General features: G+C 68.4%; 115 protein-coding genes (1 of these 115 running past the window's edge). 45 read left to right on the forward strand and 70 right to left on the reverse strand.

Going from position 1 to position 115,343, the window contains the following annotated elements; genetic code table 11:
* From NA3_RS03070 to NA3_RS03085, 4 genes are all read right to left on the reverse strand, one after another.
* Entirely contained in the window at positions 1-513 is a 513-nt protein-coding gene (locus NA3_RS03070) for an ImmA/IrrE family metallo-endopeptidase (protein WP_062962061.1), read from the reverse strand.
* A gap of 11 nt (positions 514-524) precedes the next feature.
* Positions 525-1,745: a hypothetical protein gene (locus NA3_RS03075; RefSeq protein ID WP_157126522.1), complete on the reverse strand. Its 1,221-nt coding sequence runs from the start codon at positions 1,743-1,745 to the stop codon at positions 525-527.
* A 325-nt stretch (positions 1,746-2,070) separates the two neighbouring features.
* Complete coding sequence (locus NA3_RS03080; protein WP_062962063.1) at positions 2,071-2,988, reverse strand: SDR family oxidoreductase; 918 nt, start codon at positions 2,986-2,988, stop codon at positions 2,071-2,073.
* 69 nt (positions 2,989-3,057) lie between these two features.
* A complete protein-coding gene (locus NA3_RS03085) occupies positions 3,058-3,852 on the reverse strand; it encodes an SDR family oxidoreductase (protein ID WP_372464255.1) in 795 nt (264 codons plus the stop codon).
* Positions 3,853-3,902: 50 nt separating this feature from the next.
* On the opposite strand from NA3_RS03085, the gene NA3_RS03090 reads away from it, so the two are divergent.
* From NA3_RS03090 to NA3_RS03105, 4 genes are read left to right on the forward strand one after another with little or no spacing between them, the layout of a single operon-like run.
* Positions 3,903-4,667 carry an enoyl-CoA hydratase family protein gene (locus NA3_RS03090; RefSeq protein WP_062962064.1) on the forward strand — a complete coding sequence of 255 codons (765 nt, stop codon included), beginning with the start codon at positions 3,903-3,905 and terminating at the stop codon, positions 4,665-4,667.
* Position 4,668: 1 nt separating this feature from the next.
* Positions 4,669-5,553 (forward strand): CoA transferase subunit A, encoded by an 885-nt coding sequence (locus NA3_RS03095; protein WP_062962065.1) that lies wholly within the window; start codon positions 4,669-4,671, stop codon positions 5,551-5,553.
* Complete coding sequence (locus tag NA3_RS03100) at positions 5,550-6,308, forward strand: CoA-transferase subunit beta (protein WP_062962066.1); 759 nt, start codon at positions 5,550-5,552, stop codon at positions 6,306-6,308. Before NA3_RS03095 ends, NA3_RS03100 begins: the two co-directional genes overlap by 4 nt.
* Positions 6,305-7,396 carry an NAD(P)H-dependent flavin oxidoreductase gene (locus tag NA3_RS03105; protein ID WP_062962067.1) on the forward strand — a complete coding sequence of 364 codons (1,092 nt, stop codon included), beginning with the start codon at positions 6,305-6,307 and terminating at the stop codon, positions 7,394-7,396. Before NA3_RS03100 ends, NA3_RS03105 begins: the two co-directional genes overlap by 4 nt.
* 71 nt (positions 7,397-7,467) lie before the next feature.
* On the opposite strand, the gene NA3_RS03110 is transcribed toward NA3_RS03105, so the two are convergent.
* Positions 7,468-8,106 carry a carboxymuconolactone decarboxylase family protein gene (locus tag NA3_RS03110; RefSeq protein WP_062962068.1) on the reverse strand — a complete coding sequence of 213 codons (639 nt, stop codon included), beginning with the start codon at positions 8,104-8,106 and terminating at the stop codon, positions 7,468-7,470.
* 44 nt (positions 8,107-8,150) lie between these two features.
* Positions 8,151-8,717, reverse strand: coding sequence for a VOC family protein (locus tag NA3_RS03115; protein WP_062962069.1), 567 nt, complete (start codon positions 8,715-8,717; stop codon positions 8,151-8,153).
* A gap of 123 nt (positions 8,718-8,840) precedes the next feature.
* On the opposite strand from NA3_RS03115, the gene NA3_RS03120 reads away from it, so the two are divergent.
* Genes NA3_RS03120 through NA3_RS03145 form a run of 6 tightly spaced genes read left to right on the forward strand, consistent with a single transcriptional unit; the run spans position 8,841 to position 14,682 of the window.
* Positions 8,841-9,476, forward strand: coding sequence for a TetR/AcrR family transcriptional regulator (locus tag NA3_RS03120; RefSeq protein WP_062962070.1), 636 nt, complete (start codon positions 8,841-8,843; stop codon positions 9,474-9,476).
* Positions 9,477-9,506: 30 nt separating this feature from the next.
* Positions 9,507-10,793 (forward strand): CaiB/BaiF CoA transferase family protein, encoded by a 1,287-nt coding sequence (locus NA3_RS03125; RefSeq protein ID WP_084490984.1) that lies wholly within the window; start codon positions 9,507-9,509, stop codon positions 10,791-10,793.
* Positions 10,790-11,716, forward strand: coding sequence for a hydroxymethylglutaryl-CoA lyase (locus NA3_RS03130; RefSeq protein WP_062962071.1), 927 nt, complete (start codon positions 10,790-10,792; stop codon positions 11,714-11,716). Before NA3_RS03125 ends, NA3_RS03130 begins: the two co-directional genes overlap by 4 nt.
* 16 nt (positions 11,717-11,732) lie before the next feature.
* Entirely contained in the window at positions 11,733-12,122 is a 390-nt protein-coding gene (locus NA3_RS03135) for a nuclear transport factor 2 family protein (RefSeq protein ID WP_062962072.1), read from the forward strand.
* Positions 12,122-13,306 (forward strand): acyl-CoA dehydrogenase family protein, encoded by a 1,185-nt coding sequence (locus tag NA3_RS03140; protein WP_174561045.1) that lies wholly within the window; start codon positions 12,122-12,124, stop codon positions 13,304-13,306. Before NA3_RS03135 ends, NA3_RS03140 begins: the two co-directional genes overlap by 1 nt.
* On the forward strand, positions 13,297-14,682 hold the full coding sequence (locus NA3_RS03145; protein WP_227995395.1) for a phosphotransferase family protein: 1,386 nt from the start codon (positions 13,297-13,299) through the stop codon (positions 14,680-14,682). The genes NA3_RS03140 and NA3_RS03145 overlap by 10 nt, the downstream gene beginning before the upstream one ends.
* Before the next feature lie 144 nt (positions 14,683-14,826).
* Here the strand turns inward: NA3_RS03145 and NA3_RS03150 are convergent, their stop codons facing one another.
* The 7 genes from NA3_RS03150 to NA3_RS03180 form a co-directional block, all read right to left on the reverse strand.
* Positions 14,827-16,347, reverse strand: a complete 1,521-nt coding sequence (locus NA3_RS03150; protein WP_062962073.1) for a long-chain-fatty-acid--CoA ligase — start codon at positions 16,345-16,347, stop codon at positions 14,827-14,829.
* Between the two features lie 48 nt (positions 16,348-16,395).
* Entirely contained in the window at positions 16,396-17,301 is a 906-nt protein-coding gene (locus tag NA3_RS03155) for a cyclase family protein (RefSeq protein WP_062962074.1), read from the reverse strand.
* Between the two features lie 234 nt (positions 17,302-17,535).
* Complete coding sequence (locus NA3_RS03160) at positions 17,536-18,687, reverse strand: acetyl-CoA C-acetyltransferase (protein ID WP_039775916.1); 1,152 nt, start codon at positions 18,685-18,687, stop codon at positions 17,536-17,538.
* A 45-nt stretch (positions 18,688-18,732) separates the two neighbouring features.
* Complete coding sequence (locus NA3_RS03165) at positions 18,733-19,395, reverse strand: TetR/AcrR family transcriptional regulator (protein ID WP_227995396.1); 663 nt, start codon at positions 19,393-19,395, stop codon at positions 18,733-18,735.
* 45 nt (positions 19,396-19,440) lie between these two features.
* Complete coding sequence (locus tag NA3_RS03170) at positions 19,441-20,175, reverse strand: hypothetical protein (protein ID WP_062962076.1); 735 nt, start codon at positions 20,173-20,175, stop codon at positions 19,441-19,443.
* A gap of 135 nt (positions 20,176-20,310) precedes the next feature.
* Positions 20,311-21,105 (reverse strand): SDR family oxidoreductase, encoded by a 795-nt coding sequence (locus NA3_RS03175; RefSeq protein ID WP_062962077.1) that lies wholly within the window; start codon positions 21,103-21,105, stop codon positions 20,311-20,313.
* A 75-nt stretch (positions 21,106-21,180) separates the two neighbouring features.
* On the reverse strand, positions 21,181-22,362 hold the full coding sequence (locus NA3_RS03180; protein WP_233427269.1) for an acyl-CoA dehydrogenase family protein: 1,182 nt from the start codon (positions 22,360-22,362) through the stop codon (positions 21,181-21,183).
* A 243-nt stretch (positions 22,363-22,605) separates the two neighbouring features.
* On the opposite strand from NA3_RS03180, the gene NA3_RS03185 reads away from it, so the two are divergent.
* From NA3_RS03185 to NA3_RS03225, 9 genes are all read left to right on the forward strand, one after another.
* Positions 22,606-24,153: a FadD3 family acyl-CoA ligase gene (locus NA3_RS03185; protein WP_062962078.1), complete on the forward strand. Its 1,548-nt coding sequence runs from the start codon at positions 22,606-22,608 to the stop codon at positions 24,151-24,153.
* Entirely contained in the window at positions 24,150-25,043 is an 894-nt protein-coding gene (locus tag NA3_RS03190; RefSeq protein WP_258562111.1) for an enoyl-CoA hydratase, read from the forward strand. The genes NA3_RS03185 and NA3_RS03190 overlap by 4 nt, the downstream gene beginning before the upstream one ends.
* Positions 25,044-26,174 carry an acyl-CoA dehydrogenase family protein gene (locus NA3_RS03195; protein ID WP_062962079.1) on the forward strand — a complete coding sequence of 377 codons (1,131 nt, stop codon included), beginning with the start codon at positions 25,044-25,046 and terminating at the stop codon, positions 26,172-26,174. It begins immediately after the preceding gene.
* Between the two features lie 55 nt (positions 26,175-26,229).
* Positions 26,230-27,234, forward strand: a complete 1,005-nt coding sequence (locus NA3_RS03200; protein ID WP_062962080.1) for an acyl-CoA dehydrogenase family protein — start codon at positions 26,230-26,232, stop codon at positions 27,232-27,234.
* Between the two features lie 31 nt (positions 27,235-27,265).
* Complete coding sequence (locus tag NA3_RS03205) at positions 27,266-28,366, forward strand: acyl-CoA dehydrogenase family protein (protein ID WP_062962081.1); 1,101 nt, start codon at positions 27,266-27,268, stop codon at positions 28,364-28,366.
* Between the two features lie 173 nt (positions 28,367-28,539).
* A complete protein-coding gene (locus tag NA3_RS03210; protein ID WP_227995397.1) occupies positions 28,540-29,040 on the forward strand; it encodes a MarR family winged helix-turn-helix transcriptional regulator in 501 nt (166 codons plus the stop codon).
* An 8-nt stretch (positions 29,041-29,048) separates the two neighbouring features.
* Positions 29,049-30,302 (forward strand): MFS transporter, encoded by a 1,254-nt coding sequence (locus tag NA3_RS03215; RefSeq protein ID WP_062962082.1) that lies wholly within the window; start codon positions 29,049-29,051, stop codon positions 30,300-30,302.
* A gap of 390 nt (positions 30,303-30,692) precedes the next feature.
* Complete coding sequence (locus NA3_RS39190; RefSeq protein WP_062962083.1) at positions 30,693-31,208, forward strand: DUF5753 domain-containing protein; 516 nt, start codon at positions 30,693-30,695, stop codon at positions 31,206-31,208.
* A 47-nt stretch (positions 31,209-31,255) separates the two neighbouring features.
* Entirely contained in the window at positions 31,256-32,005 is a 750-nt protein-coding gene (locus tag NA3_RS03225) for a DUF427 domain-containing protein (protein WP_062962183.1), read from the forward strand.
* Between the two features lie 12 nt (positions 32,006-32,017).
* Here NA3_RS03225 and NA3_RS03230 read toward each other — a convergent pair whose 3' ends face one another.
* The 5 genes from NA3_RS03230 to hsaA all read right to left on the reverse strand — a co-directional run bounded on the left by NA3_RS03230 (position 32,018) and on the right by hsaA (position 36,654).
* Complete coding sequence (locus NA3_RS03230; RefSeq protein WP_062962084.1) at positions 32,018-32,926, reverse strand: AraC family transcriptional regulator; 909 nt, start codon at positions 32,924-32,926, stop codon at positions 32,018-32,020.
* Between the two features lie 167 nt (positions 32,927-33,093).
* A complete protein-coding gene (hsaB, locus tag NA3_RS03235) occupies positions 33,094-33,684 on the reverse strand; it encodes a 3-hydroxy-9,10-secoandrosta-1,3,5(10)-triene-9,17-dione monooxygenase reductase subunit (protein WP_062962085.1) in 591 nt (196 codons plus the stop codon).
* A 23-nt stretch (positions 33,685-33,707) separates the two neighbouring features.
* Positions 33,708-34,607, reverse strand: a complete 900-nt coding sequence (gene hsaC, locus NA3_RS03240; RefSeq protein ID WP_030517282.1) for an iron-dependent extradiol dioxygenase HsaC — start codon at positions 34,605-34,607, stop codon at positions 33,708-33,710.
* On the reverse strand, positions 34,604-35,485 hold the full coding sequence (hsaD, locus tag NA3_RS03245; RefSeq protein WP_062962086.1) for a 4,5:9,10-diseco-3-hydroxy-5,9,17-trioxoandrosta-1(10),2-diene-4-oate hydrolase: 882 nt from the start codon (positions 35,483-35,485) through the stop codon (positions 34,604-34,606). Before hsaD ends, hsaC begins: the two co-directional genes overlap by 4 nt.
* Positions 35,485-36,654 carry a 3-hydroxy-9,10-secoandrosta-1,3,5(10)-triene-9,17-dione monooxygenase oxygenase subunit gene (gene hsaA / locus NA3_RS03250; RefSeq protein ID WP_062962087.1) on the reverse strand — a complete coding sequence of 390 codons (1,170 nt, stop codon included), beginning with the start codon at positions 36,652-36,654 and terminating at the stop codon, positions 35,485-35,487. Before hsaA ends, hsaD begins: the two co-directional genes overlap by 1 nt.
* 225 nt (positions 36,655-36,879) lie before the next feature.
* Between hsaA and NA3_RS03255 the strand changes: the two genes are divergently transcribed.
* Together NA3_RS03255 and NA3_RS03260 are read left to right on the forward strand one after the other, a co-directional pair.
* Positions 36,880-38,103, forward strand: coding sequence for a 3-ketosteroid-9-alpha-monooxygenase, oxygenase component (locus NA3_RS03255; protein WP_062962184.1), 1,224 nt, complete (start codon positions 36,880-36,882; stop codon positions 38,101-38,103).
* Entirely contained in the window at positions 38,103-38,420 is a 318-nt protein-coding gene (locus tag NA3_RS03260) for a hypothetical protein (RefSeq protein WP_030517286.1), read from the forward strand. The genes NA3_RS03255 and NA3_RS03260 overlap by 1 nt, the downstream gene beginning before the upstream one ends.
* A 138-nt stretch (positions 38,421-38,558) precedes the next feature.
* Here NA3_RS03260 and NA3_RS03265 read toward each other — a convergent pair whose 3' ends face one another.
* From NA3_RS03265 to NA3_RS03290, 6 genes are all read right to left on the reverse strand, one after another.
* On the reverse strand, positions 38,559-38,966 hold the full coding sequence (locus NA3_RS03265; RefSeq protein ID WP_062962088.1) for a cupin domain-containing protein: 408 nt from the start codon (positions 38,964-38,966) through the stop codon (positions 38,559-38,561).
* A 178-nt stretch (positions 38,967-39,144) separates the two neighbouring features.
* Positions 39,145-39,747, reverse strand: coding sequence for a TetR/AcrR family transcriptional regulator (locus NA3_RS03270; RefSeq protein ID WP_062962185.1), 603 nt, complete (start codon positions 39,745-39,747; stop codon positions 39,145-39,147).
* Positions 39,748-40,060: 313 nt separating this feature from the next.
* The gene (locus NA3_RS03275) at positions 40,061-40,546 is read right to left on the reverse strand and encodes a hypothetical protein (RefSeq protein WP_128145055.1); all 486 of its coding nucleotides are present in this window, start codon (positions 40,544-40,546) and stop codon (positions 40,061-40,063) included.
* A 248-nt stretch (positions 40,547-40,794) separates the two neighbouring features.
* On the reverse strand, positions 40,795-41,847 hold the full coding sequence (gene dmpG, locus NA3_RS03280) for a 4-hydroxy-2-oxovalerate aldolase (protein WP_062962090.1): 1,053 nt from the start codon (positions 41,845-41,847) through the stop codon (positions 40,795-40,797).
* 13 nt (positions 41,848-41,860) lie between these two features.
* Positions 41,861-42,772: an acetaldehyde dehydrogenase (acetylating) gene (locus tag NA3_RS03285; RefSeq protein ID WP_062962091.1), complete on the reverse strand. Its 912-nt coding sequence runs from the start codon at positions 42,770-42,772 to the stop codon at positions 41,861-41,863.
* 10 nt (positions 42,773-42,782) lie between these two features.
* Complete coding sequence (locus tag NA3_RS03290; RefSeq protein WP_030517292.1) at positions 42,783-43,568, reverse strand: 2-keto-4-pentenoate hydratase; 786 nt, start codon at positions 43,566-43,568, stop codon at positions 42,783-42,785.
* Between the two features lie 152 nt (positions 43,569-43,720).
* On the opposite strand from NA3_RS03290, the gene kstD reads away from it, so the two are divergent.
* Both kstD and chsH3 read left to right on the forward strand, forming a co-directional pair.
* Positions 43,721-45,424 (forward strand): 3-oxosteroid 1-dehydrogenase, encoded by a 1,704-nt coding sequence (gene kstD / locus NA3_RS03295; RefSeq protein WP_084491054.1) that lies wholly within the window; start codon positions 43,721-43,723, stop codon positions 45,422-45,424.
* A gap of 125 nt (positions 45,425-45,549) precedes the next feature.
* Positions 45,550-46,413, forward strand: coding sequence for an enoyl-CoA hydratase ChsH3 (gene chsH3, locus NA3_RS03300; protein ID WP_062962093.1), 864 nt, complete (start codon positions 45,550-45,552; stop codon positions 46,411-46,413).
* Between the two features lie 263 nt (positions 46,414-46,676).
* On the opposite strand, the gene NA3_RS03305 is transcribed toward chsH3, so the two are convergent.
* From NA3_RS03305 to zapE, 6 genes are all read right to left on the reverse strand, one after another.
* Complete coding sequence (locus tag NA3_RS03305; protein ID WP_062962094.1) at positions 46,677-47,126, reverse strand: hypothetical protein; 450 nt, start codon at positions 47,124-47,126, stop codon at positions 46,677-46,679.
* Positions 47,123-48,397, reverse strand: coding sequence for a DUF58 domain-containing protein (locus NA3_RS03310; protein WP_062962095.1), 1,275 nt, complete (start codon positions 48,395-48,397; stop codon positions 47,123-47,125). Before NA3_RS03310 ends, NA3_RS03305 begins: the two co-directional genes overlap by 4 nt.
* Positions 48,394-49,356 (reverse strand): AAA family ATPase, encoded by a 963-nt coding sequence (locus NA3_RS03315; protein WP_062962096.1) that lies wholly within the window; start codon positions 49,354-49,356, stop codon positions 48,394-48,396. Before NA3_RS03315 ends, NA3_RS03310 begins: the two co-directional genes overlap by 4 nt.
* Before the next feature lie 49 nt (positions 49,357-49,405).
* On the reverse strand, positions 49,406-49,900 hold the full coding sequence (locus NA3_RS03320; protein ID WP_062962186.1) for a hypothetical protein: 495 nt from the start codon (positions 49,898-49,900) through the stop codon (positions 49,406-49,408).
* Positions 49,901-49,905: 5 nt separating this feature from the next.
* Complete coding sequence (locus tag NA3_RS03325) at positions 49,906-50,844, reverse strand: DUF4129 domain-containing protein (protein WP_227995398.1); 939 nt, start codon at positions 50,842-50,844, stop codon at positions 49,906-49,908.
* Between the two features lie 215 nt (positions 50,845-51,059).
* Entirely contained in the window at positions 51,060-52,109 is a 1,050-nt protein-coding gene (gene zapE / locus NA3_RS03330; protein WP_167354949.1) for a cell division protein ZapE, read from the reverse strand.
* Between the two features lie 87 nt (positions 52,110-52,196).
* On the opposite strand from zapE, the gene NA3_RS03335 reads away from it, so the two are divergent.
* Positions 52,197-52,850, forward strand: coding sequence for a TetR/AcrR family transcriptional regulator (locus tag NA3_RS03335; RefSeq protein ID WP_084491057.1), 654 nt, complete (start codon positions 52,197-52,199; stop codon positions 52,848-52,850).
* 21 nt (positions 52,851-52,871) lie between these two features.
* Here NA3_RS03335 and NA3_RS03340 read toward each other — a convergent pair whose 3' ends face one another.
* From NA3_RS03340 to NA3_RS03365, 6 genes are read right to left on the reverse strand one after another with little or no spacing between them, the layout of a single operon-like run.
* Positions 52,872-54,047, reverse strand: coding sequence for a lipid-transfer protein (locus NA3_RS03340; protein ID WP_062962098.1), 1,176 nt, complete (start codon positions 54,045-54,047; stop codon positions 52,872-52,874).
* Positions 54,044-54,463 (reverse strand): MaoC family dehydratase, encoded by a 420-nt coding sequence (locus NA3_RS03345; protein ID WP_062962099.1) that lies wholly within the window; start codon positions 54,461-54,463, stop codon positions 54,044-54,046. Before NA3_RS03345 ends, NA3_RS03340 begins: the two co-directional genes overlap by 4 nt.
* On the reverse strand, positions 54,460-55,407 hold the full coding sequence (locus tag NA3_RS03350) for a bifunctional MaoC family dehydratase N-terminal/OB-fold nucleic acid binding domain-containing protein (RefSeq protein WP_084491060.1): 948 nt from the start codon (positions 55,405-55,407) through the stop codon (positions 54,460-54,462). The genes NA3_RS03345 and NA3_RS03350 overlap by 4 nt, the downstream gene beginning before the upstream one ends.
* A 22-nt stretch (positions 55,408-55,429) precedes the next feature.
* Positions 55,430-56,599, reverse strand: coding sequence for an acyl-CoA dehydrogenase family protein (locus NA3_RS03355; protein WP_062962101.1), 1,170 nt, complete (start codon positions 56,597-56,599; stop codon positions 55,430-55,432).
* The gene (locus tag NA3_RS03360) at positions 56,584-57,663 is read right to left on the reverse strand and encodes an acyl-CoA dehydrogenase family protein (RefSeq protein WP_062962102.1); all 1,080 of its coding nucleotides are present in this window, start codon (positions 57,661-57,663) and stop codon (positions 56,584-56,586) included. Before NA3_RS03360 ends, NA3_RS03355 begins: the two co-directional genes overlap by 16 nt.
* Positions 57,664-57,714: 51 nt before the next feature.
* Positions 57,715-59,931: an acyl-CoA dehydrogenase family protein gene (locus NA3_RS03365; protein WP_062962103.1), complete on the reverse strand. Its 2,217-nt coding sequence runs from the start codon at positions 59,929-59,931 to the stop codon at positions 57,715-57,717.
* Positions 59,932-60,081: 150 nt separating this feature from the next.
* Between NA3_RS03365 and kstR the strand changes: the two genes are divergently transcribed.
* The 5 genes from kstR (at position 60,082) to NA3_RS03390 (ending at position 66,674) form a co-directional block, all read left to right on the forward strand.
* Positions 60,082-60,738: a cholesterol catabolism transcriptional regulator KstR gene (gene kstR / locus NA3_RS03370; protein ID WP_030517308.1), complete on the forward strand. Its 657-nt coding sequence runs from the start codon at positions 60,082-60,084 to the stop codon at positions 60,736-60,738.
* 166 nt (positions 60,739-60,904) lie between these two features.
* Entirely contained in the window at positions 60,905-63,481 is a 2,577-nt protein-coding gene (otsB, locus tag NA3_RS03375) for a trehalose-phosphatase (protein WP_062962104.1), read from the forward strand.
* A gap of 180 nt (positions 63,482-63,661) precedes the next feature.
* Entirely contained in the window at positions 63,662-64,546 is an 885-nt protein-coding gene (locus NA3_RS03380) for a metal ABC transporter solute-binding protein, Zn/Mn family (protein WP_062962105.1), read from the forward strand.
* 281 nt (positions 64,547-64,827) lie between these two features.
* Positions 64,828-65,676 (forward strand): metal ABC transporter ATP-binding protein, encoded by an 849-nt coding sequence (locus NA3_RS03385; RefSeq protein WP_062962188.1) that lies wholly within the window; start codon positions 64,828-64,830, stop codon positions 65,674-65,676.
* The gene (locus tag NA3_RS03390; protein ID WP_084490999.1) at positions 65,673-66,674 is read left to right on the forward strand and encodes a metal ABC transporter permease; all 1,002 of its coding nucleotides are present in this window, start codon (positions 65,673-65,675) and stop codon (positions 66,672-66,674) included. The genes NA3_RS03385 and NA3_RS03390 overlap by 4 nt, the downstream gene beginning before the upstream one ends.
* 33 nt (positions 66,675-66,707) lie before the next feature.
* Here NA3_RS03390 and NA3_RS03395 read toward each other — a convergent pair whose 3' ends face one another.
* On the reverse strand, positions 66,708-67,580 hold the full coding sequence (locus NA3_RS03395) for an iron-sulfur binding domain-containing protein (protein WP_128145684.1): 873 nt from the start codon (positions 67,578-67,580) through the stop codon (positions 66,708-66,710).
* Between the two features lie 170 nt (positions 67,581-67,750).
* Here NA3_RS03395 and NA3_RS03400 point away from each other — a divergent pair, with 170 nt between their 5' ends.
* Positions 67,751-68,374 (forward strand): carbonic anhydrase, encoded by a 624-nt coding sequence (locus NA3_RS03400; protein ID WP_039775799.1) that lies wholly within the window; start codon positions 67,751-67,753, stop codon positions 68,372-68,374.
* Positions 68,375-68,522: 148 nt separating this feature from the next.
* On the forward strand, positions 68,523-69,176 hold the full coding sequence (locus tag NA3_RS03405) for a DUF4232 domain-containing protein (RefSeq protein WP_062962107.1): 654 nt from the start codon (positions 68,523-68,525) through the stop codon (positions 69,174-69,176).
* 36 nt (positions 69,177-69,212) lie between these two features.
* Here the strand turns inward: NA3_RS03405 and disA are convergent, their stop codons facing one another.
* From disA to NA3_RS36630, 4 genes are all read right to left on the reverse strand, one after another.
* On the reverse strand, positions 69,213-70,466 hold the full coding sequence (disA, locus tag NA3_RS03410; RefSeq protein WP_084491002.1) for a DNA integrity scanning diadenylate cyclase DisA: 1,254 nt from the start codon (positions 70,464-70,466) through the stop codon (positions 69,213-69,215).
* Positions 70,463-71,866: a DNA repair protein RadA gene (radA, locus tag NA3_RS03415; protein WP_062962108.1), complete on the reverse strand. Its 1,404-nt coding sequence runs from the start codon at positions 71,864-71,866 to the stop codon at positions 70,463-70,465. The genes disA and radA overlap by 4 nt, the downstream gene beginning before the upstream one ends.
* 66 nt (positions 71,867-71,932) lie before the next feature.
* Positions 71,933-72,658, reverse strand: coding sequence for a copper chaperone PCu(A)C domain-containing protein (locus NA3_RS03420; protein WP_062962109.1), 726 nt, complete (start codon positions 72,656-72,658; stop codon positions 71,933-71,935).
* Positions 72,655-72,804, reverse strand: coding sequence for a hypothetical protein (locus NA3_RS36630; RefSeq protein ID WP_157126523.1), 150 nt, complete (start codon positions 72,802-72,804; stop codon positions 72,655-72,657). The genes NA3_RS03420 and NA3_RS36630 overlap by 4 nt, the downstream gene beginning before the upstream one ends.
* Before the next feature lie 126 nt (positions 72,805-72,930).
* Here NA3_RS36630 and carD point away from each other — a divergent pair, with 126 nt between their 5' ends.
* From carD to NA3_RS03450, 6 genes are all read left to right on the forward strand, one after another.
* Positions 72,931-73,419 carry an RNA polymerase-binding transcription factor CarD gene (gene carD / locus NA3_RS03425; protein ID WP_019931623.1) on the forward strand — a complete coding sequence of 163 codons (489 nt, stop codon included), beginning with the start codon at positions 72,931-72,933 and terminating at the stop codon, positions 73,417-73,419.
* Positions 73,420-73,429: 10 nt separating this feature from the next.
* The gene (gene ispD, locus NA3_RS03430; RefSeq protein WP_084491006.1) at positions 73,430-74,161 is read left to right on the forward strand and encodes a 2-C-methyl-D-erythritol 4-phosphate cytidylyltransferase; all 732 of its coding nucleotides are present in this window, start codon (positions 73,430-73,432) and stop codon (positions 74,159-74,161) included.
* Positions 74,162-74,175: 14 nt separating this feature from the next.
* Positions 74,176-74,658, forward strand: coding sequence for a 2-C-methyl-D-erythritol 2,4-cyclodiphosphate synthase (gene ispF / locus NA3_RS03435; RefSeq protein WP_030517320.1), 483 nt, complete (start codon positions 74,176-74,178; stop codon positions 74,656-74,658).
* A 179-nt stretch (positions 74,659-74,837) separates the two neighbouring features.
* Positions 74,838-76,223: a cysteine--tRNA ligase gene (gene cysS / locus NA3_RS03440; RefSeq protein WP_062962110.1), complete on the forward strand. Its 1,386-nt coding sequence runs from the start codon at positions 74,838-74,840 to the stop codon at positions 76,221-76,223.
* 61 nt (positions 76,224-76,284) lie between these two features.
* Positions 76,285-77,253, forward strand: a complete 969-nt coding sequence (rlmB, locus tag NA3_RS03445; RefSeq protein ID WP_062962111.1) for a 23S rRNA (guanosine(2251)-2'-O)-methyltransferase RlmB — start codon at positions 76,285-76,287, stop codon at positions 77,251-77,253.
* 74 nt (positions 77,254-77,327) lie between these two features.
* Positions 77,328-77,624 (forward strand): hypothetical protein, encoded by a 297-nt coding sequence (locus NA3_RS03450; protein ID WP_062962112.1) that lies wholly within the window; start codon positions 77,328-77,330, stop codon positions 77,622-77,624.
* A gap of 8 nt (positions 77,625-77,632) precedes the next feature.
* Here the strand turns inward: NA3_RS03450 and NA3_RS03455 are convergent, their stop codons facing one another.
* From NA3_RS03455 to NA3_RS03465, 3 genes are all read right to left on the reverse strand, one after another.
* A complete protein-coding gene (locus tag NA3_RS03455) occupies positions 77,633-78,463 on the reverse strand; it encodes an enoyl-CoA hydratase/isomerase family protein (RefSeq protein WP_062962113.1) in 831 nt (276 codons plus the stop codon).
* A gap of 167 nt (positions 78,464-78,630) precedes the next feature.
* Positions 78,631-79,800 carry an acyl-CoA dehydrogenase family protein gene (locus NA3_RS03460; RefSeq protein ID WP_062962114.1) on the reverse strand — a complete coding sequence of 390 codons (1,170 nt, stop codon included), beginning with the start codon at positions 79,798-79,800 and terminating at the stop codon, positions 78,631-78,633.
* 125 nt (positions 79,801-79,925) lie between these two features.
* Positions 79,926-80,669: an alpha/beta fold hydrolase gene (locus tag NA3_RS03465; RefSeq protein WP_062962191.1), complete on the reverse strand. Its 744-nt coding sequence runs from the start codon at positions 80,667-80,669 to the stop codon at positions 79,926-79,928.
* 57 nt (positions 80,670-80,726) lie between these two features.
* Here NA3_RS03465 and mhuD point away from each other — a divergent pair, with 57 nt between their 5' ends.
* Positions 80,727-81,041, forward strand: coding sequence for a mycobilin-forming heme oxygenase MhuD (mhuD, locus tag NA3_RS03470; RefSeq protein ID WP_062962115.1), 315 nt, complete (start codon positions 80,727-80,729; stop codon positions 81,039-81,041).
* A 64-nt stretch (positions 81,042-81,105) separates the two neighbouring features.
* On the opposite strand, the gene NA3_RS03475 is transcribed toward mhuD, so the two are convergent.
* From NA3_RS03475 to NA3_RS03485, 3 genes are all read right to left on the reverse strand, one after another.
* A complete protein-coding gene (locus tag NA3_RS03475; RefSeq protein WP_062962116.1) occupies positions 81,106-81,549 on the reverse strand; it encodes an OsmC family peroxiredoxin in 444 nt (147 codons plus the stop codon).
* 119 nt (positions 81,550-81,668) lie between these two features.
* Complete coding sequence (locus NA3_RS03480; protein WP_062962117.1) at positions 81,669-82,517, reverse strand: ABC transporter permease subunit; 849 nt, start codon at positions 82,515-82,517, stop codon at positions 81,669-81,671.
* Complete coding sequence (locus NA3_RS03485) at positions 82,514-83,500, reverse strand: ABC transporter ATP-binding protein (protein WP_084491067.1); 987 nt, start codon at positions 83,498-83,500, stop codon at positions 82,514-82,516. The genes NA3_RS03480 and NA3_RS03485 overlap by 4 nt, the downstream gene beginning before the upstream one ends.
* Before the next feature lie 126 nt (positions 83,501-83,626).
* Between NA3_RS03485 and NA3_RS03490 the strand changes: the two genes are divergently transcribed.
* Both NA3_RS03490 and NA3_RS03495 read left to right on the forward strand, forming a co-directional pair.
* Entirely contained in the window at positions 83,627-84,862 is a 1,236-nt protein-coding gene (locus tag NA3_RS03490) for a sensor histidine kinase (protein ID WP_227995399.1), read from the forward strand.
* Between the two features lie 34 nt (positions 84,863-84,896).
* Positions 84,897-85,562, forward strand: a complete 666-nt coding sequence (locus NA3_RS03495; protein WP_062962119.1) for a response regulator — start codon at positions 84,897-84,899, stop codon at positions 85,560-85,562.
* Positions 85,563-85,583: 21 nt separating this feature from the next.
* On the opposite strand, the gene NA3_RS03500 is transcribed toward NA3_RS03495, so the two are convergent.
* From NA3_RS03500 to ftsH, 21 genes are all read right to left on the reverse strand, one after another.
* Positions 85,584-86,492, reverse strand: a complete 909-nt coding sequence (locus tag NA3_RS03500; RefSeq protein WP_062962120.1) for an LLM class flavin-dependent oxidoreductase — start codon at positions 86,490-86,492, stop codon at positions 85,584-85,586.
* Between the two features lie 76 nt (positions 86,493-86,568).
* The gene (locus NA3_RS03505; RefSeq protein WP_227995400.1) at positions 86,569-87,354 is read right to left on the reverse strand and encodes a phytanoyl-CoA dioxygenase family protein; all 786 of its coding nucleotides are present in this window, start codon (positions 87,352-87,354) and stop codon (positions 86,569-86,571) included.
* A 138-nt stretch (positions 87,355-87,492) separates the two neighbouring features.
* Complete coding sequence (locus tag NA3_RS03510; protein WP_062962121.1) at positions 87,493-90,042, reverse strand: ATP-dependent Clp protease ATP-binding subunit; 2,550 nt, start codon at positions 90,040-90,042, stop codon at positions 87,493-87,495.
* Positions 90,043-90,314: 272 nt separating this feature from the next.
* Positions 90,315-91,280, reverse strand: a complete 966-nt coding sequence (locus NA3_RS03515; RefSeq protein ID WP_174561042.1) for an esterase/lipase family protein — start codon at positions 91,278-91,280, stop codon at positions 90,315-90,317.
* 113 nt (positions 91,281-91,393) lie between these two features.
* On the reverse strand, positions 91,394-92,017 hold the full coding sequence (locus tag NA3_RS03520) for an FHA domain-containing protein (RefSeq protein WP_062962122.1): 624 nt from the start codon (positions 92,015-92,017) through the stop codon (positions 91,394-91,396).
* A 235-nt stretch (positions 92,018-92,252) separates the two neighbouring features.
* On the reverse strand, positions 92,253-92,618 hold the full coding sequence (locus NA3_RS03525; protein WP_030517338.1) for a histone-like nucleoid-structuring protein Lsr2: 366 nt from the start codon (positions 92,616-92,618) through the stop codon (positions 92,253-92,255).
* Between the two features lie 114 nt (positions 92,619-92,732).
* Positions 92,733-94,199, reverse strand: a complete 1,467-nt coding sequence (gene lysS, locus NA3_RS03530; protein WP_062962123.1) for a lysine--tRNA ligase — start codon at positions 94,197-94,199, stop codon at positions 92,733-92,735.
* Positions 94,200-94,364: 165 nt separating this feature from the next.
* A complete protein-coding gene (locus NA3_RS03535; RefSeq protein WP_062962124.1) occupies positions 94,365-94,802 on the reverse strand; it encodes a rhodanese-like domain-containing protein in 438 nt (145 codons plus the stop codon).
* Positions 94,799-95,458, reverse strand: coding sequence for a cysteine dioxygenase (locus NA3_RS03540; RefSeq protein ID WP_084491009.1), 660 nt, complete (start codon positions 95,456-95,458; stop codon positions 94,799-94,801). The genes NA3_RS03535 and NA3_RS03540 overlap by 4 nt, the downstream gene beginning before the upstream one ends.
* A 176-nt stretch (positions 95,459-95,634) precedes the next feature.
* On the reverse strand, positions 95,635-96,429 hold the full coding sequence (locus tag NA3_RS03545) for a type III pantothenate kinase (protein WP_036497452.1): 795 nt from the start codon (positions 96,427-96,429) through the stop codon (positions 95,635-95,637).
* A 21-nt stretch (positions 96,430-96,450) separates the two neighbouring features.
* Positions 96,451-96,870, reverse strand: coding sequence for an aspartate 1-decarboxylase (gene panD, locus NA3_RS03550; protein WP_030517343.1), 420 nt, complete (start codon positions 96,868-96,870; stop codon positions 96,451-96,453).
* Positions 96,871-96,884: 14 nt separating this feature from the next.
* Entirely contained in the window at positions 96,885-97,871 is a 987-nt protein-coding gene (gene panC, locus NA3_RS03555) for a pantoate--beta-alanine ligase (RefSeq protein WP_372464273.1), read from the reverse strand.
* A 38-nt stretch (positions 97,872-97,909) separates the two neighbouring features.
* Complete coding sequence (locus tag NA3_RS03560; RefSeq protein ID WP_084491015.1) at positions 97,910-98,893, reverse strand: Rossmann-like and DUF2520 domain-containing protein; 984 nt, start codon at positions 98,891-98,893, stop codon at positions 97,910-97,912.
* Between the two features lie 401 nt (positions 98,894-99,294).
* Complete coding sequence (locus NA3_RS03565) at positions 99,295-100,278, reverse strand: AurF N-oxygenase family protein (protein ID WP_062962125.1); 984 nt, start codon at positions 100,276-100,278, stop codon at positions 99,295-99,297.
* Positions 100,279-100,368: 90 nt separating this feature from the next.
* Positions 100,369-101,376 (reverse strand): DUF6779 domain-containing protein, encoded by a 1,008-nt coding sequence (locus tag NA3_RS03570; protein WP_062962126.1) that lies wholly within the window; start codon positions 101,374-101,376, stop codon positions 100,369-100,371.
* Positions 101,377-101,446: 70 nt separating this feature from the next.
* Entirely contained in the window at positions 101,447-101,917 is a 471-nt protein-coding gene (locus NA3_RS03575) for a DUF3180 domain-containing protein (protein ID WP_062962197.1), read from the reverse strand.
* 37 nt (positions 101,918-101,954) lie between these two features.
* The gene (gene folK, locus NA3_RS03580) at positions 101,955-102,491 is read right to left on the reverse strand and encodes a 2-amino-4-hydroxy-6-hydroxymethyldihydropteridine diphosphokinase (RefSeq protein ID WP_062962127.1); all 537 of its coding nucleotides are present in this window, start codon (positions 102,489-102,491) and stop codon (positions 101,955-101,957) included.
* A complete protein-coding gene (gene folB, locus NA3_RS03585) occupies positions 102,488-102,880 on the reverse strand; it encodes a dihydroneopterin aldolase (protein ID WP_062962128.1) in 393 nt (130 codons plus the stop codon). Before folB ends, folK begins: the two co-directional genes overlap by 4 nt.
* Complete coding sequence (gene folP / locus NA3_RS03590) at positions 102,877-103,800, reverse strand: dihydropteroate synthase (protein WP_084491018.1); 924 nt, start codon at positions 103,798-103,800, stop codon at positions 102,877-102,879. Before folP ends, folB begins: the two co-directional genes overlap by 4 nt.
* 10 nt (positions 103,801-103,810) lie before the next feature.
* On the reverse strand, positions 103,811-104,482 hold the full coding sequence (gene folE, locus NA3_RS03595; protein WP_062962129.1) for a GTP cyclohydrolase I FolE: 672 nt from the start codon (positions 104,480-104,482) through the stop codon (positions 103,811-103,813).
* 75 nt (positions 104,483-104,557) lie between these two features.
* The gene (gene ftsH, locus NA3_RS03600) at positions 104,558-106,951 is read right to left on the reverse strand and encodes an ATP-dependent zinc metalloprotease FtsH (RefSeq protein ID WP_062962130.1); all 2,394 of its coding nucleotides are present in this window, start codon (positions 106,949-106,951) and stop codon (positions 104,558-104,560) included.
* A 311-nt stretch (positions 106,952-107,262) separates the two neighbouring features.
* Between ftsH and NA3_RS03605 the strand changes: the two genes are divergently transcribed.
* Entirely contained in the window at positions 107,263-108,186 is a 924-nt protein-coding gene (locus NA3_RS03605; RefSeq protein ID WP_062962131.1) for a hypothetical protein, read from the forward strand.
* 6 nt (positions 108,187-108,192) lie between these two features.
* On the opposite strand, the gene NA3_RS03610 is transcribed toward NA3_RS03605, so the two are convergent.
* A complete protein-coding gene (locus NA3_RS03610; protein ID WP_227995401.1) occupies positions 108,193-109,014 on the reverse strand; it encodes a DUF1266 domain-containing protein in 822 nt (273 codons plus the stop codon).
* 173 nt (positions 109,015-109,187) lie between these two features.
* Between NA3_RS03610 and NA3_RS03615 the strand changes: the two genes are divergently transcribed.
* On the forward strand, positions 109,188-109,439 hold the full coding sequence (locus tag NA3_RS03615) for a DUF2277 domain-containing protein (RefSeq protein WP_062962132.1): 252 nt from the start codon (positions 109,188-109,190) through the stop codon (positions 109,437-109,439).
* Positions 109,440-109,443: 4 nt separating this feature from the next.
* Here NA3_RS03615 and NA3_RS03620 read toward each other — a convergent pair whose 3' ends face one another.
* Positions 109,444-110,850 carry a PucR family transcriptional regulator gene (locus tag NA3_RS03620; RefSeq protein WP_062962133.1) on the reverse strand — a complete coding sequence of 469 codons (1,407 nt, stop codon included), beginning with the start codon at positions 110,848-110,850 and terminating at the stop codon, positions 109,444-109,446.
* 484 nt (positions 110,851-111,334) lie between these two features.
* On the opposite strand from NA3_RS03620, the gene NA3_RS03630 reads away from it, so the two are divergent.
* From NA3_RS03630 to NA3_RS03640, 3 genes are all read left to right on the forward strand, one after another.
* On the forward strand, positions 111,335-112,858 hold the full coding sequence (locus NA3_RS03630; RefSeq protein WP_372464274.1) for an aldehyde dehydrogenase family protein: 1,524 nt from the start codon (positions 111,335-111,337) through the stop codon (positions 112,856-112,858).
* Entirely contained in the window at positions 112,855-113,694 is an 840-nt protein-coding gene (locus NA3_RS03635) for an SDR family oxidoreductase (protein WP_062962136.1), read from the forward strand. Before NA3_RS03630 ends, NA3_RS03635 begins: the two co-directional genes overlap by 4 nt.
* Before the next feature lie 542 nt (positions 113,695-114,236).
* Positions 114,237-115,343, forward strand: partial view of an amidase gene (locus NA3_RS03640; RefSeq protein WP_062962199.1) — the 5' portion only. It continues 222 nt past the right edge of the window; the window shows 1,107 of its 1,329 coding nt (coding positions 1-1,107); the start codon lies at positions 114,237-114,239; its stop codon lies beyond the right edge, outside the window.

Genomic DNA, 115,343 nt, shown 5'->3' on the forward strand with positions numbered 1-115,343 from the left:
TCATCCGAGGGCCTCGTCGAATCGGAGCACCGAGACACCGGCGCCGCGGTTGTTGAAGACGCGCAGGCGGGTCATCAGCATGCCGGCGAAGGTCTCGGCCTCCCACTCGTACTGTTCGTCCTGCCCGTCGTCGACGATCTGCTGATGCGCGCGCTGGGACAGCATGTAGGCGATCAGGTCGTCGCTGGCCTCGAGCGTCACCTCGGCGGCCGGTTCGCCCGGGTGGTCGAACACCACATGGCCCAGTTCGTGCGCGAGGGTGTGGTCGCGGCTGGGCAGGGCTGCGGCCAGCACGATCACGTCCTTGTCGGGATAGCTGCGGCGCTGACCGCAGACACCCGGGCCGAGGTGGGCGTCGGCGATTTCGATCACGCGGCCGCGTTCGGCGGCGATCGCGTGCACCACCTCCTCCAGGGTGGTGGCGTCGAAATCGGCGGCGACCGCGCACACCGCGTCGACGGCGGCGGCGACGCGGCGGTAGGAGCGGCCCGTCTGAATCCGGCTCTCGGTCATCTCGCGCCCCCTCAGGCCCTCGGTCCGAAGAATTCCGCGCGTGCGGCGTCGACGCGCGCCTGCGCGGCGGAGGCGCTTTGAAAACTCACCGCGCCGGAGCCGGCCGCGGCCAGCGCCATGGCGATCACACCGCCGAGCACGGCCAGCGTCTTCACCTCGGGCAGGCCGCTACTGGCCGCGGTGGGCCGCACAGCCGGATTCGGTTGAGCCAGTGTGGGCGCCGACGCCGCGGGAGCGGGCGCCGGCGCGGGGGGCGCGGCCGGTGGTGCCGGTGGTACCGCGGCGGGCGCGGCGGCGACGATCGGAGCACCCGGAACGGCGGGGACCGGAGGAACCGGCGGAATGGCCAACGGCGGTGCGGCCGGGGCCGCGGGCGGCGGAACCGGTTGCAGCAGAAGCAGAAGCAGCAGGGGCGACATCGCGGCCGCGGACCCGACGGCGGCAGATCCGGTGATCGCGGAACCGGTGCCGAGCAGAGTGGCCAAAGCCGAACCCGTCGCGACCGAACCGGTACCGGCCAGTCCGGCCAGCGCGGAACCCGTTGCCGCCGAACCTGTTCCGAGTATTGCCGCCAGCAGCGAACCGACCCCCGCCGCAGCCGAACCGGTGGCGGCAAGCGCCGATCCGGTGGCCGCGGAACCGGTCGCGGCGGCGGCGGATCCGGTGCCCGCGGCTGCGGAACCGGTCCCGGCCAACGCCGAACCCGTCGCGGCCCCGACCGAACCCGTTGCGGCAGAGCCGGTTCCGCCGAGCGCGGAGCCGGTCAGCGCGGAGCCGGACGCCGCCGAACCGGCGGCAGCCGATCCCACCGCCGCCGAACCGGTCCCGAGAATGCTCGCCAACCCGGCGAATCCCTCGCCGACGACCGGCGTGGGCGTGACGGGCAGCGCGGGCCCGGACACCTGCGCGGGCGCCGGTGCCGAAGAGGCCGGGGCGGAGGTTGCCGAAGAGCTCGTGGACCGTCCGGGAATCGCAAGGTTGCCCTCGTACCGGTCGTCGTCCGCAGAGCCCGGAGCCCCCGGCGTGCCCGGCGTGGGCGCGGTCGGTCCCTGTTGCGCCGCGATACCCGGGCCGGTCGGCTTCGAAACCCCGGTGGCCTGCTGTGATGCGTCGACAGGTCTCGCCGGTGTGGGGTTGGCTGGTTGTGCGTTGGCCACCAGGGGGCCGAGGACCCCGCAACTGCCGATCAATCCGGCTACCGCGACAACGCGCGCGATGCGACCCATGGTCATGCGCTTGCCTTCCCTCAACTTCTCAGCGCAGATTTCTCCCCGGTCGCTACAACCTCCGGGACCGAACGAATGCGGCCATCTTAACTGCCGACAGTTTGCTCGCGCAGCGAGATCATGTGAGCCCGATCACTCCTGGGACCGCGACGCCCGCAACCCATGGTCGTGTCGACCGCGCCCACTCGCTGTCGGCGAGTACGAAATCCGATGTCATCCCCACTGACACAAGGGTATTGGACGCAGCAACGCCGGCGGATCGCGGCCGCCGGAAAGGGGCGGCGGGACGCGATCTCGCCGGCGCGGATCGTTGCTGTGCGGGTTGCGGCGCTCAGGCTCCGTAGACCGGCTCGGGATCGGTTGCCTTGGCAATCAACTCACGTACCACCGGCCCCAATTCGGACGGCTGCCAGCGCGCACCGCGGTCCTCGGCGACACCGTGGCGCCAGCCGTCGGCCAATGCCACCTTTCCGCCCTCGACCTCGAACATGCGCCCGGTGACCCCGGCCGAATCGGGGCTGCCCAGCCAAACCACCAGGGGCGAGACGTTTTCCGGCGCCATCGCGTCGAAGCCGTCCTCGGGGCGGGCCATCATATCGGCGAAGACGGTTTCGGTCATGCGGGTGCGCGCGGACGGAGCGATGGCGTTGACGGTGACCCCGTAGCGGCCGAATTCCGCTGCGGCAGTGATGGTCAGGGCGGCGATACCGGCCTTCGCCGCCGCGTAGTTGCCCTGTCCGACGCTGCCCTGCAGACCGGCGCCCGAGCTCGTATTGATGATCCGGGCGTCGCGGGCACGACCGGCCTTGGATTCCGCGCGCCAGTACTCGATGGCATGGCGCATGGTCGCGAAGTGGCCCTTGAGGTGAACGCGGATCACAGCGTCCCACTCCTCTTCCGCCAGGTTGACCAGCATCCGGTCGCGCACGATGCCGGCGTTGTTCACCACCACGTCGAGTCCGCCGAAGGTCTCCACGGCCTGGCTGATCAGACGCTTCGCGCCGGCCCAGTCCGCCACGTCGTCACCGTTGACGACGGCCCGGCCACCGGCCTGCACGATCTCCTCGACCACCTGGGCGGCGGGCGAATCGGCGCTGGGGGCGCCGTCCAGTTCCGCGCCCAGATCGTTGACCACCACATTGGCGCCCGCCGCGGCGAAGGCCAGAGCGTGCGCCCGGCCGATACCGCGGCCGGCGCCGGTGACGATCACGGTGCGTCCTGCACAGATCCGCTCGGAGTTGTCGGTCATATCTGCTGCTCTCATTTCCTCGGTGCGGTAAGGGTTTTCGCTGCTGGTGGTGATCGCGCGGGACGAGGGCTATCGGGCGGCCGGGTGCGCGTCGTTGACGGTCGCCGCCTCCAGGAAGGCGGGGCGTTCCCCGCCCCCGTGCACGACGAGTGATCCGCCGTTGACGTAGCCGGCCAGCGGGGAGGACAGGAAGACCGCGACCCGGCCGATGTCCTCGGGCGTCGCCAGCCGCCCCAGCGGCACGGTCGCCTCCACGGCGGCGATCCCGGCATCGTCGCCGTAGTGCAGATGACTGGATTCGGTGCCGACCAGCCCGACGACGACCGAATTGACCCGGACCTTCGGCGCCCACTCGACCGCCAGCGAGGACACCAGACTGTCCAGACCTGCCTTGGCCGCGCCGTAGGCGGCGGTGCCGGGTGAGGGACGATGGCCACTGACGCTCGAGATCATCACGATCGAACCGCCCTCGGGCTGCCGCTGCATCACGGCGTTGGCGGCCTGCGAAACCAGCAGCGGGGCAAGCAGGTTGAGCTCCACGATCTTGGCGTGGAAATTACGGGAGGCGGTGGCGGCGGGGGCGAACGGCGCCCCACCGGCATTGTTCACCACATGGTCGATCCGGCCGTGCCGCTGCACGATGGTCTCGATCAGCCCGTTCACCGCCTCACCGTCGCGCACATCGCACGACAGGAATTCGGCGGTACGACCGGAGCTCTCGATCGCCGCCTCACCGGGGCGGCGAGCACACACCACGACCGTCGCGCCCGCGTCCAGGTACACCCGGCTGATGCCGGCGCCGACGCCCCTGACCCCGCCCGTCACGAGAACTACCGATCCGGACAGGTCTACTTCGATTGCCACCGTGCTAACCTACCAAGCACTTGCTTGTTTTGCCAACGAATGGACATGCGATGGGGATCAACCGTCACACCGAGACCTCGGGCATCGAGGTCGTCACGATCGACTATCCGCCGGTCAACGCGCTGCCCACCGCGGGCTGGTTCGGCGTGGCCGATGCGATTCGCGAGGCCGGGCGCGACCCGGAGACCAAGGTCGTCGTGCTCCGCGCCGAGGGCCGCGGCTTCAACGCCGGGGTCGACATCAAGGAGATCCAGCGCAACCCGGGCCATCAGACGCTCATCGACGCCAATCACGGCTGCTACGACGCCTTCGGCGCGGTCTACGACTGCCCGGTGCCGGTGATCGCGGCGGTGAACGGCTTCTGCCTCGGCGGCGGCATCGGCCTGGTCGGCAATGCCGATGTCATCGTCGCCTCCGACGACGCCACCTTCGGCCTGCCCGAGGTCGAGCGCGGCGCCCTGGGTGCGGCCACCCACCTGGCCCGGCTGGTCCCCCAGCACATGATGCGCACGCTGTTCTACACCGCCTCCACCGTGACCGCGCAGCAGCTGCACCACTTCGGTTCGGTGCACAAGGTGGTCCCGCGGGCCGAACTCGATTCCGCCGCACTGGAAGTCGCGAAGAACATCGCCGCCAAGGACGGGCGGGTCATCCGGGCCGCGAAGCGCGCGCTCAACGGTATCGACCTGCAGGATGTGCACCGCAGCTACCGCTTCGAACAGGGCTTCACCTTCGAGCTGAATCTCGCCGGTGTGGCCGATGAGATCCGGGCGCGGTTCGACGAGGATCTGGCTGCCAAGAAGGGAGCGAAATAGCATGCGCGACAAGCGGATGTCGTTGGAGGAGGCCGTCTCCCAGCTGCGCAGCGGGATGACCATCGGCCTCGGCGGCTGGGGTTCGCGGCGTAAGCCGATGGCGTTCGTGCGCGCGCTGCTGCGCTCGGACGTCACCGACCTGACCGTGGTGACCTACGGCGGGCCGGATCTCGGTCTGCTGTGTTCGGCGGGCAAGGTGCGCAAGGCATACTACGGATTCGTCTCTCTCGATTCGGCCCCGTTCTACGATCCCTGGTTCGCCAAGGCCCGCACCGGCGGTGAGCTGATCTCCCGCGAAATGGACGAGGGCATGGTCAAATCCGGCCTGCAGGCGGCCGCGGCCCGGCTGCCGTTCCTGCCCACCCGCGCCGGGCTGGGCTCGGACGTGCTGAATTTCTGGGACGGTGAACTGCGCACGGTGCAGTCCCCGTATCCCGATGCCGACGGCCGCGTCGAGACCCTGGTCGCGATGCCTGCGCTCACCCTGGACGCCGCGTTCGTCCACCTCGATATCGGCGACAAGCACGGCAACGCCGCCTACACCGGCGTCGACCCGTACATGGACGATCTGTACTGCCTCGCCGCCGAGCGGCGGTTCCTGTCGGTGGATCGGCTGGTCGAGACCGAGGAGCTGATGAAAGCCGTTCCGAACCAGGCGATCATCCTCAACCGCATGATGGTCGACGGCGTCGTGGAGGCGCCGGACGGCGCGCACTTCACCTTCTCCGGCAGCTACGGCCGCGACGAGAAGTTCCAGCGCCATTACGTCGAGGCGGCCAAGGACCCCGAGACCTGGGCGGCCTTCAAGGCCCGCTATCTGGACGTCACCGAGGACGAATACCGTTCCGCGGTAGCCGAATTCGCCGCCAACGAGGAGCGCCGATGAGCGAGACCACCACTGCCACCCGCGCCGAGGTGTGTGCGGTCGCCTGCGCCGAGATCTTCCGGGGCGCGGGCGAGATCATGGCCAGTCCGATGTCACCGACTCCCACCATCGGGGCACGGCTGGCGCGATTGACCTTCGAACCGGATCTGCTGATCTCCGACGGCGAGGCGCTGTTCCTGGCCGAAACCCCCGCGCTGGGTGCCAAGGCGCCCACCGAGGGCTGGATTCCGTTCGGCAAGGTGTTCGATGTCGTGGCCTCCGGGCGGCGGCATGTCGTCATGGGCGCCAACCAGATCGACCGCTACGGCAACCAGAATCTGTCCGCCTTCGGCGCGCTGCAGCAGCCGAGCCGGCAGATGTTCGGTGTGCGCGGCGCACCGGGTAACACCATCAACCACGCGACCAGCTACTTCGTGCCCAAGCACAGCACGCGCGTGTTCTGCGAGACCGTCGACATCGTGTGCGGCATCGGTTACGACAAGATCGATCCCGAGAATCCGGCGTACCGGTTCCACCACCTGCATCGGGTGGTCAGCAATCTGGGCGTGTTCGATTTCGGCGGGCCCGGCCACACCCTGCGGGCGCTGTCGCTGCATCCGGGGGTGAGCGCCGCGGAGGTCGCCGAGAACACCGCGTTCGAGGTGGCCGGACTCGACAGCGCCGAGGTGACCCGCACGCCCACCGAGGAAGAACTGCGGATCATCCGGACGGTGCTGGATCCCAAGGGAATCCGGGAAAAGGAAGTGGCATCATGAGCCGGCTGCGGACTCCGCTGACCGACCTGGCCGGCATCGAGCATCCGATCGTGCAGACCGGTATGGGCTGGGTGGCCGGGCCGGGTCTGGTCGCGGCGACCGCCAACGCCGGCGGTCTGGGCATTCTGGCCTCGGCGACGATGACGCTCGAGGAACTCGAGGTCGCGATCGCCAAGACGAAGGCCAAGACCGACAAGCCCTTCGGTGTGAATATCCGCGCCGACCTGTCCGACGCGCCCGACCGGATCGAGTTGATGATCCGCGAGGGCGTGAAGGTCGCCTCGTTCGCGCTGGCCCCTAAGAAGGAATTGATCGCGCGCCTGAAGGACAACGGTGTCGTGGTCATGCCCTCCATCGGCGCCGCCAAGCATGCGATCAAGGTCGCCTCGTGGGGTGCGGACGCGGTGATCGTGCAGGGCGGTGAGGGCGGCGGTCACACCGGTTCGGTGGCCACCACGCTCCTGTTGCCCTCGGTGCTGGACGCGGTCGATATTCCCGTCGTCGCCGGTGGCGGATTCTTCGACGGCCGCGGGCTGGCCGCCGCCCTCGCCTACGGTGCGGCCGGCGTCGCGATGGGTACCCGGTTCCTCCTCACGCAGGACTCGAGTGTGCCGGATTCGGTGAAACAGCAGTACCTTTCGCGCGGGCTCCAGGACACGGTCGTCTCGCTGAAGGTCGACGGTATGCCGCACCGCGTGCTCAACACCGAGTTGGTCGACAAGCTGGAACATTCGGGCAGCTATCGCGGCCTCGCCGCCGCGGTCTCGAACGCCGTCAAGTTCAAGGGTATGACCGGCATGAAATGGTCGACCATGATCAAGGACGGCCTTGCCATGCGCAAGCAGAAGGACCTCACCTGGTCCCAGGTGATCATGGCGGCCAACACTCCCATGCTGCTGAAAGCGGGTCTGGTAGAGGGCAATACGCAGGCGGGTGTGCTCGCGTCGGGTCAGGTGGCCGGCATCATCGACGACCTGCCCACGGTGGCCGAGCTGATCGACCGCATCATCGACGAAGCCATCGCGCGGATCGACACGATCGCCGCGCTCCGTGACGGCGCCGAGGCGACCCCCGGCCCGTCGGCGTAGCCGAAGACGTTCGGCCGCAACGAAAGGGGCCGCCTCGCCGATTCCCGGCGAGGCGGCCTTTCCGGTTCGCGCTACTCCCCCGACAGGTCGGCCGACAGATCACGCACCTGCACGCCCTCCGGAATCCGCACCTCGACAACAGGTTCCGGGCGGTCGTCGAATTCCAGCCGCAGGGCGCGGCACATGGTGGCGTGCATGTCGTACAGCGCGGTGATGTAGGTCAGTTCCAGAATTTCGGGATCGCTGAGGTTGGCTCGCAGGACCGCGAACACCTCGTCCGGCACCCGGCCGCCGTCGTGGACCAGGCAGTCGGTATAGGCCAGAATCGCGCGTTCGAGCGCGGAGAAACAGTCGCTGATCTGCCATGACGGAATGGCCGCGATCTTCTCCTCGGGCGCGCCCAGCGAACGCATCTGCTTACAGTGCTGAGAGAAGACGAACTGGCTGCCGCGCGCGTATCCGGCCCGGCACTGGCCCAGTTCGCGCAGCAGCGGGTCCAGGCGGGAGTTGCGATAGACGGCGAATCCGCGGACCGCGTGCCGGAACACCTCCGGAGACTGCGCGAAGACGGTCCACCAGTCGCCGGGGGTGGCGTGGACGGTGCCGTGGTCGACGGCCGGATCGCGGTCGGGTCCGAACAGCCGGTCGTAGTAGAACAGGATTCGCTCGTCGGTGACTTCGGCGCGCGGGACTTCACGCAGGCGGGGCATGGGTCGAACCTCTCGGTAGTGCGGTTTCGCGGCTGGTGGATGGGTCAGAGTCCGGCGGCGGCGCGGCGATCGGCGGCGGTCTTCGGCTCGTGCGAGACATCGGACTCGGCGAAAGTCCTGGTCCAGCAGGCGAATTCGAGCAGTACGCCGTCCGGGTCCTGAAAATAGAACGACCGCACGAAGGTTCCGGGGTGCACCTCACGGGACACTCCCGCGGGGCTGTCGTCGTGATTGAGGACCCGGCTGACCTTGATGCCCTCGGCCTGCACCCGCTGGTAGTAGTCGTCGAACAGTTCCGGCGGCACGGCGAAGGCCACGTGGTTCATCGAGCCCACGCCGCTCACCAACTCCCCCTCGTCCGGAAGTCCTTTGGGCGCGGCCAGTCCAGGGGTGGCATCGGGCGCGTCGGCGAGCCAGAAGAAGGCGATGGTGTTGCCGCCACCGCAGTCGAAGAAGAAGTGCTGACCGAGGTGGTGCGGCAGTTCGATGGTTTTGATCAGCGGCATGCCCAGGGTGCCGGAGTAGAACTCGATCGTGCGGCGCATATCGGAGCACACCAGGGCGAGATGGTTGATACCGCGTAGTTCGTATTTCGGGTTGGCGGCGCTCATTGCAGTCCTTCCGCTGTGGTGCCGATTCGACCTCCGTGACGGGTCCGCACCTCTACTGTGAGCTGGGATTCTCCCGGCTGAACTGACTTGACAGTCATGTCATGTTCGTGGATAGTGTGATCCGTGCCGAAGTCATCTGTCAATAGCGCGCCCACCCCCGTCGACAACCTGACGCCCCGGGGCCGCAAGACACGCGACGCATTGCTCGACGCGGCGCGCAAGGTGTTCGAGACCGTCGGATTCCTCGATACGCGTGTGGAGCAGATCAGCGAGGAGGCGGGCGTCTCCTACGGCACGTTCTACCGCTATTTCGAGTCCAAGGACCATGTGTTCGGCGAGCTGAGCACGCGGCTGTTCGACGATATGCACCGCCGCGAACCCACGCCCGCGGGACTTTCGCCGGCGGCCCGGCTCATCGCCGCCAACCGCTCCTACTACGCGGCCTACCGGCGCAACGCCCGGATGATGGCGATCGTCGAACAGGTCGCGACCTTCAACGAGGACTTCCGGCGGCTGCGCCACGACCACCGGCGACAGCTCATCGAGCGCACCGCGCAGTCGATCGCCCGCTGGCAGCGCGAGGGCCTGGTTCGCGCGTCGCTGGATCCGGAGCTGGCCGCGCGGGCCATGTCCGCGATGGTCGACCACACCCTGTACCTGTGGCTGATCCAGGGCGAGGACGCCGACGAGGACGCCCTGCTCAACACCCTCGACCAGATGTCGGTCAGCGCGCTCGGCCTCGACCCGGACGACAAGTAGACGGTGTCCCGGACCGTCGCAGGAGGCAGTATGAAATCGGACCCACCGCCCGCCGCGCATCCGGAAGTGCACGACCGCGAGCCGGATGCGCACCCGGCCGGACCGCTCGACAGCTTCCGGGTGCTCGAGCTGGGGACACTGATCGCGGGGCCGTACTGCGGACGCCTGCTCGGCGATATGGGGGCCGACGTCATCAAGATCGAAGCGCCGGATCGTCCCGACCCGCTTCGCGATTGGGGTCAGGCGACCGGCGGCCACCAGTACTTCTGGACCGTGCACGCGCGCAACAAGCGGTGCGTGAGCCTCGACCTGCGCGTTCCGGCGGGACGCGACATCTTCCTGGAATTGGCGCGCACGGCGGATGTCGTGGTCGAGAGTTTCCGGCCCGGCACGCTGGAGCGCTGGGGTATCGGCTACGACGTGCTCGGCGAACTGAATCCGGGGCTGGTGCTGGCCCGCGTCTCCGGTTACGGGCAGACCGGGCCGTACGCGTCCCGGGCCGGGTATGCGTCGGTGGCCGAAGGCATCAGCGGGCTGCGCCACCTCAACGGATTCCCCGGACAGGCTCCGCCGCGAATGGCGTTGTCGCTGGGCGACAGTCTGGCGGGACTCTTCGCCTTCCAGGGCGTGCTCGCGGCGCTGCTGGTGCGGGAGCGGACCGGACGCGGACAGGTGGTCGACGCCGCGCTGACCGAGGCGTCGCTGGCGATCCAGGAGTCCACGGTTCCGGATTTCCACAAGACCGGACATGTGCGCCGGCCCTCGGGCACCCGGCTGGACCGGGTGGCGCCGTCGAATCTCTACCAGGCCGAGGATGGGCTGTGGGTGATCATCGCGGCCAATCAGGACACCGTCTTCGCGCGGCTGGCCGCCGCGATGGGCCGGCCCGAACTCGCTTCCGACCCACGGTATTCCACCCATTCGGCACGCGGTGAGCGCCAGGACGAGCTCGACGAGCTGATCGCGGCCTGGGCCGGAGATTTCACCGCCGCCGATCTGATCGAGCTGCTGAATCGGCACGGCGTGGTCGCGGGTCCGGTGAACACCGTCGCCGAGGTGATGGCGGATCCACAGTTCACCGCGCGAGGCATCTTCGTCGACCACGTCGATCCGTCCCTGGGCAGCGACGACGCCGGATACGATCCCGTCCCGGTCAAGGGTGTGGGTGTCGTGCCGCGGCTCAGCGCGACCGCCGGTGGCGTGCGCTGGGGTGGTCCGAGCCGGCCGGGCACACATACCGACGAGGTGCTGGGTGAGGTGCTGGGATACGACGCCGACCGGCTGGCGACTCTGCGCGGCGAAGGCACGATCGGATGACCGCCGTCGAAATTCGCGAGGTGGGTCCGCGCGACGGTCTGCAGATCGAGGAGCCGATTCCCACCGAGGCCAAACTCGCCTTCATCGATGCCCTCGTCGCCACCGGCGTGCGCCGGATCGAGGTCACCTCGTTCGTCTCGCCCCGCGCGATACCGGCCCTCGCCGACGCGGAAGCCGTTGCCGCGCAATTGGACCGGTGGCCGGGCGTGCAGTTCTCCGCCTTGGTCGCGGGTCTCGGCGGGGTGCGGCGCGCACTCGCCGCCGGTGTGCATCGGCTCGAGTACGTCGTGTCGGCGTCCGACGGGCACAGCCGGGCCAACGTAGGACGCGACAGCGCCGAATCCGTCGCGCTGATCGCGCCCATCGCCGAGCAGGTCCACGCGGCCGGCGGCCATCTGGAGGTGATCATCGCCATCGCCTTCGACTGCCCGTTCGACGGGCGGACACCGCCGCAGCGGGTGGCCGAGATCGCGGCGCGGGCAGTGGCCGCCGGCGCCGATTCACTCGCCGTGGCCGATACCGTCGGCACCGCCTCGCCGGTCCGGACCGGTGACGTGATCGACCGGGTTCGCGCGGCCGCGCCCGGTGCCGAGCTCGGCATTCATCTGCACAACACACGCGGCCAGGGACTCGCCAATGCTTGGGCCGCCTACGAACACGGCGTCCGCCGATTCGATTCCGCCGCAGGCGGTCTCGGCGGGTGCCCGTTCGCCCCCGGGGCGAGCGGCAATATCGCGACCGAGGAATTGGCCTATCTGTTCTCCGACGGAGGCATCGAGACCGGTATCGACATCGACCGGGCGCTCGACGCCGCCCGGCTGATCGCCCGGCTGCTCGGCAAGCCCGTGGACAGCAATCTGCTCGCCGCGGGCGGTCGCCTGCGGCCCAGGAAGGCGGCATCACACGGAGCCGCACGAGAATGACCCGGAGGTCCTTCGCATGGATGAACTGGCCGACCGCTTCTTCGCCGCGGTCAGCGCGGGCGATACCGCGGCCCTGACCGCGCTGTACGCGCCCGACGCCCGGATCTGGCACAACGACACGAACACCGAGGAGACCGTCACCGAGAATCTGCGGGTGCTGCGCTGGCTCTCGCGGACGGTGGAAAACCTACGGTACGAGGATATTCGGCGCTATGTGCTGGCGGACGGCTTCGCTCAGCAGCATGTCGTGCGCGGCCATCTGCCCGGCCACGGCGAGCTGGAGGTCCCCGCGAGCCTGTTCGTGCGTGTCCTGGGCGGGCGCATCACCCGGATCGACGAATACGTCGACTCGGCGGCGACGCAGCCACTGCGCGAGGTGTCGGCGACGAACGGAGGGTACCGATGATGTCGGTCAACCGGCCCCAGGGCGAGATCGCCGAATTGTCCTCGCGGATGCGCACATTCATCGATACCGAGGTCGTACCCGCGGAGCCGGTGCTGGCCCGCGAGGACGACAACGCCCACGCCACGCTCGCCCGCTTGAAAGACCGAGCGAAGGAACTCGGGTTGTGGGCGCTGGGCCATCCGGCCGAACTCGGCGGCGGCGGGGTGCCGTTCCTGGATTTCGTCTATCTGAACGAGATCATCGGCCGCTCGGAATTCGGCATGCTGGCGGTCGGTTCGGTCTCCATGCAGGACACGCTCATGCTGTACCGGCACGGCACCGACGAACAGCGAGCCCGCTGGATTCCGCCCATGGTCGCCGGTGACATCCTGCCGTCTGTGGGCCTCACCGAACCCGAGGTCGCCGGCTCCGATCCCACTCTGATCGCCACCGAGGCCGAATTGGACGGCGACACCTGGATCCTCAACGGGCACAAGTGGTTCACCACCGGCGCCGCCCAGGCCGCGTACTGCACGGTCTTCGCCCGGACCGAACCCGAATCGGTGCCGCGGCACTCGCGGATCAGCGCGATCATCGTGCCGACCGACACCCCCGGCTTCGAGATCGTCCGTTCCATCCCGACCATGGGCCACGATCCGAGCGATCACTACGAGGTCCGGCTCACCGATGTGCGCGTGCCGGCGGCGAACCTGCTCGGCGAACGCGGCAAAGGTTTCGTGGTGGCACAGGACCGGCTCGGTCCGGGGCGGATCTTCCACTGTATGCGCTGGCTCGGTCAGGCCCAGCGGGCCTACGAATTGACGTGCGAGCGGGCGAACACCCGGTACGTGCACGGATCGCTGCTCGCCGAGAAGGGCGAAATCCACCGGTACATCGCCGAATCCGCGGCCGAGATCCACGCGGCCCGGCTGATGACGCTCGACGCCGCCCGTGCCATGGATGCCGGTGAGGACTACCGGGTGCGCGTCGGGTTGATCAAGTTCTGGGGTGCGCGGATGCTGCACAACGTGATCGACCGCGCCATCCAGGTACACGGGGCCCTCGGGCTGACCGCCGACACCCCGTTGGAACGGATGTACCGGCAGGCTCGTTACGCCCGCATCTACGACGGCCCCGACGAGGTTCATCGCATGTCGGCCGCGCGCCGGTTGCTGCGCTCCCCCGAGGCGGCGCCGTGGCTCTGACTGCGGAATCGGCTGCCGCCGAGCCGGTTACGCTCGCCGACGGGGTTCGCGCGGTACTGACCGGCACACTCGGGACGGCCCTCACCGACGTCGAGTTGCGGCAGTTCACCGGGGGCGCGAGCCGGCAGGTGTACGCGATCGAGGCCCGCGACGGGACCGGCAGCGCGGTGCGGGCCGTGCTGCGGCGGGACCCGCCCGGCCACGGCGATCCGGCGCGCATGCACGCCGAGGCGGTCTGTCTGCGGGCGGCCGGTGCTGCCGGGGTCCCCGTGCCCGCCGTCCTCGCGGACGGGGCTACCGCGCCCGGGATCGACGCCCCGTATCTGCTGATGGAGCGGGTCGAGGGCGAGTCGATTCCCCGGAAACTGCACCGGGATCCGGCATTCGCCGCAGTACGCGATCGACTGGCCGGCGATCTCGGCTACGTCCTCGGACTGATCCACCGGATACCGCTGGACACTCTCGGCATCCTCGACGATCACGATCCGCTCACTACCATCGAGCAGATCTATCGGGACCTGGACGATCCGCGGCCGGTGGTCGAGGCCGGACTACGCTGGCTGCGCGAGCACCGGCCCGCCGATCGACCGAAGGCGTTGGTGCACGGCGACTTCCGGTTGGGCAACTTCCTGATCGGGCGGGACGGCGTGCGAGCCGTGCTGGATTGGGAACTGGCCCATCTCGGCAATCCGATCGAGGACCTGGGCTGGTTGTGTGTGCGGGCCTGGCGTTTCGGCGCCGAGGCGCCCGTGGGCGGGCTGGGGAGTCGAGAACAACTCCTCGACGGGTACGAACGGTCCGCCGGCTACCGGCCCACCGCGGCGGAGCTGCATTGGTGGGAAGTGTTCGGCACGCTGAAGTGGCTGGTACTCAGCCGTTTCCAGGCGAATCGGCATCTCGGCGGAGACGAACGGTCACTGGAACTCGCCGCGATCGGCCGCCGGGTCTGCGAATCGGAATACGATCTGCTCGCGGTTCTCGACCTGCTCGACGACACCGGTTCCCCTCCCCCGCTCTCGGAAATGCCTGCGACCGTGCACGACCGGCCGCATCCGGCCGAGATACTCGAGCTGGTCGCCGACACGCTCACCGGGGAGATCGGGTCCGCGCTCCCGCCCGAGCAATCGCGCTCGCGCTACCTGCTGCGGGTGTGCGCGAACCTGCTCGGCATCGCCGCCCGTGAGCTGGCCGCCGGCCCCGCCGCCACCGTGGATGTGCACAGCCGTCTGGCGGTGCTGGGCTGTGCGTCCGAGGCGGATCTGGCCGCGCGACTGCGCTCCGGCTCGGTGTCGTACACCGATGAGGCAGTGCTCCGGGCGATCTCGGCCGCTGTCCTCGCGCGTCTGCGGATCGCGAATCCGCGACACCTGCGGTAATCGCGCAACGGCGCCGAAATCGGCCGGGAGTCACCGCTGTTCGGTAGCTCCCGGCCGTGCGGATCGAGCGTCGTCGGAACGTACACAGCGGCCCGGTGGTGACGGGTATCAGCGTCACCACCGGACCGCCGGGCCCGGCACGGATCAGGAGAACTGTTCGCGCAGATCGCGTTTGAGAATTTTGCCGGTGACGTTCTTGGGGAGCGTATCGACGAATTCTACTCGCCGCGGGACCTGGAATTTGCCCAGGTGTTCGCGGCAACCGGCGATGATGTCCTCGGCCGTGGCGGTCGCGTTGTCACGCAGGACGACCACGGCGCACACCACCTCACCCCAGGTGTCGTCGCGGACGCCGATGGCGGCGGCCTCGGCGACCTGCGGGTTCCGGTACAGCGCCTGTTCGACCGTCAGCGAGGCGACGTTCTCACCGCCGCTGATGATCAGATCCTTCTTCCGGTCGACGATGTAGACGAAGCCCTCCTCGTCCTGCCGGACCATATCGCCGGTGCGGAACCAGCCGTCGGTGAACGACTCCGCGGTCGCCCGGGGATCGTTCCAGTAGCCGAGGGTCACCTGGTCCGCGCGCACCACCATCTCGCCGATCTGCCCCCGCGCGATATCGGCGAAATTCTCGTCGACGATGCGAATATCGGCCAGCCGCATGGGCTTTCCCGCCGAGGCGAGTAGATGGGTCTCCCCGCGCGCCGCCCGCCGGTGCGCCTGCTCGTCCAGATGCAGGACGTTTCCGGCGAGTTCGGTCATACCCATGCCCTGGTAGAAGTCGCAGCCGAACCGCTCCAGTCCCGCGCGCAGCACCGCGGACGGGATGGCGGAGGAGCCGTAGCCGATCGCCTGCAGCGTCTTCAGCGAATGCCGCTCCAACGCCGGATCCTGCAGCAGAAAGTTGATCATCGTCGGCGCCAGGCCGGTCTGGGTCACCTGCCATTCGTCGACCAGCCGCAGGAAAGTCGCATTGTCGTAGGCACGCAGGATGCCCACGGTGGCGCCGATCAGATGGTTGACCAGCACCACATAGCCGCCGACATGGCACAGCGGGAAGCAGAACAGGAAAACCGTCTCCTCCGCGACGCTCCACTGCAGCGCCGAAGAGGTCACGCCCGCCAGCAGATTGCGATGCGAGACCATGACACCCTTCGGCGCGCCGGTCGTCCCGCTGGTGTAGACCAGCCACGCCACATCGTCGGGATCGGGACGGTAGGCAGGCGCCGCGGCCGACGCCGTACCGGCGAACTCGTCCCATCCGAGCGTGCCCGGTGCGGCGCCGATCGACACCACCGTGGTCACCGACGGGATCCGGTCACGGATGCGGTCCACCAGATCGGTGAATTCCGCGGCGACGATCAGGACCCGGGCGCCGGAATGCTCGATCAGGCCGGCGATCTGATCCTCGTGCAATCGGAAGTTGAGGATCGTCAACGCCATTCCCGCCATCGGAACGCCGTAGTAGCACTCCAGATACTGCGGGCAGTTCGCGGACAGGATCGCCACGCGGTCGCCCGGCTCCGCCACACCGAGCAGCGCATTCGCGAGGCGGCGGCAGCCGTCGCGCAACCGCCGGTAATCGATCGCCTCCTGCTCGAAGCGCACCGCGATCCGGTCGGGGTGTTTGCGCGCGCCGTATTCGACGATGTCACCGATCAGCATGCGTCCGAACTCCTTGCCGATTCGAAATCCATGGCAGCTGCGCCCTTCTCACCGAATCGCGAGCGGGTTGATCGGTGAGCCGACCCCGCGGGTGAACTGCAGGGGCGGACCGGCGTAGAAGAAGTCCCAGCGCCCGTCGCCCGCGCAGGCCCCCGCCAGATCCTCGAAGTCGAGCATCTCCGCGAGGGTCAGGCCCATATCGCGGATGAGCACCATATGCAGTTCGAAGGCGGTGCCGGGATGTTCGCCGGGCATCACCTCGACCGCCCAGTTGTCGGAGCCGACGACGGCGACGTCCTTGTCGCGCAGCCAGGTCGCACACGCCAGGCTCAGGCCCGGCTCACCGGCCATGAAGCCCTGCGGGTCACCGTCGGTGAGGAACTTCTTGCGCCAGCCCGTGCGGATCAACAGGATGTCACCGGCGCCGATATCCACGCCCTGCGCGGCCGCGACGGTGTCGAGCTCGTCGGGGCCGATCGCGGTGCCGGCCTCGAGCCAGTCCACGCCGCGATGACGGGCCACATCCAGCAGCACGCCGCGCCCGGCGATACCACCGGACTGGGTGTGGATACCGCATTTGTCCGCGCCCTTGACCGTCACCCCGGAGCCGGGATGTCCGTTGTACAGCTCGTCGTCGTAGTGCACGTGCGCCAGGGAGTCGTACTGGGAACCGGCCTGCAACGGCATGAAGACGAAATCGTCGGCCCATTTGAATCCGCCGGGAAGCACCTGCTCCTGGCCGTTCTCCGACATCAACCGGATCGGATTGATGCGCGCGCCGCCGGGCTGCGGGCCGTCACCGTCGAGCGGAATGCCGAGTTTGAAGGTCTCACCGGTGCGAATCAGCGCCGCGGCGGCCACCACCCGCTCGGGCGTGATCAGATTCGTGGTTCCGCGCTCGTCGTCGGTCCCCCACCGACCCCAATTGCTGACCTTCCGACCCAGAGCGCGCATATCGGGAACTTCAGGCACCGTTGCCTCCTGAACAATTTGTGACGTGACAGTCATGTCAACTTCGTGCCGCCAGTGTGTCCGACAGCACTCTCGGTGTCAATAGCCGGATGTCAGGTTCGACCCGGTCGCGACTCGGAGGCAGGGCCGCTACCGGCCACATATGGAAAGAGGCCCCGCGGTGCGCGGGGCCTCTTCCGTTTCACCGGACCGGTTTCGCCCGAAAGGCGAAGCGGCTCAGGAGATTCGCTCGATGATGGTGACGTTGGCCGTGCCGCCGCCCTCGCAGATGGTGAGCAGGCCGTAGCGGCCGTTCACGCGCTCGAGCTCGTTGAGCAGAGTGGCGAACAGCTTCGCGCCGGTGGCGCCCAGCGGGTGGCCCAGGGCGATCGCCCCGCCGTGCACGTTCACCTTGTCGGGGTTCGCGCCGGTCTCCTTCAGCCAGGCCAGCACCACGGAGGCGAAGGCCTCGTTGATCTCGACGACGTCGATGTCGTCGATGGTCAGCCCGGTCTGCTCCAACGCCCACTTGGTCGCCGGGATCGGCGCGGTGAGCATGTAGATCGGATCGGCGCCGCGGGCGCTGACGTGGTGGATGCGGGCACGTGGCTTCAGGCCGTATTCGGCGACGGCCCAGTCGGAGGCCAGCAGGGTGGCGCTGGCGCCGTCGGAGATCTGGCTGGCGACCGCGGCGGTCAGGCGGCTGCCCTCGCTGAGCGGCTTGAGTCCCGCCATCTTCTCCAGGCTGGTCTCGCGCGGTCCCTCGTCGATCCAGAAATCGCCGACCGGCACGATCTCGCGATCGAAGGCGCCCTCGGCGATGGCCTTGCGGGCGCGTTCGTGGCTGCGAAGTGCCCAGCGCTCCATATCTTCCCGGCTGATGTCCCACTTCTCGGCGATCAGTTGCGCACCGTTGAACTGCGAGACCTCACCGGTGCCGTAGCGGTGGTCCCAGCCTTTGGCGCCGACGAACGGCGAGTCGAAACCGTACTCCTTACCGGCCAGCATGGCGGCCGAGATCGGAATGGCGCTCATGTTCTGCACGCCGCCGGCGACGATCACCTCGGCGGTGCCGCTCATGATGGCCTGGGCGCCGAAATTGATCGCCTGCTGGCTGGATCCGCACTGACGGTCCACCGTGACGCCGGGCACCTCCTCCGGATATCCGGCCGCCAGCCACGCCGTGCGAGCGATGTTGCCGGCCTGCGGACCGATGGCGTCGACACAGCCGAAGATCACATCGTCGACATTGCCGGGGTCGATGGCGTTGCGGCCCAGCAAGCCCTGCAGTGCCGCCGCGCCGAGATCGGCGGGATGCACCCCGGCCAGCGCACCGCCGCGCTTACCGATCGGCGTCCGCACGGCATCGATGACGTAGGCCTCGCGCACCGGCGTGTACCGGCGGCGATCGGACGATGTGGACATGTAACGCTCCTATTCGGATGTGCCGGATTCGGCGCCGGACTGCGATGCTCCGGAATGGACTGCGCCGGAACGGTTCTCGGGGTTGGTGAGCCCGTCGAGCACGATGGTCAGATACTGCTTGGCCAGAGTGTCGGCGGTGATGCGGCCGCCGGGCTGATACCAGCGCACCGCGACCCAGACGGTGTCGCGGAGGAAACGGAAGGCGAGTTCGACATCGAGTTCCGGACGGAAGCTGCCGTCGCGCACGCCCTCGGTGAGCACATTGCGCCACAGCTCCCGGAATTCCCGGTTGTATTCCGCGATGTAGTCGAAACGCGGTGTGTCGCTGAGCCTTTTGGCCTCGGCCTGATAGATCGCGACCGCCGAATGCCAGCGGTCGAACGATTCACAGGAGGCGATGACCAGCGCCTCGAGCGTGGCTCGCGGCGAGAGATGGGAGGCGACGATCTCGCGGTAGCGGCCGAACAGATCGTCGAGGAAGCCGCGCAGGATCTCGTCCACCATCGCCTCTTTCGAGTCGAAGTGGTGGTAGAGACTGCCGGATAGAATCCCCGCCGCATCGGCGATATCGCGGACCGTGGTCGCACGCAGGCCGCGCTCGGCGAACAGGCCGGCGGCCAGGCCGAGCAACTCGTTGCGGCGTGCGGATTTGGAGGCCTCGGATGCGGTCACTCGGCCATAATACAACCAAGCATTTGCTTGGTCCATGGCGGTGGCTCACCGAATGGAATAGCGCAGCGGCGAGGACATCGACAGATCGATCAGCAGCCGATCGCAGATCTCGGGCGGCGGGATACCGGCCCGTTTCATCCGTGCCACCAGCGCGAGCCGGCGCTCACAGCTGTCCCATTCCACGAGCAGCGGTCCCCGGCCGGGTCCCGCGTCCACGGTCGCCATCGCCCGCGGCGGACCGCCGGGTTCCGGAATCTCGCTGAGTTTGAGCACGATGCCGCGCCGCCACGCCAGATACGTGTCGCGATCGGCGGCGCCCTCCAGTTTGCCGGTGGCCGCCGCCAGCCCCCGATCGATCCCGTCGGCGAAGGCGAGGCCATCGAACCGGAACCGCCGGCAGCGCCGGACCACCTCCAGCAGATCGGCGCGCACCTCGCACAGCAGTGCGGTCTGCTGCCGCCGCCGCTCCTCGCCAGGATCGGCCTCCCCCGGGCCGCAGCCGACTCCGATGCGCCGCACCCGCCGCCGATCGCGGGCCATATCCGCGCGCAAGGCGGCACGCGGATCGCGTGCCACCTCGGCCTCGTCGACCTCGTGCTCGTGCAGAATCTGCGCGGCGCGCGTCGCCGTCGCGTGCGTATCGGCGTGATCGAGCAATTCGGCACCCAGGGTGAGAGCGGCGAGCACGATGCTGTCCTGCCGCCGCCGCGCGAGCACCACCTCGCGGATCAACTCGAGTTCCAGTACGTCGTTGTCTTCCTGTCGACCGTCCAGACCCATGGGTCGTGGTCCCTTCGAACTATCGGAACCGGACGTTTTCAGGATCGCACAGGTAGGGCAGGTCAGCGCTACCCAATTTCGCACCGAACGCACCCCGGGCCGAAACCCCGCCGGAGCGGAGCGGAGGCCGAAAACTCAAGCGCGCTGGCTGCTGACCGAGACGACCTCGCCGGTCATGTAGGAGGTGTAGTCGCTGGCGAGCATCGCGATGGTGGCCGCGACCTCCCAGGGCTCGGCGGCCCGGCCGAACGCCTCGCCCGCGGCCAGCCGGTCGAGCAGTTCGGTGGAGCTGACCTTGTCCAGGAAGGGGTGGCGGGCGATGCTCGGCGCGACCGCGTTGATCCGCACGCCCAGTTCCGCGGCCTCCACGGCACTGCAGCGGGTCAATGCCATGACACCGGCCTTGGCGGCGGCGTAGTGGGCCTGGCCGTGCTGCGCCCGCCAGCCGAGCACGCTGGCGTTGTTGACGATCACGCCGCCGTGCCCGGCGGTGCGGAAGTAGTTCAGCGCGGCGCGGGTGCAACGGAAGGTGCCGTTCAGGGTGATGTCGAGGACGCGGTCCCACTGTTCGTCGGTCATGTCGACGACCGGCGTCTCACCACCCAGGCCGGCGTTGTTGACCACGATGTCGATGCGGCCCATGCGCTGTGCCGCGGCGCGGATCAGTTCGTCGACCTGTTCGGTACTGGTCACATCGCAGACCACCGAGGCGACCTTGCGCTGCGGGAATTCCGCGGCCAGCTCCTCCTCGGTCTGCTTCAGCCGGCGTTCGTGCCAATCGGAGACCACCACATCGGCGCCCTCGTCGAGCATGCGGCGGGCGGTGGCCGATCCGATACCCGTACCGGCGGCGGCGGTGATCACGGCGACCCGGCCGGCGAGCAGCCCGTGACCGGAGATCGGCTGGGGCGGAACCGAGAGATCAGGCACTGTAGGTCCTTCCTTACGACCGAATAGTGGCTTCGGCCAATGGTTTCCGGCCGGTCGTTCGGCCGGGCGAGGTGGTCAGCGGGCTTCCCGGGGCAGGCCGAGCACGCGTTCGGAGATGATGTTGCGCTGCACTTCGTTCGAGCCGCCGTAGATCGTGTCGGCGCGGGTGAACAGATAGAGGCGCTGCCATTGGTTCAGGTCGTCGGCGGGGTGCGGATCGAGGGCGGACCCGGTGCCGCCGACCGGAGGCCGGGCGATCAGGCCTTCGGCGCCCAGGACATCCATCGCCAGCTCGCCGAGGCCGCGATGCCAATTGGCCCACAACAGCTTCGAGACCGAGGCTTGGCCCGCGGCGGTGCGGGCGTCGACGTTCTGATGGGCCGATTCCAGGGTCCGCAGGGCGTGGGCGCGCAGGACGCGCAACCCCACCCACGCCTGATCGATGCGCTCGGCCAGGGCCGGATCCGCCAGGGCGCCATTGGCTTTCGCCACCGCCTCCAGATTCGACAGTTCGCGTGCGAAGCGGATCTGCTGGCCGACGGTGGAGATGCCGCGCTCGAAGGTCAAGGTGCCCATGGCGACTCGCCAGCCCTCACCGGGCTCGCCCACCACCAGGTCGGCGGCGGTGCGGGCGTTGTCGAAGAACACCTCGTTGAATTCGGCGGTTCCGGTGAGCTGGATGATCGGGCGTACCTCGATACCAGGCTGCTTCATCGGCACCAGCAGATAGGACAGGCCGTGGTGGCGGGTCGAGCCGGGTTCGGTGCGGGCGATGACGAAGCACCAGTCCGACAGATGCGCCAGCGAGGTCCAGATCTTCTGGCCGTTGATCGACCATTCGTCACCGTCGAGCCGGGCGCTGGTCGACACGTTCGCCAGGTCCGAACCGGCCCCGGGCTCGGAATATCCCTGACACCATAGTTCGGTGACCGAGCGGATTCCGGGCAGGAAGCGCTGTTTCTGCTCCTCGGTGCCGAAGGCGAGCAGGGTCGGCCCGAGCAGCTCCTCTCCCAGGTGCGAGACGCGCGCCGGGGCATTCGCACTCGCGTACTCCTCGTGGAAGATCACCTGCTGGCGCAGGGTCGCCGCCCGGCCGCCGTATTCGACCGGCCAGCCCAGGCAGGTCAGCCCCGCCGCGGCGAGGTGGCGGTCCCACTCCAGCCGCTCGTCGAAGGCTTCGTGCTCACTTCCGGGCCCGCCGAGCCCGCGCAGCTCGCGGAACTGCCCGTTCAGGTTCTCGGCCAGCCATTCCCGCACTTCGGCGCGGAATTCCTGGTCGGCTGCGTTTTCCGTACCGGGGGCCGCCGTGCCGGAGGCATCCGCACCGGCGGCGGAATCGGGGGTCTGGATCGCACTCACTCCGGTAGAGTAACCTACCAAGCACTTGCTTTGTAGGGCGGTGAGCTCTGCAGCGCGAATCGACCGACGGACCGAGCCGTCACCACGCCGGAGAAGCCGGCTGCTCGGCCCGTCGACCAGCGTGTAGAAGACGAGGACGACGTGACACCCCCTGTGCAGACCACCCCTCTCGCCCTGCACGAAGCCGCGCGCATCCACGGCGATGCGGCGGCGGTCAGCGACGGCGAGGTGCACCTGAGCTGGGTGCAACTACTCGAGGCCGTGCGGCAGACGGCGGGGGCGCTGATCGCGCGTGGAATCCAGCGCGGCGATCGGATCGCGATCTGGGCGCCCAACACCTGGCACTGGGTGGTGGCCGCGCTGGCCACGCACTACACCGGCGCCGCACTGGTCCCGCTCAACACCCGCTACGTCGCCGACGAGGCCGCCGATGTGATCGCCCGGGTCGATGCGAAGGCACTGTTCATCGCCGATCCGTTCCTGGGCCGCCGGCGCCTCGCGGAATTGCGCGCCGCCGCACCGGGATTGGCGGTCGGCACGGTCATCGTCATTCCGGCCGAGGGCGAATCGGCCTACGACGACGCCGTCGCCTGGTCGCAACTGGCCGAACTGGCCGCGCAGACGCCGGTGGAGAAGGTGATCGCGCGCGCGGAATCGGTCGAACCCGACGACATCGCCGACATCCTGTTCACCTCGGGCACCACCGGTCGCAGCAAGGGCACGCTCGTTGCCCAGCGCCAGGCACTCGATGTGGTGCGGGCCTGGGTGGAGCGGTCGACGCTGAACAGTTCCGATCGCTATCTGGTGATCCCGCCGTTCTTCCACAACTTCGGCTACAAGGCGGCCATCCTCGCCTGCCTGGTCACGGGCGCGACCATCGTCCCGCAGGCGACCTTCGACGTGCCGCAGACGATGCGGATGGTGCAGGAGCAGGCCATCACCGTATTGACCGGTCCGCCGACGATCTACCAGACCATCCTGGAACATCCCGCCCGCGCCGATTTCGATCTGAGCAGCCTGCGGGTCGCCGTCACCGGTGCGGCGACCGTACCGGTCGTGCTCGTCGAACGAATGCGCAGCGAACTGGAATTCGAGGTGGTCGTCACCGCGTACGGCCTCTCCGAATCCTCCGGCTTCGGCACCATGTGCCTGCCCGACGACGACCCCGAGACCATCGCCAACACCTCCGGTGCGGCCATGGCCGGATTCGAGGTGCGCATCGGCGATCACGGCGAGGTGTTGCTGCGCGGGCCGAACGTGATGGCCGGCTACCTCGACGATCCCGAGGCCACCGCCAAGACCATCGACGCCGAGGGCTGGTTGCACACCGGCGATGTCGGAATCCTCGACGAGCGCGGCTATCTCAAGATCACCGACCGGCTCAAGGACATGTACATCTCCGGCGGCTTCAACGTCTACCCGGCCGAGATCGAGCAGACGCTGGCCCGTCTCGACGGCGTCGCCGAATCCGCCGTGATCGGGGTGCCGGACGAGCGGATGGGCGAGGTCGGCAAGGCCTACATCGTGCGCCGGGCGGGCGCCGACCTGTCCGAAGACGACGTCATCGCCTACGCGAAGAAGACCCTGGCCAATTTCAAGGTGCCGCGATTCGTGGAGTTCCGGGACCGGCTGCCCTACAGCGCCGCCGGCAAGGTGCTCAAGCGGCAACTACGTGAGGAGATCTCGTGACCACAGACGCAACCCCCGCGCCGATTCCGGACGAGGGCGAGGTCGTCACCTACGAGCGCCGCGGTCCGATCGCCCTGGTCACGATGAACCGGCCGGACTACCGCAACGCCCAGAATTCGGTGATGACCTACGCGCTCGACGCCGCTTTCACGCGCGCGGTCGAGGATGCCGAGGTCAAGGTGATCATCCTGGCCGGCAGCGGAAAACACTTCAGCGCCGGGCACGACATCGGCACGCCCGGACGCGACCACCACATCGAATACGACAACAAGGCCGCACTGTGGTGGGACCACGTCGACCGGCCCGGGGGCGATCAGCGCTTCGCCCGGGAGCTCGAGGTCTACCTCGGCATGTGCCGGCGCTGGCGCGAGATTCCCAAGCCCACCATCGCGATGGTGCAGGGCGCCTGCATCGCGGGCGCGATGATGCTGGCGTGGGTGTGCGACATGATCGTCGCCGCCGACGACGCGTTCTTCTCCGATCCCGTTGTGCGGATGGGCATTCCGGGCGTCGAGTACTTCGCGCACCCGTGGGTGCTGGGCCCGCGGCGGGCCAAGGAGGTGCTGTTCACCGGTGATCGGTTCAGCGCCGAGCAAGCCTACGAATGGGGCATGGTCAATCGGGTCGTGCCCCGCTCCGAATTGGAGTCGCACACCCTCGAGCTGGCCGAGAGGATCGCCACCATGCCGCAATTCGGCTTGGCGCTGACCAAGAAGGCCGTCAACCAGTGCGAGGACCTGATGGGCATGCGCGCCGGCATGGACTCGGTCTTCGGCCTGCACCACTTCGCCCACGCCCACAACGCCGAAGTCGGCACCGACTCGCTGGCCGGTATGACCGCCAAGTCGATGAAGGCGACCGCAACCACCGCAGAACGGAGCGGCAAGTAGATGGATCTCGAACTCGATTCGGCCGCAGCGCAATTCCAGCTCGAAGTACGGGAATTCCTGCGCGCGAACGTCCCCGCGGAACCGCTGCCGTCGATGGACACCCGGGAAGGTTTCGAGGCGCATCGCGCCTGGGAGCACACCCTCGCCGACGCGCGACTCTCGGTGGTGTCGTGGCAGCGCGAATACGGCGGGCGCGACGCCTCGCTGCTCGAATGGGTGCTGTTCGAGGAGGAGTACTACGCCGCGGGCGCGCCCGGGCGGGTGAGCCAGAACGGCATCTTCCTGCTGGCCCCCACCCTGTTCGAACACGGCACGCCGGAACAGCTCGAGCGCATCCTGCCGAGAATGGCTCGCGCCGACGACATCTGGGCGCAGGCATGGTCGGAGCCCGAGGCCGGTAGCGACCTCGCGGGCATCCGCTCCAGCGCGAAGCGGGTCGAGGGCGGCTGGGTGCTCAACGGGCAGAAGACCTGGAGTTCGCGAGCTTCGTTCGCGGACTGGGCCTTCGGCCTGTTCCGCAGCGATCCGGAGGCGGAGCGGCACAAGGGCCTCACCTATGTGATGTTCCCGCTGTCGGCCGACGGCGTCACGGTGCGGCCCATCCCGCAGCTCGACGGCGAACCCGGTTTCGCGGAGATCTTCCTGGACGACGTCTTCGTCCCCGATCGCGACGTGATCGGCGAACCCGGCGCGGGCTGGCGGGTGGCGATGAGCACCTCCAGCAACGAACGCGGCCTCTCGCTGCGCAGCCCCGGGCGATTCAACGCCACCGCCGCGCGCTTGATCGACCTGTGGCGCGAGACCGCCGATCCGGCCGACACCGCGGCCCGCAACCGCGTGGTCGACGCGTGGATCGGCGCGGAGGCCTACCGGCTCAACACCCTGGGCACCGTGACCCGGTTGTCCGAGGGCGGCAAACTCGGCGCGGAATCGTCGATCAACAAGGTCTTCTGGTCCGAACTCGATATCGCGATGCACGAGACCGCCCTGGATCTGCTCGGCGCCTCGGCCGAGCACAGCAGCGCCTGGACCGACGGCTACCTGTTCTCGCTGGCGGGCCCGATCTACGCCGGTACCAACGAGATTCAGCGCAATATCGTCGCCGAGCGCCTGCTCGGGCTCCCGCGTTGAGATCCGCCATGTGCCACCCCGCCTCCCCGCGCCGCACCCCCGAATGGACCCACCGATGAGATTTGCACTGTCCCCCGAACAACGCGACTTCGCCGACAGCCTGCGCAAGATGTGTGATGCCGCGGGTACGCCCGCCGTCATCCGCAACTGGAACGGCGGCGGCGCCCGTGGTGGCCGGGCACTGATCCGGCAACTGGCCGGCGCCGGCGCCATGGGCCTGGCCGTGTCCGAGGAATACGACGGGATGGGCGCCGAGACCATCGATCTGGTGGTGGCGTGCCGGGAATTCGGCCGGGCCGCGGTGCCGGGACCGGTGATCGAGACGGCCGCGGTGCTTCCGGCGCTGTTGCAGGCGCTCGACGATTCCGGTCCGGCGCGGCGATGGCTGCCCGGGTTCGCCGAGGGTGAATCGCTCGGCACCATCGCGCTCTCGCCGCGGACACCGGCCCTCGACGCCGATTCCGCCGATGTGGTGCTGGTCGTGGACGGTGACAAGCTGTGCACGGCTCGCCGCGGCGACCGGATCGAATCGGTGGACGCGGCACGGCGGCTGTATACGGTGAGCCCGGACGAGGTGGTGGCCCAGGGCGATTCGGTGCTCGCCGCGGCCGAGACGGCGTTCGACGCCGGCGCGCTGGCGGCGGCGGCACAGCTGCTCGGCGCGGGTAACGCGATGCTGGCCACCAGCGTCGCGTATGTGATCCAGCGGCATCAGTTCGGGCAGCCGATCGGGCGCTACCAGGCCATCAAACACCATCTGGCCGACGCGAAGATCGGCCTCGACATGGCCGAACCGCTGCTGTACCGCGCGGCTTTGAGCTTCGATACCGCCGACCGCGCTCGCGACGTCTCGGCGGCCAAGTTCGCCTGCGCGGAGGCCGCGTACCGGACGGCGCGAATCGCCCTGCAGGTGCACGGCGCCATCGGTTACACGGCCGAATGCGATCTGTCGCTGTGGCTGACCAAGGTGACCGCGCTCCGATCCGCCTGGGGCACTGCCGATTTCCATCGCTCCCGGATCGCCGCGGCACTGCGTACGCCGGTGGCGGCCGGCGCATGAACCACCGAAACGACGAGACGGGAGTACGGCGATGACCGATACCGCGGAACTGCAGGAATTGGCCGCGACCGTCCGCGCCGTCCTCACCCGCCATGGCGACCGGGCCGCGCTGCGCCGGGCGATCGACAGCGAACTCGGCTACGACGAGCGGCTGTGGCACCTGCTGTGTGAGCAGGTGGGGGTGGCCGCGCTGGCGATTCCGGAGGAGTTCGGCGGCGTCGGCGCCGACATCGATACGGCGCTGGTGGTGATCGAGGAACTCGGGCGCACACTGCACAACCCGCCGATGCTCGGGTCAGCGGTCCTCGGTGTCCAGGCGCTGCTCGCGACGGGTGATGCCGACGCGGCGCGACGATTGCTGCCCGGCGTCGCCGAGGGCACGCGGACGCTCGCGGTCTGCTGGGCGGACGACAAGGGCTGGGCGACAGGCTCTGCCGGAAGTGCAAGCGCAGCTCGCGGACCCGCGGGATACGCGGTGCGGGCCGACGGCGACGCACTGACCGGGACCGCGCACTACGTCCTCGACGGCGCCAACGCCCACACCCTGCTGGTGGTGACGGCCGACGGGCTCTACGAAATCGACGCCACCGCACCGGGAGTCACCCGCACCGTCGTGCGGACCATGGATCCGACCCGGCGCCTGAGCACCGTCGCCCTCGACCGCGCGGCGGCCACCCGGCTGGGCGGGGATGCGGACGCGATCACGGCCCGCCTGCGGGCGGTCGCCTGGACCGCCCTGGCCGCCGAACAGGTCGGCGCGTCCGATCAATGCCTCGACACGACCGTGGAGTACAGCAAGTCGCGCGTGCAGTTCGGCCGCCCGATCGGCAGTTTCCAAGCGCTGAAGCACCGCATGGCCGATATGTACGTGCTGGTCGAGTCGGCCCGCTCGGCCGCGTACGCCGCGATCGCGGATCTGGATCGACCGGTGTCGGCGGAGACGACGCTCGACCTCGAGTCGGCGCGGATCCACTGCTCGCACGCGTTCCGTTCGGTGGTGTCGGAGACCGTGCAGATGCACGGCGGTATCGCCATCACCTGGGAGCACGACGCGCACTTGTACTTCAAGCGGGCGCACGGCGATGCCGAACTGTTCGGGATGCCGGGACGGCCGCTCGCCCGGCCCGCCTGATCCGCCAGGCAACCCGCGCGGCCGCACTCGCGTACTCGACCCCGCACCCTACGGTCGCGGGGTCGAGCCGTGTTCGCGTCGCTGACCTGCCGAAACGAGCTGTGCGCGACGTCACGGGAGAATAGATAGTTAGGCTATGTACATACATAGTTAGCTTATGTAACATAATTGTCGTGCAGTCGAACGAGTCGCCCACCCTCCCCGATCCGGCCCGGAGCTCGGTCTCCGCCTCGGATCCGGCCGAGGTGCTCATGGTCGACATCGCCGTCACCGCCGCGCGGCTCACTCGACTGGCCGGCACGCTGGGAACCCGAGCGCTCCCGCGTGCGATGGTGCGGGCGCTGTCCACGCTCGAAGAGCACGGTCCGCTGCGAATCAGCGAATTCGCGGAGATCGACGGTTGCTCCCAGCCCTCGGCAACGGCGCTGATCGGCCGGCTGACATCCGCCGGACTCGCGGCACGCACCAAAGACCCCGACGACTCCAGAGCCGTGGTCGTCGAGCTGACGCCGGCGGGGCGCGAACAGTTGTCCGTGTCCCGCCGCGCGTTCGGCACCGCCCTCGCGGCCCGGTTGCCCGACTTCGGCATCGACCGGCTCAGCCACCTGAACCATGAGCTGACCGATCTCCTCGAAGCCCTGAAATCGGCTGCACCGCACACAGTCTCGAAGTAGGAGCGTTGATGAGCATCACTCTCTCATCACCGACCGCGACCGAGGCGACGACCACTCCGAAGACCAAGCAGCCCAAATCGGTATGGGCAGTAGCTTTCGCCTCGGTCATCGCCTTCATGGGTATCGGCCTGGTGGATCCGATTCTGAAACCGATCGGCGAACAGCTGCACGCGTCCCCCTCACAGGTCACCCTGCTCTTCACCAGTTACATGCTGGTCACGGGTGTCGCGATGCTGATCACCGGCGTGGTGTCGAGCCGCTTCGGCGCCAAGAAGACGCTGCTCGCGGGCCTGGCCATCATCGTCGTCTTCGCCGCGCTGGCGGGGTCGTCGGGCACGGTCGGGCAGATCGTCGGCTTCCGCGCCGGCTGGGGTCTGGGTAACGCGCTGTTCATCGCGACCGCATTGGCCACCATCGTGGGCGCGGCCAGCGGCGGGGTCGCCCGCGCCATCATCCTGTACGAGGCGGCACTGGGCATCGGTATCGCCGCCGGGCCGCTGGTCGGCGGATTCCTGGGCGGATTCAGCTGGCGCGCACCGTTCTTCGGTGTCGCCGTCCTGATGGCGGTGGCGTTCGTCGCGATCGTCGTGCTGCTGCCGGAGATGCCGAAGCCGGCCCACCACACCTCGATCACGGCGCCGTTCAAGGCCTTACGGCACCGCGGACTGCTGCTGGTCAGCATCACCGCCCTGCTCTACAACTACGGCTTCTTCACCCTGCTCGCCTACACCCCGTTCCCGCTGAACATGGGCACCTATTCGATCGGGTTCATCTTCTTCGGCTGGGGTTTGCTGCTGGCGCTCGCGTCGGTGGTCTTCGCACCGCGACTGCAGCGCATGTTCGGCACCGTGCCCATGATCGCGACCGCGCTGACGCTGTTCGCCGCCGATCTGGCCGCGATGGCGATCTGGGCCGATCACAAGCCGGTGCTGATCGTGGGCACCGTACTGGCGGGCCTGTTCCTCGGCGTGAACAACACCCTGATCACCGAGGCCGTGATGATCTCCGCCCCGGTGGAACGCTCCACCGCCTCGGCCGCCTACAGCTTCGTCCGGTTCGTCGGTGGCGCCGCCGCCCCGTATCTGGCCGGCAAGCTCGGCGAACATCAGATGGCCCTGCCGTTCTGGGTCGGCGCCGCGTGCACCGCGGTCGGTGTCCTGGTGCTGCTCGGCGGCCGGTCGGCCCTGTCCCACGTGGACGACCACGACCCGGCCGAACACAGCCCGGCCGAAGCCGAAGCGATCACCGTCGGCGACGACTGACCGAACTCGTCGTCCCGAGCGGCCCACCCCGTCGCCGGGACGACACCCTCCGCTGCGGTACCCCTTCTCTGACCGCAACGGCGGTGAGCCGGAATCCCCTCGCGAAACCCGCAGGGGATTCCGGCCTTTCCCTAACCCGACGGATGGGACCCCTCGAAGGTCTCGAAGATCGAATACGGTCGCATCAAACCGTCTCTCGAAGACATCACCGCGTATTGCCGTGACTGTAACGCCCACGAGCAACTGGCGGACCTGCACGCTACCCGGCAGAACATAGATACCGCGTACCTCGAATGGCGGAAAGTCCTCGGCACCGGAACCAAGCGGCGACAGCAAGCGTCGATAAAGTGGGAATCCGAGGCACGAATCCTTCGATCGTTCGAGCCGTCGTTGATTCCGGGCCTCTTACAGACCGCCGAGTACGCCACCGGGATTCTCCGAAAAGTCATCGAATTCCAACAGATACCCGACGACTTGGACGCCGGTGTAGCCAAGCGGATGGAACGTCAGCAAGTCCTGTACAAGCGAGACCACCTGTTTCATTTCCTCATCGGGGAACAGGCCTTGTACACCACAGTCGGAGACAACCAAGCCATGCTCGGTCAGCTCGACCGGCTTTTGGCAGTCCAAGGCATGCCCCGAATAACTATCGGGATCATCCCGTTCATGGCACCCTTCGAGACGGCCACGACCGGGTTCTGGATGTTCGATTCGACGATGGTTCTGGTAGAGACGGTAACCGCAGAGCTGAACGTCACCCAACCGCGGGAGGTCCGGGTATATCACCGGACGTTCGACACACTCGCGGCTCAGTCCGTCACCGGCGAAGAGGCCCGGACACTGATCCACAGAGCTATTCGCGCACGCGATTCGCACAGGCAGCCCGCTTCATCGGACCACCGATGACCGACCTACGGAGGTATCGCGTCACCTTCCGCGCGTACCGTGGTGAAATGACCGAGACCAATCGGGGGCGGGTACGGACCGAGGCGGGGCACCGGCGGGTTCGGGCCTATGTGGGTGGGCATGTCGTCGCGGACACCATTCGTCCGCTGCTCGTCTGGGAGAGTCCCTACTACCCGACGTACTACGTGCCGGTGGAGGATGTTCGCGCGGAACTGGTCGCGACCGGATCGACCAAGCACTCCACGAGTCGCGGCGAGGGCGACATCTACGACGTGGTGATCGGTGATACCACCAGACCCGCTGCGGCCCTTCGTTATCCGGAGTCACCGATCCCGGAGCTGCGTGAGCACATCCGCTTGGAGTGGGAACAGATGGATCGGTGGTTCGAGGAGGACGAGCCGATCTCCGTTCATCCGCGCAATCCCTATACACGCGTCGACATCCTCGCCAGTTCCCGCACCGTGCGGGTGGAACTCGGCGGAGAGGTGGTGGCGGAATCGGATTCGCCGCACATCCTCTACGAGACCGGGCTCGTCCCGCGCTACTACCTGCCGCTGACCGACGTGCGGATGGATCTGCTCACGCCCTCGGCCACCACGACGAGCTGTCCCTACAAGGGCACCGCCGAGTACTACAACATCCGCATCGGCGAGACCGAATATCCCGATCTGGTCTGGTACTACCGCACTCCCCTGCCGGAGAGTCAGAAGGTTGCCGGGCTGGTGTGCTTCTACAACGAGAAGGTCGAACTGTACGTCGACGGGGTCCGGCAGGAGCATTCCACTCCGTTCAGCTGAATCGGCGCATCCTCACACCGCGAGGACGGGCGGCAACTCCTCCGCGTGGCGGTAACGCCCGGGGGCCAGGGTGTACTCGCGCTTGAACGCCTTGGCGAACGCGAATTCGGAACCGTAGCCGACGCGGTGCGCGATCGCCGCGATCGGCAGGTCGGTCTCGCGCAGCAGGCGTGCGGCGGTGAGCATGCGCCAGCGGGTCAGATACGACAACGGCGCCTCGCCGACGGTCGCGGCGAACCGGCGGGTCAGGGTGGCGCGGGATACTCCCGCCACCGCGCCCAGCTCGGGAACGGTCCAGGCCCGCGCGGGCTCGGAGTGGATGGCGCGCAGCGCGGCCGACACCGCCGGATCGGCGAAAGCGCCTGCCCAGCCGGAGGTTTCGGCCCGCTCGTACCAGGATCGCAGGACGAACAGCAGCAGCGTATCCAGTAGCGCGGGTACCGCGGCATCGGTGCCCGGCCGCGGTTCGGTGAGTTCGCCGACGAGCAGATCCACTGCGGCACGCAGCGCCGGGTAGCGGTCCGGATCGGCGGGCAGGTGCAGGAAGTCGGGCAGTTGATCCAGCAGGGGGTGACGGCGACTCCGGCTGACCTCGTACGCACCGCACAGCAGGGTGGTCCGCGATCCCGGCCCGGGAATCTCACGCGGCTCACCCGGGGTCGCCACCTCGGTGATCGCGCTGTGCGGGCTGTCCGCGATCACATGCGCCGCACCGCGCGGCATGAACAGCACATCGCCCGGCCCCATCTCCACCGGCTCCGACTCCGGTGCCAGCAACCAGCATTCGCCCTGCAGCACGATGTGGAAACCGGCGCCCGGCACCAGTGGATATCGCCTCCCCCACGGTGCATGCCGCACGAACAGTCCCGAGGCGGGCACCCCGGTCCGCACCGCCGCCACCGTCTCACTCAAGATATCCACACGCTGCCTCACTCGGCCGATCTCACACCGCGACGATCACCAGCATGCTGACCGCTCCGATCACGGTCAACGCACCCACCGGACGCCGCAGCGCCCAGCACGCGCCCACACGAAACAGCGGAGGGCGGCCACCGGGAAAGGTGCCCGCCCTCGGCGATTGCCCGGACCTACAACCAGGTGTCCAGGGTGGTGGTGGTGAGGAAGTGTTCGAGGTCGGCCCGCCAGGGGGCGGGTGTGGTCTTCTCGGGTTCGATGGCGGTGTACTGGCCGCGGTAGAAGAGAAGCGGCCTGCCGGAGTCCGTGGACTCCGACAGGGCCAGTACCCGGCCGATCACGATGTAGTGATCGCCGCCGTCGACGACGCTGTCCACCGTGCACTGGATCGTGGCCAGCGCGTCGTCCAGGACCGGAAGTCCCAGCTCCGTAGTGCTCCAGCCGATTCCGGCGAACTTGTCGGGTTCGCGGGAACCGAAGCGGGCACACACCTGTTGTTGTTCCTCGGCCAGGACGTTCACACAGAACCGTCCCGACTGCTCGATCGCGGCCCAGGACCGCGACCCCTTGGTGGGGCAGAACAGCACCAGCGGCGGGTCGAGGGAGAGGGCGGCGAAGGACTGACAGGCGAAACCGATCGGCGCCCGCTCGGCGTCCTCGGCCTCGGTGAAGGTGGTGATCACCGTGATACCGGTGCAGAACTGCCCCAGCACATTCCGGAACTGCCGGCCGTCGATCTCCGGGTATTCGCCCGTGGCGGTCATGGTTGTCGCCCTCTCCGCGCTCGCTACTTGAATCCCACCGTGAAGTCGTGACCCCACAGGCTCACCGCGGTGGATTCCCGCGCGATCCAGGAGTGGTCGTCGACTTCCAAACCCTCACAGCCGAATTCGATGTCGAATCCGCCGGGGGTCTTCATGTAGAACGACAACATCTTGTCGTTGATGTGCCGGCCGAGGGTGGCCGACATCTTGACCTTCTTGCGCAGTGCGCGATCCAGGCACAGTCCGACGTCGTCGGAATTCTCCACCTCGACCATGAGGTGCACGATGCCGGTCGGATTCGGCAGCGGCAGGAACGCCAGCGCGTGGTGGCGGGGGTTGCAACCGTAGAAGCGCAGCCATGCCGGGTCGCCGTCGGCGGGCCGGCCGACGACCTGCGGTGGCAGCCGCATCGAATCGCGCAGCCGGAACCCCAGCACATCCTGGTAGAAAGCCTGCGCTTCGGCATCGTCGTTGCAGGTCAGCACGACATGTCCCAGGCCCTGTTCGGCGGTGACGAACTTGTGACCGTAGGGGCTGACGAAGCGCCGGGCCAGGTACTGGGCGCCGTAGAAGGCCTCGAGCGTATTGCCGGAGGGATCCTGGAAGCGGATCATGCCCTCGACGCGCCGCTCCGCGAGCTCGTCCTTGGTGCCCTCCTCGAAGGCGACGTCGGCCTTGGTCAGCGTCTCCCGAAGTCGTTGCAGCCCAGGGGCGTCGGTGACCTCCCAGCCCGAGACCTGCAGGCGGTCCTTCTCGCCCGGCACGATCACCAGGCGGGCGGGGAAATCGTCCATCCGCAGATAGAGGGCATCCGGATTCGGCCCGTCCGCCTCCATCATGCCGAGCACCTTGAGCCCGTACTCGCGCCAGGCGGCCACGTCGGTCGCCTCGATGCGCATGTAACCGAGCGCACGAATACTCATCGGGCCTCCTTCACACCGAAGAGGAAATCGGTTGCCAGCCGGTTGAATTCGTCGAACTTCTCCAGCTGCGCCCAGTGCCCGCAACCGCCGAACACGTGCAGCTGCGCGCGCGGGATGGTCTTCAGTGCCACCAGCGCACCGTCGAGCGGATTCACCCGATCCTCGCGGCCCCAGATGAGCAGCACCGGCTGGCGCAGCTTGTACGCCTCCCGCCACAGCATGCCCTTCTCGAAGTCCGCACTGGCGAACGACTTACCCATCGCGCGGGTCGCGGCCAGCGCTTCGGGCGTGCCGGCCGAGGCGAAACGCTCGTCGAGCAGTTCCGGCGTGATCAGCGACTGGTCGAAGACCATGATCCGCAGGAACTTCTCCAGATTGTCGCGGGTGGGCTCGACGTTGAACTTACCCAGCGCCTTGACGCCCTCGGTGGGGTCCGGCGCGAACAGGTTGGTGCTCAGTCCACCCGGTCCCATCAGGACCAGCTTGCCGGCCCGGTCCGGATAATCGAGCGCGAAGCGCACCGCCGCGCCGCCGCCGAGCGAATTGCCCAGCAGGTGAACGCGTTCGGTGATGCCCAGGGTGTCGAGCAGGTCCTTCAGCGCCGAGGCGCTGTGCACGAAGTACTGCGGGTGGTCGGTCGGCTTGTCCGACTGCCCGAAGCCCGGCTGATCGACGGCCAGCACGTGGAAGTGCTGCGCCAGCACCGGAATGTTGCGCGCGAAGTTCGACCACGACGAGGCGCCCGGGCCACCGCCGTGCAGCAGCACGATGGTGGGACCGTTGCCCTCGCCGGCCTCGTGGTAGTGCAGCTTCAGATCCGGGCGGACCTGAGCGAACTTCGAGGTGGACTCGTAGGTCAGCTCCGAGACGGCGGTCATCACACCATCCCGTCGGTGACCGGCAGGCCGAACGCGTGGGTGCCGTACATCATGTAGGCGCGCTCGGGATCGTTGGCGGCGTGCACGCGACCGGCGTGCGCGTCACGCCAGAACCGCTGCAGCGGAGTGCCGTTCGCGAGTGCGGTGGCGCCCGAGCTCTCGAACAGCTTGTCGATCGAGGCGATGGCCCGGCCGGTGGCGCGGACCTGATCGCGGCGCGCCGCCACGCGCAGGTCGAACGGAATCTCCTCGCCGGCGACCAGCAGCTTGTACTCGTCGGCGACATTGCCCGACAGCTGGCGCCACGCGGCGTCGATATCGCTGGCGGCCTCGGCGATGCGCACCTTGGCGAACGGGTCGTCCTTGGCCTTCTCACCGGCGTAGGCCGCGCGCAGGCGCTTGCCCTGATGCTCCACGTGCGCGTCCAGCGCGCCGTAGGCCATGCCGACGATCGGGGTGGAGATGGTGGTGGGATGGATGGTGCCCCACGGCATCTTGTAGACCGGGTCCGTGTTCTGCTGCAGACCGGGCGCGGTCAGGTCGTTCATGCTCTTGTAGCTGAGGAAGCGGTGCCGCGGCACGAAGACGTTCTCCAGCACCAGCGTGTTGGAGCCGGTGCCCTTGAGGCCCACCACGTTCCACACGTCGTCGATGCGGTAGTCGGTGCGCGGAACCAGGAAGCTGCCGAAGTCGACCGGCTTGCCGTCCTTGATCACCGGACCGCCGACGAAGGTCCAGGTGGCGTGATCGCTACCCGACGACCAGGCCCAGGAGCCGTTGACGATGTAGCCGTCGCCGCTCTCGGTCACCACACCCGCGCCCATCGGGGCGTAGGAGGAGGAGATGCGGACCTGGGTGTCCTCACCCCAGACCTCTTCCTGTGCCCGCTGGTCGAACAGCGCCAGATGCCAGTTGTGCACGCCGATGATGCCGGCCACCCAGCCGGTGGAACCGCAGGCGCTGGCGATCTTACGCACGGTGTCGTAGAACACGACCGGATCGGCGGCGTATCCGCCCCACTGGCGCGGCTGCAGCAGCTTGAAGAAACCGGTCTCCTGCAGCGCCTTCATGGTCTCGTCGGGAATCCGGCGCAGATCTTCTGCCTCCTGCGCCTGTTCGCGCAGCTTCGGCAACAGCGCTTCGACCCGCTCGGTCACTTCTTGCGTCATCTCGGGGGCTGCTCCTGCCTGATCGAAATCGGAACGGGTGTATCGGTCGCATTCCGTTCTGCGGAACCGATACTTGTCTTGAGACTAGAACACGTTCTTATTTATGTCGAGAACGGGTGTTCATTGTCCCACAACGAACACCTTTGCCTGGTAGTCAACGGAATAGCTGGCGCTGGGCCGCTCAATTTTGTAACGTGTTCTAGTACTTCCAGAGGAGGGATGACGATGGCAGAAACCGCACAGCGGAGCGGGAAGGTCCGCGAGATCGACGTCGGCTCGACGCCGACGCGGTACGCGCGGGGCTGGCATTGCCTGGGCCTGGCCGAGACGTTTCGCGACGGTAAGCCGCATGCCGTGCAGGCTTTCGGCACCAAACTCGTGGTGTGGGCCGACAGCAACGACGAGCTGAAGGTGCTCGACGCCTACTGCCGCCACCTCGGCGGCGATCTCAGCATGGGCGAGATCAAGGGCGACTCCATCGCGTGCCCGTTCCACGACTGGCGCTGGGGCGGCAACGGCCGCTGCACCTCGATTCCCTATGCGCGCCGCGTGCCGCCGCTGGCCCGCACCCGCGCCTGGACCACCCTCGAGCGCAACGGCCAGCTGTACGTCTGGCACGACCACGAGGGCAATCCGCCGCCGGACGACGTCACCATCCCCTACATCGAGGGGCCCTACACCGACGCCGACGGCAACCCGCTCGAGGAGCGCAACAGCGATTGGACCCCGTTCACCTGGAACACCATGCTGATCGAGGGCGCCAACTGCCGCGAGATCGTGGACAACGTGGTGGACATGGCCCACTTCTTCTACATCCACTTCGCCTTCCCGACGTACTTCAAGAACGTCTTCGAAGGCCACGTGGCCACTCAGTTCCTCGAGACGAAGGGCCGTCCGGACATCGGCATGGCGGCCAAGTACGGCGGGGAGACGCTGCTGAAGTCGGAGGCGTCCTACTTCGGCCCCTCCTACATGATCAACCCGCTGACCAATATCTACGGCGGCTACCAGATCAAGGTCCAGCTGATCAACTGCCACTACCCGGTGACGCAGGATTCGTTCGTGCTGCAGTACGGCCTCTCGGTCGAGAAGCCCAAGGGCATCGACGACGAGACCGCCGAGAAGCTGGCCAAGTCGATGACCGATTTCTTCGGTGACGGCTTCCTGCAGGACGTGGAGATCTGGAAGCACAAGTCCAAGATCGACAATCCGCTGCTCTGCGAGGAGGACGGCCCGGTCTACCAGCTGCGCCGCTGGTACGAGCAGTTCTACGTCGACGTCGCCGATATCGACCCGAAGATGGTGCAGCGCTTCGAATTCGAGGTCGACACCACCAAGGCCAACGAGCACTGGGAGGCCGAGGTCGCCGAGAATCTGCGGCGCAAGAAGGAAGAGGAAGAGGCAGCCGGCAAGTCCGACGCCGCCGTCAAGCAGGAGGCGGGTGCCTGATGGTCTCCTGGGCCAAAGCACCCGATTTCGCGGACCGCCCGGAGCGCCGGGAACAGGTGCGTGCCCAGACGGTCGTCGACAAGCAGCGCTATCTCGAGGACGGCCTGACGCCGGTGGCCTGCCGGGCGTGCGGAGTGGAAGTCCTGGTGCGCAAGTCCTCCTCGCACCAGCGTTCGGTGCAATGGACGGTCAGTCCGGCCGAACACTGCCCGGTCTTCGCGAAGCTGGCCGGTCCGGGGCGGCCGGATCCGTGCCCGGACCTGGAGAAGTCGATCCAGTATGCGATCGATGAGGGCATTCTGGCGATCGACGAGTAGGCGGGCGCTGCTCGGGCCCGCTCACCGCATCCGACAGTGATGTGGTGGGCGGGCCTGAATGATTCGTGCAAACCTCCGCGCGAAAGGCGGAAATCCCGCCGGATCGCCGAGGTTTGCACGATGGGTTCACCCCGGCGATCAGTCCAGCCGGAAGTCCGCGAAATCGAATCCGGGCGCGACCACACAGCTCACCAGCACATATTCGTCACCGGCCGGCCGTGCGGCCTGACTGACACCGGCGGGCACCACGGCCTGCAGGAGTTGGCCGCGCTCGACATCCGGTCCCAGGATCACTTCGTCGCCGCCGATGTTCAGCAGCAGCGGGCCGCCGCGCTGCCACAACCAGATCTCGTCCGAGCGCACGGTATGCGGCGCGGACTTCTCGTGCGGCAGCAGCAGGAAGTGGATGGCGGTGGCCGACGCGCGCGGGCCGTCGTAGCCGTCCGGCTCGAATTCGACCCGGCTGCGGTAGGTTTCGCGGAACCAGCCACCCTCGGGATGCGGTTGCAGATCCAGTGCCTCGGCCAGTTCGGGTCGCTCGGACATCGTCGCCTCCTGCGGGGTAATCGGTTGCTTGCGGATTCTGCGCGGTCGGGAGCGATACCGCGAACCCGGCGGCGTGGTCGCGGCCCGGCCAGCGACACCGGCCACACGCCCCGCTACCGCCTGCCCGGCCGCCCGGCGACCCGGCGCGCGTCTCGTCGACGCCGCCCACGGGGGCGCATCACAGGTCCCGGGCCGCGCTGTAGGCCATCGCGACATGGGTGAACAGGGTCGTGCGTTGCTCGCGGACCGCGGCGTCGCCGGGTTCCAGCAGGCATTGCTGTGAGGTGCCGTCGTGGACCGCGACCACCGCGCGGCCGAGCCCCTCGCGGTCGGTGACGGTGCGTCCGGCGCGGTTCAGCAGGGCCTCGAGGACCGGCAGCAGGGCCGCCACGATCGCGTTCTCCCGCGCGACCATGACCCGACGCAGCGGCGGATTGCGCAGGGCGTGGGCGGTGAATTCGGCGGTGATGCGAAACCACTTGTCGTCCAGCGGAACCGCGCGCAGCACCTGCTCCACCCCGGCACGCAGATCGCCGACATCGGCGCCGGACTCCGACTCCAGCACTCCCGTCAGTTCGCGCAGCATCTCGGCCGACCGCAACTCCCACATCGCCAGGAACAGCTCTTCCAGCGAGCTGAAATTCGAGTAGAACGCACCCCGGGTGAATCCGGCGCGCTCACAGATCTGCTCGACCGTGCAGCGACCGAACCCCTCTTCGGCGAAAGCGTCGAAGGCGGCATCGAGCAACCGTTGCCGAGTCTCGGCCCGCCGCTTGGTCATTCGCGCTTCCCGACGGGGGCTGCCGCTCGCCCCGGCGGCATCGCCTCCGGATGCGAGATCGTCGCCGACCGGCGCCGATCCGGCGGTCGAGTCGCCGCGACGGGCCAACGAGCGGCCGTGCCCGGGCTCCGACGAACGCCGGGCACCGAGGGACGTCACGAGCGCTTCCTCTCCCTGGACATATGGATACACGAGTGTATCAACCGGCTCGCTCCAGGTCCCCGATCGAAACGCCCGGCAGGTTCTCCCGGGCACCGACGACCGCGGACCGCGAACGCTCCCATGTTCGCGGCCCGCCGAATCCGTGCCGGTATCAGCTGAGGTTGGTGCCCGACCAGCCGAAGTTGAAGGTGTGTCCTTTCGAGCTGCACTGCACCGCACCGCGGCCGCCGGCACTGCAGGTGGCGCCGCCGTAGTTGATGACGCCACCGTAGTCGTAGCCGTCGGAGGCGGGCCCCGAGTCGATGGATCGACTACCGGCCCGGCCGAGCGGTCCGGTCAGACCGAAGGTCGGATGCGCCGGGAGGAACGGCAGATCGATGGCGACATTGTCGATGGGAATTCCGAACAGAGTGGCGACTCCGGGGCTGATGTCACAGCCGACATCACCGTTGGCATGCATCGAGCAATTGGCGTACCCGGCACTGAAATACACCGTGTCGCCCACCAGATAATCGGCCGGGTTCTGCACCGTGGGCCCGTTCGCGGCGACGAACGGTTGCGCATCGGCCACCGCCCCACCGGCCATCGAAATCGCCACAGCGGCAACAGATCCGCCGATCAACGCTCGTATGTTCACAGCAACTCCTATGTTTTCGTCCGCGCGGATAGCCGAGAGCAGAATTGCCTGCCGCGCAACAGTACAGCGCCTCCCAGACCCGTATTCGGATCGCGTCGAAGAACCCGCGCGTTAACACACCGCGGCCACCTGGAAACTGCCGTTCACCATCCGGCCGAACCCCGGTGAATCGGCCACCGTGGACGATCGCTCGAACGCGAAAAAGGGCCGCGAACGAATACCGTTCGCGGCCCGTCATTTCGACACGGTCAGGCGGAAGCGCCCTGCTGTTCCCGCTGCAGTTCCAGCGCGATGTCGATCAGCTGGTCCTCCTGGCCACCGACCAGCTTGCGCTTACCGGCGCGCACCAGCATTTCGGCGGCCGAGACGCCGTAGCGTTCGGCTTGGCGCTCGGCGTGCTTGAGGAAGCTCGAGTACACCCCGGCGTAGCCCATCATCAGGGCCTGGCGATCGAGCAGGCATTCCTGCGGCATGGCCGGGCGCACGACGTCCTCGGCGGCATCGGCGATGGCGAAGAAGTCGATACCGGTCTTGATGCCGATCTTGTCGGCGACGCCGACGAACGCCTCGACCGGGGTGTTGCCCGCACCGGCGCCGAAACGCCGTGCGCTGCCGTCGATCTGCTTGGCGCCGGCCTTCACCGCGTAGATCGAGTTGGCGACGGCGAGGTCGAGGTTCTCGTGACCGTGAAAGCCGACCTGCGCGTCGTCACCGAGTTCGGCGGCGACCGCGGCGATGCGGTCGGACACCTGATCCAGCACCAGCGCACCCGCGGAATCCACGACGTAGACGCACTGGCATCCCGCGTCGGCCATGATGCGCGCCTGCTTCGCGAGCACCTCCGGCGGCTGCGAATGCGACATCATCAGGAAGCCGACGGTCTCCATGCCGAGGTCACGGGCGTAGCCGAAGTGCTGGATCGAGACATCGGCTTCGGTGCAGTGGGTGGCGATGCGGACGATGGACGCGCCGTTGTCCTGGGAGATCTTGATGTCCTCCTTGACGCCGACGCCGGGCAGCATGAGGACCGCGATCTTGGCCTGCTTCGCGGTCTGCGCCGCGATCGTGATCAGTTCCTGCTCAGGGGTTTTGGAGAACCCGTAGTTGAACGAGGAACCGCCCAGGCCGTCGCCGTGGGTCACCTCGATGACCGGCACGCCGGCGGCGTCGACGGCCGCGACGATATCGCGCACCTCGGTGGCGGTGAACTGGTGACGCTTGTGATGGGAACCGTCGCGCAGCGAGGTGTCGGTGACGCGGACGTCGAGTTCCTGGGAGAACGGCTGCAATACGTAGTTCATGATCTGGTCCCTCCTAGACCCGAGCCGTGAGGATCTGTTCGGCCATGACCTCGCCCACCCGGGTGGCGGCGGCGGTCATGATGTCGAGGTTGCCGGCGTAGGGCGGCAGGAAGTCGCCCGCGCCCTCGACCTCCACGAACACCGAAACCTTCGCCATCCCACCGGAAACCACGCTCGGCTCGTCGAACTGCGGCTCGTTGAGCAGGCGGTAGCCGGGCACGTACTCCTGGATGTCGGCGACCATCCGGTGGATGGATTCGGTGATCGCATCCGTGTCGGCATCCTCGGGAATCGCGCAGAAGATGGTGTCGCGCATGATCATCGGCGGCTCGGCCGGGTTGAGGATGATGATCGCCTTGCCACGCTGGGCACCGCCGATGGTCTCCACACCCTTGCTGGTGGTCTTGGTGAACTCGTCGATATTGGCGCGAGTACCCGGACCTGCCGAGACCGACGAGACCGAGGCGACGATCTCGGCGTAGGGCACCTCGACCACGCGCGAGACGGCCGCGACGATCGGAATCGTCGCCTGCCCACCGCAGGTGATCATGTTGACGTTCGGGGTGTCGATATTCGCACCCAGGTTCACCGGCGGCACGACGGCCGGGCCGACCGCGGCGGGGGTGAGATCCACCGCGCGGATACCGGCCGCCTCGTACTTCGGCGCGTATTCGCGGTGCACGTAGGCAGAGGTGGCCTCGAACAGCATGTCGGGCTTCTCCGGCAGCGCGAGCAGCCAGTCGGCCCCCTCGTGCGAGGTCTCCAGACCCAGCCCGCGGGCGCGCTTCAGACCCTCACTGTCCGGATCGATACCGATCATCCAGCGCGGCTCGATCCGCTCCGACCGCAGCAGCTTGTACAGCAGATCGGTGCTGATGTTGCCGGAGCCGACGATCGCGGCTGTAACCTTCCCGTTGCTAGGCACTTGATCTCCCTCAGCTGAATGTCAAACGGACGGAACCGAGTCCAGCGAACTCGGCATGGAAGTCGTCACCCGGACGGGCGTCGATGGCGCGGGTGCACGAACCCGGCAGCACGATGTCACCGGCCTTCAACCGCACCCCGAACGAGGCGACCTTGCGAGCCAGCCAGGCCACCGCGATGGTCGGATCGTCGAGCACCGCGTCGCTGCGGCCCTGCGCGACGACCTCACCGTTGCGGGTCAGAGTCGCGTCGATCGCCTTGATGTCCAACGCATCCGGGGCCACCCGCTCGGGCCCGAGCACCCAGCCGGCCGAGGACGCGTTGTCGGCGATGGTGTCGCACAACGCGATGTTCCAGTTCTTGATGCGGGTGTCGATGAGCTCGATGGCCGGGGCGTAGGCCACCGTCGCGGCCAGCACGTCGGCCTCGGTGCACTCCTCACCGGGCAGATCCGCGCCCAGCACGAAACCGACCTCGACCTCCACGCGCGGGAACAGGTACTTCGACGTGTCGACCGGAACGTCTTCGAACACCTGCATATCGGCGAGCAGATGGCCGTAGTCGGGTTCGTCGACGCCCATCATCTCCTGCATGGCCTTCGAGGAGAGCCCCACCTTGTGCCCGACCACCTTCGCGCCGTCGGCCAGCCGCTGCCGGATGTTGATGAGCTGGATCTCGTAGGCGTCGACGACGTCGATCGCCGCGTACCGCGTGACCAGCGGATCGATCGGCACCCGGTCTCGTTCGGCGACCGCGAGTTCCGCGGCCAGTTCATTCCGTACCGCGTCGGACAGCACGCTTGTTCCTTCCATTGGGGCGCTCGGTCTGGGGACCAGCCGGTGAACGGGATACAAACTGAAACGAGTTTTCCTGCATTTTCTCGTGTCAGCAGTCCCATCTGCCAGACCAATATAGACCGAACCTGATCCGATTCTATAACGTGTTCTACATGACTGATCGGGAATACGACGTGGTGGTGGTCGGCAGCGGCGCCGCCGGAATGACCGCCGCCCTCGCCGCCGCGCACCACGGCCTGCGTGCGGTGCTCATCGAGAAGGCCGCACACTACGGCGGCTCGACCGCGCGTAGTGGTGGCGGTGTGTGGATCCCCGGCAACAAGGCGCTCGAGGCGTCCGGCCGGCCCGATGACCGGGAGGAGGCCCGCCGCTACCTGCACAGCATCATCGGTGACGTGGTGCCGAAGGAGAAGATCGACACCTACATCGATCGCGGCGCGGAGGCCTTCGACTTCGTTCTCGATCACAGCCCGCTCCAGATGACCTGGGTGCCCGGCTACTCCGATTACCATCCCGAGGCCCCCGGTGGCCTGGGCTCCGGCCGCTCCTGCGAGCCGAAACCGTTCGACCTGAAGGTGCTCGGCGCCGAGGCGGCCAAACTGGAACCGCCGTATGCGAAGGCCCCGCTGAACGTCGTGGTCATGCAGGCCGACTTCGTGCGGTTGAACCTGATCCGCCGCCACCCGAAGGGCATGATGCGGGCCATGCGCGTCGGGGCCCGCACCTATCTGGCGAAATTCACCGGTAAGCACATCGTCGGCATGGGGCAGGCGATCATCGCGGCCATGCGCAAGGGCCTGATGGACGCGAACGTCCCGGTGCTGCTCGATACCCCGCTGACCAAGCTGATCACCGACGGCGATCGGGTCGTCGGGGTCGAGGCGACCGTGGACGGCGAGCCGACGATCTTCAAGGCCCGCTACGGCGTGGTCCTGGGCACCGGCGGCTTCGAGCACAACGCCGAGATGCGCGAGCAGTACCAGCGCAAGCCCATCACCACCGAGTGGACCACGGGCGCGGCGGCCAATACCGGTGACGGCATCCGGGCCGGCATGGAGGTCGGCGGCGACGTCGGTTTCATGGAGGACGCCTGGTGGGGGCCGACCATCTTCAAGGGCGGCAAGCCGTGGTTCGCGCTGGCCGAGCGCAATCTGCCCGGCGCGATCATGGTGAACGCCGACGGTAAGCGATTCGGTAATGAGTCCGCTCCTTACGTCGAGGCCGTGCACACCATGTACGGCGGCAAATGGGGTCAGGGTGACGGTCCGGGCGAGAACATCCCGGCCTGGCTGGTGTTCGACCAGCGCTACCGCAACCGCTACATCTTCGCCGGGCTGCAGCCGGGCCAGCGCTTTCCGTCCCGCTGGATGGAAAACGACAACATCGTCAAGGCCGACACCCTCGAGGAACTGGCCCAGCGTCTCGGCGTGCCGGCGGACAATCTCGCCGCCACCGTCGCCCGGTTCAACGCCTTCGCGGAGAAGGGCGTGGACGAGGACTTCGGCCGCGGCAAGAGTCACTACGACCGCTATTACGGCGATCCGACCGTGAAGCCGAACCCGTGCCTGGCGGCCCTCGTGCAGGGCCCGTTCTACGCCGCCAAGATCGTGCCCGGCGACCTGGGCACCAAGGGCGGCCTGGTCACCGACACCGCGGCGCGGGTGCTGCGGGCCGACGGCAGCGTGATCGAGGGGCTCTATGCCGCCGGCAACTCCTCGACCCCGGTCATGGGCCATACCTATGCCGGTCCCGGCGCGACCATCGGCCCCGCGCTGACCTTCGGTTATCTCGCGGTCATGGATATCGTCGAGAAGGCGCGCGAGGAGAAGGCCCCCACCGGCGCGGCGAGCAAGTAGACACCGTTCAGTGGGACATCCCCTACCGTGCGCCCGGCCGGACCGAGACGAATGGAGCCGGGCGCACCGGGGACGCCCTCGGTCGCCGCGGGTGCGATCGCGACGTGGCGGAGTAAGGAAACATCATGCCGATTGATTTGAAAACCGCTCTGGGAGCGGAACTTCCGGCCCAGGAGTTCTCCTGGACGCCCTCGGATGTGCAGCTGTACCACCTGGGCCTGAGCGCCGGGACCCGCTGGACCGATCCGGGCGAACTGCGATATCTGGACGATCGGGAGCCGCAGGTACTGCCGACCTTCGCGACCGTCGCACCGACGATGCGGGTCACCGAACCGCCGAAGGTGAGCTACCCCGGCGTGGAGATCGACCTGGCCAAGGTCGTGCACGGCAGCCAGGAAATCGTTGTGCACCGGCCGATTCCGGCCGAGGGCAAGGCGAGCAGCACCGGGCGGATCACCGAGGTGTGGGACAAGGGTTCGGCCGCGGTGATCGCGCACGAGACCGTGATCACCGGATCCGACGGGCAGCCGCTGTGGACGGCGCGCTCGTCGATCTTCGCCAAGGGCGAGGGCGGTTTCGGCGGCGAACGCGGCCCGAGCACCAAGGCCGAACTGCCCGATCGGACCCCCGATTTCGAGGTCCTCACCCCGACCCTGCCGCAGCAGGCACTGCTCTACCGCATGTGCGGTGACCGCAACCCGCTGCATTCGGATCCCGAATTCGCCCGTGCCGCAGGCTTTCCCAACCCGATCCTGCACGGTCTGTGCACCTACGGCCTGGTGTGCAAGACCGCGACCGATACCGTGCTGGACTCGGACGCGAGCCGGGTGACCGGCTTCCGGGCGCGCTTCGCCGGGGTGCTGTACCCGGGTGAGACGATCCGGTCGCGGATCTGGCGCGAAGGCGAGGAACTCGTCATCGCCGCCACCGTGGTCGAGCGCGACGACGCCCCGGTGCTGAGCGATGTGCGGCTGAGTTTCACCGCCTGATCGGCCCCACCGAACAAGAAACCGCCCGACCGGCAGTGCCGGTCGGGCGGTTTCGTCTATCCCGGTTCGCTGATGGTCCGGGCGGTGCCTGTCGGCGTCAGTCCGGGAAGCCGGTGGCGAACAGGCCGGCGATCGCGACGGAACAGATGACGGCGATGATCGGGATAATCCACATGCCATCAGACTACAAGGCGTAGTAGGAAACCACGACATCGCGTAGTAGGGCAAACACCCTGGTTGTGGGGTATATCACGCTCGGACTGCTACGTCGGTTCCGGCGTATCCGGGGCGGCTTCGCGTCCGACTACGCCCTGCACGATCACCGCATACAACACGATGACCAGCACCGGGGCCAGCAGCGGCAGCCAGGCCAGCCGTCCGGGAATCAGCGTCGCGAGCACCGCCGCCGCGGCGAATCCGAGCGCCCCGATCACCGACGGCAATGTGGTGGGAACCACACCGGCGGGCGCATGCAGCGTGGCGGTGTTGAGCAGATAGGTCGTCGCCACCAGACCGGTTCCGGCGGCCGCCAGCGCACCGGTGTCGGCCCACGCCAGGGCGCCCAGGGCGACCAGCACCGCCACCACCGCCACCACGCGGAACCGCCAGCCGACGACCACCGCAGCGAACACCGGAATCGCGGCCCACGGCAGCACGATGCCCACCGCCGTGGTCAGCAGCACCCCGGACAGCACGGCCAGAAATCTCGTCATCGCTTCACCCGCACCATGCGCCGATGGTCGGGCAGCAGACGCATCGCCTGGTCGAGGCGGGCGCCGTCGGGCCAGGCCACGATATCCACCCCGACGGTGCCCATATCGCGGTACATCGCGGTGCGTTCCAACTGCCACATCCGGGCCAGCGTCGGATCCAGGCCGTCCTTGAACGGGGTGCCGCGTAGCACGTCCACCACCACCACGGCGTGCCCGCGTTTGCGCAGATCGATCAGGGCCAGCGCGAATTCGGTGTCGAGCAGGGTCGAGAACGCGACCACGATCGCCCCGATCGGCACGGCCGAATGCGGCGCCAGCGTGCCGACATTGGGAATGTGCTCGTCGCCGACGGCGAGCACCGTGTCGACGATGCGATAGAACTGGCGGCGCCCGATATCGGGTCGCAGCCAGCGTGGCGCACGGCCCAGGCACACCACGGCGGTGCGGTCGCCCGCCTGCAGCGCGGTCTGCGCGACCTGCGCCGCACCGCGCACCGTCAGCTCCATCGAGTCCGAGGCCGGGCCCGGCGCCTGCAACGAGGTATCCACCAGCACAACCACATCCGCCGCCCGGTTGGTGAGTCGCTCGGTGACGTAGAGGCGGCCGCGGCGCGCGCTCACCGGCCAGTTGACGATGCGCAACTGGTCGCCGGGCGCATAGGCGCGGATATCGGCGTACTCCACCCCGGGCCCGTGCCGGCGTGTCAGGTGGGTGCCGATGCGTTCCGGAAGTTCGGTGCGCGGCAACCGCATTCGCTGTGGATCGGCGATCGGGTACACGTACACCTCGCCGGCCGGGACGCTCGCGGAGGCCTGGGCCAGCCCGGCCGGGCTCAACGCCGTCAGCCGGACCGTCACGGGGTAGCGGCCCCAGCGCTCGGTCGACAGCGCCAGCCGCAGACCGGCGGGCGCGGGCCCGGAATCGGAGGCCTCCTCGACCCGCAGTTCCAGCCCGCTCACCTCCTCGGGCCGGCAGCGCAGCAGCGCGTGCCCGCGCTCGACGAAGGCGGCGACCGGCAATTCGACCTCCTCCGTCTCGAAACAGCGCAGAATGCCGCCGCCGTCGACCTGAACCCTGGTGCGCGACAACTGAATCGGCGCGGTGGCGAGAACGCCCAGCATCGGCGCCGCGAAGACCGCCAGCTGCCATCGCTCCAGCATGATCGCCGGGACCAGCGCGGCCGCGGCGGCGACCGCCAGCATGTACACCAGGGGCGCGGGCCGCCAGCGCAGATCGACCTCGCTCGCCGAGGTGGTGTCGCGATGTCTCATGTCACCGTCGCGCGCGGTACGGGCAGACGGCGCAGCAATTCGGAGATGACGTCCTCGCCGCGGATCCGGCGCACCCACATCTCCGGGCGCAGGGTGATCCGGTGCGCCATCGCCGGAACCGCGAGCGCCTTCACATCCTCGGGGATCACGTAGTCGCGCCCCAGCAGCAGCGCCCGAGCGCGGGCCATCTGCACCAGATCCAGTTCGGCGCGGGGGCTCGCGCCGACCTCGACCTGCGGATGACCGCGGGTGGCGGCGGCCAGGGCGACCACATACGTCACCACATCCGGGTGGACGGTGACGAACTCGACCGCCTGGCGCATCTCCACCAGACCTTGCGCGTCCACCACCTGACCCACCTGGGGCGTGATCGCGCCGCGCTCGAGCCGGCGCCGGATCATCTGGGTCTCGTCCTTCTCCGACAGATATCCCAGCCGTAACTGCATGGAGAATCGGTCCAGCTGAGCCTCGGGCAGCGGATAGGTGCCCTCGTACTCGATCGGATTGTCGGTGGCCAGCACGATGAAAGGCTGTGGCAGCGGGAAAGTTTCGCCGTCGATGCTGACCTGCCCCTCGGCCATCGCCTCGAGCAGTGCGGCCTGTGTCTTGGGCGGCGTGCGGTTGATCTCGTCGGCGAGCAGCATATTCGTGAACACGGGCCCGCGCCGGAAATTGAACCGGCCCGAGGCCATGTCGTAGATCGTCGAGCCGATCAGATCCGCGGGTAGCAGGTCCGGGGTGAACTGCACACGCGTGAAGTCCAAACCCAATGCGGCCGCGAAGGACCGGGCGATGAGCGTCTTGCCCAGGCCCGGTAGATCCTCGATCAGGATGTGGCCGCCCGACAGCACCGCGACCATGATCAGCTGCAGCTCATCGCGTTTGCCGACCACGACGCGGGCGATCTCCCGCAGCACCGCATCGGTGCGTTTGATGGTCACATCCAAAGGTGTCGTCATATCCGATCTCGCACTAGTTCCAACCCATTTCACATGTCCGGCAAGGGGCTCACATGCTCTGCAAGCGCCGTAGAATCTCGTCCAGTGCGGCCCGGCCCGGCGCGCGCGAGGTCTGATCCCGCGTCGACGAATTGGCCGGATCCACCCAGCGCCACAGCTCCGGACCGAACTGCAGCCGTCCGGCGGCCTCGGTGGCCTTGCGGTTCTTCGCGATCCGATGCCCGCTCGACAGCTCGAACTCCTTGGCCAGCAGCGGACGCAGGTAGCGATCCCAATCGGCCCGGGTGCCGTCGGCGCGGGTCGCGAGCATCTGCGCACGCGCGTGCCAGCGGTTCAGCATTTCGGCCGGGCCGTTGTCGAAGTCGTGGTCGTCGAGGTCCGCACGAGCCTGCGCACGCGACCGCTCGACCAGCGACCACAGCAGCAGCGCCAGGGCGCCGAGCACCGGCACCCCGACCAGGATCGGCAACATCTCGCGCTGGTTGCTCAGGCCGACCAGCTCGATCAGCGCGATCATCACCACCGCGCCGACCACGATCGTCATCCGGGTCACAGCCGCGCCCCCTGCAGATCCGCCAGCACGATCCGCAGCAGTTGCTCTGCGCGCATGCGCTGCCATTCGAGAATCGAATGCGGGCTGAACCGGGCCTCCTCGAACAGCGTCACGAGTTCGCGGGCCGAGGCGTCGTGCAGGACACCGCGGTCGAACGCCCGGGCCAGCACCTCCGAGGGGGTATCGGAAGCCAGGGGCGCCACCTCCCGGGCCTGCGCCAGACCGCTCTCCATCGCGACGTAGCAGGCGATGATCGCGGCGCGCGCATCCTTACCGGAGGCCATCATCGCGGCCAGGCCCATCTCGGCGACCTGTGCCAGCGACACCGGCGCCTCGGCGGCTACGGGTGGGGGTAGCACGGCCGGCGCGCCCCCGCGATCCCGAGCGCCGAAGGCCACCACGCCGAGACCGAGGATCGCGACCGCCACCAGCACCGCGGCGCATATGCCCACGAACAGCACGGCGTGGCCGCTCAGCTCCGGGCCGCCGGAGTACGGCTGGGTCGTCGGTGGCGCGGTGGTTTCGGGCTGCTGTGCGGTGGCGGGGGGATTCGAACGCGGCGCGGCGCCTTCCTCGCGCCCGCCGGCGAGCAGATACACCGCCCAGACGATCGCGGTCAGCACCGCCGCGACCGCGGTGCCGATGAGGACCACGATTCCCAACCGGCTCAACCGGAACGGCTGCCGCTTGCGGTCACGGTCGTCCTCGGCCATCGCCAGCGGCAGACGGTGCTGGCTGGTCAGTACCCCGGCCAGCAGGATCACCACCGACACCAGGGACAGCACCGGCATGAGTGCCACCGTCACCGCCGAGGGCGGGGACGGTACATGCGGACCGCCGGTGCCCGGCAGGTATCCGCGCAGCGCGAACACGACGCACGCCATCAAGGCGATCAGCCCGATCGCGCGTGGTATCGCCGTTCTCACCCCGGCCACGGGCCTCTCCCAGAAAACATCCGAACTGCACAAACAGGCACATCGTTACATGCCGAACGGTCCGTGAGGAGGGAAATCGTGACACCGGACGGTGACCGATCCGGTCTATGCCCCTGGCCGCCAGTCGACAGCCGGACAAACTGTGAACGGGCACAGCAAATGGGCACGTCTCCGGCAGATCCGTCCAAACGAACGCACTTCACTTCGGCGGACATTCACGAGGGCTCGACCGCCACGCTCTCCGCCGACCCGCCCGGCTCGGCGACGCCCGGTGGGCGAGCGCCGGGCAACCGGCCCAGCCGGCTCGCGGTGCGCTCCAGATCCGGGGCGGCGGCAACGTCGCGGACCAGTTCCGGCAGCGGAGCCCCGGCGTAGAGGGTGAGCGCCAGATCGGCGTCGTAGAGTACGTCGACGAGGTTGACGAAGCGCGTGACCGCATCGACCGGAACCCGCCGCAGCGGCGGCACCGCGCACACGACCCAGCGCCGGTAGGTGTGGGTGAGGGCCAAGAAGTCGATGGCCGACAAGGGCTTCCCGCAGATTTCCCCGAAGTCGACCACCAGCAGACCCGCCGCCGCGGTCCGCGCTCGCAGCAGGCGATGGGCGATCGGCACCTCGGCCGGCCGGTCGGCGCCGGGCCGGTGTCCGTGCACGTAGCGCCCGCTCGCGAATCCGGTCCGGGCGTGGTCCCGGAAAGCTCGAGCGCGGTAGTCCTGCGGCCCGTCGACCGCGACCACGGCCAGGTGGGCACGCAGCAGGGCAATGGCCGGTTCGAATTTCGCGTGCGTCAGCGGGTTGGGCAGCAACGCCTCGGGCGGGTAGTTCGAGGTCGCCACCAGCACGATGCGGCGCGCCAACAGGGCCTCGAGCAGGCGGGTGATCAGCATGGCGTCGCCGACGTCGTGGACGTGGAATTCGTCGAAGCAGATCAGTTCGGTGTCGCCGAGCAGTGTGTCCAGCGCGGGCGGTAGTGCGCCGGATTCGGCGATCGCGAGGTGGAGCCGGGCGAAGAACTCGTGAAAGTGGAAGCGGGCCTTGCGTTTCGAATCCACTCGCTCGTAGAACTCGTCCATGAGCATCGTCTTGCCGCGGCCGGGACGACCGTGCAGGTAGACCCCGGGCGGACCGGGCCGCGAGCGCGCCGGCAGGGCATGCGAACCGAAGCCGCGCGGAAAAGCCCACCGGCGCCGGCTCAATCGCCCGGCCACCGTAGCCAGTGCCGCCGCGGCAGCGCGCTGATCGTCATCGAGAACCAGTCCGTCCACGGCCTCCACCCTCCTGAGTGCTCTACACCTGTAGAGCACCTCTACACTTGTAGAGGATGATCGGGCGCGAGACGAGAGAAGGTGACGATGTCCACACCACCTCCGGCCGGACGACCCGGTGCGACGCACCCGGGGACGAATGTGCGTCGCCCGGCGGGTGATGGGCGCGCAACGGACCGGCGCGGACTCATCGTCGGCACGGCGATCGACCTGATCGCTCGCGAGGGGCTGCGCGCGCTGACTCATCGGGCGCTCGATACCGAGGCCGGCCTGCCGTCGGGTTCGACCTCGTACTACTTCCGTACCAAGCGCGCACTCGTCGAGGCGATCGTGGACGCGATCACCGAGCGGTCGCGCACCGATTTCCGCGCCGGGGGCCTACCCGTCACCGGCGCGGACGATATCGCCGCCGCGGTCGCCACATGGCTGGACGACCTCCTGGCGCAACGCCGTAACCATCTGATCGCCCGCCACATGCTGATCACCGACCTGCTCGGCGACCCCGACCTGCACTCCCGCCTGGTCGCGAGCCTGTTCTCCCATCGGCACGCTCGCGAACTCTTCCGCTCGCTCGGCGCCGCCGATCCCGATACGGCCGCAGCCGATTACATCGCCGTCATCGAGGGCTTGGTATTCGACCGATTCGCCGGTGCGCGAAAGGAATTGGCCGCCGGGACCCGGGAGAGCGCCGAGCAGTTGGCCCGGCCGTTACGCGCACAACTGCGCGCCGCGATCGGATAGGCGACGGCGTGTGCCCCTACGTCAGGCCGCGGTCAGCACCAACCCGGAGGTCGGCACGCCGGTGCCGGCGGTGACGACGATGTTCTCCAGGCCCTCGACCTGATTCACCGAGCTGCCGCGAATCTGGCGCACACCCTCGGCGATGCCGTTCATCCCGTGGATGTAGGCCTCGCCCAGCTGGCCGCCGTGGGTGTTGAGCGGCAGCCGGCCGCCGATTTCGATCGCGCCGTCGGCCACGAAATCCTTACCCTCGCCGCGACCGCAGAAGCCCAGCTCCTCGAGCTGCATCAGCACGAACGGGGTGAAGTGGTCGTAGAGGATGGCCGCCTGCATATCGCCGGGCCGCAATTCGCTCTGCGCCCACAGCTGGTCGCCCACCAGGCCCATTTCCGGCAGGCCGGTCAGGGCATCGCGGTAGTAGCTGGTCATCACGTACTGGTCCGCACCCGACCCCTGGGCCGCACCGGCGATCAGCGCGGGCTTGTTCGGCAGGTCCCGGGCACGCTCGGCGCTGGTGACCACGATGGCCACCCCGCCGTCGGTCTCCTGGCAGCAATCCAGCAGATGCAGCGGTTCGGCGATCCAGCGCGAGGCCTGGTGGTCGTCCAGTGTGATCGGCTTGCCGTAGAAGTGGGCCGCCGGATTCACCGCGGCGTGCTTGCGGTCGGCGACCGCCACCCGGCCGAAATCCGCACTGCTCGCGCCGTATACGTGCATATAGCGCCGGGCCACCATGGCGACCTGCGCGGCCGGCGTGCCCAGGCCGTGCGTGTAGGAGAACGCGTTGTCCACACCCGAGGAGCTGGGATTGCCGGTCGCCAGATGGGTCGCGAACTGCCCGAAGCGATTTCCGGACCGCTCGTTGAACGCGCGGTAGGCCACCACGACATCCGCGACTCCGGTCGCCACCGCCATGGCGGCCTGTTGCACGGTCGCCGCCGCCGCGCCGCCGCCGAACGGGATGTTGCTGAAGAACTTCAGGCTCGGGATACCGGTGGCCCGCGCGACCGCGGCCTGGGTGTTGGTATCCATGGTGAAGGTCGTCAGGCCGTCCACATCGGCGGGCGTGAGCCCGGCGTCGGCGAGCGCGGCGGTGACGGCCTCGGCCGCCAGGCGCAGCTCGCTGCGGCCGGAGTCCTTGGAGAAATCGGTGGCGCCGATGCCGACGATGGCGGCGCGGCGGCTCAGACCCGTCACTGGCGTGCCTCCTGCAGGGAGATAACGGCTTTCGCCGTGATGTGGTCGCCGAGGCTGTCCTTGCCGACCACGTCGATGGTGATGTCCGTGCCGTCCACGGCCGCCACGGTTCCGCTGAGCGTCAGGGTGTCGCCCGCGTACAGCGGCACACCCAGGCGCAGGGCGATGGATTTCACCACGGCCCCGGGCCCCGCCCAATCGGTGACGAATCGCTGCACCAGACCGGTGTCGGTGAGAATGTTGACGAAGATGTCCTTGGACCCGCGCTCGACGGCCTTGTCGCGGTCGTGGTGCACGTCCTGGAAGTCGCGGGTGGCCAGCGCGGTGGAGACCACGAAGGTCGGGTCCGCGTGAATCACCAACTGGGGCAGGGTGGTTCCGACCTGCACGGCGGTCGGCTGGATCGTGGAGGTCATCGCACGGCCTTCCAGTAGGGCACGGTGTTGTCGTCGTCGAGCTGCTGGAAGCCCACTTCGACGGGCAGGCCCACCTCGACCTCGGCGGGGTCGATGCCGCGCAGCTCACCGAGCATGCGCACGCCCTCCTCGAGTTCGACCAGGGCGACGACGTACGGCACCTGCCGGCCGGGCACCTTCGGCGCGTGGTGCACCACGAAACTGAAGACGGTGCCGCGGCCGGAGGCCACCACGTAGTCGGACTGTTCGGTGTGGTCCTTCCACAGCGCCGGAACCGGCGGATGCTGCAGCGACCCGTCCGGCCGCCGCTGAATCCGCAGCTCGCCGAGTTTGGTTCCGGCCCAGAAGAATTCGGTGTCCTTCGACACGGTGGGCCGCACCCGCTTCGCCAGATCCTCCGCCGGCACCTCGCCGGGTTCGGCGGCGGGCTTCGCGGTGCCGGGTGCGAATTTCAGCATCCGGAACAGCATCTCGGTGACGGGCTCGTCGTCGACGTACCAGGTCAGCAGGTAGGTGGCGAACCAGCCCTCGCCGAGGCCGGTGCGTTTGGGCCCCACCAGTTCTCGCAGTCTGGTCCGCGCCACCGGACGCTCGCCGAGACGCAGGTAGCGGTGGTAGGTCTGCTCGCAGTTGGTCGCCACCACCGAGGTGTAACCGGCGGCGTCGAGCAGATCGTTGACCGCGTTCATCGGATCGTCGGCGGGGCGGGATCCGTGCAGGCCGGGCATGGTCCACACCTGCGCCATGGCCGGCGGCGCGACGATGCCCGGATGCCCGGCGGCGCGGGCGGCCTCGTCGTCGACGTAGATCGGGTTGGCGTCGCCGAGCGCCTCGACCCAGTTGTTGATCATCGGCTGGTTCACCGGGTCGCGGCCGAGGCGCGGAGCGGACTCGCCCAGCTGCTGGATCTTCTCGCCGGCGGCGAGGATCTCTTCCGCCGTCATGGTTTCCGACACGCGAAAACTCCTATCTCGGTACGCGGGGCAGGCGCAGGCCCATCTGCGCGATCAGTTCGCGCATGACCTCGTTGACGCCGCCGCCGAAGGTCACGACCAGGTTCTGCTTGGTGCGTTTGTCCAGCCAGGTCAGCAGTTCCGCGGTGGCCGGATCGGCCAGGTCGCCGAAGCGCCCCACGATCTCCTCCGCCAGCCGGCCCGCCTCCTGCAGTGCCTCGGTGGAGTACACCTTGGTCGCCGAGGCATCGGCGATCACATCCCGCTGATCGGCATCCGGGCGCTCCATATTCGAGGCGACCTGCCAGTTCAGCAGCTCGTTGACCCGCACCATGGCATGCAGGCGGCCCAGTGCGCGCCGCACGTCGGCCTCCCCCAGCACGCCCTGGCGCTGCGACCAATCGCGCACCCGCTCGTAGAGCTGCTCGATCTTGCCGGACGGGCCCAGGCTGACCCGCTCGTGGTTGAGCTGCGTGGTGATGAGCTTCCAGCCGCCGTTCTCCTCCCCGACCAGCATGTCCGCCGGCACGCGGACATTGTCGAAGTAGGTGGCGTTGGTGTGGTGCGCGCCATCGGCGGTGATGATCGGCGTCCACGAGTAGCCGGGATCGGTGGTGTCCACGATCAGGATCGAGATGCCCTTGTGACGGGACTCGACCGAACCCGTGCGCACCGCCAGCCAGACGAAATCGGCCTCGTGTGCGCCGGTGGTGAACACCTTCTGCCCGTTGACGATCCAGTCACCGTTCGCGTCGCGCACCGCCGAGGTCCGCAGCGCGGCCAGGTCGGTACCGGCGTCCGGCTCGGAATATCCGATGGCGAAATGAATGTCGCCGGTGAGGATTCCGGGCAGGAACTTACGCTTCTGCTCCTCGGTACCGAACGACTGCAGCGCCGGGCCGACGGTCAGCAGCGTCACCAGCGGCACCGGCACATCGGCGCGGACCGCCTCGTTGTAGAAAATCTGCTGTTCCAGCGGGCCGAAGCCCTGGCCGCCGTACTCCTTCGGCCAGCCCACGCCCAGCCGGCCGTCGCGGCCCATCCGCCTGACCACCGCGCGGTAGGCGTCGCCGTGGCGGTTCACCGCCATCTCGGCCTCCTCCTCGGGAGTGACGAGATCGGCGAAGTAGGCGCGTAATTCGTCGCGCAGCTTGTGCTGTTCAGCGGTCAGATCGATGTACATCTGGCTCCCAACCGGTCCAGCCGGAACGACGCACCGCCGAGCCAGCGGGCGATGTCCTTGGCTTGTGAGTAGTAGCGGTGCAGCGGGTGAGTCACATCGACGCCGATGCCGCCGTGCAGGTGATGGCACCGCTGCATGGCCGCCGGCAGCTCGGAGGCCACACAGAACGCCAGCACGTCCAGATCGTCGTCGACACGTTCCAGGTGCTTGTCACCACTGTAGTTCTCGCCGCCGAAGGTTTGCGCCAGCGACCAGTTCGCGGATGTCGCGGCCACCTGCAGGGTGCGTGAGACCACGTACACGTCCGCGATTTCCTGTGCGACGGCCTGGAATTCGGCCAGCGGGCGACCGAACTGCTGCCGGGTCCGCAGGTGTTCCGAGGTCAGCGCCAGCACACCTCTGAGCAGGCCGTCGGCGACCGCGCCGAGGGTGGCCAGCGCGATGCGGTGCAGATCCTCGAGCGGAATGTCCAGCAGTTGTGCCGCCGGAATCACCGTGTCCTCGAAGGAGACCGAGAATTCCGGCGCGCCGGTGGAACTCGGGCTCTCGATTCGGGCGATGCCGTGCGCATCACCGTCGACGACCGCGATACCGCGATCGGTCGGCACCAGGATCCACTGTGCCTGTTCCGCGTACGGCACCGCGATCTTGCGGCCCGTGATCCGCACCGAATCGCCGTCGGCCACCGCCTTCGTCTGTGGTTCGGCAACGAAGAGGGCGCCCGGTTCGTGCAGTGCCGCGGTCAGGATCGCGCCCTCGGCCACGGCGGGAAAAACCTTGGCCGCCAAGTTGTCTCCGACATGGCCGACCAGCGGCAGTACGCCGAACCCGAGGGTCGACAGCGCCGGCACCGCCACCGCGTCGGTCGCGAGTTCGGTCAGCAGGGTCGAGACCTCGAGAAGTCCCATCCCGTCGCCGCCGTGCTGTTCCGGCAGCGGCAGCGCCAGCAGCCCGCTGTCGACCAGCGCGGGCCACAACGCGAGATCACGCGCGCTCTCGTGTTCGAGCAGGCTCACGACGACTTCGGCGACCGCGTCCTGACTCTCGTCTCTGGTGAAGTCCAATTCTTTGCTCCCTGTCGGATATGGGCTGCTCTGCTGCCCGGCCCTGCGATATCAGCCCTTCGATTCGCGCGGCAGCCCGAGAATCCGCTCACCGGCGACGGTCAGCAGGATCTGTTCGGTGCCGCCGGCGATCGACAGACAGCGAGTGAGCAGGAATTCCTTCACCACATCGGTATCCAGCGCACCGGCCGTGCCGGCCAGCTCGGCCGCGAATTCGGCCACCGCCTGCCGGTGCCGGACGCCGACCAGTTTGCGGACGCTGCTCTCCGCCGCGGGATCCCCGCCGGACAGCAATTTCGCGGCCGCACGCGCCTCCAGCAATGTGCCGGCGACCGATTCGGCGATCAGTGCGCCGAGGCGATCGGCGACCACCTCCGCACCCGGGCCGGCGGTGGGAGCGGCCTTGATCAGCGCTTCGAGCTCGTCGCCGATGCCCTTGCCGCCCATGGCCACTCGTTCCGCCGAGAGCGTGGAACGGGCGATCCGCCAGCCGTTGCCGAGCTCTCCCACCAGGCAGTCGTCGGGGACGAACACGTCGTCGAGGAAGACCTCGTTGAAGCGCGCCTCCCCGGTGATCTCGACCAGTGGCCGGATCTCGATTCCAGCACTCTTCATGTCGACCAGGAAGTAGCTGATGCCCTTGTGCTTCGGCGCGGCGGAATCGGTGCGTGCCAAGCAGATTCCCCAGGTGGCACGGTCGGCCAGCGAGGTCCAGACCTTCTGGCCGCGCAGCTTCCAGCCACCCTCGACCCGTTCGGCGACGGTGCGCAGCGCCGCCAGATCCGAGCCCGCGCCCGGCTCCGAGAACAGCTGGCACCAGATGACCTCACCGGTCAGCGTCGGCAGCGCGTAGCGCTCGATCTGCTCGGGCGTACCCCACTGCAGCAGGGTCGGAATCGCCCAATTGGCGATCGCCAGATCCGGCAGGACGATTCCGGCCTTGCGGATCTGGTCCTCGATGAGACTCCGCTGGATCGGGTCGGCATCGCGGCCGTAGGGAGCCGGCCAGTGGCAGGCCAGGAGTCCGGCCTCGGCCAGTGCGGTCCGCTGCTCACCGGCGGGCAGCGCGGCGATACGGGCCAGGTCGGCGGCCAGCACGGTCCCCTCGGCCGGGTCCAGACCCGCTGCCTCCCACGCCGATCCGCCGTCGGCGTCGCCGAGGTCGACCGACACGGTGCGCCGCACGCCGGCATGTGTCAGTTTCGCCACCTCGGCCCGCCAGTGCGCCGACCCGCCCAGCAGCGCCCGCAGCGCGGTCGCGCGCCGCAGATACAGGTGCGCGTCGTGCTCCCAGGTGAAGCCGATACCGCCCAGCACCTGAATACAGTCCTTGGCGTTCTCCACCGCGGCGTCCAACGCGATCGTCATCGCGACAGCGGCGGCCAATCGCAATTCCCGGCCACCGTCAGCGGAGTCGGCAGGAGCCGCGGCGGTCGCCGGATCTGCCGCTGCCGCGGCGGTCGCCAGATCTGCCGCTGCCGCGGCGTCCGCCGCCACGGCGCGAGTCTGTTCGGTGCGGCACAGCATCCAGGCGCAGATGTGCTTGATCGCCTGGAATTCGCCGATCTTGCGTCCGAACTGCTCCCGGACCTTGGCGTAGTCGACCGCCGTCTCCAGGCACCAGCCCGCGATTCCCGCGGCCTCGGCCGCGATCAGCGCGGCCACGAGATCGCCCACCGCGTAGGGCGGTTCGAAGATGTGGTCGGCGGACACCGCGACGCCCGCACATGACACGCGGGCCAGCGGGGTGCTCGGGTCCAGAGGTGCGAGCGGCTCGACCGTCACACCCGATGTGCCCGCCGGCAGCAGGCACCACAGCTCGCGGTCGCCGGAGCGTACCGGCAGCAACAGGGCGGTCCGCTCGTCGGCGCCGAGCACGGTCTCCCAGGTGCCGGTCACCTCCAGGGCGTCGGTTGCGTTGTGCGACAGCACAACAGGCTCGCCCAAGGCGATACCGCAGGGCGTATCCTCGTCGAGGGTGTCGCCGGCAACGAGGCCGGCCAGCGCGGTAGCCGTCACCGGTCCGCCCACGAGATCATGCGCCGCCTGCTCGATCAGCACGGCCAGATCGCTCACGCAGCCGCCCGCGCCGCCGGCCTCCTCGGGAACCGCGACGCGGAAGACGCCGAGGCCCACCAGGCCCGGCCAGTATTCACGCCAGTACCCGGGCGCGCCACTGCGCATTGTTGCAATCGGGTGCACCGCTGCGGCCCATCCGCGCATCGACTCCTGGACGGCTTTATGCTCGTCAGTGGTGGCGATGGTCACACTCCATACCGCCTTTCCGGCGTGACTCCCACACCTAGAACATGTTCTAATGTGACGGTCGGGCGTAAGTCAAGGGGCGTCCGTCGCCGCCGCTGAACTACGCTCGTCGGCCACCGGAACCGACGTGCGTGCAGGAAAGGACTTTCACGAATGGCCAGTCCCTCCCGAGAGCAGGCAGCCGACTCGGGTGCGCAGAACGGAGCCCGCAATCGCGCGACGGTCAGCACCCTCAGCGAGGACGAGCTGAGTTCGGCGGCCCAGCGCGAGCGGCGCAAACGGATTCTCGACGCCACCCTCGCGCTCGCCTCCAAGGGCGGTTACGACGCGGTGCAGATGCGCGCGGTCGCCGAACGCGCCGATGTCGCGGTCGGCACGCTGTATCGGTATTTCCCCTCGAAGGTGCATCTGCTGGTCTCGGCGCTGGCCCGGGAGTTCGAGCAGTTCGACAGCAAACGCAAGCCGCTGGCCGGGCAGACCCCGCAGGAACGCATGCACGTGATGCTGACCCAGGTCACCCGCGCCATGCAGCGCGATCCGCTGCTCACCGAGGCGATGACGCGAGCGTTCATGTTCGCCGACGCCTCCGCGGCCGCCGAGGTCGACCGGGTCGGCAAGGTGATGGACCGCTTCTTCGCGCGGGCGGTGAACGAGGGCGAGCCCACCGAGCGGGATCTGGCCATCGCCCGCGTGATCAGCGACGTGTGGTTGTCGAATCTGGTGGCGTGGCTCACCCGGCGCGCCTCGGCGACCGATGTGGCCGAGCGCCTCGACCTGACCGTCGATCTGTTGCTGGGCGAAAAGTCCTGAGCGCGCGGCGGGGAGCGGATTGCCGGACAATGTAGGTCCGGCGTTCGAAACCTGCCTGGCGAGCTCGTGTAAACAGCACGTATCACTGCGCCAACACGCGGGCAAACCTGACCCAGTAAAGTTTCTCGCGCCCTGAAAAATCTCCTCCGATCACTAGGTTGGATGCGTGAGCGCACAGGATCTGCCACACGAACTTCGCCGTGCCTTGTCGGCCGTAGCCCGCGTGCCGCGGCTATTGGTCGCTTCGGACTACGACGGGACAATCGCGCCCATAGTCTCCGATCCGGCAAAGGCCTACCCCCATCGGGAATCGGTCAGCGCATTGCGTGCGCTCGCCGGCCTGACGACCACGACCGCGGCCGTCATCTCCGGCCGCGCGCTGCGAGATCTCGCGGCGCTTTCCCGGCTTCCCGTCGAGGTGCAGTTGATCGGAAGCCACGGCTCGGAGTTCGATGTCGGCTTCGTGCACGCCATCGACAACGACGCCAAGCAGTTGCTGACCGAGGTGCGCCACGCCCTGGCGGCCATCGCCGACGACAATCCCGGCGTCACCGTCGAGGCCAAGCCGGCCAGTATCGCGCTGCATGTGCGCAACGCCACTCCCGAGGTGGGCCGCCGCGCGCTGCAGCAGGCCCGGCAGGGCCCGGCGAGCTGGGTCGGCATCCAGGTCACCGAGGGCAAGGCGGTCATCGAACTGGCCGTCATCCAGACCGACAAGGGCGCGGCTCTCGACATCATCCGCCATCAGGAGGGCGCCTCGGCCGCGGTCTTCTTCGGTGACGACGTCACCGACGAGAAGGCCTTCGCGCGGCTGTCGGGTCCGGATATCGGCATCAAGGTGGGCGACGGCGACAGCCTCGCCGAGTACCGGGTGCCCAGTACCGAGGAGGTCGCCAAGGCTCTGGCGTTCCTGCTCGAGGAGCGCCGCACCTGGCTGGCGGGTGCGTCGGCGCCGCGCATCGAGCGGCTGACCATGCTGGCCTCGCCGCGCTCCAAGGCGCTGCTCACCCCGGACGGGACCGTCAGCTGGTTCTGCCATCCCGAACCGGATTCGGCGGCGGTCTTCGCCCATCTGCTGGGCGGCCCGGCGGCCGGGCATTTCACCATCGCCCCCGAGCGCCAGAGCCTGCCGCTGTCCCAGCGCTACGTCGACGGCACCATGACCGTCGAAACCCGTTGGTCCAGTTTGAAAATCGTCGACTATCTGCCGCACGACGTCGCGCTGGAGCGCACCGATCTGACCCGCGTCATCACCGGTGACGCGCGTGCGGTGGTCACCTTCGCGCCCCGCCCGGAGTTCGGGCAGGTACCGGTAACGCTGGTCCGCGAGCCGGCCGGCCTGCGCGTGCACGGCACCAACGATCCGATCGTGCTGCGCTCTCCCGGCGTGCAGTGGGAGATCTCCGAAGAGGGCATCCACCACGTCGCCCGCGCGGTGGTCGACCCCTCGCAGGGGCCGATCGTACTCGAAATGCGCTGCGGCACATCCGATCTCGCACCGGCGATGGTCAGCGAGGCGGACCGGCGCAACGAGGCCGAGCGGTACTGGCGCGACTGGGCCGCGGATCTGAAACTGCCGCCGCTGAAGCCCGATCTGATGAAGCGTTCGGCGCTGACCCTGCGCGGGCTGGTGCACGCTCCGTCGGGGTCGATTCTGGCCGCGGCCACCACCTCGCTGCCCGAGGACATCGGCGGCGTCCGCAACTGGGACTACCGCTACTGCTGGCTGCGCGACGCCTCGCTCACCGCGCACGCGCTGGTCACCCTGGGCTCGCTGTCGGAGGCCGAGGATTTCCTGGCCTGGACCCACCGCGTGCTCGAGACGCTGGCCGGACCGGAACGCCTGCACCCGCTGTACACGCTCTACGGCGAGACACTGCCCCCGGAGGCGGTGCTCGATCAGCTGCCCGGATACGCGGGCTCGCGGCCGGTCCGCGTGGGCAACGCGGCGAATATGCAGGTCCAGCTGGATGTTTTCGGTCCGATCGTGGATCTGATCGCGGCCCTGGCCGAGGCCCGGGAGGGCAAGGGCATTCTCGACCCGGCCAAGGCGCTGCCGGACCGCGACTGGGAACTGGTCCAGGCCATGGTCTCGGCGGTGCAGCGGCGCTGGCGCGAACCGGACCACGGCATCTGGGAGATCCGCGGCAACCCCCGTCACCACGTGTATTCGAAGGTGATGGGCTGGCTGACCGTCGACCGGGCGCTGAAGCTGGCCGAGCGCTTCGACCGCGGCATCGACCCGGTGTGGGTCGAACTGCGCGAGACCATCGCCGACGAGGTCAAGGCCAAGGGCTGGAACGAGCAGGTGCAGTCCTACACGGCCGCCTACGACGGCACCGATCTGGACGCCGCGACCCTGCACATCGGCCTCAGCGGACTGATCGATCCCTCGGATCCGCGCTTCGCGGCCACGGTCGTCGCGACCGAGGCCGAATTGCGCAGCGGTTCGACGGTCTACCGCTATCACCACGACGACGGCCTGCCCGGCGGCGAGGGCGGCTTCCACCTGTGTGCCGCCTGGCTGGTGGAGGCCTACCTGCTGATCGGCAAGCGCGAGGACGCCGAGGCGCTGTTCGCCCAGCTGGTGGATGTCGCCGGCCCGACCGGACTGCTCAGCGAGGAGTACGACCCGGTCGCCGAACGCTCCCTGGGCAACCATCCGCAGGCCTACAGCCATCTCGGTTTGTTGCGCTGCGCTCAGCTGCTGAGCCAGCCGGTCGCGGCCGCCATGGTGCAGTAGCCGCAGCTCGCCGGATTCCCGTCCCAGGGCCCGCGGTCGCTCGGATCGAGCGGTCGCGGGCCCTGTTCGTGGTGCGGTTCACATCCCGGCCGGTCCGATCGATGGGGCCCGGGCCCGCCACATACGCTACATTTAAATGGAAATCGTTTCCGTTAAGAGCTCGTGTGCAGGAGTACCCGCGTGATCAGAAGTTTCGCCACTCGTATTGCTGTCGTCACGCTGGGGATCACCACCGCGGTCACGCTGGCCGCCTGCTCGGGATCGTCCTCGGAGTCGGGGAAGCCGACAATCGTCGCCTCCACCGACGTCTGGGGCAGCGTCGCGGCGGCGGTCGGGGGTCCGGACGTCGAGGTGAAGTCGATCATCGACAACCCGGCCATGGACCCGCACTCCTACGAGACCAGCCCCGCCGACGCCGCCGCGATCCGCGATGCCGCGCTGGTCGTCTACAACGGCGGCCACTACGACGAGTTCGCCGAGAAGGCGGCCGCGGGGCGCGGCAAGCCCAGCATCTCCGCCTTCGACCTGCGCTCGGCGCCGAGCGACGAGAACGAACACGTCTGGTACGACATGAAGACCGTCGACGCCGTGGCCGGCCGGATCGCCGACGAACTCGGCCGCATCGACCCCGAGCACAAGCAGGCCTTCACCGATCGCGCCACCGGATTCCGCGCCCAGCTGGCCGGCATCTCCGCGATCACCGCGAAAGCCGCCGCCGCCCACCCGAAGACGCCCGTGCTGCAGACCGAACCGCTCGCGCACTATCTGCTGCTGGCCGCCGACACCGACGACCGCACCCCGCACGCCTTCGAGGAGGCGGTCGAACAGGGCACCGATCCGTCCCCGGCCGATCTGGCGACGGTGCGAGACCTGTTGACCGGCAAGCAGGTTCGCGCACTGGTCTACAACATCCAGACCGAGGACAAGACCACGAAGGATGTCGCCGCGACGGCGAAGTCCGCGGGTGTGCCGATCCTCGAGGTCACCGAAACCCTCCCGGCGAACACCGATTTCGTGAAGTGGCAGACCGACAACGCGACGGCGCTGGCCGCCGCGCTCGGCTGAGGGAGGTCGTGATGGCCGGACGCACCCGAATCGAGGCGCCGCAGCACACCGGCGGCGGAGCCGAACCATCAGCGGGTGACGGCCGCCCCCAGGCGGACGACGAGCACCGGTCCCGGTCGACCGCCGACGGCTCGTCGCGAGACGCCGGCCACGTCACGTCCGCGGCTGCGAACAGTGCGGCCCGCCCCGGCTCTACCCGTTTCGACGATGCGCAGTGCGCGTTCTGCGAGGAGACCGACGGTGCGGCGACCGTCACGACGACCTCGGCCCCGGACACGGCGATGCCCACGGCCGGGGCGGCGGGGCCCGCGCGCATCGCCGCCCCCGCGGTCTCCCTCCGGGGTGCGAGTCTGACGTTCGGGCCGCGCACGCTCTGGCAGGGCCTCGATCTCGATGTCGCGCCCGGCGAATTCGTCGCGGTGCTGGGACCCAACGGATCCGGTAAGACCTCGCTGCTGCGGATGCTGCTGGGACAGCTCGCGCCGAGCGCGGGGACGGTCGAGGTGAGCGGGGGGCCCGCCCGGCTGGGCAATCCGCGTATCGGCTATGTGCCGCAACAGAAGACGATCGATGCCGGCGTGCAACTGCGCGGCGTCGATCTGGTCGGGCTGGGTGTGGACGGACATCGCTGGGGCCTGGGCTGGCGCGGCCGGGGCGAACGCCGGCGCCGGGTCGCCGACGCCCTCGCGCAGGTCGGTGCGCAGCATTTCGCGAACGCGCCGCTGGAATCGCTGTCGGGCGGGGAACAGCAGCGGCTGCGGGTGGCGCAGGCGCTGGCCGGTGATCCGCGCGTGCTGCTGTGCGACGAACCGCTGCTGAGCCTCGATCTGGCCAATCAACGTCTGGTGTCCGAGCTCATCGATCGCCGCCGCCGCACCCACGACACCGCGGTGCTGTTCGTGACGCACGAGATCAATCCGATTCTGCCGCTGGTGGATCGGGTGCTGTATCTCGTGGAGGGCAAGTTCCGGATCGGCACCCCGGACGAGGTGATGACGTCGGAGGTGCTGTCGGAGCTCTACGGCACCGAGGTCGACGTGCTGCGGGTCCGCGGCCGGCTGGTGGTCGTCGGCACCGGTGACGAAATCGACGCACTGGGCACCCACCACACCGAGGGAGCCGGCGAATGAACGAGAAACTCTCCGACGTCTTCACCAAGATGCTGGATCTGCACACCACCGCCGATCTGCTGTCCTACGACTTCGTTCAGCAGGCGGTGCTCGCGGCCGCCCTGCTGGGATTGCTCGCCGGGGTGATCGGCCCGCTCATCGTGAACCGCCAGATGTCGTTCGCCGTCCACGGCACCAGCGAACTGTCGCTGACCGGTGCCGCGGCCGCGCTGCTGGTCGGCATCGGCGTGGGCGCCGGGGCGATCGCTGGTTCGGTGATCGCTGCGGTCATGTTCGGGCTATTGGGTTCCAAGGCCCGCGAACGTGATTCGGTGATCGCGGTGGTGATGTCGTTCGGGCTCGGCCTGTCGGTGCTGTTCCTCTGGCTGGGGCCGAGTCGCGCCGGATCGAAGTTCTCCCTGCTCACCGGACAGGTGGTCAGCGTCGGTGGCACCGGTCTCACCTCGCTCGCGCTCTGCACCGTCGGCGTGCTGGCGGTGCTCGCGTTCGTCTATCGCCCTTTGCTTTTCGCCAGCACCGATCCGGAAGTCGCGGTGGCGCGCGGGGTTCCGGTGCGCGTGCTCTCGGTGGTGTTCGCGGTGCTGCTCGGCGTGACCGCCGCCTTCGGCGTGCAGATCGTCGGCGCTCTACTGGTGCTGTCGCTGCTGATCACCCCCGCCGCGGCCGCCGCCCAGCTCACCGCGAGCCCGCTGCGGGCGACGGTGTTGTCGGTGCTGTTCGCCGAAATCGCCGCGGTGGGCGGAATTCTGCTGTCCCTGGCGCCCGGCGTGCCGGTCTCGACCTTCATCACGACCATCTCGTTCGTGATCTACCTGGCCTGCCGGTTCATCGGCCGCCCGATCCTGCACGCCCGCCGTCGCACGACACTGCGGACGCCGGCCACCGCCGCGTCCGAGATGGCCGGTGCGCCGGATCCGGCTCCGCAGATCGACGCCTCGAACGATCCGGATTCGCTGCGCGGCCGAGCGGAGGACGTGCAGCTGCCGATTCGCGGGTGAGATCCAGTGGGCGGGCGGATTCCGCCCGCGTGCTCAGTTCGCGCCGCTCTCACCGGCCAGCGCGAACAACCCGTCGCTGGTCTGCTCGATCAAGCCGTCGACGAGCAGGGAATCCAGCGCCCGGTCGCGCTGGCCCGGATCGCGAGTCCAGGCCAGGTCGAGAGCCACGCGTTCGACCGGTCCGGTGGCCCCGCGCAGCACATCGAGGAGGCGGCCGCGCGCCTGGCGATCCGTGCCGTCGTACTTCTGGGTGCGGCGCACCACATCCGAGGCCGGACGTCCCGATGTGACCCAGGTGCAGCGCGGCAGCGGGCAGCGATCGCAGTCGGGATTGCGCGCGGTGCAGACGGTGGCTCCCAGTTCCATCAGCGCCGCGGAGAAGACCGCCGCCCGGTCGGTCCGGACCGGCAGCAGCGCCTCGGTCTCGGCCAGATCGCGGGTGCGCGGATTGCCGGCCTCGGCGCGGCCGTGCACCGCTCGGGCAACCACACGGCGAACATTGGTGTCCACCACCGGAACTCGCTGCCCGTAGGCGAAACAGGCCACCGCCCGGGCGGTGTAGGCCCCGATACCGGGCAGGGTGAGCAGCACCTCGACATCGTCGGGCACCACGTCGCCGTATTCGGCGGCGAGCACCCGGGCGCATTCGTGCAATCGCAGGGCCCGCCGCGGATAGCCGAGTTTGCCCCACGCGCGCAGCACCTCGCCGGGTGCGGCGGCCGCCATGGCCGAGGGCACCGGCCAGCGCCGCACCCATTCCCGCCAGATCGGCTCCACCCGGACCACGGGCGTCTGCTGCAGCATGATCTCGCTCATCAGGATCTGCCAGGCGCTCACTCCGGGCCGCCGCCAGGGCAGGTCCCGGGCGGACTGCTCGTACCAGTCGATCAGAACGTCGCTGTCCACGCCCGCGACCGCGTCGCGCGTGGTCTCCGCGACCGGGTCGCGCGTGGTGCCGGCCGCCGCCTTCGCGCTCACGACATCACCGCCGTGCCCGCCCGCCGGTGATCCGAAATTTGCCCACGTGTAGCCAATCGGACTCGCCGGTAGCCCGCAAGCTGTGGAAAATGGGACGCATGCCTCATACCAACCCGATCAGTGCCTGGAAGTCTCTCCGCGAGGGTAACGACAGGTTCGTCAACGGCACACTGCAGCACCCCAGCCAGGGCGCCGCCGACCGCGCCAAACTCGTCGGCGGCCAGCAGCCCCGGGCCATTCTGTTCGGGTGCGGCGACTCCCGGGTCGCCGCCGAGATCATCTTCGACCAGGGCCTCGGCGATATGTTCGTCGTCCGCACCGCCGGCCACGTCGTCGACGAGTCGGTGCTGGGCTCGATCGAATACGGCGTCGAAATCCTCAACGTGCCGCTGATCGTGGTCCTCGGGCACGACAGTTGCGGCGCGGTCCGCGCGACCATCGACGCGCTCGACGACGGCAACGTGCCCGGCGGATTCATCCGCAGCGTGGTCGAGCGCGTGACGCCGTCCATCCTCACCGGCCGCCGCGACGGACTCGCCGAGGTCGACGAACTCGAGGCCCGCCACGTGCAGGAGACCGCGCGCTTGCTCACCGATCGCTCGAAGATCGTGTCCGATCGGGTCGCGAGCGGGCAGTGCGCCATCGCCTGTGTGAACTACAAGCTTGCCGACGGCCGCGCGCTGCTGCACAAGGTGATCGGCGATATCGGCGAAACGGTCTGAACCACAACGGTTCTCACACGGTGATCGCCGGGTGACGGCGCCGTCGCGGAAGGCGGCGCGAAAATGTACCCGGCGTCACCGCCATTTCGGCGCCGACACGCCGCGTACCTGAGCGGAACGGCACGATCGTGCCCTTACCGTTGTTGCCGTGCTGGAACCGAATGGACCGCTGCCGCCGGAGATCTACTGGCGTCGACGCCTGCTCGCCATCGGCGCGCTGATCGTCGCGCTCGCTCTGGTCATCTGGCTGGCGCTGATGTTGCTGCGCGGCGGCGGAGACGACAAGGCCCCCAAGGCCGCGGCGGCGACCTCCACCTCCGCGAAGGCGGCTGGATCCACCACCGCCGATCCCAGCGGTTCGAAGGTTCCGGCCTCGGGCACCGTCAATTCCACGGCCGGCGGCGTCCCCGCCCCCTGTCCGGATCAGTCGCTGGCGGTGAAGGTGACCGCCGGCCAGCCGACCTACAAGGCCGGTGATCAGCCGGTGTTCACCATCGTGGTCACCAACATCTCCACCGCGGCCTGTAGCCGGGATATGGGTTCGGGCCTGCAGCAGGTGTGGGTGCAGTCGCTGGACGGCCAGCGCAAGCTGTGGACGAACACCGACTGCGATCAGGGCGGCCCGGCCGATCCGCGCACGCTCAACGGCGGCCAGCAGGCGGCCTTCACGCTCACCTGGTCGGGCACCACGTCGCAGCCGGGTTGTGCGGGTGATCGCGTTTCGGTACCGGCCGGCGGATACGCGGTGGTGGCGCAGTTCGGTTCCGTGCGCAGCACGCCGGAGACGTTCAACATCGCCTGACTCGGCGGGCTCGGAACCGGGAGCGCCCGCACCGGTTCAGGCCGTGCCGGACTCCGCCGATCGCACAGCACCGGATTCCGACAGCCGGGACAGGCCCTCGCGGATCTGCCGGGCCAGATGCGCGTCGATGCCGTCGACGCCCTCGATATCCGAGGCGCTCGCCGACACCAGTCCGGACAGCGAGCCGAATGCGGCGATCACGGGTTCGGCGCGGCGCAGCGGCACCCGCGGAATCTCGGCCAGCACCCGGTATCCGCGCGGGCCCACGGCGGTGTCGAGGGCCTCGAACGTCGCCGGAAAACCCAGGGGCGGAGCGAGATTGGTGAGCTCGAGCAGATCCACCTCGAGCAGGCCGTCGAGCGCTGCCAGGGTGCGGTCGACCATCGCGTCGTCGACCGGTTCGGTGCGGATGTAGTCACGGACCAGCAGGCGGCGCAGGGCCTCGGTGTTGCCGACGACTTCGGCCAGTTGCAGCGCCAGCTGCCGGCCGTCGACCCCGAGTTCGGCCACGTCGGAACTGATTTCGCGAGCGACCCGGCGGACCAGTTCCAGGCAGTGCACCACCGCCAGCACATCGCGCAGGGTGGCGCAGTCGTTCAACTCCACCACCGACAGCTGCCGGGTGGTCTCGTCCAGGCGCGAGCGGTAGCGCTCCAGCGTCGCCATCGCCTGATTGGCTCGCGAGAGGATGGTCTCCGAGGTCTGGATCGGATGCCGGTGCCCGTTGAGATAGACCGTGACGATGCCCGTCGAGCGGCTCACCGACACCACCGGATAACCGGTTTGCGCGGCGGTGCGCTCGGCCGCCTTGTGCCTGGTCCCGGATTCGGTGGTCGGCAGCCCCGGGTCGGGAACCAGGTGGACGTTGGCGCGGCGGATACGCGCGCCGTCGGTCGAGAGCACCACGGCGCCATCCATTTTCGACAGCTCACGCAGCCGGGTCGGCGAGAATTCGACGTCGAGTTCGAATCCGCCGTCGCAGATTCGCTCCAGTTCCTCGTCGTAACCGAGCACGATCAGCCCGCCGGTGCGGGCGCGCAGGATGCGGTCGATACCGTCGCGCAGTTCGGTGCCCGGCACCAGCCGGGCGATGGTGGTACTCAGACCGGGGTCACCGTCGGCCTCGATCGCTTCCGTCGGAACTCCATCCACCGGAGCCACCGCGTCCGCCGCCGGTACCCCGTCCACCGGAGCCACCGCATCCGCCGCCGGTACGTCCGCTGGAGTCACGAACCTGCGGCGCGGCGCGGGACGGCCGAGCAGGTGCGTCACCCAACGGCCCGGGATCATTCCACAGCCTCCACACGCTCGCGTCGTCGCTTCGACAAACCACTCGAGGCAAGTGCCGCACGAACACTCGCGACCTCGTGCACCTTCATTCCGATGCCGGACAGGTCGGTCCCGGGCGGTACCAACGCCTCCGTGAAACCTAGCCGCTCGGCCTCGCGCAATCTGCGCCCGACCCCCGTGACACGCCGGACCTCACCGGCGAGGCCGACCTCGCCCAGCACCACCATGCCCGCGCGCAGTGGGATATCGCGTTCGGCGCCGGTGATCGCGACCGCGACGGCCAGATCGGCGGCGGGTTCGGTCAGCCGCATCCCACCCACCGTGGCGGCGTAGACGTCGTGCTTGCCGAGATACACGCCGCAGCGGCTCTGCAGCACCGCGAGCACCATCGAGACGCGGTTGTAGTCCAGCCCGCTCACCGCGCGTCGCGGCGCGGGCACCTGGGTGGACACCGTCAGTCCCTGTACCTCGCCCAGCAGCGGCCGCTTACCGTCCATCGCGACCGTGATGGCGGTTCCCGGAACCTGATCGGCGCGGTGATGCAGGAACAGTCCGGACGGATCGCTCACCCCGGCGATGCCGTCGTCGTGCAGTTCGAAACAGCCCACCTCGTCGGCACTGCCGAAGCGGTTCTTGATGCCACGCACCATACGCAGGGTGGAATGCTTGTCGCCCTCGAACTGCAACACCACATCCACCAGGTGTTCCAGGGTGCGCGGCCCGGCGACATTGCCGTCCTTGGTGACGTGGCCGACCAGCAACACCGCGATACCGCTCGCCTTGGCCAGGGAGGTCAGGGCCGCGGTCACCGCGCGCACCTGGGTCACGCCGCCGATCACCCCGTCCGCGTCGGCGGCCAGCATGGTCTGCACCGAATCGACCACCAGCAGCGTCGGCCGGACCTGATCGACGTGGCCGAGAATCGTGGCGAGATCGGATTCCGCTGCGAGATAGACCCTTTCGTGCACCGCCCCGGTCCGGTCGGCGCGCAGCCGGACCTGCCCGGCGGATTCCTCGGCGGTGACGTAGAGCGCGCGCTCTTCGCGCTCGCGAGCCCAGCGGTGGGCGACCTCGAGCAGCAGCGTCGACTTGCCCACGCCCGGCTCACCCGAGAGCAGCACCACCGATCCGGGCACCACCCCGCCGCCGAGAACGCGATCCAATTCCGCGACACCGGTGGGCCGGGCGCGGGTGACCTTCGAGTCGATGGTCGAGATGGGCGCCGCGGCCGTCGAGGGCAGCAGTGCCCGGCGCCCGGCGGCATGCGCTCCCGCACCGGCGCCGGATGCCACCACCTCGTCGACGGTCCCCCACTCGTTGCACCCCGGGCAGCGCCCCACCCATTTGGCAACCTCGTTCCCGCATGCCGAGCAGCGGTACAGCGATTTCACCTTGGCCACGTGCGCAGCCTAGAGAGAGGGGCCGACATGGGCCGGCGTGCAGGGCGAGGTGCGCCCAGGCGCGGCTCAGTGGCCGCCGTGCTCGGCGACCGACGCGCCCTCGTGCCGCGGGGTGTTCGGGCCGGCGTCGACGGGCACCTGCACCTGCACGGTGCCGGCGTTCTTGAAGTTGAAGGTCACGCCGTAGGTCAGGCCCGGCACGATGTCCTTGGTCAGTCCGGTGATCTCGACCAGGATCGGATGCGCGTTCGGTTCGGCCGGCTGGTCGGGCGAACCGGCGCCCTCCTGGCGCGGCGAGGCGCTGTGCTCCGGCGTGGGGGTCGCGGCCGAGCTGGTGGGCTGCGCGGGGGCGGAGGTCGGCGTGGAGTTCTCGCCCGCCTGGGCCGCCTTGGCCGCTTCCGGACCGGCGGCGACGACGGTCTGGCCCGGGACCAGTTCCGGCGTGGCCGGGGTGATCTTCACCTGGCCGAGGTCGGTGGTGATGCTGACCAGCTGGTCGGTCTTGGACGAGCCCTCGTTGATCGCGCTGAACGCGACGACGGACTTGCCACCCTTGGCGTTGGTGTATTCCTCCGACTGCGGCAGCAGGATGCGCACGTCACGCAGCGCGACGTTGCCGACGGTGGCCGCGTTGCCGTTGACGGCGGGCACCTGGCTCGCGGTCTGCGAGATCTGGCCGGCACCGCATCCGGACAACGCCAGCGCCGCACCGGTGGCCAGCGCGGCAACAGCGATTGCGCGCCGCGACACCTTGGTCACATTCGACGCTGTGGTGGCTTTCAGGGCAGTCACGGGTTGTCCTCCATGTCGACCGGCTCACTCCACGATGGAGAGTAGTAGTAGGCAGCGTAGTAGTTGGCAGGGTGGTCGGTGTGGACCGGTCCGGTGTAATGTTCCGCGGCGACCCGCGAGCCGCGTATCCCCTTCTGGCGCAACAAGATGCACACGCTTCGCGATCTGTCAAGCCCCAAGGTCGGCCTGTTGTGGCCCCTGACCTGCGCCGTTGATCGCGGCGTTATCGAGTCGCATGTTAAACTGTGAACATCGAAAGGGGCACGGGACACATGATTTTTAAGGTCGGAGACACCGTCGTTTACCCCCACCACGGAGCGGCGCTGATCGAAGCAATCGAGACTCGCACCATCAAGGGTGTTCAGAAAGAGTATCTGGTCCTGAAGGTCGCCCAAGGCGATCTCACCGTTCGGGTTCCCGCAGAGAACGCGGAGTACGTCGGCGTCCGCGACGTCGTCGGCCAGGAAGGTCTCGACCGAGTCTTCCAGGTGCTACGCGCTCCGCACACGGAGGAGCCGACGAACTGGTCTCGGCGGTACAAGGCCAACCTCGAGAAGCTCGCCTCCGGCGATGTGAACAAGGTGGCCGAGGTCGTCCGCGACCTGTGGCGTCGGGAGCAGGACCGCGGCCTGTCCGCCGGCGAGAAGCGGATGCTGGCCAAGGCCCGGCAGATCCTGGTCGGTGAGCTCGCGCTCGCCGAGGGCACCGACGACGTCAAGGCCGAGACCCTGCTCGACGAGGTTCTCGCCGCGGCCTCCTGACCGCATCGCCTTGACGCTCAACTCCCGCCGCGTTGTGGCATTGGTACCTGCCGCCGGTCGGGGCGTTCGCCTGGGTGAATCGACACCCAAGGCATTCGTCCCGGTCGGCGGCAGTCCCATGCTCGTACACGCAGTAAACGGTCTGATCGCGTCCGGGGTCGTCGACCGCATCGTGATCATGGCGCCCATCGAGATGATCGATGCGGCCCGGGAACTGCTCGCCGCCCGTGCCCACGCGGCCAGCTCGATACCGGTCGATGTGGTGGCCGGCGGCGTAGAACGCACCGACTCGGTCCGCGCCGGTCTGGCCGCCGCCCCGGAAGCCACCCATATCCTCGTGCACGACGCGGCCCGCGCCCTGACGCCGCCGTCGCTGATCGCGCGGGTCGTGGACGCGCTGGACGCCGGTCACCGCGCCGTCGTCCCCGGCATTCCGGTGGCCGACACCATCAAGGCCGTCGACGCGACCGGCGACGTCACCGGTACGCCGGACCGTTCGGGGCTGCGGGCGATCCAGACTCCCCAGGGCTTCGACGCCGCACTGCTGCGCGAGGCGTACACGCTCGACCTGCCCGCCACCGACGATGCCGGCCTCGTGGAGGCGATGGGTGCGACCGTCTCGGTGGTCCCGGGCGACCCACTGGCCTTCAAAATCACCGGCCCGCTCGACTTGCGGCTGGCGAACGCGCTGGTAGCGGACATCGCGCCGGCCACGGCGACCGAGGCGGCGGTGAGCGGATGACCGATCTCACCGCGCTGCGCACCGGCATCGGCAGCGATGTGCATCCCATCGAACCCGGCCGGCCCTGCTGGATGGCCGGGCTGCTGTTCGAGGGCGACGACGGCTGCTCCGGACATTCCGACGGCGATGTGGCCGCCCACGCCCTGTGCGACGCGCTGCTGTCGGCCGCCTGCCTGGGCGATGTCGGCGCGGTCTTCGGCACCGGCCGGCCCGAGTGGGAAGGCGTCTCCGGCGCCGCCATGCTGACCGAGGTACGGCGCCTGCTCGGCGAATCCGGATATCGGATCGTCAACGCGGCGGTGCAGATCATCGGTAATCGCCCCAAGATCGGGCCGCGACGCGCCGAAGCCCAAAAAATACTCGGCGAATTACTCGACGCGCCGGTTTCGGTATCCGGTACGACGTCCGACGGTCTGGGACTCACCGGCCGCGGGGAGGGAATCGCCGCGGTCGCGACCGCATTACTCGTGCACGACGGGCGATGTAGTACCGCGTAACCGCAGTCGGCGATCCGGCGCGACGTATTTCTCGGCCGTACCTCGGCCGCGACTCGGTCCGGAAAAACATGCCCCGCCGAATCCTTTCCGGACCCGCGGTGTCATCGCATTCGATGGACCGTGGACCATGGGAGGGGCCCACCCATACCGTTGTTCAACAAGCCTTAGGATGGCTGGTCGTGACTCTGCGCCTGTTCGACACCGCGACGCGGACCCTGCGGGATTTCACCCCGCTGGTTCCTGGACGTGCGTCGGTGTACCTGTGTGGCGCCACCGTGCAAGGCGAACCACATATCGGGCACGTCCGCAGCGGCGTGGCCTTCGACGTGCTGCGCCGCTGGCTCACCGCGAACGGCTACGACGTGGCCTTCGTGCGGAATGTCACCGATATCGACGACAAGATCCTCGCCAAGGCCGCCGCCGCGGGCCGCCCGTGGTGGGAATGGGCCGCGACCCACGAACGCGCCTTCGACCGTGCCTACGAGGCGCTCGGAGTGCTGCCGCCGTCGGTGGAACCGCGCGCCACCGGGCACATCACCCAGATGGTCGAGATGATGCAGCGGCTCATCGACCGCGGGCACGCCTACGCGTCGAGTGGCAACGTGTATTTCGATGTGCGCAGTTTTCCGGAATACGGTGCGCTCTCCGGGCACCGACTCGAGGATGTGCAGCAGGGCGAGAGCGCCGGGGAGGGTAAGCGCGATCCGCGCGATTTCACGCTGTGGAAGGCCGCCAAACCGGGCGAGCCGACCTGGCCGTCGCCGTGGGGTCGCGGGCGCCCGGGTTGGCATCTGGAATGCTCGGCGATGGCCGAGTTCTATCTCGGGCCCGAATTCGATATCCACTGCGGTGGTATGGATCTGGTTTTCCCGCACCACGAGAACGAAATCGCTCAATCCCGCGCTGCCGGAGACGGATTCGCGCAGTACTGGCTGCACAACGGGTGGGTGACGCTCGGCGGCGAGAAGATGTCGAAATCGCTCGGCAACACCCTCTCGGTGCCGAATATTCTCACCATGGTGCGGCCCGTGGAATTGCGGTTCTATTTGGGCAGTGCGCATTACGCGTCGATGCTCGAATATTCCGAGCAGGCACTGCAGGACGCCGCGCAGACCTATCAGCGACTCGAGGCATTCGTGCAGCGCACCGTCGAGCGGGTCGGTGAGGTCGCGGTCGGGAAATGGACCGACGCCTTCGCCGAGGCGCTCGACGACAATCTCGCGATCCCGAAGGCCCTGGCCGAGATTCATCGCGTGGTGCACGAGGGCAATCGGGCGCTGGAAGCGGGCGCGGGCGAATCGGCGCGCGAGGCCGCCGGACAGGTGCGGGCGATGCTCGGGATTCTGGGCGTCGATCCGCTGGATGCGCATTGGGCCGGCCCGAAGGACACCTCGGCGGCCGAATCCGCGCTCGACGTCCTGGTGCGGGCCGAACTCGAGCGTCGCCAGCAGGCCCGCAGCGAAAAGGATTGGGCCACCGCCGACGCCGTGCGCGACCGGCTCGGCGCGGCCGGAATCGACGTTGTCGACACTCCCGGCGGCTCGGATTGGTCACTGGCCAAATGATTCAACCGGCGAAGCCTGCTGATCGTGTGCGGGTGTCGCGACCGACACGAAAGGCGTACTGATGGCAGGAAATTCGCAGCGACGAGGCGCGATCCGCAAGGGCGGCACCAAGAAGGGCGCCGTCGTCGGCAGCGGCGGTAAGCGCCGTCGCGGACTCGAGGGCCGCGGCGCCACCCCGCCCGCCACGATGCGCAAGAACCACCCCGCCGCGAAACGCGCTGCTGCGGCGGCGAAAGCGGCCAAGGCGACGCAGGGACAGAACCGCGCCCGGCCCGGCACCCGCAAGGGCGACGACGGACCGGAGTTGGTGCTCGGCCGCAATCCGGTGGTGGAGTGTCTGCGCGCGGAGGTTCCGGCGACCGCGCTGTACGTCGCGCTGGGCACCGAGAACGACGACCGCCTGACCGAGTCCGTGCAGCGCGCCGCCGATGCCGGAATCTCCATTCTGGAGGTGTCGCGCATCGATCTGGATCGGATGAGCGCCAACGGTTTACATCAGGGCATGGCCCTGCAGGTACCCCCGTACCGCTACGCCCATCCGGAGGATCTGCTGGACAGCGCCCGCGCATCCGGCAGCGCGCCGCTGCTGGTGGCGCTGGACAACATCTCCGATCCCCGCAACCTGGGCGCGGTGATCCGTTCGGTCGCCGCGTTCGGTGGCCACGGCGTGGTGATTCCGCAGCGCCGCAGCGCCAGCGTCACGGCGGTCGCCTGGCGCACCAGCGCCGGTGCCGCGGCCCGGCTGCCGGTGGCGCGCGCGACCAATCTGACTCGCACACTGAAGGATTGGGCCAAGGCCGGTCTGCAGGTGGTCGGCCTCGACGCCGGCGGCGACACCGTCCTCGACGACTTCGACGGCACCACCCCGACCGTCGTGGTCGTCGGTTCGGAGGGCAAGGGGCTGTCGCGCCTGGTCCGCGAAACCTGCGACACCATCATCAGCATCCCGATGGCGGGCCCGGTCGAGTCCCTCAACGCCTCGGTCGCGGCGGGGGTCGTGCTCGCGGACATCGCCCGCCAGCGCCGCTGAGCGGGGGCGGAAACTCCAAGCTGCCCGTCTACCAAGCTTTCCGGGTCGCCACACCTTAAACTCGCACGGTGGCCATGAATCAACCCGACTACTGGGGATCGCTGCCTGAGCCGCCGACCGGCAACCCGGTCGAACACCCGCATGCGACGACGGTGCTGATCCTGGGAGTGCTGAGCCTATTGTGTTGCGGCGCATTGGGTCCGGTGGCGTGGGTGATGGGCAAGCGGGCGCTCGACCAGATCGAGATGTCCGGGGGCACCATCGGCGGCCGTTCGCAGGTGGTGGTCGGCTATGTGGTCGGCATCGTCGGCACCGTACTGATGGTGTTGTACGCGTTCGTCTTTCTGCTGATGCTCCTCGGCGGGCGCTGACCGGCCCGCTAGGCCTGTTCCCCGGCGGTGCCGTCGAGACCCGGACGCTCGCCCGGCGACGACAACTCGCCCGCGGGCCATTCGGCGCTGATACTGCCCTTCCACTGCGGCTGGCGGCGGTCGCGAAACGCCGCCATGCCCTCGGCCGCGTCCACACTCTTGCCGACGAAGCCGTGCAGCTCGGATTCCAGCCGGCCGACCGCCTCGGGGCTCATCCCGAGGCCCTCCCAGAGCAGCCGCTTGGTCAGGGCCGTCGGCAGCGGCGCGGAACCGGCGGCCAGATCGTGCGCCACGGCCAAGGCGGTCGGCAGCACCTCGCCGGCCGGCAGACTGCTGTTGGCCACGCCCATCTGGCGCGCTTCCTCCCCGTCGAACGTGCGGCCCGTCAGCATGATGTCGGCAGCGTTGGCCATCCCTGCCAGGCGCGGCAGTGTCCAATGCGCGTAGCCGTCGGCCATCGCGCCGCGACGCACCTGATTCAGGCCGTATACGGCGTCGGTCGCCATGTAGCGCAGATCGCACTGCAATGCCAGCGACAGCCCGATCCCCACGGCATGCCCGTTCACGGCCGCGATCACCGGCTTGCGGATCTGCCACGGCGGCGGATCGATCGTGCCGCGCACGTCACCGACGCGGGCGGACAGATCGGCGCCCGCGCAGAACGCGGGCGGAGTCCCGGTGATCACCACCGCGCGAATCGCGTCCTCGGTATCGCAGCGCCGCAGCGCGGTCCCGAGCTCCGCCGCCATCGTGGGCGTCATGGCGTTCTGCTGCGCGGGACGGTTGAGCGTGAGTACGGCGACACCGGCGGACACATCGACCTGCAGTTCCGAACTCATGCGACACAATCCTAGGTTTGGGTGATCTTTCCGCCCCACCTTACTTGCACGCAATCACCACGAGCGGGTGTCGGTGATCCACCCAAGCGCGCATCTGCGAGCCGTTCACCATGGTGGGTCTCGGCCCAGGGGGCCGAAACCCCGCCGGAGCGAAGCGGAGGCCGAAATCACCGCAGGATGTGGCGGCCGATCGCGTATTTGTGGACCTCGGTGGGGCCGTCGTAGAGGCGGAAGGCGCGCATATCGCGGAAGATCATCTCCACCACGGTTTCGTCGCTGATGCCGATGCCGCCGAGGACCTGGACGCAGCGGTCGGCGACCTTGAACAGTTCCTCGGACACATACGATTTCGCCATCGAGCTCTCGTGGCGGGCCTTGTGGCCCTGGTCCATCAGCCAGCAGGCGTGCCAGATGGTCAGGCGGCACTGATGGAGAGCGATCTCGTTGTCGGCCAGCATGAACGACACACCCTCGTGCTCACCGATCGGCTTACCGAAGGCCGTGCGAGTCTTGGCGTGTTCGACGGCGATGCTCTGGGCGCGTTCGGCGGCGCCGAGCCAGCGCATGCAGTGGGTGAGGCGGGCCGGGGCCAGTCGCAGCTGGGCATAGCGCAGCGCCTGACCGCTCTCCCCCAGCAACGACTCCCTGGGCAGGGTCAGATTCTCGAAGCGCACGACGCCGTGGCCGCCGACGTAGTTGCGGTCCATCGTGTTCATGGTTCGCTCGATGACGATTCCGGGTGAATCCCCCTCGGTGAGGAACAAGGTCGGGCCCGCGGGGAGGTGGTCGTTGTCCTCGAGTTTGGCCATGATGATCCAGGTCTTGGCCCCGTCGGCCCCGGTGATCAGCCATTTGTGGCCGTTGATGGTGAAGTTCTCGCCGTCGAAGGTGGCCGTGGTCGCGAGCTGGCCGGGATCGGACCCGGCACCACCGGGTTCGGTCATGGCGAACACCGAGCGCTGACGGCCGTCGATCACCGGCATCAGGTAGCGGTCGACCTGCTCCGGGTTCGCGACCTTGGACAGCAGGAACATGTTGCCCTCGTCGGGCGCGGCGCAGTTCATCGCGACCGGTCCCAGCGTGGACCACCCCGCCGCCTCGTACAGCACTGCCTGTTCGACATGGGTGAGCCCGCGGCCGCCGAGTGCCTCGGGCGCCTGAATGGTGAGCAGCTTCTCGGCCCGCGCCAATTCGACCAATTCCCGGCGCAGATCGTCGTTGGGCCCGTGCGCGGTCAGGCGGGGGTCGCGCTCGAAGGGAACGATCTTGTCGATGACGAACCGCCGGATGCGGTCACGTTCGGCGGCGAGGTCGGCGGGTATCGAGAAGTTAATCATGATTCACCTTATGGTCGGGGCCTCAGTGGAGCATACGTCGCCTCCTGCCCGAAACTGAAGGCGATTGCCCGCAGCTGCCGGACCTCAGATCCTGCTGCGACCGAGCCGGCCCGCACGCGACCCGATCAACCCACGTTTTCGTGCAGAAACCGTTCGACTTCGGCGCGATACACGGCAGGTTGATCGTCGTGAACGAGATGTCCGGCGGCGCCGACGACCACATGGCGCACCCCGGGCCGAGCGGCCGCCATCTCCCGCATCTGCCCCGGCGGCGTGATCGTGTATTCGCCCTCGATCAGCAGGGTCGGCACGCGCACCGCGGCCCATTCGGCCCAGAAATCGCGCGTGCCCCACTCCTCGGAGATGTCGCGGAAGGTCGCGACCGAACCGTGCAACCGGTAGCCGTCCGGTGCGGGCGTGAACGAGTTGAGGAAGTAGCGCCCAGCGACCGGTCCGAAATAGTCGAGTACCGCGTCGGCATCGGGAAACGGCTGCGGCCAGGCCTCGATCATCTCCGCCCAGTGCCGGGCGGTGCGCCCCCGGAAATCGGGCGCCATATCCTCGACCACCAGCGCCCGCACCCGCTCGGGATACGCGGCCGCGAACATCCACCCGTGCAGCCCGCCCATCGAATGGCCGATCACCACCATCGGCTCCGGAATCGCGGCGGTCGCGGCGGCCAGGTCGGCGACGAACGCCTCGGTGGTGAGCTCCGGAGGGGCCGGCCGCCCGTGCCCGGCGGCGTCGAAGGAGTGGACATGGCCGAATTCGCGCAGCCACGGCACCTGGCCGGCCCAGGTCCGCGCGCTGCCCATCAATCCGTGCAGCAGCAGAATCGGCACCCCGGTGCCGCCCTCGTCGTACAACATCGGCACCGACGATACGTGCCGCGCGGCGGGACCAGGCAGTGCCATTAGCCTGGGCTCATGGCTGTTGTGAAGATCAATGCGATCGAGGTTCCCGAGGGAGCCGGACCCGAACTCGAGAAGCGCTTCGCGCATCGTGCGCACGCGGTGGAGAATTCCCCGGGCTTCCTGGGCTTCCAGTTGCTGCGTCCGGTCGCCGGAGACAACCGATATTTCGTTGTGACGCAGTGGGATTCCGAAGAGTCCTTCGCCACGTGGCGGGACGGACCGGCCAAGGAGGCGCATGCCGGACAGGCCCGGCAGCCGGTCGCCACGGGCGCCTCGCTGCTGGAATTCGAGGTCGTCCTCGACGTCGCGGGGAAATCCGCCGAGTAGTTTTCCCCGCACCCGGTGGTCGAAGCGGCCACCGGGTGGGGCGACTACTTCGGCCCGCGCCGGCTCAGCTTTCGAGCGCGGCGTCGAGCTCGATCGTCTCGACGCCGGCCAGGGCCTTGCTGACCGGGCAACCGGCCTTGGCGGTCTGGGCGGCCTGCTCGAAGCCGCCGGCGTCGATACCCGAGACCCGGCCGCGCACGGTCAGCTTGATCTTCGAGATGCGGAAGCCGCCCGCGGGATCCGGGCCGAGTGTCACATCGGCGTTCACGTCCAGGCTTTCGATGGTGCCGCCGGCGGCGCCGATCTGACCGGACAGCGCCATCGCGTAGCAGGACGAATGCGCGGCCGCGATCAGTTCCTCGGGGCTGGTGGCGCCCTCGGCGGTATCGGCGGTCCGCTTCGGGAACGAGACATCGAATTTGCCGACACCGGAACTGGCCAGGTCGACCTGTCCGGAACCGTCCTGCAAGCCACCGGTCCATGCGGTACGCGCACTGCGTGTAGGCATCGCTGTCCTTTCGTCGAGTGAGTATTGTATGAGCCGTCGCGATCGAACCTACTCGCCGCGCGTGCTCGACTCACCGCTGTCCGGCCGGACAGGATTCCGGCGCGATACCTCAGGGGTGCTCACGCCATATCGCGGCGCACCATCAGTGCCACTGTGCCGCAGGCGAATACCGCGATGTACACCGCGAGCACGACGAACGACGCCGGCCGGGACAGGATGTCCAGGACGCCCGGTGTCGCCGCGCCGCCCACACTGCGCATGGCGCCGGCCGCCGAACCCGCCGCGGTACCCGGCAGATGGTCGGTGAGCGCCCGGATCGGCGAGAAGATCGAGGCGACGCCGCGCAGCAGATTCTCCACGACGAGCACCCACACCAGCCCCAGGCCCACCGCCAGTGCCGGACCACGCGCGATCGCCGCGATCAGCGCGCCGGCCAGCGTCCACATACCGAGGATCACCACGCCGGTCGCGAGACCGAGCAGGGTGTGCGCGGCCGTCGGCAGTGTCAGCGCCTGATGCTCGGCCGCCCCGATCATCGCGGCCACACCGGTATCGACCACGAACGCCGCACCGACCAAGCCCACCACCACGCTCGCCAGGGACAGTACGGTGCCTCCGACCACCGCACCGCGCGAAGGCCCCTGTGTGAACACGGTTTTCCAACTGCCCCAGCCGTATCCGCTGCCCACCACCAGCGCACCGAGTACCAGCATCAGCGCACCGCCGAACATCGCCATGCCCTGGGTGAAGACCTCCGGCACGGCCGCGGGCAGCATCAGCTGCAACAGCACCTCGCGCGGTTGCCCGTTCGACATCCGGGAACTGCTGCCCGAGGTGTAGGCCAGATAGTTGAACAGATAGGCGAAGACGAGATTCAGCGCGATCCAGGTGCCGAGCACGATCCAGAACGCGGGCCACTTCCGCAGCCGCGCGAATTCGGCTCGGGTGCAGGCCAGTACGTCGTTCATGGGCGCTCCTGTTCGGTCATCTCGAAAAACACTTCCTCCAGCGACTTCTCGTCGGTTCGCAGTTCCTGCAGATCCGCGCCGGATGCGATCACCGCGCGCGCCACCTCGGGCGCCATTGCCCTACCGGCATCGACTCTGATGCCGGTGGCGGTCAGCAACGCACGGTGGTCACCCACCACCCGGCGCACCGCCGGATAGGCCGTCTCCATCGGCTCGGCGCGCACCAGAAGTGTTGCCGCGCCGCGCAATTGACTCACGGTTGATTCGGTGAGCAGCTTGCCGCCGGAGATGACGCCGACCCGATCGCAGATTTCCTGCACCTCGCCGAGCAGATGCGACGAGAGCACGACGGTGTGCCCGTCGGCGGCCAGGCCGGTCACCAGTTCTCGCATCTCGGCCATTCCGGCGGGGTCAAGACCGTTGGTCGGCTCGTCGAGGATGAGCAGATCCGGGCTACCGAGCAGGGCCGCGCCCACGCCGAGGCGCTGCTTCATGCCGAGCGAGTAGGTGCGGAACCGGTCGCCGGCCCGGTCGGCGAGTCCGACCCGCGCCAGGATCTCGTCCACCTCGGCGAATCGGTCGCGGGAACCGGCGGGGCGCTCGGCCCGGTGGTAGCGGGCCAGCACGCGCAGGTTGTCGCGGCCGGACAGGTACGGATAGAAGCCGGGCCCTTCGATCAGAACGCCGATGCGCCGCAACGACTCCGGTTCTCCCGGAGCCAGGCCCAGCACCGTCGCGGCGCCGGAGGTCGGTGCGATCAGCCCGACGAGCATCCGCAGTGTCGTGGTCTTACCGGCGCCGTTGGGACCGAGAAATCCGTAGATCTCGCCGCGCCGCACGGTCATGGAGACGGCGTCGACAGCCGTATGGTCGCCGTACTTCTTGGTGAGGGCCTCGGTGACCACGACCTCGGCGGCGCTCGGCCGGGTCTGCGTGACCGTGCCGGGGAGCTCGCCGCCCGGATCGTCATTCGATCTGTTCATATCTCGACCATCCGCTTCGACCTGCGCCGACACATCCGTCACGGTGCCCTGCCCGGTGTACGTATCTGGACGTAATTCGCGGCGCGGAGGCTCGCTCTGCCGCGCGGCGGGGTTACCGTTCGAACTGTGCAGTCGAGTAGGCGGCCCGGCGCCCGGGATGTGATGCTGTGCGTCGTCGTGGCCGCGGTCCAGCTGGGCGGCGGCCAGGCGGCGAATGCGCATCAGTCCGGCGTGCGTCCACTGGATGCGCTGGGATACACGCTGCTGCTGGCCGGCCCGCTGCTGTTGACGCTGCGCGCGTCGTATCCCCGGGCGGTCTTCGTGGGCGTGCTCGCGGTCACCGTCGCCTATCTGCTGGTCGGCTACGGTTACGGACCGGTCTTCGTGTCGCTGGTCATCGCCTTCCTGACCGCGGCCTCGCGCGGCTCCCGCTGGTACACCTATCCGCTGGTGCCGCTGGGATATGTGCTGATGGTGTGGCCGGTGCCCGCGCTGCGCGGCCACGGGCCCGGGGGCTGGCCGGTCGTCGGCATTCTGGCCTGGCTGGTGGTGCTGATCGCGATCGCCGAGGGCATCCGGCAGCGGCGTTCGGCGCTGATCGCGCGGCGTCAGCGTGCCGAGGCGGCCCGGCGCAATCGGGAGGCAGAACGTGCCCGTGAGCTGGCCGAGCGCGAACAGCGCGCGGCTCAGGAGCGGCTGGCCATCGCGCGCGAACTGCACGATGTGCTCGCCCACAGCCTGTCGCTGATCAATGTGCAGTCGTCGGTGGCGCTGGAACTGCTCGATCGCAAACCCGAACAGGCCGCGACCGCGCTGGCGGCGATCAAAGCGGTCAGCCGCGATGCGCTCGGCGAGGTGCACAGCCTGCTGCGCTCGATTCGCGCCGGCGCGGAAACCGTTGCGCCGCCGACCGGTCCGGCGGTGGGCATCGGCGATCTGGAATCATTGCTGGCTCCGACCCGCGCCGCCGGGACGGTGGTGCACACCCGGATTTCGGGGACACCGCGCCGGCTGCCGGTGGTGGTCGACGTGGCCGCCGCCCGCATCGTGCAGGAATCGCTGACCAACGTGCTGCGACATGCGCCCGGCGCGGAAACCACCGTGGTTGTGGATTATTCACCGACCGAGCTGTGCATCACTGTGGACAACGCGCGACCCCCGAATTCTCCACAATCGTCCACAACCGCTGGCGGGCACGGCATTCCGGGCATGATCGAACGGGCCCGGGCACTGGGTGGTGCGGCGTCCGCGACACCGCGCACCGACGGCGGGTTCCGAGTGCACGCTCGACTGCCGATCCCGGCGAACGTCACCGGTGAGCCCGGAACACCTGTCCCTCCGGTCGAACCGGAACCGACATGACCGGCCCCGAATATGCTGATGCGCAGGAGGTTTCGTGAACGATATTCGCGTGCTGGTCGCCGACGACCAAGCGTTGGTCCGTGCCGGATTCGCCGCGCTGCTGGATGCCCAGGACGGCATCACGGTCGTCGGTGAGGCCGAGAACGGCGACCAGGCAGTGCGAATGACCCGGGAGCTGCATCCGGACGTCGTGCTGATGGATATCCGCATGCCGGTCCTCGACGGCCTGGCCGCCACCCGCGAGATCGCCGCCGATCCCGGCCTCGCCGGGGTGAGGGTCGTGGTGCTGACCACCTTCGAACTCGACGAATACGTCTTCGAGGCAATGCGCTCGGGCGCCACCGGATTTCTGGTCAAACACACCGAACCCGCGGATCTGGTGAAGGCGGTGCGCGTGGTGGCCGCCGGGGACGCCCTGCTCTCGCCCAGCGTCACCCGACGCCTGGTCGCCGAATTCGCCACCCACGCCAAACCCGCGCCCGCCGCGGCACTGTCGGAGCTCACCGACCGCGAGCGCGAGGTGATGGCGCTGGTCGCGGAGGGGCTCACCAACGCCGAAATCGGCCGGCGCCTCTTCATGAGCCCCGCCACCGCCCGCACGCACGTGAGTCGAATCCTGGTGAAACTCGACGCCCGTGATCGGACGCAACTCGTCGTCCTGGCCTACGAATCCGGCCTGGTCCGCCCCGGCTGGCAGTGATCCGGCCGCGGTGACTCGGGGTCAGCGACCGAATTCCGCGGCCACCGGAATCACCTCGCGCCCGAGGACCTCGAGCGGCGTCAGTTCGTCGACGCCGGCCACCCGTCCGATCACCAGGTCGATCCCGATATCGGCCATCCGCTTCAGCTGCTCCAGCACCTGGCCGACCCCGCCCCCGCTCGGCCCGAGGTCGAAGGCGAAGACACAGCTCTTGCGGATCTCGCGCGGATCGCGGCCGATCTGCGCGCACAGCCGGTCCAGCAGTTCGATCTTGCTCACCAGTTGCGGCCCCGGCCGCAGACTCGCCACATCCGCGTACCGCGCCACCAGCGGCAATGTGCGCCGCTCACCGTCGCCGCCGATCAGCACCGGCGGATGCGAGCGATGCCCGCCCGAGCGCGGATTCCGCACCACCTGCGGAGCATTCAGCGGGCGCTCGACGTGAAAGTGCTTGCCGGAGACGGGTTCCGCGCCGCCTCGCTCGCCGGTCCACATGGCCCGGCAGATCCGCAGCGTCTCCTCCAGCATGTCGTAGCGGTCGCGCAGCGGCGGGAAGGGCAGGCCGTAGCCCTCCACATCGCCGGTGGAGGTACCCGTCCCGATCCCCAGCCAGGCCCGGCCGCCGGACAGCACATCCAGGGTGGTGACCAGCTTCCCGAGCATCGCCGGATGCCGATAGTGCACCCCCGACACCACCGCGGTCAGCTCCACTCGTGAGGTGTGCGCCGCGATGAACGACAGCGTCGAATACGCCTCCAGCACATTCTGTTCCACCTGCCCCAGCCACGGGCTCTGCCAAAGATGATCACCCACCGCGACGACCGAGAATCCGCTCTCCTCGGCCGTGCGGACCACCTCGGCCAGGCGCGATCCGATGCGTTCCGAGGGAGTGTCCAGCGCGACGTTCGTCAGATGCAATCCGATATCCATGACTCTCAGCCTCTGCCTCCCGGCAGCGCGAATCATCCGTCCGGAGAACACATCCCGGGTACGTCCCCGCGCGTACTCAGCGGGTGACGCCGAGCTCGAGACCCCGGCGGATCGCCTGCTCCACCGGTGAACAGGCGCCGTCGGGCCGGTCCAGCAGGCACGGTTCGCGCAGGAGCAGTGGCGGCTGGGCCATGAATTTCGGATTCCGGCCTCGATGCGCCTGGGCGGCATGCACCAGGAATGGATGGCACAGATACACGTCTCCGGCCCGTCCGGTCGCCGCCACCTCGGGAAGATCCGCGGTCGCGGCGAAAGCGTCCACCAGATCGATCATCGCGGCTCCGGCCTCGCCGTACGGTTCGAGTACCTTCGCCATGCGCAGATGTGAGCCGACCCGAATCCTGGTCGGCGCCTCATCGGGTCCGACGTCGGAGAACAGGTACAGCATCAGCAGTCCCCGGCCCTTCGACCGCACATTGATCCGCCACCGCAGATAGTCCTCCGGATCCTCGCCCGGGAAACTCGCATCGATATGCCATCCGTCGTCACCGGGCGGCTGCTCGCCGGGAAAACGGATCGGAAAGGTGCCCAGGCCCTGCTGCGGTATCCACCGACCGGCACCGACGAGCTGATCGCACGCGTCGGCCAGCAGTGGACTCTGCGCGGCCCGGGCGAACGGCGGGTCCCCGAAGCCGGGTAGCCGGATCACCGGGCGCGTCCACGTCCCGGAATCCTCCGGATCGCATCCGGTCGCCCGCCAGAGGATCTCCCGCGCCTCGGCCGCGGTGGCCGCGGAGAACGCACCCTCCACTCGGACGAAACCCTCGGCGACGAAGCTTTCCACCTCGGCATCGGTCAGCACACAGCCCTCTTTCCGCTCGCGAACATCGCCAGAATGGAACATTCGCCCGCGCGGTCGCCACTCATTTTGTGCGCATACGACGATGCCGGTCACCCCGCGGTGCGGGATGACCGGCATCTACCGATCTGTGCGGGCTACTTACTCGCCCGAGGCCTCCGGAGCGGCCTCGCCGGCGCCGGCCAGCGCCGCGACCGGTTCGGCCTCCGCCGTGGCGGGCTTGGCCTTACCGGAGAAGGTGAACTTGGCGTCCTCGCCGGCACCTTCGCCGTCCCAGTTCTCGACGTCGACCTCGACGATCTGGCCGGGGCCGAGTTCGCCGAACAGGATCTTCTCCGAGAGCTGGTCCTCGATCTCGCGCTGGATGGTCCGGCGCAGCGGGCGAGCGCCCAGCACCGGGTCGAAACCGCGCTTGGCGAGCAGGCTCTTGGCCTTCTCGGTGAGCTCGATCTCCATATCCTTGTTCCGCAGCTGCGTCGCGACGCGGTTGATCATCAGATCCACCATCTCCACGATCTGCTCGGTGGTGAGCTGGTGGAAGACGATGACGTCGTCGATACGGTTGAGGAACTCCGGACGGAAGTGCTTCTTCAGCTCGTCGTTGACCTTGAGCTTCATCCGCTCGTAGTTCGAGCCCTCGGCGTTGGACTGCGAGAAGCCCAGACCCACGGCCTTCGAGATATCCGAGGTGCCGAGGTTCGAGGTGAAGATCAGCACCGTGTTCTTGAAGTCCACGGTCCGGCCCTGGCCGTCGGTGAGGCGGCCGTCCTCCAGCACCTGCAACAGGGTGTTGTAGATCTCCTGGTGGGCCTTCTCGATCTCGTCGAACAGCACGACCGAGAACGGCTTGCGGCGCACCTTCTCGGTGAGCTGGCCGCCCTCCTCGTAGCCGACGTAGCCCGGAGGGGCACCGAACAGCCGCGAGGCGGTGAAGCGGTCGTGGAACTCGCCCATGTCGATCTGGATGAGCGCGTCGTCGTCGCCGAACAGGAAGTTCGCCAGCGCCTTGGACAGCTCGGTCTTACCGACACCGGACGGACCGGCGAAGATGAACGAGCCGGACGGACGCTTCGGGTCCTTCAGGCCGGCGCGAGTACGGCGGATGGCCTTCGACACGGCCTTGACCGCGTCCTCCTGGCCGATGATCCGCTTGTGCAGCTCGTCCTCCATGCGGAGCAGACGGGTGGTCTCCTCCTCGGTGAGCTTGAACACCGGGATACCGGTCCAGTTGGCCAGCACCTCCGCGATCTGCTCGTCGTCGACCTCGGCCACGACGTCCAGATCACCGGAACGCCACTGCTTCTCCCGCTCGGCGCGCTTGGCGACGAGCTGCTTCTCCTTGTCGCGCAGCCGCGCGGCCTTCTCGAAGTCCTGCGCGTCGATGGCGCTTTCCTTCTCCCGGCGGGCGTCGGCGATCTTGTCGTCGAATTCGCGCAGGTCCGGCGGAGCGGTCATCCGGCGGATGCGCATCCGCGCGCCCGCCTCGTCGATCAGGTCGATCGCCTTGTCCGGCAGGAACCGGTCGTTGATGTACCGGTCGGCCAGCGTGGCCGCGGCCACCAGCGCGCCGTCGGTGATGGACACCCGGTGGTGCGCCTCGTAGCGGTCGCGCAGGCCCTTCAGGATGTTGATGGTGTGCTCGACCGTCGGCTCGCCCACCTGGACCGGCTGGAACCGGCGCTCCAGGGCGGCGTCCTTCTCGATGTACTTGCGGTACTCGTCGAGGGTGGTGGCACCGATGGTCTGCAGCTCACCGCGGGCCAGCTTCGGCTTCAGGATCGACGCCGCGTCGATCGCGCCCTCGGCGGCACCCGCACCCACGAGCGTGTGCAGCTCGTCGATGAACAGGATGATGTCGCCGCGGGTGTTGATCTCCTTGAGCACCTTCTTCAGGCGCTCCTCGAAATCACCGCGGTAGCGGCTGCCCGCGACCAGGGAACCCAGGTCGAGGGTGTAGAGCTGCTTGTCCTTCAGCGTCTCCGGCACCTCGCCGTTGACGATGGCCTGAGCGAGACCCTCGACGACGGCGGTCTTACCGACGCCGGGCTCACCGATCAGGACCGGGTTGTTCTTGGTGCGGCGGCTCAGCACCTGCATGACGCGCTCGATCTCTTTCGAGCGGCCGATGACGGGGTCGAGCTTGCCTTCGAGTGCGGCCTGGGTCAGGTTGCGGCCGAACTGGTCGAGGACCAGCGAGGTGGACGGGGTCCCGGACTCGCCACGAGCACCGGACTCCACCGCCTCCTTACCGCCCTGGTAGCCGGACAGCAGCTGGATGACCTGCTGCCGCACCCGGTTGAGGTCGGCGCCCAGCTTCACCAGCACCTGGGCCGCGACGCCTTCGCCCTCACGAATCAGGCCGAGCAGAATGTGCTCGGTGCCGATGTAGTTGTGGCCGAGCTGCAGCGCCTCGCGCAGGCTCAGCTCCAGCACCTTCTTGGCCCGGGGGGTGAAGGGGATGTGACCGGACGGCGCCTGCTGGCCCTGCCCGATGATCTCCTCCACCTGGCTGCGCACACCCTCGAGCGAAATTCCCAGCGACTCCAGGGACTTCGCCGCGACACCCTCACCCTCGTGGATCAGGCCCAGCAGGATGTGCTCGGTGCCGATGTAGTTGTGGTTGAGCATCCGAGCCTCTTCTTGGGCCAGGACAACGACCCGCCGCGCGCGGTCGGTGAACCTCTCGAACATCGCTCCCTCACTTCCTGCTCCGCTATCCACGGCATCCGGCGCTGCTGTTGTGCTTCGTGCTTCACACCTGTGGCGCCAGCCTGCCATGAAGCCCTGGGGTTGCATCCCCCGCCTCTACTGTAGTTGGCGGGGGTCACGGCCGTCGTCCGTCCACCCTATTGCGAACGGGCGACAACGCGAGTCATACCGTTCTAACGCGGCTCCAACCCGGAACGTTTCCCCAGCAACTACGCCCACAGCTGAATTTTGGGCCCCGGCTCGCGACGACGGAACTATCCGGTGATCGGCGGGATGAAGTGGCAGGGCACGGGGTGCGGATCGTCCGGATCCAGGGCGTTGAGCGCCAATGCCGCCGCCCGGTCGCTGCCCGCGATGCCGGCGTGCTCCGAGAAGTCCGCCGCGCAGCCGTCCTGGACCACGACGTTCGCCGTGTTCGGACCGGGCACCAGGGCGACGGTGTAGGGCACCACCAGTTCGTCGTAGCGGGTCTCGATATTGGTGTAGGTGACATCCGGGTCGTAGACGCCGTCGGCGTTCAGCGACCGGATGAAATCCGTACTGCCCGTCATCTGCGCGCACGCGGCACAGGGGCTCGCCGCCAGGACGCCGTCGAAGGCCTGCCCCACGCCCAGGCGCCGCGCGATCTCACGAGCCGGATCGATCACCGGGCCGAAGGTGCCCAGCCACGGCGCGGCGATCGCCACGAACTTGTCGACCTTCTCCGATCCTCCGAGGCGCTTGACGAAGTAGTTGCCCACCAGGTTGCCCTGCGAATGCGCGATCAGATCGACCTTCGCGGCGCGGGTCGCCGCCAGCACCCGGTCCACGAACGCCGCGAGCTGCGCCGAACTGTCCTCGATCGGCAACATCCCGCCGACCGCCGAGAGCGGCCACGGCAGGTCGTAGGCACCGTAGGTCAGTGAGTAGACGCAATATCCCTCGTTGGCCAGCAGCGGCGCGTACACGCCCCAGTTCGTCTGCGCCCCGCCGCCGGTGCCGTGTACCAGCACGACGGGGTCGGGATGCGCTTCGCTCGGCCGGCAGGACCAGTCGTCGGCCCCGGGCAGGGAGCCACCCGGATTTCGCAGCTCGTACGGAATGCCGGAGAAGAAGTTGTAGTCCACCGGATAGTCGGCGTGGGCGGCCGCGGCGGTGGTCACCCACAGAATGCTCGAGATCGCCAGGACGAGCGCGGCTCCGAGACCACGGCGCAGCAGACGCGCGATACGAGACGGCATCGGGATCCCCTCCCAAAAACTAGAACGTGTTTCAACACGCTAGCGGGGAAGGGCGCTGTCCGGATCGATACCGGCGAGTAACCGGAATCGTTCGTCACCTCGGGCGGCGGGGATCAGAGGTCGCGGTGCGAGATGATGCCGTTCTGGATGGCCAGCGCCGCCAGCCGCACCCGCTTCTGATTCTGCGGCAGATCCTCGACGCCGAACTTCGAAAAGAGCGCTCGCAGATGGGTTTTGATCGCATCCACACTCAGATACAACTCGTCGGCGATCTGCTGATTGGAGGCGGGCGTGGCGAATTCGGTATTGCCGCGGTACGGGCGGCACAGCGCGATCAGCACCGCGCGCTGCGTATCGGTGAGCGAACGCGGACTCGGCACCGAGCCGACGGAAGTCCGGGTCGCGTCGTCGACCGTGCCGGTGTAATCGTGAAACGACAGCGTCGAGGTCCCGACCCGGATGCGGTCACCGGCCTCGAGCCGGCGGCGGCCGGCCAGCCGTTCGCCGTTGACGAAGGTGCCGTTGCGCGACAGTCCGTCGTCGACGATCGTCCAGTGCGCGCCGAGATATTCCACTGCCGCATGCAGGCGCGACACCTCGGCATCCCAGCCCAGAGACAGATCGGCCTGCGGCGAACGCCCGATGGTGATGCGCTGATGATCCGGGGTCAGCCTCAGTTCGTGCCGGCGGCCGGTGTCGTCGATGAACCGGAGAAACGATTCGTGAATATCCGTCACCGCTTGCTACCCCACCCTCGTACCGCCAGTGACGTGGTCTGCATAGGCCCCATGGTGCCGCGCCGACGCGGCGGCGAGCAAGATCACCACGCCGAGGCCGTCCGGGCGCGACCGCACCGAAATATGGCGAACACACGGAAATACCGCTGCGGCATCGAAATGCCGCTGCCGCCCGGACGTCGCACGAATCCTCCGGGCGGCAGCGGCACAGACGCAGCCGGGTCTTTCGACCGCACTAGTTGTTGCGGCCGACTTCCTTGTGGTAGCTCTCCACGACATCGGCGGAGATGCGACCACGCGCGGAAACCTTGTGGCCCTTGCGCCGCGCCCACTCCCGAATTGCCGCACTCTGTTCGCGATCCATGGAAACGCGGCCCTTGGGCGCACCGGTGGTCGCACCGACCGGCTTGCTGCGCCGGCGACCGCTCACCCGGCGGGCATTGGCGACCCACACGTCCAGCCCGTCCCGCAGCTTCGCCGCATTCGCCGCGGACAGGTCGATCTCGTACGAAACACCGTCGATCGCGAACTCGATGGTCTCGTCCGCAATGGACTCACCATCGACATCGTCGATCAGGCTAACGGTGACCTTCTTTGCCATGCGATGAACGTCCTCTCGAAATCGTGCGACCCGGATACCAGGCCGATGCCCGAGTCGAGAATACCTCTAGATACGAAATTTCCAAGACGGGGAATCTGCATTCAAACCCGGTACTCAGCGACCGGAGGGACGCACAATTGGGAAGAGTATGGTTTCCCGGATTCCGAGTCCGGTCAACGCCATCAGCAACCGATCGATTCCCATACCGGTACCCGTTGTCGGCGGCATACCGTGTTCCATGGCGGCGAGGAAGTCCTCGTCCAGCCGCATGGCCTCGTCGTCGCCAGCGGCGGCGAGTCTGGCCTGGTCGACGAAGCGTTCCCGCTGCACGACCGGATCCACGAGTTCCGAATAGCCCGTGGCCAACTCGAATCCGCGGACATACAGATCCCACTTCTCCGTGACGCCCGGCTTACTGCGATGCTGGCGCGTCAAGGGAGAGGTCTCCACGGGGAAGTCACGCACGAAAGTGGGCGCGTAGAGCTTGTCGCCATAGCTGTGTTCCCACAGTTCCTCGACAAGTTTGCCGTGGCCGTAACCCTTGTCCGGGGGAATTTCCAGACCGACCCGATCGGCCAGTGCGAGCAATTCCGGAACAGTAGTTTCCGGCGTTACCTCGACACCCAGTGAATCGGAGAGCGAGGGATACATCTCGACGGTGTTCCACTCACCACTGAGGTCGTATTCCGTACCGTCGGCGAGCGTGACCACCTGAGTGCCGAAGACCTCTTGGGCGACTTCCTGGATCAATTCCCGCATCATCCGCGCGGAATCGTCGTAGGTGCCGTAGGCCTCATAAGTTTCCAACATCGCGAACTCGGGCGAATGCGTCGAGTCGGCGCCCTCGTTACGGAAGTTGCGGTTGATCTCGAAGACCTTCTCGATCCCGCCCACCACACAGCGCTTCAGGAACAACTCCGGCGCGATGCGCAGATACAGATCCATATCCAGCGCATTGGAATGGGTGACGAACGGACGCGCCGCCGCACCCCCGTGCAGGGTCTGCAGCATCGGGGTCTCGACCTCGAGGAAACCCCTGCGCTCCAACGCGTTTCGCAATGCGCGCACGGCCGCGACCCGGGTGCGGGCCATCTCCCGCGCCTCCGGCCGCACGATGAGGTCGACATAGCGCTGCCGGACCCGCGACTCCTCGCTCATCTCCTTGTGCGCCACCGGCAGCGGACGCAGCGATTTGGCCGCCATCGACCAGGAATCGGCCATCACGCTCAATTCGCCGGTACGGGAGGAAATCACTTCGCCGTGCACGAAGACGAAATCACCCAGATCGACATCGGCCTTCCACGCCGCCAGCGCGTCGGCGCCGACACCGTTCAGGCTGATCATCGCCTGCAGCTTGGTGCCGTCGCCCTCCTGCAGCGTGGCGAAGCAGAGCTTGCCGGTATTGCGCATGAAGATGACCCGGCCGGCCACACCGGCCTGCACTCCCGTGCTGGTGTCGGGCTCGAGGTCGGGATAGGCGGCGCGGATCTCGGCGAGGGTGTGGGTCCGCGGCACCACGACCGGATACGGCTCGACACCCGCGTCGAGCAGCCGCTCACGCTTCTCCCGGCGGATCCGCATCTGCTCGGGAACGTCGACTTCCGCTGCGGCAGGATGCGATTGCCCCGCAGGAACCCGGCCCGCGGAGCCACCGGACGAAGGGCTGTTCGGGGTGCTCACAGCGAACCACCCTATCGTGCGCCGGAAATCCTTTTGCGAGCGCCCGACCCCCGCTCACCCGGGCGATTACAGCGAGACGAGTGCGTTGATCTCACCGGCCAGATGCGGTGCGCCGGCGGCCACCGACAGCAGCCCCGCGGCCTTTACCGCCTGATAGCCACCGACCAGATCGGTGGCCCGGTGCAGACCCAACTGCTGCAGTGTGGCGGCCGCCAAACTCGAGGTGTAACCCTCCGAGCAGACGATCACCCATTCGCGATCGTGATCGGTGGCCAGCGCGAGCCGCGCGGGGCTGGTGGGGTCCAGCCGCCACTCGAGCACATTGCGCTCGATCACCAAGGCGCCCGGCAGGGTGCCCTCCTTGACCCGCTGGGCCTGCGGGCGGATGTCGACCAGCAGGGCGCCGCGCGCGATCGCCTCCGGCAATTCGAACGCGTACATGCGCGTCAATCGCGCACGTGCCGCCTCCAGCATGTCGTTGATGGTGAGATGCGGGTACGTCATTTCACATCGCCTTCGGGCTGGTCGGTGAGCACGGTACGGGTGCGCCGCAGCGTTCCGTGGCCGGTCACCTCGTAATACGACATGGCGGACAGGGGTGGTGAATACGCGTGCACCGACAGCGTCGGATTCGACGGCTCGGGCACACCGGCGAACTGATCCGGGGCACGCACCACGTCGTGCACCCAGCCGAGCGGGAACGAGGCCTGATCGCCGGCGGCGAGCGTGCGCTGACGCAATTCCTTACCGTTCCAGCGGAATTCCGAGAGCGCACCGCTCAGCACGGTGAGCGCGCCCAGCGAACCGGCGTGGTCGTGCAATTCCGTCGACCGGTCCGGCACCCAGCTGATCAGCCAGACGTCGACCTCGTCGTCGGCGAGAAGCCGGACGGCCCAACGGTTTTCGGTCGGCCACGCGCCACCGGAGGGCAGCAGGTGGTCGAAGCCGCCCGCCAGTACGTCCTCGGCGCCCTCGTCGGTCAGCCGCAGCAGATCCGCCGGGCGCAGCCGCGTCGGCAACGCGGACGAGACCGAGCGATCGGTGATCTCGGCGGTAAGCCGGTTGGCGGGCCGGGCGGGCGGCAACTGCCCCGTCCGGCGACGCGCGGCGTCACCGCTCGCGGCGGAGGTAACAGCAGAGGTGATAACAGAGGAACGCATGAGCGAAGCTCCAGGAGTAGTGGATGGCCGAGGGCGGATACGCAGCCTCGACAATCAGCCGAGGCGAATCAGCCTCGACAACACTCCTGGGTGCTCACGCGGAAAGTCACGAGCCGAAGTCTAGCAGGGCGACCAGCGCGTGCAAGAGCGGTGTGCTTCACCCCACAACGCGCCGGTCACGGGCGGCGGCGCTGCTGGTTGCGCTCGTAGACCAGACGCAGGCCGTCCAGGGTCAGATGTGGCTCGTGATGATCAATGGTCTCGGATTCGGGGACGATCAGCGGCGCGGTCGGGCCCGTCGCCACCACCGACACATCGTCGCCGGCGAAGGCGTCGAGTTCGTCGCGAATCCGGTCGATCAAGCCGTCGACCAGGCCCGCGAAGCCGAACACCGCGCCGGACTGCATGCACTCCATGCTGTTCTTACCCACCACCGAACGCGGACGGGTCAGCTCCGCGCGCCGTAGCGCACTGCGGGCCACCAGCGCCTCGGTGGAGATCTCCACCCCGGGCGCGATCGTCCCGCCGAGGAACTCTCCCTTCGCCGACACCAGGTCGACACAGATGGCGGTGCCGAAGTCGACCACGATCGCCGGCGATTCGAAACGGTGATATGCCGCAAGGCAATTCACGATCCGGTCGGCGCCGACCTCTTTCGGATTGTCGACCAGCAGCGGAATGCCGGTGCGCACACCGGGTTCCACCAGCACGTGCGGCACGTGCGACCAGTAGCGGCCCAGCATGGTGCGCAACTCCCGCAGCACCGGCGGCACCGTCGACAAGGCCGACACCCCGACCACCTGATCCAGCCGCTCGCCCACCAAACCCCGTACCTGCATGGCGAATTCGTCGGCGGTCAGCAACGGATTGGTGTGCACACGCCAGGTGTGCACCAGCTCCGCGTGCGCACCACTGCCCGAGAACAGGCCGATCTCGATACTGGTGTTGCGGACGTCGATCGTCAGCAGCATCCTCGCCCCGCTGCCCGCGGCTCAGGCGAAGGTCAGCGAGCGCGGCGAGGTCAACCCCGAACCCTCCGGGGCGTGCGCCGGGTCCGAACCCAGCTCCACCGGCCGGTTGCGGTCGTCGACGAACACCACCCGCGGCTGGTACTCACGCAGTTCCGCCTCGTCCATCATGCCGTAGGCGATCAGGATGACGAGATCACCCGGATTCACCAGATGCGCTGCGGCGCCGTTGATTCCGATCACGCCCGAACCGCGCTCACCGGCGATCACGTAGGTTTCCAGCCGGGCGCCGTTGTCGATGTCGACGATGCAGACCTGCTCGCCCTCGAGCAGATCGGCGGCGTCCATCAGATCCGGGTCCACGGTCACCGAACCGACATAGTGCAGGTCGGCGTGAGTCACCGTGGCACGGTGGATCTTCGACTTCATCATGGTGCGCAACATCGTGGTCGCCTTTCCTATGCGTCGGCCTGGGCAGGCTGGAAATCGGGGACAGCGTTGTGGCCGTCGGCGGGAGCGACGGGTCCGGAGGCGGCAGCCTGCGTAACCACGGAGGGCCCCGCGGACGCCGCATCGGACAACGCGTGGGGGACGGTGACGGGGAGGTTGTCGATCAGGCGAGTGGCGCCGATGCGGGCGGCCACCAGCAGACGAGCGTTCCCGCTGCTCGGAACGGGACCCAGATCCGAACCGCGCAACTCCAGGTAGTCGACGTCGACACCGGTCGCGCCGTCGAGCACCGAACGGGCGGCGGCCACCACCGCGTCGGGTCCGCGCCCCGCCGCATGCCGGCCCGCGGCCAGCGCGGCGGACAGCGTGATCGCCGATTCGCGCTGCTGCTCGTCCAGGTAGCGGTTGCGCGAGGACAGCGCCAGGCCGTCGGATTCGCGCACCGTGGGCACCGCGACGATATCGACGTCGAAGTTCAGATCCCGGACCATCTGCCGGATCAGCGTCAGCTGCTGATAGTCCTTCTCGCCGAAGAACGCCTCGTGCGGGCGGACGATCTGCAACAGTTTCGCCACCACCGTCAACATCCCGGCGAAATGGGTCGGGCGGCTGGCGCCCTCCAATTCGGCGCCCAGCGGACCCGGATGGACCGAGGTGCGCGGACCGTCCGGATACATCTGAGCGACGCTCGGCGCGAACACCAGCGCCACGCCCTCCTCGCGCAGCAGTGCCACATCGCTGTCGAGCGTGCGCGGGTACTTGTCGAAGTCCTCGTTCTCACCGAATTGCAGCGGGTTGACGAAAATCGACACCACCACAACCTGATTCGTCCGCTTGGCGCGGCGCACCAGCTCCAGATGACCCTCGTGCAGAGCGCCCATCGTCGGCACCAGCGCGACCGTGCGACCGACCCCGCGCAGCGCGGAGGTCACCGCCGAAAGAGCGGCCGGCTCGTGCACGACCGTGAGCTCGCCCGGGCGATACAGCTTGCGCAACTGTTCCGGGGTCAGCTTCTTCGCTCCCGAATTCGACATCAGTGTCCCTCCAGCAGACCGATCAGATCCGGATTCGTCCGGGCAAGCTGCGCCGTCCGCAGCGACATCGCGCGATAGCCCGCCGCCAGCTCCGGATCGGCCGCAGCCAGTGCTTCCAGGTGCGCCGAGACCGCGAGGGCGTCACCCCGCGCCACCGGGCCGGTCAGCGCCGGCAGACCGCGCCGCAGCGCATTGTCCAGCGCGGCCGAGGCCAGCGGTGCGAGCATCCGCTCCGCCAGTCCGTTGGGCTGATCGTCGACCACCTGCTGGCCCAGCAGGCCCGGACCCTCCAGCGCCGCCCGCAACGCCGCGACCGCATCGACGATCAGGGTGACCAGGTGATTACTGCCGTGCGCGAGAGCCGCGTGATACAGCGCCCGGTTCTCCTCGCGCACCCGCACCGGTTCGCCGCCCATCTCGATCACCAGCGACTGCGCGATGGCATAGCCGATCTCGTCGGCCGCGGTGATGCCGAAACAGGCATTCGCCAGACGGGCGGTGTCCTCGTCGTGGCCGGTGAAGGTCATGGCCGGATGGATCGCCAGCGGGCGGACATCGGTCAGCGGGGACAGCACGGCCACGCCGTTCGCGCCCGAGGTATGCGCGACGATCGTCCCCGGGCGAACCACCCGCGCCGCCGCCAGACCGGCCACCAGACCGGGCAGTTCACTGTCCGGTACCGCCAGGATCAGCAGTTCGCTGCGCGCGGCGATCTCCTCGACCGGCAGGATCCGCGACTCCGGCAACCGCGTCCGCGCCCGATGCCGCGACGCATCGGAAATCGCCGACACCCCGAACACCACATGCCCGGCCCGCTCCAGCGCGACACCCAGCGCCGAACCCACCCGGCCGGCCGACACGATGCCGACCGTCAGCCGGGCCGGGGCCGGATCACTGCCGGGTGCAGCGGATGAGCCCGAGACCGCGGGCGCGGCGGGGCGCGACGAATCGGCCTCGTCGGGCCGCGAAAAATCGGAGGTCACCGTTGTCCTCTCGGAAGGCGTTCCAGTCCCGCATAGCGGGTACCGGACGTTACGAGTCGAGAATAGGTAGTGACCGGGGGCCCTGCCAGAGGACCCGCGCGTGATATTTCCCTCAGTAGCTTTGGCCTGCGCTTTGCTCCGGCGGGGTCTCGGCCCCCTGGGCCTCGATTTTTCCCTCCTCCGCTCAGTCGCTGCGCTCCTTCGCTCCGTCAGTCCAAAATCGAGGCGGGCCGAGACCCGCCAAGGTTTACGGCTCGTAGATGTGAACCTGATCGGTTTTCGAGGACCGAGGGCGGACGGCTCCTGGTGTGTTCCTCGAACGAGGCGGCGGAAAGACCGTCGGGGGGGCACATCGTTTCGATGTACACCCCGTCGGATGACTTACTCGGCGACGCCGGGCCCTACGCGGCCTTGCGGGCGGGTTCGCTGCGGTAGCGGGAGGCGGGGCCGTGGATGCCCAGGAGGCGCCAGGCGACCTTGGCGACGGGGTTCATCAGGCCGCTGGTGGTGGCCAGCGCTCGGACGTCGCCGAAGATGTTGCGCATGGTGGTCTGGGACTCGGCGCTGCCCCAGTAGGCCTCGCGCATCACCTCCGCGGGGATGTCGAACTTCTCCACGAACTCCTTGGGCGGAGTCATGATCATGTCGAGCATGATCCGCATCGCGGTCGGGAAGAGCAGCGACAGCACGAACTTGGTGGCCGGATTCATGCCGGGCACATTGCGGCGCAGGTATTCGTGCGCGAACGAGATGTGGCGAGCTTCTTCCGCCACGTGGATCTGCATCACGCGCTGCACCATCGGGTGCAGGTCGGTTCCGGCGCGCAGCAGCGATTTCTGCAGGTGGTCGATGGGCTCCTCGCCGCCGAGGATCATCGTGAAGAACAGTTCCGGGAAGTACTTCACGGCCGGCCAGATGATCATGGTCAGCTTGCGGTCGATGGTGCCCATGCCGACCACATCCTCGCCGATGCGGTTGATCATCTCCTGGAACATCATCGTGTGGTTGCACTCTTCGGCCGCCTCGTGGGTCACGTAGCGGAATTCCGGATCTCCGTTGGGCACCGACACCAGGTACTGCATCAGACCGCGGATCAGCAGCTGCTCGAAGTCCAGGCCGACCTTGGCGATACCGGCCTGCCGCCACATCCCCATGGCGATCTGGCGTTCCACCGGCTGCGCCTTGTACCAGGGGTGGCGGCCCAGCGGATCCTCGTCCGGCATGATCCAGCGGGTATCGGTCGGATCGACCGCGAATTCCGGTGAGTCCCAATCGATGTCGACGTAGGGATCGAAGTTCTTGTGCACAGACCCCTCGGACAGACCGCGCAGGATCTCGTGATACTCGGGATCGGCCGACGTGTTCTTTACGGCAGTGGACGGCATCTTCGGTGTCTCCTTCGCAGTACTCCTCTTGCGAAAGTAACCGATACTGAGCGTCACATGCAACCGGTTTATCGGGCGTGATCGCGGGCATTACGAGCTGTTCTGCTCCGATCGCAGATTCGCCATGATCTCCGCGACGGTGAGTTTGCGTCCCGGCTGGTGCTCGTCGGAGTCGGCGTGGCGACGCCTCCGAGAACCGGCGGTACCCATGGTCGGCGCCGGTTGGGCGGGAGCCAGCCGCGGCACCGAGGAACTCGGGCGCGCGTCGCCGGATTCGGCGGGGGCCGACGTTGCCTCGGACGCCCCGTTCGCCGACGTGGCGGAGGTCGCCGCGGACGCAGCACCGGCGACCTGCCCGTCGCCGGGCGACTCGGCCGATCCGGACTCCGGCGATCGAGACGTCGACGGTTCGGACTTCGGGGACGATTCCCCCTCCTCATCCGGCCCCTCCGCCGAGACCACGGCGGTCTCGGCCGTCACCGGATCGTCGTACGGACTGGCGAAGGCCGGGGGCTCGGGATGATCGGGATCGAAGACCGGCGAGACCACGTGCAGGGGCACGGCGGGCGCACTCCACGCGTCCCAGGTGTCGGTTTCCTGCGAGCTACCGTTCGCCACGGTGGCCCGGGTGAGCTCTTGCACCCGTACGGCCTCGGCGCGCAGCGCCGGTCGGTCGACCAGTAGGTCGCCGTCGAACAGCCGCTGCAGGCTTTCGCGCAACACGGTCAGCTCGCTTCGCAGCGCGGCCAGTTCGGCGGCGTCCGCGCCGACCTCCCGGCGCACCCGAGATTCGACGCCGAGTTCGTATTCGCGCCGGGCGGTGATCTCGCGTTCGAGCTGCAACTCGTAGACCTTCTGCAGGTCACGAGCCTTGGCCTGATCGATCGCCGCATCCCGGCGATAGCGGGTCGCCGCCAGCGCGGCCACCGCGGCGGCCCACAGAGCCGCGACCAAACCGACCCGAACCAGCTGCACATTGTTGCTGAAAATCAGAAACACACTGGCAATCAGACCGAGCAGAATTAATACGCCGACGACGATTTTTCCCGCGTTGTCCCGCTGTCGCGGGGAAGCACTGCTACGGGAGGGTGAAACCATGTCCGCAAGGGTAGCTCGAATAGCGGATTTCGGCGCGCAGCCGGTCCGGAACTCTACTCAGTCGTGATAGCTATGGGGTAGCTGGTTCGTCTGGTGGCTCGTGTGGCGCGCGGCAGCAATACTCCAGCCACAGCGCGGCGGCGACCAGCACCACACCGGCGATCAGACCCACGATGGCGCCGGGTGTGTCCGAGGCGGCCGCGTGCATCTCCGACCGCTGCGGCAGCACCCAGATCAGGAAGCCCAGCCACACGCCGGCCGCCAGCGAACCCACCTGTGCCGAGGCCTTCGCCAGCGCCACCGCACGGGCCGCGGTGATCGGATGCAACTGTTTCGGACCGTCACCGATGCGGTGATCGCCGACGCGGGCGCGAATCACGAACGCCAGCACCGCTTCCACGGCCGCCACCGGATACAGCGAGGCACCCGCGATCACCGTGATCGGCGGAAAGCTCGAATAGGCCCAGCGGGTCGCCACCCACGCCACCGCGGCGGCGATGACGACATTCGCCAGCAGATCCAGAATCTTGGTCGGCCTCATGACGTTCATGACCAGCCACCGTTCATCGTCGCGCCACTCATCGATCCGCCGCGGACAGCGACAGGTCGGTGAGCCGGACGCCGTCGATGTCGCCCGGATCGAGTTCGGCGAGCAGCTCTCGAATCGGCCGGGTGCGGCCGAGCACCTGCAGCGTCGCATCGGGTTCGACTTCGGCCCACGGCACCAGGACGAACGCGCGATGATGCGCCTGCGGATGCGGCAGCGTCAGTTCGGGGTCCGCACTGGTCACCGGGCGCAGCCCCGCGGGGCCACGCTCGGCGCACCAGATCACGTCGACATCCAGAGTCCGTGCGCCCCAGCGGATCTCGCGGACCCGCCCGGACCGCTGTTCCAACCGCTGTCCGCGTTCGAGCCAATCGCGCGGGCCCAACTCCGAATCCTGGACCACCACAACGGCATTGAGGTAGTCCTCCTGCGGCACTCCACCCCACGGCGCGGTCGAGTACACCGACGAGACCGCGACCACCTGCGGGGTCAGCGCCTCCACCACACTGCGCAGATGGGCGAGCCGATCACCCAGATTCGACCCGATCGACAGCACCGCACGGCTCATCCGGCCACCTCCGGGGTCCGCGGTACCTCTCGCCGCCTGGTGGCCACCACGCGGACATCGGCGAAGGTGTGCGGAATCGGCGCCGAGGGTTTGTGCACGACCACCTCCGCGGCGGTGACGCGCTCGTCGCGCATCACATCGTCGGCGATCTCGGCGGCGACGGTCTCGATGAGATTGCGCGGTGGACCGGAGACGATCGCGACCGCGCGTTGCGCCAGCTCGCCGTAGTCGACGGTGGCCGACAGCTCATCGGTCGCGGCCGCCTTCGCGAAATCCAGCCACAGGGTGATGTCGACCAGGAATTCCTGGCCGTCGCGGCGCTCGAAGTCGAAGCAGCCGTGGTGACCGTAGGCGCGCAGACCGCGCAGCTCGATGCGATCGGTACTCACTCGCTCCCCTGATGGTGTGAACCGGATTCGGCGGCCCGCCGCTGCCCGGATTCGGCGGCCCGCCGCTGCCCGGATTCGGCGGCCCGCCGCCACGCATCCGCGACGGCGATGGCGTCGAGCGACGACCGCACGTCGTGTACTCGCACGCCCCATGCGCCGTGCTGGGCGGCCAGGGCGGAGATGGTCGCGGTGGCGACCTCACGCCCGTCGGGCGGGCGCGGGCCGGACTCGTCGGCCAGCAGCGAACCAAGGAAACGCTTGCGGGAGGCACCGACCAGAATCGGCAGGCCCTGAGCCGTCAGTTCCGGCAGTGCGCCCAGCAAGGCCCAGTTGTGCTCGGCGTTCTTGGCGAAGCCGAGGCCGGGGTCCAGTACCAGCCGGCTCGGATGCACGCCGGCCGCCATGGCCAGATCCACCTGAGACGAGAGTTCGGCCAGCACCTCGCGCACGACGTCGTCGTAGTGGTCGGCCGGGCCGATGTGGCGATGGTCGGCATTCGCCCGCCAGTGCATCAGAATCCACGGAATCTCCGCGGCGGCAACGACTTTCACCATCTCGGCATCCGCGCGACCGCCGGATACGTCGTTGACCACGCTCACTCCGGCGTCGATCGCGGCGGCCGCGACACTCGCCCGCATGGTGTCCACGCTGGTCGGAACGCCGGCCTCCACCAGGCCGCGAATCACCGGGACCACCCGCTGGGCCTCGGTCTCGGGATCGATGCGCACGGCGCCCGGGCGGGTGGATTCACCGCCCACATCGATGATGTCGGCGCCCGCCTCGTACAACCGCACCCCGTGGGCGACCGCGACCGCCGGATCGAGGTAGCGGCCGCCGTCGGAGAAGGAGTCGCTGGTGACGTTCACCACGCCCATCACCACGCACGAGCGCCCGTCCCGGGGAGTGATCACTGCGCTCATGGGCGATCGCTCATTTGCGCAGGATCAGGTCGAGGGCCTCGGCCCGCGAGGCCGCGTTGGTCTGCAGCAGGCCGCGGACCGCGGAGGTGGTGGTGCTCGCGCCCGGCTTGCGGATGCCGCGCATCGCCATGCACAGATGCTCGGCCTCCACCACGACGATGGCGCCGCGCGGATCCAGCTTCCGCATGACCGCATCGGCGATCTGGCTGGTCAGCCGCTCCTGGACCTGCGGCCGCTTGGCGTACAGATCGACCAGGCGGGCCAGTTTGGACAGACCGGTGACCCGGCCCTGGGGGCCCGGGATGTATCCGACGTGAGCGACCCCGTGGAAGGACACCAGGTGGTGTTCGCAGGTCGAGTACATCGGAATGTCGCGCACCAGCACCAGTTCCTGATGTCCTTCGTCGAAGGTGGTGTTGAGCACCGAATCCGGTTCCACGTACAGACCCGCGAACATTTCGAGATAGGCACGCGCGACCCGAGCGGGGGTATCGATCAGCCCGGGGCGGTCGGGGTCCTCGCCGACCGCGACCAGTAGTTCACGTACCGCGGCCTCGGCCCGCTTCTGATCGAAGGTCCGTCCGGTCCCCAGCGCGACCGGAGCCGGTGCCTCCGCAACCACGGCGGCACCCGCGCCCGACGCCGAATCGGACCCGGCGGGAGCGCTGTTGTTGGCCGACATACGAGGACACCTCCACAATCACGTAAATCAACGCGCCGACAGCGCGGTTCGACCGTCGAGCCTAATCGCAGCCGGTCAGCGGTGGCTGTTCGGTCCGTCCCAATCGCCGTGATCCTGGGTGCCGTTCTGCGTCGAACCCTCCTGGTCTCCGGACCATTCGGGTCGGCGATGACCGCCGCCGTAACGCTGCTGTTCGCCATAGCGCTGCGGCTCGCCGTATCCCTGAGAGCCGCCGTACTCCGGCTGCTGCGGCGATCCCCCCTTGGACGGATCCTCCTGCGGCGGCCAGCCCGGGGCCGACCAACCGGCGGGAGCGCCGTAATCGGGCCGGGACCCGTGCGTGCCCTGCCGCGGATATCCCGGGCCACCCGCGGGCCGCGGGTAGTTGCCGGGCTGCGGGGCCGGATAACCGTAGCCGGGGGTCGGAGCCGGCGCCGGGGTCCGATACCCCTCCTGCGGATAACCGTTGGCCGGCACCGGCTGCGGAGCGGGCTGCTGGTCCGGCTTACGCGTTTCGGCTTCCTCGGGCCACGGTTCACCGCGTTCGGCGGCGAGCTCGCGCGGGGTCTTCACCGGCGGCCGGTCCGAGGGCACGCGTTCACCGAAATCGTTGAAGGCGGTGATGCGCGGACGCTTGTCGACGGTGGCGAGCACCTGCTCGAGGTCCTTGCGATGCAGGGTCTCGCGCTCCAGCAGCGCACTGGCCAGCGCGTCGAGTTCGTCGCGATATTCGTTGAGGATCGCCCAGGCCTCGGTGTGCGCGGCCTCGATGAGGTTGCGCACCTCCTCGTCGATCTCGCGGGCCACCTCGTGCGAGTAATCCGAGCCGGTACCCATCGTGCGGCCCAGGAACGGATCACCCTGTTCCTGTCCGTAGCGCACAGCGCCCAGCCGCGCACTCATGCCGTATTCGGTGACCATCGCACGCGCGATCTTGGTCGCCTGGTCGATATCGGACGAGGCGCCGGTTGTCGGCTCGTGGAAGACCAACTCCTCGGCGGCGCGGCCACCCATGGCCATCACCAGGCGGGCGATCATCTCCGAACGGGTCATCAGGCCCTTGTCGTCCTCGGGCACGGTCATGGCGTGGCCGCCGGTGCGACCGCGGGCCAGGATGGTGACCTTGTAGACGGGCTCGATATCCGGCATCGCCCACGCGGCCAGGGTGTGGCCACCCTCGTGGTAGGCGGTGATCTTCTTCTCGTGCTCGCTGATGATCCGGCTCTTGCGGCGCGGGCCGCCGATCACGCGGTCGACCGATTCCTCCAGCGCCGGACCGGTGATGACGTTGCCGTGCTCACGCGCGGTGAGCAGCGCGGCCTCGTTGATCACATTGGCCAGATCCGCACCCGACATGCCGACGGTGCGCTTGGCGAGCCCGTCCAGGTCGGCATCGGGCGCGATCGGCTTGCCCTGCGAATGCACCCGCAGAATCGCCCGCCGACCGGCGAGGTCCGGATTGCCGACCGGGATCTGCCGGTCGAAGCGGCCCGGGCGCAGCAGCGCCGGGTCCAGGATGTCCGGGCGGTTGGTGGCCGCGATGATGATCACACCGGTGCGGTCGCCGAAACCGTCCATCTCGACGAGCAACTGGTTCAGCGTCTGCTCGCGTTCGTCGTGCCCACCACCGAGGCCGGCGCCACGCTGGCGGCCGACCGCGTCGATCTCGTCGACGAAGATGATGCAGGGGCTGTTCTGCTTGGCCTGATCGAACAGGTCGCGCACACGCGAGGCGCCGACACCGACGAACATCTCCACGAAGTCGGAACCGGAGATGGTGAAGAACGGCACCCCGGCCTCACCCGCGACCGCGCGGGCCAGCAGCGTCTTACCGGTTCCGGGCGGGCCGTAGAGCAGCACGCCCTTGGGGATCTTGGCGCCCAGCGCCTGATACCGAGCCGGATTCTGCAGGAAGTCCTTGATCTCGTACAGCTCTTCGACGGCCTCGTCGGCACCGGCCACATCGGCGAATGTGGTCTTGGGCATGTCCTTCGACAGCTGTTTGGCCTTGGATTTACCGAAGCCCATCATGCCGCCGCGGCCACCGCCCTGCATCCGGGCCATCACGAAGACGAACAGGCCCAGCAGAATCACCATCGGCAGGACGAACAGCAGCACCTGGGTGAACCAGCTGTCCTGTTTGACCGCGGTGTTGTACGGCGCTCCGGACTGCTGCACGTCGCGCAGGATCTGCGCGGAGACCTCGCTGCCGCCGGGGTACTTGGCCATGATCTGGGTCTGGCCGCCGGTGGCGTCGTTGCCCTGTTTCAGGGTGATGCGCAGCTGCTGTTCTTTGTCATCGATCTGGACCTGCTTGACGTTCTGCTTGTCGGCAAGCTGGGTGAGCGCCACCGAGGTATCGACGTTCTTCCAGCCGCGCGTGTCGTTGCTGAAGTAGCTGACCAGATAGATCACGAGCAGGATGCCCGCGACTATGGCCAGGTTGCGAAACACTGTCTTGCGGTTCATAGAGCGTCGGCCGGCGGGCCAGTCCTTTCCGGTGTTTCCGGTGTATGCCTACTATGCGTCGGGCGGGGCCGTATCCATACCGGCACCGACCGGGTCGGGCAGAACGGATGCGGACAAGCCACGTTACCGCGTACGGTCTACTCGATACATCGCGCAGTTCGGCAGCTGATGCAGTTCAACAGGTAAACGGTCGGAGAACGCTGGTGGTTCCCGGCCGACCGGGCGATCACCTCACGGTGTCCGTCCAAGTGGTCCCAATCATGGCATGCACGACCTATTGTGAGCGACAACACAGGACGAACGCAGGGGGTATGGACATAGTCGAGCTACGGACACCCACAGCGATACTGCGCCACGGCGGCGGGCGACTCCAGGTTCTGCGGCCGGGCACCGATGGCGAGCGGGTGCTCGACGTTCCGGTGTCGGACCTGCTCAAGGTCCGGCTGAACCGGCGCGCCGACGACGCCGTCGTGATCGAAATCTATCTGCGTTATCCGAGTCCGGTCCTCACCGGCGTCCCGGCCGACCGCACCCCGCTCCCGGTGCTGATCGCCGAACACGACGTGCCGGCCGCGACCGTGATCGTGGAGCGGATCAACTCCCAGATCCTGGCCACCCAGCGCATCGACATGTCGGCACCCGATCTGGTGCCACCCGCGCCGGTCTGGGGCAAGACCGGCCCGACCCGGGCCGACGTGGACCGCGCGGTCCGGCGGATGGCGCCGCGGCGGGAGACCCGCTCGGCCGCCGGAGCGCTGCACACGATGGTCACACCCGATGAATTCATGCTGGAGACGGCGATGGTCACCGCGGTCCCACCGGCCGGACGGGGACGCGGACTCCTGGCCGTCACCACCGGGCGGGTGCTGCTGCTCTCGATCGGATCCACTCCCCGCTACGCGCACGAGATGCCGGTTTCGGCGCTGATCTCGGCCGAGGTCGGTAAGGGTTCGGGCGACGAGCCGGGTGGCGATTACGGCATCGACCTCACCGACGGCAACAGGACGCTGAGTTTTCTGGGCACCGACCGGGCCGATACCGATCGGATCGTCGGCGCGGTGAATTTCGCGATTCAGCGCGAGTCCGCCGACGGCGCCGTAGCGCCGCCGGACCCCGGCGTGGCACAGCTGTATTCGGAGTGGGAATTGCTGGTCGAGCGTCATTCGCTGGCGATGGTCGACGATGCGCAGTTCCAGCGTTACGGCCGCGGGATCCTGCGCTCGCTCCCCGACTGAGCCGCGCTACTCCCCCTGGAGTGCGATGCGCCGCCACGGACTGGTCGGCCGCATCCATAGCCGGACCAGTTCGAGCCGCCGATCGGTGCCGCCGGACTTGAGTACGGCCATATCCTCACAGGCCTGCCAGTAGGTCCAGCCGGTGAGATAGGCGTCGCCGAACTGCCGCCAATTGCGGTAGCGCTTCTGCGCCGGCGGCAACGCGCGCATCACATAGTCCCAGGCGGTATCGGCCTCGAGGTAGCCCGCGGTGAAGGCCATCCGCGCCACCGCCACCACCCGGGCGAGGTCCCAGGCCTGGATATCGGCCGGCAGCGGCTGCACCAGATGGCCGGTCAGATCGAGTTTGATCGCCTGGGACCAGATGTCGTAGTCGCGAACCAGCGCCTCCGGGTTGTCCATTCCCCGAAACGCCCCGACCTGCCGCAGGAAAGCCCGATGCCGATCGGCGCGTTCGCCGAAGCGGTCCCGTTCGGGCGAGTTGAGGGCCGCGTTCACCAGGGGATGGACCAATGCGTACAGCGGCGCGTGCATCCCTTCCAGGAGCTGTTCCATCGACGCCATCGCCTCGGTCCCGTCGGTGATTCCCCAGGCCCCGGTGAGGGTGTCGATGGCCAGTTCACGGCGGTCGCCGAGCGGATGTTCTCGCTCGGGTCCGAGCAACAGCGCGTCGTGGAACGCGTCCCAGCGGGCGGAATAGAACGCCCCCAGGGACAGCGCGCGCAATTCGTCGTCGGAAACCTGAGCGCCGGACCAGTGGTCGTCCTCGCGCTCGTCCAGCTCCGAGTAGGGGAAAGTGGTCAGGGTCGGCATGTCGCGGGCAGCCATGGTTCCGATTGTGTCGTATCGGCCATCCGGGAGTCCGGTTATCTCCCGATGCCGTGTCGACTGTGACCCGAGGTCCGCTTCTGGACGCTCCGCCACAGTCCGATACACACATTTTTCACATTTGCCGTTTCATCGGGCGCCGCAAGCCCCTGGCGAGGGCTACTCTCGGCGCCATGGGTAGCAACATCACCGTGCTGCGCGGGCTCGAACCCCGCGCCACCGAGCAGGAAATCTTCGCTGCCGCACAGGAATACGTGCGGAAGGTGGGTGGCCTGACGGGTCTGTCGTATGTCACGAAGCCGGCCTTCGACAAGGCGGTGGCCGCCGTGGCCGCGGCGACGACGACGTTGCTGGCTGAACTGCCCGATCATCCGGTGACCGCGGCGGCCGAACCGCCGCTGCGCGCGACCGGCGACCGGGTCTGAGCACTCACACCCCGTAGACCGCGACGCATTCCAGCGCCAGCTCGAGCCGCAGCCCGCAGTCCTCGATGCGGCGCCCGAGCGTTTCCTCGATGCGCTGAATGCGGTAGCGGACCGTGTTCTTGTGCACGCCCAGGCGTGCCGCCGCGCCCTCCGGGCTGCGGTGGCAGCGTAGATAGGCGAGCAGCGTCTCGCGCAGCCGCGCCGAATTCGCATCCGGGGCGGCCAGCGCTCCGAGTTCCCGCCGGATCAGCGCGCGCATCCCCGCGACGTCCGCACCGGCCAGATATGCCGGTTCGACCTGCGCGTACGGCAGCACCCGGCCGAGTTCGACGGCCGCGCGCTCGGCCACCTGCCGTGCCGCGATCGCATCGCGGTGGCTCTGCCGGAATCCCGCCACGCCCGTCCCGGACGACCCCAGCGTGAGGCGCATCGGCGCGGCGACGATATCCCCGGCTACCGCCGCGACGGCCTCGGCATCGGCCGCGATCCACGCCCACAGCGCCGCCGATCCGGCCGGAACGGTGAGCACGCCGACCCCGCCGAGCGCATGGGCCAGCCGCGTAGCCGTACGTTCCAACCGGCCGAGTTCATCGCTGCCGCCGGCCAGCCGGTCGTCGGCCGGCGCGCCCCGGTCCCCCGCGCGGCCGTCGTTTCCGGCGGCTCCGTCGCCGGGCGGCCCGGTCGCGGCATCCTCGCCGTCCGCTCGGCCGTCGCCCGCGCCGGGGGCGTCGATCCAGCCGGCGAACCCGTCCCCGGCGGACAGGAGCGCACCGGCCCGGCGGTCGGCGGGATCGGTCCACAGGACGATCGCGACCTGGCGTTGCGCGAGGCGGAACCCCAGCCGCGCCGAGGCGTAGTCCGCGTCGACGTCCTCCCCGGACAACAAGGTGCGCACGATTTCGGTGCGCTGGTTGAGGGCCGCGCGCAGACCACGCTCCCGCTCCTGCATATAGGTGTCGGTCAGCGCCTCGACGGAGGTGTTCACCCAGCGGGTGGAGCGTTCGAACAGCCGGATCAGCGCCGAGCGTTCGAACTGCTCGGGCAGCCGGCGTTCGTCGATCACCTCGGTCATGTAGTCGATCGCGGCCTCCTGGCCGGCGTGGTAGACCCGCAGCAGCAGCCGCAGGTCGTAGCCGCGACGGGCCAAGGTGCGGGCGAAGGCGTGTGCCTGTTCGGGGACCGCGTACTCCATCGCATCCTGGGTGAGACCGCTGAGAACCGCCAGAGCATGCGCCCGGGTGCTGGATTCCAGGTCGCGGCGCAGATCTCGATCGGTCAGTTCCGGCACGCGGCCGATGATCTGCGCGTCGAGCCGGGCCACCATCTGTTCGAGGGTCTCCCCCCGCAGTGTCTCGGCAACGAAATCGGCCATCCACTGCCGGACCGCCACATCGGACGGAGCTGTCGCCATCACCGATCCCCCTGTGTCGCACGATCTCGTCCCGCGGCCTCCGATCGCTGTCGGGTGGCCGCGGGAACTTTGTGCTCTGGTGCCAAATTCCAGCCGAGTCCTTGACCGCAAAGACCAAGCAGCGCGCGATTCATTGTGACACGATCATAGATCAGTGAAGTGATTCACATCATCAACCGTTCGCAGCGCAGCGCACGTGGGGAGAGACAGCATCGTGCCGAATACCGAACCGTCACCCGGCGAATCCACGCCCGGGAAGTCGACCGGCGCAAACAAGCCGGCCGCCCGCAAGACCGCAGGCCGCACCGCGGCCAAGAAGACGCCCGCGAAGTCGGTGGCCGAGTCCGCCCCGGCCGCGAAGTCGCGCACTCCTGCGAAGTCGCGCACTCCGGCCGCCGAGAAGAAATCGGCACCGGCCACCGCGAAGCCGGCCGCGTCGTCCGGGCGGCAGGCGACGGCGGTCGCGACCGAGGTGGCCACCGAGATCGAGGTGCGCAATCCCGCGACCGGCGAGCTGGTGGGCACCGTCCCCGCCGAATCGGCCGACGCGGTGGCCGCGAAGGTCCGCGAATTGCGTCTCTACCAGCCCGGTTGGGAGGCCATCGGGCCGGAGGGCCGCAAGGAATGGCTGCTGAAGCTGCAGGACTGGATCATCGACCACACCGACCATCTCGCCGATGTGCTGCAGTCGGAAACCGGCAAGGCGCGCGTCGACGCGCTGATCGATCCGAGCTTCTCGGTCGACCTCACCGGCTACTACGCCCGGCGGGCAGGCAAGTTCCTCTCCGACGAACACCCGTCCCCACACAGCCCGCTGGCCCGGGTCAAGAAGCTGACCACCGCCTATCGGCCCTATCCCGTGGTCGGCGTGATCACGCCATGGAACTTCCCGCTGGCGATGCCGGTGATCGACGTGATTCCGGCGCTGGCGGCGGGTGCGGCGGTCGTCCTCAAGCCGTCCGAGGTGACTCCGCTGTCCGCGCTGGAACTGGCGCGCGGCTGGTCCGAAATCGGTGCGCCGCCGGTCCTGGCCGTGGTGACCGGCGCCGGCGAGACGGGTGCGGCGGTCGTCGACAACGTCGACTACGTGCAGTTCACGGGGTCGACGAAGACCGGTAAGCGGATCGCCGCCGCCTGCGTGGAGCGGCTCATCCCCTACAGCCTGGAACTCGGCGGTAAGGATCCGGCGATCGTGCTGGCCGACGCCGATATCGACCGCGCCGCCTACGGCATCGCGTTCGGCGGCCTGTTCAACGCCGGCCAGGTGTGCATCTCGGTCGAGCGGGTCTACGTCGAGGCGCCGGTCTACGACACCTTCGTCGAGAAACTGGCCGCGCACGTGCGCGAACTGCGGCAGGGCGCCGACGGCCGGGAGCCGAAATACGATGTGGGCGCGCTGGCCAACGACGCGCAGAAATCCATCGTCTCCGACCACGTCGAGGATGCGATCGCCAAGGGCGCGCGGGCCGTGACCGGCGGTAAGGCCACCGGTGTGGGCACCTTCTACCAGCCGACCGTGCTGGCCGACGTCGACCATTCGATGAGCTGTATGACCGAGGAGACCTTCGGCCCGACCATCCCGGTGATGAAGGTCGCCGACGAGGCGGAAGCCGTTCGGCTGGCCAACGATTCGATCTACGGCCTGTCCGCGTCGGTGTGGACCGGCGACAAGGCCCGCGGGGAACGCGTCGCGCGCCAATTGAATGCGGGCGCGGTGAACATCAACGACGTGTTCGCCAACATGTTCAGCTTCGCGCTGCCCATGGGCGGCTGGCAGCAGTCCGGCGTGGGCGCGCGCTGGGGCGGCGCCGACGGCGTGCGCAAATACTGCCGCAAACAGGCCATCACCGTGCCGATCCTGCCCACGCAGGAAAAAGAACTCATGTGGTTCCCGTACAACACCACCAAACTCGGTTTCGCGCTGGCCGCGATGCGCGCCGCGGGTGCGCGCGGCATGCGCCGGCTGGGCATCAAGGACGTGCTCGACACGGTCGGAGGGAAGAAGTGACCGACTTCGGCAAGATCAACGGCAAGGTCGTCGTCATCACGGGCGGTGCCCGCGGTATCGGCCTGGCGACCGCGACGCGGCTGCAGCAACTCGGTGCCAAGATCGCCATCGGCGATGTGGACGAGACGGCCGTCAAACAGTCCGGCACCGAGCACGATTTCGACCATTACGGCCGCGTGGACGTCACCGACCAGCAGTCGTTCAGCAGTTTCCTCGACGAGGTGGAACGGGCGCTGGGCCCCGTCGATGTGCTGATCAACAATGCCGGCATCATGCCCACCGGCAAGGTGGTCGACGAACCGGATGCGCTGACCCGCCGCATCATCGACATCAATGTCTACGGCGTCATCCTGGGCTCGAAGCTGGCGCTGGCCCGGATGCTGCCGCGGCGCAGCGGCCACATCATCAATATCGCCTCCCTCGCCGGTGAGACCCACATCCCCGGCCTGGCGACCTACAACGCCACCAAACACGCGGTCCTGGGCTTCACCGACACGCTGCGGGAGGAGTACCGCGATACCGGCGTGTCGTTCTCCTCGGTGCTGCCGACGCTGACGAATACCGAACTGGGATCAGGCGTTTCGGCGCCGAAGCTGATGCGCCCGGCCGAGCCGGAGGAGATCGCCGAGGCCATCGCGAAACTGCTGGTCGCGCCGAAGTCGAAGGTACGCGTGACCAAGGTGGCCGGCGCCATCTCGCAGGTGGTCGGGTTGCTGCCGGAAGCGGTGGGCGATGCGATCGGACGTGCCCTGGGCGCGCAGCAGACGTTCCTCGGCGACGTGGATTCGGCGGCCCGCAAGGCGTACGAGGAGCGGGTCCGCAGCGGGACCGAATAGCGCGGCACGAGCGAAACGAGCTGTCCGGCCGCGGTGTCCGGTGGGTGCCGCGGCCACCGTGCATCCGCCACGCCCCGTGATCATTCAACGGTGTGCCTCACCGAAAGTGATAACTTGCGCGACAACATCGAAAACAGCCCATATCGACCACAACGCGACGGGGGCTTCGACATATGCACGACGAGGGCACCGCACTGACCGACGCGACATCGGACGCCGTCTCGCGCGCCACCCGGGAGGTAGCAGTGGACGCAGACGAAACCACCGGTTCGGACCCAGCGGATCCGGGCTCCGGGTCGCCGTCGGAAAACGCTCAACCGCAGCACGATTCCAGCGCCGATCCGGAGTCGAAGACCCCGCCGGGCGACCACCCCGGCACCGATGAGTCCGCAGCTACCGAAGGCCCTGCGGACACCGGGAAGTCCACGCCCACTCGGCGCCACGACTCGCCCTCGTCGGCGGTCGGCCCGAAGCCCGCGAGCAGCGAGCCGGTCACCGGCGGCGGTGCCGCGGAGGCCGAGAAGGCCCCCGATCCGGCGAAGTTGAGGACCGCCACGGCGATCGCCGCCGCGGTGCGCGACGGCCTGGTCACGGCCGGGCAGGTCATCGATGCCGCATTGGATCGAATCGCCGGCGGCGACGCGCGGGTCGGCGCCTTCCACACCGTCCGCGCGGATCAGGCCCGGGCCGAGAGCCGCGCCTTGGCCGACCGCGCCGATCTCGACATCCTGCCGCTGGCCGGTGTGCCCGTGGCGGTGAAGAACAACATCGATGTGACCGGCGAAGTCACCGCCGCGGGCTCGCGCGCGGGGTCCGGCCTGCCGGCCACCGCCGATCACCCGGTGGTTCGGCGGTTGCGGGCCGCGGGCGCGGTCGTGGTGGGCCTGACCGAGATGCCGGAGGGCGGGCTCTGGGGCACCTCCGACACGCCCGACCGAATTGCGCGCTCTCCCTGGAATGTTCGCTACAGCGCCGGCGGATCGTCGGGTGGTTCGGGCGCCGCGGTCGGCGCCGGACTCGTGCCGGTGGCCCACGGTAACGACGGACTCGGGTCGGTGCGCATACCCGCCGCCTGCTGCGGCGTATTCGGCATCAAGCCGGGGCGCGGCGTGGTTCCGGCCCAGGTCGGTGTCGACTCCTGGGGCGGCATGACCGAGAACGGAGTGCTCGCGACCACGGTCGCCGACGCGGCGCTGATGCTGTCGGTGCTGGCCGACCGGCCCGCCCTGGCCGACCTGGAACCGCCCACACCACTGCGCCTCGCGATCGCGGCCGGATCGCCGTCCCCGCTCGTGCGGGTGGACGAGCACTGGGCCGCGGCCGCGCAGACGGCCGCCCGCCTGGCCGGGGAGGCCGGGCACACCGTTGCCGCCGCCGCGCTGCCGTATCAGGGCGCGACCACGGCGCTCGCGGTGCGCTGGGTGGCCAACGCCGCCCGGGAGGAGGGCGCGGTGGCGAATCCGGAACTGCTGCAACGCCGTAGCCGCGTGCATATCGCGCTGGGCCGGGCGGTGCTGAAGGCCGGGCTGGTCCGGCCGAATCAGGTCGACCGGATCGAGGCGCGGTTGCTCGACTTCTTCGAGCAGCACGATGTGGTGATCACCCCGACACTGGCCACGCCCGCCCCCGCGGCACGCAATTGGCACGCG

The sequence above is a fragment of the Nocardia africana NBRC 100379 genome (genome assembly GCF_001612635.1).
In the GTDB taxonomy this organism is placed as follows: Bacteria; Actinomycetota; Actinomycetes; order Mycobacteriales; family Mycobacteriaceae; genus Nocardia; species Nocardia africana.

Coding starts and splice junctions, on each gene's coding strand:
- NA3_RS03070 (WP_062962061.1), bottom strand. CDS start 513: ATGACCGAGAGCCGGATTCAGACGGGCCGCTCCTACCGCCGCGTCGCC.
- NA3_RS03390 (WP_084490999.1), top strand. CDS start 65,673: ATGAACGAGAAACTCTCCGACGTCTTCACCAAGATGCTGGATCTGCAC.
- folP (WP_084491018.1), bottom strand. CDS start 103,800: ATGAGCGCAGTGATCACTCCCCGGGACGGGCGCTCGTGCGTGGTGATG.
- NA3_RS03255 (WP_062962184.1), top strand. CDS start 36,880: ATGGCAGAAACCGCACAGCGGAGCGGGAAGGTCCGCGAGATCGACGTC.
- NA3_RS03605 (WP_062962131.1), top strand. CDS start 107,263: ATGGACATAGTCGAGCTACGGACACCCACAGCGATACTGCGCCACGGC.
- NA3_RS03115 (WP_062962069.1), bottom strand. CDS start 8,717: ATGAGCGCCGCCAACCCGAAATACGAACTACGCGGTATCAACCATCTC.
- NA3_RS03620 (WP_062962133.1), bottom strand. CDS start 110,850: ATGGCGACAGCTCCGTCCGATGTGGCGGTCCGGCAGTGGATGGCCGAT.
- NA3_RS03540 (WP_084491009.1), bottom strand. CDS start 95,458: ATGCGTTCCTCTGTTATCACCTCTGCTGTTACCTCCGCCGCGAGCGGT.
- NA3_RS03110 (WP_062962068.1), bottom strand. CDS start 8,106: ATGCCCCGCCTGCGTGAAGTCCCGCGCGCCGAAGTCACCGACGAGCGA.
- NA3_RS03095 (WP_062962065.1), top strand. CDS start 4,669: ATGCGCGACAAGCGGATGTCGTTGGAGGAGGCCGTCTCCCAGCTGCGC.
- NA3_RS03320 (WP_062962186.1), bottom strand. CDS start 49,900: ATGACGATCGTGGTCGGCGCGGTGGTGATGATCGCGCTGATCGAGCTG.
- NA3_RS03565 (WP_062962125.1), bottom strand. CDS start 100,278: ATGCCGTCCACTGCCGTAAAGAACACGTCGGCCGATCCCGAGTATCAC.
- NA3_RS03515 (WP_174561042.1), bottom strand. CDS start 91,280: ATGCCGTCTCGTATCGCGCGTCTGCTGCGCCGTGGTCTCGGAGCCGCG.
- lysS (WP_062962123.1), bottom strand. CDS start 94,199: ATGCGGATCCGCCGGGAGAAGCGTGAGCGGCTGCTCGACGCGGGTGTC.
- NA3_RS03615 (WP_062962132.1), top strand. CDS start 109,188: ATGGGTAGCAACATCACCGTGCTGCGCGGGCTCGAACCCCGCGCCACC.
- NA3_RS03525 (WP_030517338.1), bottom strand. CDS start 92,618: ATGGCAAAGAAGGTCACCGTTAGCCTGATCGACGATGTCGATGGTGAG.
- hsaD (WP_062962086.1), bottom strand. CDS start 35,485: ATGACCGCCGTCTCGGAGCTGACCTACGAGTCCACCTCGAAGTTCGCT.
- NA3_RS03465 (WP_062962191.1), bottom strand. CDS start 80,669: ATGTTGTACGACGAGGGCGGCACCGGGGTGCCGATTCTGCTGCTGCAC.
- NA3_RS03170 (WP_062962076.1), bottom strand. CDS start 20,175: ATGGGTCTGGACGGTCGACAGGAAGACAACGACGTACTGGAACTCGAG.
- NA3_RS03260 (WP_030517286.1), top strand. CDS start 38,103: ATGGTCTCCTGGGCCAAAGCACCCGATTTCGCGGACCGCCCGGAGCGC.
- NA3_RS03090 (WP_062962064.1), top strand. CDS start 3,903: ATGGGGATCAACCGTCACACCGAGACCTCGGGCATCGAGGTCGTCACG.
- NA3_RS03350 (WP_084491060.1), bottom strand. CDS start 55,407: ATGACGGCGGAAGAGATCCTCGCCGCCGGCGAGAAGATCCAGCAGCTG.
- NA3_RS03570 (WP_062962126.1), bottom strand. CDS start 101,376: ATGGTTTCACCCTCCCGTAGCAGTGCTTCCCCGCGACAGCGGGACAAC.
- NA3_RS03535 (WP_062962124.1), bottom strand. CDS start 94,802: ATGACGTACCCGCATCTCACCATCAACGACATGCTGGAGGCGGCACGT.
- NA3_RS03215 (WP_062962082.1), top strand. CDS start 29,049: ATGAGCATCACTCTCTCATCACCGACCGCGACCGAGGCGACGACCACT.
- NA3_RS03225 (WP_062962183.1), top strand. CDS start 31,256: ATGACCGAGACCAATCGGGGGCGGGTACGGACCGAGGCGGGGCACCGG.
- NA3_RS03355 (WP_062962101.1), bottom strand. CDS start 56,599: ATGTACATCGATCTGACCGCTGAACAGCACAAGCTGCGCGACGAATTA.
- mhuD (WP_062962115.1), top strand. CDS start 80,727: ATGGCTGTTGTGAAGATCAATGCGATCGAGGTTCCCGAGGGAGCCGGA.
- NA3_RS03100 (WP_062962066.1), top strand. CDS start 5,550: ATGAGCGAGACCACCACTGCCACCCGCGCCGAGGTGTGTGCGGTCGCC.
- NA3_RS03195 (WP_062962079.1), top strand. CDS start 25,044: ATGGATCTCGAACTCGATTCGGCCGCAGCGCAATTCCAGCTCGAAGTA.
- hsaB (WP_062962085.1), bottom strand. CDS start 33,684: ATGACCGCCACGGGCGAATACCCGGAGATCGACGGCCGGCAGTTCCGG.
- NA3_RS03200 (WP_062962080.1), top strand. CDS start 26,230: ATGAGATTTGCACTGTCCCCCGAACAACGCGACTTCGCCGACAGCCTG.
- NA3_RS03510 (WP_062962121.1), bottom strand. CDS start 90,042: ATGTTCGAGAGGTTCACCGACCGCGCGCGGCGGGTCGTTGTCCTGGCC.
- NA3_RS03270 (WP_062962185.1), bottom strand. CDS start 39,747: ATGACCAAGCGGCGGGCCGAGACTCGGCAACGGTTGCTCGATGCCGCC.
- NA3_RS03265 (WP_062962088.1), bottom strand. CDS start 38,966: ATGTCCGAGCGACCCGAACTGGCCGAGGCACTGGATCTGCAACCGCAT.
- NA3_RS03480 (WP_062962117.1), bottom strand. CDS start 82,517: ATGAACGACGTACTGGCCTGCACCCGAGCCGAATTCGCGCGGCTGCGG.
- NA3_RS03545 (WP_036497452.1), bottom strand. CDS start 96,429: ATGCTGCTGACGATCGACGTCCGCAACACCAGTATCGAGATCGGCCTG.
- NA3_RS03385 (WP_062962188.1), top strand. CDS start 64,828: ATGCCCACGGCCGGGGCGGCGGGGCCCGCGCGCATCGCCGCCCCCGCG.
- NA3_RS03155 (WP_062962074.1), bottom strand. CDS start 17,301: ATGCGCGCTCTGGGTCGGAAGGTCAGCAATTGGGGTCGGTGGGGGACC.
- NA3_RS03575 (WP_062962197.1), bottom strand. CDS start 101,917: ATGAGGCCGACCAAGATTCTGGATCTGCTGGCGAATGTCGTCATCGCC.
- NA3_RS03475 (WP_062962116.1), bottom strand. CDS start 81,549: ATGCCTACACGCAGTGCGCGTACCGCATGGACCGGTGGCTTGCAGGAC.
- kstD (WP_084491054.1), top strand. CDS start 43,721: ATGACTGATCGGGAATACGACGTGGTGGTGGTCGGCAGCGGCGCCGCC.
- NA3_RS03080 (WP_062962063.1), bottom strand. CDS start 2,988: ATGACCGACAACTCCGAGCGGATCTGTGCAGGACGCACCGTGATCGTC.
- NA3_RS03460 (WP_062962114.1), bottom strand. CDS start 79,800: ATGATTAACTTCTCGATACCCGCCGACCTCGCCGCCGAACGTGACCGC.
- chsH3 (WP_062962093.1), top strand. CDS start 45,550: ATGCCGATTGATTTGAAAACCGCTCTGGGAGCGGAACTTCCGGCCCAG.
- NA3_RS03125 (WP_084490984.1), top strand. CDS start 9,507: ATGAAATCGGACCCACCGCCCGCCGCGCATCCGGAAGTGCACGACCGC.
- NA3_RS03105 (WP_062962067.1), top strand. CDS start 6,305: ATGAGCCGGCTGCGGACTCCGCTGACCGACCTGGCCGGCATCGAGCAT.
- NA3_RS03310 (WP_062962095.1), bottom strand. CDS start 48,397: ATGAGACATCGCGACACCACCTCGGCGAGCGAGGTCGATCTGCGCTGG.
- NA3_RS03400 (WP_039775799.1), top strand. CDS start 67,751: ATGCCTCATACCAACCCGATCAGTGCCTGGAAGTCTCTCCGCGAGGGT.
- NA3_RS03455 (WP_062962113.1), bottom strand. CDS start 78,463: ATGAGTTCGGAACTGCAGGTCGATGTGTCCGCCGGTGTCGCCGTACTC.
- panD (WP_030517343.1), bottom strand. CDS start 96,870: ATGTTGCGCACCATGATGAAGTCGAAGATCCACCGTGCCACGGTGACT.
- NA3_RS03315 (WP_062962096.1), bottom strand. CDS start 49,356: ATGACGACACCTTTGGATGTGACCATCAAACGCACCGATGCGGTGCTG.
- hsaC (WP_030517282.1), bottom strand. CDS start 34,607: ATGAGTATTCGTGCGCTCGGTTACATGCGCATCGAGGCGACCGACGTG.
- NA3_RS03345 (WP_062962099.1), bottom strand. CDS start 54,463: ATGACCTCCACGATCCAGCCGACCGCCGTGCAGGTCGGAACCACCCTG.
- NA3_RS03500 (WP_062962120.1), bottom strand. CDS start 86,492: ATGGATATCGGATTGCATCTGACGAACGTCGCGCTGGACACTCCCTCG.
- NA3_RS03335 (WP_084491057.1), top strand. CDS start 52,197: ATGTCCACACCACCTCCGGCCGGACGACCCGGTGCGACGCACCCGGGG.
- hsaA (WP_062962087.1), bottom strand. CDS start 36,654: ATGACGCAAGAAGTGACCGAGCGGGTCGAAGCGCTGTTGCCGAAGCTG.
- dmpG (WP_062962090.1), bottom strand. CDS start 41,847: ATGAACTACGTATTGCAGCCGTTCTCCCAGGAACTCGACGTCCGCGTC.
- NA3_RS03130 (WP_062962071.1), top strand. CDS start 10,790: ATGACCGCCGTCGAAATTCGCGAGGTGGGTCCGCGCGACGGTCTGCAG.
- NA3_RS03205 (WP_062962081.1), top strand. CDS start 27,266: ATGACCGATACCGCGGAACTGCAGGAATTGGCCGCGACCGTCCGCGCC.
- disA (WP_084491002.1), bottom strand. CDS start 70,466: ATGATCCCGGGCCGTTGGGTGACGCACCTGCTCGGCCGTCCCGCGCCG.
- kstR (WP_030517308.1), top strand. CDS start 60,082: ATGGCCAGTCCCTCCCGAGAGCAGGCAGCCGACTCGGGTGCGCAGAAC.
- rlmB (WP_062962111.1), top strand. CDS start 76,285: ATGGCAGGAAATTCGCAGCGACGAGGCGCGATCCGCAAGGGCGGCACC.
- NA3_RS03450 (WP_062962112.1), top strand. CDS start 77,328: ATGAATCAACCCGACTACTGGGGATCGCTGCCTGAGCCGCCGACCGGC.
- NA3_RS03150 (WP_062962073.1), bottom strand. CDS start 16,347: ATGCTGATCGGTGACATCGTCGAATACGGCGCGCGCAAACACCCCGAC.
- carD (WP_019931623.1), top strand. CDS start 72,931: ATGATTTTTAAGGTCGGAGACACCGTCGTTTACCCCCACCACGGAGCG.
- NA3_RS03305 (WP_062962094.1), bottom strand. CDS start 47,126: ATGACGAGATTTCTGGCCGTGCTGTCCGGGGTGCTGCTGACCACGGCG.
- NA3_RS03075 (WP_157126522.1), bottom strand. CDS start 1,745: ATGACCATGGGTCGCATCGCGCGCGTTGTCGCGGTAGCCGGATTGATC.
- NA3_RS03485 (WP_084491067.1), bottom strand. CDS start 83,500: ATGAACAGATCGAATGACGATCCGGGCGGCGAGCTCCCCGGCACGGTC.
- NA3_RS03140 (WP_174561045.1), top strand. CDS start 12,122: ATGTCGGTCAACCGGCCCCAGGGCGAGATCGCCGAATTGTCCTCGCGG.
- NA3_RS03135 (WP_062962072.1), top strand. CDS start 11,733: ATGGATGAACTGGCCGACCGCTTCTTCGCCGCGGTCAGCGCGGGCGAT.
- ftsH (WP_062962130.1), bottom strand. CDS start 106,951: ATGAACCGCAAGACAGTGTTTCGCAACCTGGCCATAGTCGCGGGCATC.
- NA3_RS03610 (WP_227995401.1), bottom strand. CDS start 109,014: ATGGCTGCCCGCGACATGCCGACCCTGACCACTTTCCCCTACTCGGAG.
- folK (WP_062962127.1), bottom strand. CDS start 102,491: ATGAGCCGTGCGGTGCTGTCGATCGGGTCGAATCTGGGTGATCGGCTC.
- folE (WP_062962129.1), bottom strand. CDS start 104,482: ATGTCGGCCAACAACAGCGCTCCCGCCGGGTCCGATTCGGCGTCGGGC.